Raw genomic sequence first — 115,343 nt, 5'->3', positions numbered from 1 at the left:
TACTCTGCCATGACAGTCTCCAACCATCACGCACAGGGAACGGTCATGTCAGAAAATAACTTCGATTACATCATTGTTGGCGCAGGCTCGGCGGGTTGCGTGCTGGCAGCCCAACTCATCCTCCGTACCCAGGCCCGCATCCTGCTGCTGGAAGCCGGTGGCGACGACAATAATCTGTTTATCAAAATGCCCGCCGGGGTCGCCAAGATCATCGCCAAAAAAAGCTGGCCGTATGAAACCGAGCCAGAGCCGCACGCCAATAACCGCCGCATGCAAATCGCCCAGGGCAAGGTGCTGGGTGGCAGTAGCTCGGTCAACGGGATGATCTATCTGCGTGGCCAACCGCAGGATTACGACGGCTGGGCGCAACAGTATGGCTGTACCGGCTGGAGCTATCAGGACGTACTGCCCTATTTTAAACGCGCCGAAGCCAATGAAAGCCTGGCGGATGAATATCACGGCACCGAAGGGTTGTTGCCCGTCAGCGAGAACCGTTATCGCCATCCACTCAGCATGGCATTTATCCGCGCGGGCCAGGAGTTGGACCTGCCCTATCGCAACGACTTTAATGGCGCTAGCCAACACGGCGTAGGGTTCTACCAAACCACCACCCACAATGGAGAACGCGCCAGCACCTCCCGCACCTATCTGCAAGCCGTGCGCGATAACTCGCGGCTAGTGGTGAAACTCAACGCGCTGGTGCATCGCGTCACGTTCGAAAACAACGTGGCAACTGGAGTGGTCTACAGCCTGAACGGTGGCAATGAGATCGTCGCCCACGCCAGCCAGGAAGTGATCCTCAGCGCCGGGGCGATTGGCTCACCGAAGATCCTGATGCTGTCCGGCATTGGTCCGCGCGAACATCTGGAGCAGTTGGGTATTACGCCGCTGGCCGATCTGCCGGTGGGCAAAAACTTCCACGATCACCTGCATATGTCGATTAACGTCAGTACCCGTGAACCTGTCAGCCTGTTCGGCGCCGATCGGGGCTTGCAGGCGCTGCGCCACGGTGCCGAGTGGCTGGCATTTCGCAGCGGCGTCTTGACCTCTAACGTACTAGAGGGTGCCGCCTTTGCAGACTCCCTGGGCAATGGCAGGCCAGACGTACAGGTGCATTTCCTGCCGATACTGGACAGTTGGGACGACGTGCCCGGCGAACCGCTACCGGCGATCCACGGCATGTCGCTCAAGGTCGGCTATCTGCAACCCAAAGCGCGCGGTCAGGTGCAGCTACGTAGCCGCAACCCTGCCGATCCGGTCAAGCTCCAGGCCAACTACCTTGGTCATCCAGACGATATCGCGGGCAGCATTCGCGCGGTGAAATTTGGCCTGCGCTTCCTGGAAACCACCTCTCTCAAGCCGCTGATTAAAGATCTGCTGATGCCACAACCAGCGTGGGTGAACGATGAGGCGCAGATGGAGGAGTTTGTGCGTAACTTCTGCAAGACCGTCTATCACCCGGTGGGCAGTTGCCGTATGGGGCAAAATACGGAGAACTCGGTGACTGACTTGCAGCTAAGAGTGCATGGCTTTGAACGCCTGCGGGTGGTCGACTGTTCGGTGATGCCGCAGGTCACCAGCGGCAACACCAATGCACCCACCATTATGCTGGCCGAGAAGGCGGTGGATTTGATATTGGGTGAATAGCCCAAATAGACAGCAAGCCGATGTTGGCTTGCTGTCAGCTAACCATTGCTGCAAATCACGTTAAAAAATCCCCCCCTGTTTACCTCCCCCTAATTCGCCAACAACCAGAAAAAATGTGATTGCGCTCATTAATCCAGCAAAAAGGGTTGAACGCAGGATGAAACACGGCCAATATAATCACAAATGCGAACACGATTCGAATATGCGGACAATAAAGGATAACTAATGAACAGTTTTATCTTCAACAACCCTGTAAAACTTCACGTTGGCCCTGGCAAATTTGCTCTGCTTGGTAGCATCGCTCAACAGTACGGGAAGAAAGCACTGTTGGTCGTTTCTGATAACACCAAGTCCACGGGCCTACTCGCTCGGGCACAGGAAACCCTGGCTGCCGCCGGGGTGGCATTTGCCGTCTATGACAAATTTATGCAAAACCCGCTTTCCACACTGGTGGAAGCCGGTGCTGAAATGGCACGCCAGGAGCAATGCGATCTGGTGATTGGTATTGGTGGTGGCAGCGCAATGGATATGGCCAAAGGCATCGCGTTTTGTGCCTGCAATCCAGGCAGCATCTGGGATTATGTGTTTGGCAAAGCCCAGGCACAGAACGCACTGCCAAATATCCTGGTGCCGACCACGGCAGGCACAGGCAGCGAGGCTAACCGTACCGCCGTGTTCACCAACCCGGAAACCCATGATAAAAAAGGCTTGGTTAACCCGTTAATCTACCCGGTCGCCTCGATTGTTGACCCCGAACTGATGCTCACTCTGCCAAAACGCGTGATCGCCGGGCCGGGTGCCGACGTCTTGTTCCATGCCCTGGAGTCATTTATCTCCCGGAATGCGCACCCAGTCAGTGAAATGCTCTCGCTGCGTGCGATTACCCTGCTGACACAGAACCTGCCACGCGTGTATGCCGATGTGACCGATTTGGCGGCATGGGAGCAGGTTTGCGTGGCGAGTACGCTTGCCGGAATGGCGATCGACTGTGCCGGTACGGCGCTGCCACATGCTCTGCAACACCCAATGGGCGGGCTGCTTGACGTCGTTCATGCAGAAGGGATCGCCGCGGTTTATCCTGCTTTTATGGAATACACCTGGTCGGCCGCCCCCGAAAAATTTGCCGCCATTGCCTATGCCATGGGTGTGGATACTCGCGATATGTCCCTTGAACAAGCCGCTTACAGCAGCGTACAGGCCGTCACGTCATTGCTGTCATCAGTCAATATGCTCCCTTCCTTGACTGAACTGGGGGTGAAAGAAGAACACTTCGACTGGATTATCAATAACGTGCAAACCACCATGAAAGTGGTGCTGGAGAATAATCCACGAGTGCCGGATGCCGACACCCTGCGTGATATTTTACAACGTAGCCTTTAATGAAAAACATCAGCCTCAGCAGCGCTATTTAAAGGAGTGAGCATGTTTATTGTCATTGATTCAGGTTCGTCCACGACACGTATTTATCTGCTGGCATTCGCCGATAGTAAGATTATTGACAAGATCACGATCGACGAAGGGGTAAACTCCACCGTCACTCATGGAAATAATAATCTATTACGTCAGGAGATGGTGCGTGGCGTAACGGAATTGTTGGCAAGAAACGGCAAGGCTCAGCAGGATATCACCTTTATTATTGCCTCAGGCATGATCACGTCAAACCTGGGTTTGCATGAGGTTCCCCATCTGGTTGCACCGGTCGGGATTGACGAATTGGCACAGCATACTGTGCCATTTGCTGCCAATGAGCTCCTGGCGTTGGATATTCCCGTCATGCTGATCCCTGGCGTTCGCAACCAGACGACTCCCTCATGGGAAAATCTCAGCGGCATTGATCTGATGCGAGGTGAAGAGACTCAGGCTGTCGGGTTGCTGTTGGGTTATCAGCCCAAGCTCCCCTGTATCCTGATCGAGCTGGGTTCCACCACAAAATTGATTTCGATTAATCAACAGGGGAAAATTGCCGGCAGTATTACCTCCTTAAGCGGCCAGGTGTATGCAGCAATCCTGAAGCAGACCTTTGTCGCAGCCAGTGTTGCCACCACGCCAGAAGAAGAAGCGCAGGCAAAAATAGAGCCACAGATTATTGATGCTGCCTGCCAGTCCGTGCAGGAGAGCGGTTTATTACGCACAATATTGATGAGCCGATTCTTACAATTCGCGTTTCCGACCACAGCGCCGCAGCGCAAACTCTTCCTTGAAAGCGCCATGGCAGGTGACGATATCAACGTTTTTATTAATGCCCAACACCAGGGGTTTAATTTCCATGGCGAGATATTTTTAATCGGCCATGCGAGACGTTGTGAGATTTACCAGCACATTATTCGACAGCAGTTAAAAATAGATAGCCCACAGCGAATAATTTCCGATGAGCAGCAAATAGATCTGTTAGCGATAACCGGCGCCAGCGCTATTGCTAATACACTCCGCACCCTACGCTGATAATAATAACGAGAATGACATGTATATAATCACTATCGATACCGGCACAACCAACACCAGGGTATGTGCCTGGCAGGACCAACGGCTGTTAGCTGAAGCGGCACGCCCCATCGGCGTACGCGATACCGCCATCTCTGGCAGTACGGCAACGCTGATGAATGGCGTACGCGAAGCCGTTCAGGAAGCCAAAAATCTGGCCACGATACCGGCTGCTGAACGCGTGGTTTACCTATCATCGGGTATGATCACCTCCAACGTGGGATTATGTGAAATTCCGCATTTGTTGGCGCCTGCCGGGCTTGGCGAACTGGCTCAAGGCATGGTCTGCGCCAATCTGCCAGAAATCGCCGAGGAACCCATCTGGTTTGTACCAGGAGTTCGCAATCATGATTCTGCCGTCACGCTGGGTAATGCCGAGCAGATGGACATGATGCGTGGCGAAGAGACGGAAGCTATCGGTGTACTCGCCAGCCTGGACATCCACGGCCCGGCGCTGATTGTGCTGCCGGGTTCACACTCTAAATTCGTCAAGATAGATGCGCAGGACCGCATCGAAGGTTGTGTCACGACACTCGGTGGTGAACTGCTGGACGTGATTACCCGGCATACGATCCTGGCCAACTCCCTGGATCGGCAATTCGCTCAGGAGATTGAAGCCCCAGCCTTGCTGCAAGGTGCGAACCAATGCCGGCAAACGGGCTTGTCCCGCACCTGTTTTTCTGTGCGCGTTCTGGATATGTTCAGCCAACTTACGCTCAACCAGAAAGCCAATGTCTTGTTAGGAGCCGTGCTACAAGATGACCTGCAGGCGGTCAAAAATAGCGAGGCCTTTACGGTTACCCCGGATACTCACGTCGTGGTATGCGGCAAAGACACGCTTAAATTCGCTTTCGCTACTCTCATTGAAAATGACCCGTGGTTTAACGGGAAAGTTACCCTGGCATCGGTAGATCGTTCACTTTCCAGTTCTGGATTATTTGCCCTGGCTCACCACCGACAGATTATTTAATTCCTTTGTATCCTACACAAAATTAAAAGGTCTGATTATGAACACCATCGTTAATGAAAAAGTCATAACAAAAAAACGAGGAAATAAGCGCTGGTTTGTTGTATTCCTCTTATTGATTGGCGGTATTGTCAACTACCTCGATCGTGCCAGCCTCTCTATTGCTGCGCCCGATATGATGAAAGAACTTGAATTATCGAATACGGATATCGGATTGCTGGGCTCAGTCTTTGCGCTGATCTACGCGCTTTGCCAACTTCCTGCTGGTTGGCTGGTTGACCGCTTCGGCCCGAAAAAAGTGTACGGCTGGGCTGTCGGCTTATGGAGCGGTGCTACCATGCTAACCGGTGCTTGTAGCAGTATGGTGACACTGATTTTTGCCCGTGGACTGTTGGGGATAACCGAAGCCCCATGCTGGCCGGGAGCGGCGAAAATTACCGCTTCATGGTTCCCAAAAAGTGAACGTGCGTTGGCAACCGGATTCTGGGATGCAGCGTCCAAATGGGGGCCAGCCATCGCTCCGCCGATCCTGGTCGCTATCATTGTGCCATTCGGTTGGCGTGCGCTATTTTATATTGCTGGGGCAATAGGTTTTATTTTCGTCGTGTTTTTCATCTTCGCCTATCATCAGCCAGAGCAGCACCCTAACATTACCAAAGAAGAGCTGGACTATATTAAAGAAGGCGGTGGCGGCACAGCACAAAAACTGACGGGTGACGCTGAAAAAATCAGCTGGGGCGGTCTTTTTAAATATCGCTGTATCTGGGGAATGATTTTAGGTTGGTTCTGTTATGTGTGGATGATGAATATTTTCACTACATTCTTACCGCTCTATTTAATGAAAACCCAAAACATCCAATTTAAAGAGTTGGGTATCTACGCCAGTATTCCTTATTTCGGTGGGATTGTCGGCGCCATTGCCGGTGGTTACATCTCCAAATGGCTGGTTGATAAACAGATTTTCACCGAATCCTTAAAAGCCAAGCGTGTCACCATCAGTGTCTCGGCACTGCTGGCTGGCGTCGCTGTTATTGCGGTGCCAATGGTAGATAGCCTGGCCGCCACCCTGACCTTGCTGGTGATTGCCATGGCGCTGCTCTCCTCGCTTTCGGCTACTGGCTGGGCATTACCTGGCGACGTCGCCCCGGCGTCCATGGTGGCCTCGGTTGGCAGCATCCAGAACTTCGGGGGCTATTTTGCCGGATCGTTATCACCGCTAGTGACCGGGTTAATTGCCGATGTCACTGGCTCATACACCTTGGCATTTGTCAGCGGTGGAATTATCGCAGCCTGCGCTGCACTGTGTTATTGGTTCATCGTCAAAGAACCGGTGACCGTAACGGATTGATGTCATCAGGGAGCCCGCTCCCTGATATTTCCCAAGAGGTTATCCATGATTAAACAACGCGTGATTCGCGCCATAGAAGAAACCGGCATGATTGCCATCGTTCGCGGCGTCGCGCCCGAGGGCATAATCCCCCTTGCCAATGCACTGTACGACGGCGGCATCCGAGTCATTGAGGTCACTTGTAACTCGACCCGGCACCTGGAAAGCATCAGCGCGCTTAAGCAGGAGATGGGAGACAGAATGTGTGTAGGCGCGGGGACGGTATTAAATCCGGTAATGGCACAGCTGGTGCTGGACGCCGGTGCCGATTTTGTCCTTTCCCCCGACTTCAACCCCGATGTGGTGATGATGGTGCACGAAAAGCAACGCCTGATGATCCCTGCGGTGATGACACCCTCGGAGATATTGCAGGCCTGCCGCCTGGGGGTAGATTTGTTAAAACTGTTCCCAGCCAATAGCCTCGGCGTTGATTATATGAAAGAGGTGTTAGGGCCGTTGGATAACCTATCCATGATCCCGGTTGGCGGGATTACGCTTGAAAACACCCGCGCATTTGCCAAGGCCGGTGCGTTTGCGATGGGTGTGGGGAGCGCACTGACTAATAAACAATGGATTGAGGCAGGCAACTGGGCAGCAATCACCCAACAGGCACAAGCCTTTATCCAGGCGTTTCATGAGGGAAAACGGTCCTGACATCAGGACAGACAAGCTACGGTGAACAGCCGTAGCTTGGTTATTATTTAGCAGATCTGTATTCACCCTCGCTACCTCGTTATACTGCCAGCTATAACAATAACGGTGAGGTAAGCCCGTGTCTGAAAAGATAAATCGTTCGGTTGCCCGGGCGTTGGATATGCTGGAGTTGGTCGCAGCAAGCAAAAACGAACTGACCATTACCGAAATCAGCAAGCAACTGGGCATCCCCAAGAGCACTACCTTTGATATTCTCTACACCCTGCTCGATAAAGGTTATCTGGAGCAAGCCAACGAAAAGCAGAAGTCGTTTAAGCTGGGCGTAAAACTGTTCCAGACAGGGGCTTGTTACCTGGAGCAAACGCCTTTCCACAACGTCGCGCATGCGATGCTGGAAAAGCTCGCCGAAATCGCGGGGGAAACCGTGTTTCTGGCGTTGCTCAATAACGATGAGTTGGTTTATTTCGATAAAGTGGAAAGCCCCAACTCCGTCAGAACCTCCGCCAGAATTGGTTCGAACAACCCGCTGTACTGTACCGGCCTGGGTAAAGCGATCCTGGCAACCTTACCTGACGATGAGGTAAAAACCATTCTGGCCCGCACCGGCGGGTTGCAGGCCATCACGCCGTATACCGTGACCGATGAAGCGAAATTTTTCGCGATTTTAAATCAGGCACGCCAGCAGGGTTATGCCATTGACGATCGGGAACATAATGCCGAGGTGTTCTGCCTTGCCGCTCCAGTCTATAACTTTCGGGGTAAGGTTTACGCCGCTATCAGCGTCGCCAGCCTGTTTAACAAAATTAACCAGCAACCCGAAAAAATCGCCGCATTGGGGCAAATGATCTCTGATACCGCCCTGGAGCTCTCACAACGCATTGGCTACCGTGGCCAGCAGTTGTACTCCGATTTCCGACAGTAACCTGACCGGCCTTGCCTCTAGATGAGAAAGGCCGGATCGTGAAATTTTACGCCACCGGTACGCCGCTGTGGAAGCGGAACTCGGTGTCCGGTGAGCGGATCAGTTCCGCCTCCAACTGGCCAAAAAACGCCACGCGTTCGCTGATATCGCCCCCGGCAATCTGCTCTGCCAGCGTCAGGTAATCCTGGTAATGGCGGGCTTCGGAACGCAGCAGCGAGACGTAAAACCGGTTCAGCTCATCGTCCAGGAACGGGGCCAGCTTGGCGAAGCGTTCGCAGGAGCGGGCCTCGATATACGCGCCGCAGATCAGCTTATCGATCAGAGTGGCCGGATCGTGAGTGCGCACCTCGCGGATCATGCTTTTGGCATAGCGGCTGGCGGTGATCTTTCTATAAGGGATCTGTCGAGCCTGCATGATCTCCAGCACCTGCGAGAAGTGATGCAGCTCTTCTTTGATCAACAACACCATTTTGTCGACCAGATCCTGGCCATAGGCCGAGCCATTCTTCGGCAGGATCTTCCTGGTAAACGCGCTCTGACGGAACAGCTCTTCTGGTACTTCCTGCGCCTCGTGCACAAACGCCTCATAGGGCCTCAGCAGCGCCAACAGGGCATCGCCACTCTCTTTATCGGCCACATAGCGGCGGATCAGCCACATGCCGGTCTGCGCCGCTTTTAGCTCGCATACCAGGTGGTCGGTCAGCAACAGTGGCAGGTTTTCCGGGCGACGGGCCGCTTCGATCCATCCATCCGGGGTTTCACAGTGCAGGAAGTTTAAAATCGGGGATAACAGAGATTGGTATTTCATCGGGTTCTATCAGGGGCCAGCTTGCGCCAGCCCGCAGGATTTAATTAATGACGTTTGCCGTCGTCGTCTTCATCGATAAAGTCGCCGTCTTCTTCTTCGTCGTCGCCTTCTTCACCGTTCGGATCTTCATAGTAGGTGCCCCAACCGTCGTAATTGACACCGCATTTTTCTGCCAGTGCCACCAGTTGTTCTACCTGGCTGTCGATCAGCTCGGCATTCAGCGCAACTTCGCTGATCACGTCACAGCACATCACCATGGAGCCATCTTCCACTTCCAGCTCTTCGGCATCGGTCACTTCGTAGCCCAGCTTGAAGGCTTCCACGGCGGCCTGCTCCAAAACTTCAAACTTTTCGGCAGAGAAATGGTGCTCGATAGTGTAGAGCGCATCCGGATCGCTGCCGTCTTCCAGCAGTTCTTCGATGATCAGGCGGGTTTCTTCACGTTGTTCTTCCAGCAATTCGCGGTTTGCCATGCCTCTATCCTCAATAAAATGGGCTTCGTTACTTCTATTTTCACACACCGCTGTCACCGCTGCCACGATAAACGTGAAAGATTTCTGCTTCGGGGTTGAAATTGAATATTCATACATATAAAGTGAATTTAAATTCAATCAAAACGATAGAGATTTACGGAGATGAGCCAGATGAACCCGTTCTACAGTCGTCACTTTTTGAGATTAATGGATTTTACCCCCAGTGAGATCCAGTCTTTGCTGCAGTTGGCCGCCGATTTGAAGCAGGCCAAAAAGCAAGGCCAGGAAACCCGCCATCTGCAAGGCAAGAACATTGCGCTCATCTTCGAAAAAGACTCCACCCGTACCCGATGCTCTTTCGAAGTTGCCGCATTCGATCAGGGCGCTCAGGTGACCTACCTTGGCCCAAGCGGCAGCCAGATCGGCCACAAAGAGTCGATGAAAGACACCGCCCGCGTGCTGGGCCGGATGTACGACGGTATTCAATATCGCGGTTTTGGCCAGTGCCTGGTGGAAACCTTGGCAGAACACGCTGGCGTGCCAGTCTGGAATGGCCTGACCAATGAGTTCCACCCAACTCAGTTGCTGGCGGATCTGCTCACCGTGCGTGAACACCTGCCGGGGAAAGCGTTGAGCGAGGTGAAATTCGCCTACATTGGCGATGCACGTAACAATATGGGCAACACCCTGTTGGAAGCCGCCGCGCTGGTGGGCATGGACCTGCGGTTGGTCGCGCCGAAGGCCTGTTGGCCGCAAGCCGAGCTGGTTGCAGAATGCCAGGCGCTGGCACAGCAGACCGGCGGTAAAATCACCCTGACGGAAGATATTGCCGAAGGCGTGCAAGGTGCCGATTTCCTGTATACCGACGTTTGGGTCTCGATGGGAGAAGCCAAAGAAGTCTGGCAGGAGCGGATTGCCCTGCTCAGGCCGTATCAGGTGAATATGGCGATGGTGAAACTGACCGGCAACCCACAGGTGAAGTTCCTGCACTGCCTGCCAGCATTCCATGACGATCAAACCACGTTGGGTAAACAGATGGCCGAGCAGTACGGCATGCACGGCGGTATGGAAGTGACCAACGAGGTGTTCGAGTCGGAGCACAGCATCGTGTTTGATCAGGCAGAGAACCGCCTGCACACCATTAAGGCGGTGATGGTCGCCACGCTGAGCAAAACCCTGTAAATCGCCCTTGCCAAAAACCCTTCTTATAGAAGGGTTTTTCTGGTTAATCCCTCCTTCTGGCTCTATAGTCTTTTTCGCGAAGCAGGGCGGTAGTGCGTTGTGCATCGGGTGTTCCACGCCAGGCATCTCCCAGACTGACGACCCATTGCTTCAACGGTTGCAGGTCAGACAATTGGGGGGATAACAGCGGGAAGTAAGTTTTTTTCTGCCCGTAACGCGCTAACTTCCTTACGAAGCGTTTCCAGTTCGATGTGTTGCCGTGCAAGTTGCTGTTTACTGGCTAACAGCGATTGATGTTGCGTACTGGGTTTAACCTGCGGGATTGCTGTGATCTGTTTCTCCGGCCTGCAGGCGGGCTGTGTCGGATTTTCGTCGATATGGCGACGCCTGACGTGGACGATTTTTATTTAGTCGCCGGTTTTTCAAGCACCTGTTGTTGATATTGTTCGGCAAACTGTAATAAGGCAGGCATACCGTCATCCGCCGAGACGCTGCCGGTTATCATGAGGGCTGCTAATGTCGTGTAACCTCGGGTGAACAGCCATTTTCGTTGACTCATTTCACCGTTTCCTCTTTAACCTGCTCCGCTCGCTCAGCCAGGCCGGTCAACACGGCTTGGCTGACGCCGGCGCACAGGTAGTTGATCTTGTAACGATACAGAGCATCCACCGTCTCCTGGGTATTATTGTTCACTTGGACGCGCAGACTCGCAGACTCGCATACTGTGAGGCACCGTTCATCAGGTTGTCGAAGGCCTGTTTATACTGCTGATGCTGTTTTGGGTTAATTTTAATCAATGCGCCTAATTGCTCCTGGCACAGCGTTAATCGCTCGATCTCACGGTGCTTAAGCTGGGCATCTTCGGTGACGTTTGTTCTGTGTTGGCATGGTCCTTGGTGGTTGGCTTGCCTGATTTTTACGTTTGGCAGGCTACAGAGCCGAGGACAATGAGGGATACGATGCCCATACGAATTGTGTGATTGACCGATTTTTTCATTCTTGGTGCGCATCCTGTTGAGTAGGTTTTTTCTTTATTTATCATGATTAGAACACTCGTTACCGAGGCGTGGCTTGATTGGCGTTACTCTTCCGAGGAGGAGGCAGCTATTGGGCATCGATGAGACTCTGTGGCAGCCCGTTCTGGTTGCACAACCAGAGATACAACTCGTGATTACGAGAGAACCCCAGCTTGCGCATGGCGGCACATTTATGGGTGCTGACCGTTTTGGGGTGCATTCCAAGCTGCCTGGCTATCATCTTGGGCTGCAGTCCTTGCGCTATGGCGGTCAAAATCTGGCCTTCCCGGAACGTTAGCGACGGACTTCTGTACAGGGCATCATCGGTGGTACTGTCATTGTGTTTTTTGAATGTTGAGTCCAGTAACTGCAAAACGGTGTTTATGCTGTCGTGGCGTCTGATGATGCCGGCACTGTACCGAGTTTGTGAAACCGTCCGGTATCGGAAGTTATCCTGGATCAGAAGTACATTTCGCCGGGCATTCATCATTGTTGCCGAATAGACCTTGACGAAAGCGGAGGGATCATCCGTTACTATTATCAGGTCGGCCAGATAGCGATTCTGATGAGTTAAAAAGGTGACTGTGGTGTTCTTACACAATTCCTCAATTTGCAACAGGGCACTGAGGCCTTGTGCAAAATATTGATTGGGGTCATGTATAAAGATATTGACGTGGTTTTTTTTCATCACCTTTCCTGGTTATTGTGAGTTGCAGTGATATCGACCGAAGGGGGGGAGAAACGAACATCGGTCGGGAAAAACAATGCCGCCTCACGACGATAACGCTCTGCGGTTGCTGGGTGTTTCTGGTGCAGTAATACGGAGATCAGGTTGGCGTAAACGTTCTTATCGATGCGTTGTTGCAGGTAGGTTTGTGCCCACTGGCTGTAGTCTTCAAGTAGACGTTCATCACGCGTCCGGTTGTAGGTCATCAGGGCACCGATCTGCTCATCAAAGGTAATACGTTCCTGAAGCAGCTGGCGAGTCAGAGAAGGTAACGTCTTTAAGGGGGTGACATCTTCCATGCCAAATCTTTCCACTTGCGTGAGAGTTACCCCCCCCTTAAGGGTAAAGCTGGCCAGCACTGTAATGCCCAGTGCCAGAACAGTCAGGGTCCGGTTCAGTATTCTGCTTGAGATGTTCGGCAAGGTACTTAGGGTTGGCTCTGTTGCGCTGAGGTGGTCCGCCATGGCGAGCAAAAGCAGGAATATGACGAAATGCAGAGTCGAGAGGTAGAAAGGAAACTCCAGCAGACTGTGGATAGCCATGGGCAGTGCGGCAATACTCAGCGCTGTCGTCACTCCGGCCATGCGATGACCGGCCATTAGGGCAGAACGGTCCCGTTTTATAGCCTGCCTGACAATAGTTCCTATGCCGATAAGAACCAGCGTCATGCCAGTTAGCCCTATCAGGCCACCCTCAACGACCCACAGCAATATTTCGTTATGCGGATGGCGAGCAATTTCGGTCACCTGAGTTGGTGAAGCTTGGGAAACGCGAAAGTGCTGAAAATCATACTCGAACCCGCCATACCCCCACCCCTGCCAGGGGCTGTCAGCAATCATGGCTAGCGTATCGCGCAACATGGTCCAGCGAGACAGGTTGCTGTGAGAGTGGTCGACCAGAGGAATGAGAGATTGCTCCAAGAGCAGCAATGTACTACCCAGGAATACACCAACGGTCAGTGCTGCAACGGTCAGTGCTGCAACGGCACGGACCGTTCGTGGCGAGTTGAGACGACCAAAACGGAAAAGGAGCAATACTGCGGCGATGCCACCTAACCAACCAGCCCGGGACTGAATGCAAATCAGAACGGCAGAAAGCATCGCAAGTAGGATCAGCAAGCCGCACTGGCGTGCGTGCTCACTCCTGGCGCGTTTTAAGGCCAGTCCGGGGAGTAGCAGCAATGCAAGGGTCAAGGTAACGCCGGTAGCAATAAAGCTGGCGAGGACGTTCGGCTGAAAGAATGAGCCGTAGACCTGGTTGCCGTAGAGAGGGACCCAGGCATTATCAGGCACAAGCCACTGCTGTCCAGCAATAACGGCCTGCACAGCAACCAAAAAGAGTAAGCCATAGAGTGCCGCAAGCACCGTACATCGGCGCCAGTTTATTTGCAGGCACGAAACAAACCAAAATAGTCCGAGTACGATCCCGGCAACCCGCCAGGCGGCACTCGTAACTCGCATGTCTGTGGTATATGCCAGTGGGAGGGCTAATACCACAACCCCCGCAGTAAAATAGGCCAAGGCGGGCGAGACTAAAATCGCGCGATGATTTGCGGCACGCCGAAACCAAAAACCAAACAAACCCAGGCACAGCCCCAGACATATCAGAACATTGACATTGAAGACCAATATTAACACCTCGCTCTTTATTATTTATTAATGACTTTATCCGGTAAAGAATTATCGGCTGGAGAGGGGATGGTTTTCTCTATCGGAAACCAGCGTAGCGAATTGTTTACTGCACTATTACTGACGACGACATGATTTTTTCTAACCATATCGAGTAGTAAATAACGTGCTCGATAAATCCCGATATCAAGAGCCATCGCCAGTTGCCGCGTAGAAGGCCAACTCGTCTGCGGTGGTAACCTATTGTTTGTTACTGACGGTGCTAACTGTTGCAAAGCGATAAGTAACGCGTGTTGTAGCCGGAGGCTTTCTCTGCGTGTGACCTTTAGCTCCGCCATTGTATTCGCTCCAAGATCCCATCCACATCCACATCCAATGCCGTTATGTGCTACTAAGTGTGGGGATATTCCCATTTATTGGTTCATTGTAGTGAAATTGTTTGCTTTGGCAATCTATAAAGTTGTATATAATTTCAATTACAGTTGATTATATCGCAATGGCGGTTTTCACGATCGTATATTTTGATTTTTACTGAAAAAGAAAATGCTGTTGGTTTTATATTGTTTTTTTATTTGGTGTTGAGAAAAAAGCTCCCAGTTTAGGTTTTTTTTTGCAATAATTAATTTCAGAACGGAGGCGCTCTTTGTTCTTATTCTGGATCTGCATACTGTACTGTTTTAATGTGAGTCTATTTTATCTCTTATTGCTTTTTGCGTAATGGATTGTGCAGTCCGTGGTCCGGAAATAAAAATTTAATCATTAATTATCTTAGGAAATTTACAAATGAACCTGAATAAGACACTTCTGGCTGCCGTAATTGCATTTGGTTCAGCATCTATGGCTCATGCCGCTGACCAGGGTCACGGTAAAGTTACTTTCACCGGTTCTATTATAGACGCACCGTGCTCTATCGCACCGGAGTCTATCGATCAGACCGTTGACCTGGGGCAGATTTCCAATGCGGCGCTGGCAAACAGTGGCCAGTCCACACCAAGGAACTTTGATATCAAGCTGGAAGACTGCTCATTCGGCACAAAGGCTGCCAAGAACAAGGTCCAGGTGACCTTCAGCGGTATGGAATCTGTGGCGGGTAACGGTCTGCTGGGGATCACCGGTAATGCCAAGGGCGCCAGCGTAGCCATCACTGACGGCACGGGTACAGTGATTGAGCTAGGTAAACCAACTAAAGAACAGACTTTGCAGGACGGTAACGGCACGCTGACCTTCGCGGCTTACATGCAGGGTGATGGCGCATCAGCAACCATTACCGAAGGTGATTTCCAGGCGGTGACTGACTTTACCCTGGCGTACAACTAAGCCCCTTTTATTCCCCTTATTTTAAATAGTGATGTGTCTAAGCATGCGGGGTTTCCGCATGCTCTTTTTATGCGAGTCGCCCAAAGGAATAATGGAAGATGCACATTAATAGAAAAACGTTAATCGTATTTTCCTGTCTGTTTCCCCCTGTATTCTTTTCTGCGTATGCCGCCGGTGACCTGGCGGGATGGGGGCAGGTCAATATGCAGGGCAGTATTATCGATACCGCCTGCGCCATTGCGGTGGACAGTCGTGAGCAAAGTATCGATATGGGGGTTATTCCCGTGGCGGATATTGTTCGTGATGGCCAGGGGCGCAGTAAACGCTTTTCAATAGATCTGGTTGATTGTGTGCTTGAGCGCCCGGGAAAAGCGGACTGGAAACACTTCCAGGTGACCTTTGACGGTGACACGGAAGGGAATTTATTTGGTGTTCGCGGCGGCGCGTCCGGGGTGGGACTGCAAATTTCTGATGGCTCGGGGAATATTGCGTTACCCGGAAAAGTCTTGCCGTTTGTCGATATTATTCCCGGCAGCATGCAATTGAATTACTCCCTGAAACTGGTGGCGAATAATCACGCATTGAAGCCCGGCGATTATTTTTCGTCAATTCGTTTCAAACTGGATTATTTCTGAATACCTCGCGCAGTGCATCGGCAACGATTATTTAAAATAAAAAGGTAAGGGTATGGGTTTGTCACCAACAGGAAAACGGGTTCGACTCCAGGCGGTGGGGCTGTGCGTCTCGCTGGCACTGGACTCACCGATGACCCTGGTCTACGCGGCAGATGACATTCAGTTCAACACGGATGTGCTGGACGTCAACGACCGCAAAAATATCGACCTGAGCCAGTTTTCCCGTGGGGGCTACATCATGCCGGGTACCTACGGCATGGTGGTGCATATCAACAAGAATGACCTGCCGGAGCAGCAAATCCCGTTTTATGCGCCGAAGGCGGATCCGAACGGCAGCCGGGCCTGTATCAGCCAGGCGCTGGTGAACGAGCTGGGGTTCAAGGAGGGCGTGCTCAAGGATCTGACCTGGTGGCATGACGGTGAGTGTCTGGATGAGGGCAGCGTGCCGGGGATGGAGGTGCGGGGTGACCTGGCCACCAATGCCCTGTACCTGAGCATCCCGCAGGCCTTCCTAGAGTACAGCGATGAGAATTGGGATCCGCCGTCACGTTGGGACGAAGGCATTCCCGGGTTGCTGTTGGACTACAACCTTAACGGCCGTAGTCAGCATCAGCAGCGAGACGGCAGTAATACACAAACCCTGAGCGGTAACGGCACGGCCGGGGCTAACCTGGGGTCCTGGCGCCTGCGAGCAGACTGGCAGGCCAACCTCGAGCGCCAGACCGGTAGCGGTCAGTCGTCTCGTCAGCAGTTGGACTGGAGTCGGTATTACGCCTACCGGGCGGTGCCGTCGCTACGCTCGAAGCTGACGGTCGGGGAGGACTATCTGGATTCGGGCATGTTCGACAGTTTCCGCTTTACCGGGGTGAGTCTGATATCAGACGACAACATGCTGCCGCCCAACCTGCGCGGGTATGCGCCGGAAGTGGTTGGGGTGGCGAAGACCAACGCCAAGGTGGTCATCAGCCAGCAGGGGCGGGTACTGTATGAAACCACCGTGGCTTCAGGGCCGTTCCGCATTCAGGACATCAACGATTCGGTCAGCGGTGAGCTGAACGTGCGGGTAGAGGAACAGGACGGCAGCGTGCAGCAGTTTGTGGTGAACACGGCGAGCATTCCGTACCTGACGCGGCCGGGGTCGGTGCGCTTCAAGTTGGCGGCTGGCAAACCCTCGGACTGGGAACATCACTCGCGCGGCCCGATATTCGGCACCGGTGAATTTTCCTGGGGGGTCAGCAACGGCTGGTCGCTGTACGGGGGCGCGCTAGCGGGCGGGGATTATAACGCGTTGTCACTGGGTATCGGGCGTGACCTGATGCTGTTGGGGGCGTTGTCGTTCGACGCCACGCAGTCCCGGGCGCGGTTGCCGCAGGGAGGCGGTACGCTCAGTGGCGGCTCTTATCGTCTGAGTTACTCGAAGAACTTTGACGAGTACGACAGTCAAGTCACGTTTGCTGGCTACCGCTTCTCGGAACAGGACTTCATGAGCATGAGCGAGTATCTGGACGCGCGTTATTACGGCACCCGGACAGGCAACGGCAAGGAGATGTACACCGTCACCTTCAACAAGCACTTCCGGGACTGGGGACTGAGCAGCTACATCAACTACAGCCATCAGACCTACTGGGACCGGCCGGCCAACGATCGTTACAACCTGACTGTATCGCGTTATTTCGACGTGGGGCGGTTTAAAAACCTGAGTCTGTCGCTGTCGGCGTACCGCAATGAATATAACGGCACCAAAGACGACGGGGCTTACCTGTCGCTGTCGATGCCGTGGGGGAGCAACGCCACGGTGAGCTACAACACCACGGTGAACCGTAACGACACCACGCATCAGGTGGGGTACTCCGACCGGATTGATGAGCACAATACCTACCAACTGCGCGCCGGCAGCTCACGCAGTGGGGCGAACGTGAACGGGTATTACAACCATGAAGGCGACACGACGCGCATGAGTGCCAATGCCAGCTACCAGGAAGGGCGCTACAGCGCCGTCGGCATGTCGTTGCAGGGCGGAATGACGCTGACGGCGAACGGCGGTGCACTGCACCGTGCCGGCACGGCGGGCGGCACCCGGATGCTGATTGATACCCAGGGCGTACCGGACGTGCCGGTGCGCGGGTACGGCAGTACCAGCCGGACCAATGCCTGGGGCAAGGCGATCATCGGCGATGTGAACAGCTACTACCGCAACAAGGCGAGCATCGATGTGAACCAACTGGGTGATAACGCCGAAGCGACGAAGTCTGTGGTGCAGGCGACGCTGACCGAAGGCGCGATTGGTTACCGTCAATTCGACGTAATTGCCGGTGCCAAGGCGATGGCGGTGATCAAACTGGCCGACGGCAGCGAGCCACCGTTTGGCGCGACGGTGATGAATGCCCGCAAACAGGAGACCGGCCTGGTCAACGACGGCGGCAGCGTCTACCTGAGCGGCATTAACGCCGGTGACACGATGACGGTGCACTGGGGTGGGGTGGCGCAGTGCGAGGTGCGGATGCCGACCCCGCTACCGGCGGACATGCTGATGAATACGCTGTTGTTGCCGTGCCATCCGGTGAGCGCCAGTGCCCCAGAGCCTGACGGAGATAAACCCACGGCGTGACAACACAAGCCTGTGCCACTGAGTGACGAGAGCGGCATGCGGTGTTAACTAACCTATTTCACAGGCCCTGAGGCCGGGAAAGAGACAATGCGAAACGACTTATTGAAAACGACTATGCCTTCACGCCGCAGCACCGGCACGACCGCGCTGCTGACCGTCGCCCTGCTGGGAAGTATGGTGGCCCAGCAGGCGCAGGCAGCGATAGCCCTGGACCGGACCCGGATCATCTTCGACGGCAGCCAGAAATCGGTGAGCCTGAACGTCAGCAACCAGAACAAGCAGTTGCCGTATCTGGCACAGGGCTGGATCGAAGACGACCAGGGCAACAAAATCCAGAGCCCCCTCACGGTACTGCCGCCGGTGCAGCGCATCGAGCCCGGCAAGCCGAGCCAGGTGAAAGTCCAGGCGCTGCCGGTGGTGACGACGCTGCCGCAGGACCGCGAGACGGTGTATTACTTCAACCTGCGGGAAATCCCGCCGAAGAGCAGCAAGCCGAACACGCTGCAAATCGCGTTGCAGACGCGTATCAAGCTGTTCTACCGCCCGACGGCCATCGCGATGGACAAGAACGCGCCGCCGCCGCAGGAGCAAATGACCCTGAGCAAACAGGGCGACAAGTACGTGGTCAATAATCCGACGCCGTATTACGTCACCCTGGTTGACGCGAGCAACAAGAAAGACGGCCCGGGCATCAAAAACTTCGAGCCGATGATGGTGCCGCCCAAGGGTAACCTGCCGCTGACGGTGAGTGCGGCGGCGGTGGGCAACAGCCCGGTGCTGACCTACGTCAACGACTACGGCGGCCGACCGCAACTGAGTTTCAGCTGCAACGGTAGCACCTGCACCGTGATACCGGCGAAGACGGCGTAGCAGAACCGTATCGGGTGGTGCCGGGCACCGGCGAAGCGAAGGGAGACAGGATATGAGCATGACACACGAGACAGGCAGATACCGGCAGGGCCCGCACGGGGCGACCGAGCTGAAGTACTACGCCACGCTGGCCGGATTGGCGCTGATGGTACCGCTGACGCTGGGCATGATGATGTGGCTGTTGCCCGGCGCGCAGGCGAAGGCCGATAACTGGGACATTGAAGGGGCTAATGGCTCTCTGTATGTGTACGGCGCGCTGACAGAAAGCGCCTGTCGGCTGGACATGACCAGCGCCCATCAGGATGTCGCATTGGGCGAGGTGGGAACGGGGCGTTTGCAGACGATTGGCGCTCGCGGCGAACCGGTCCGGGTTGAACTGCGCCTGGCGGATTGCCTGCGCAGCCCGGCGGGCAGTATCGACGTACGGACTGGCGGTCTGACCTGGGCGGACAATCAGCCGGCGGTGACGGTGAGCTTTAACGCCCCCCGTGACGCCGATAACCCGCAGTTGCTGAAGGCGCGGGGTGTCTCCGGCCTCGGGTTGCGCATGGAGAATGCGCAGGGCGAAGACGTGCGCCTGGGCAGCCGGGGCAAGCCGCTGCTGCTGACGCCGGGACAGAACACGCTGAGCTACACCGTGACCCCGGAACGCACCCCCGCCCCCCTGATGGCCGGCAGCTATCGGGCCGTGGTGGATTTTCATCTGAGTTATGACTGAGGTGGGCAGGACGATGAAGGACCCCCTGACGCGGCATCAACATGCCTGGCAGACACTGGCCGCCTTACTGTCCGCACTGCCGCTGCTGGCATGGGCTGCGGCCACGGCCACGGTCACGGTCAAGGTCACCGTGGTGGCACCGCTGCCCTGCATGATAAACGATGACCGCCCAATTGAAGTGGAATTCGGTGACGTGATGACTACCCGGGTGGACGGCGACAACTACAAAATGCCGGTCAATTACACGCTGTCATGCACAGGCCCGGCCTCCAATGCGATGAAGCTTCAGGTGAAGGGTACGGGCGCCGCGTTTGACGCCACGGTGCTGCAGACCAAAATAACCGGGCTCGGCATCGAACTGCGCCATGGCGACAGCAAGATGGCCGTCAACAGCTGGCTGAACTTCACCTATCCAAACAAGCCCGAACTGTGGGCCGTGCCGGTAAAACAGGCCGGCGCGACCCTCGCGGGGGGCGAATTCAGTGCGGGTGCCACGATGGCCGTGGATTACCAGTAACGGGAGCGGAGCATGACCAAAACGATAAGCGTCCTGTTGCTGGCCTGCGGCCTGATGGGGAGCATCGCCCCGGCACAGGCCAAGGACGGTGAGGCGGACATGACGTTTCACGGCACCCTGATAGAGCCGCCGCCTTGCACCATCAACGACGGTAATCAGGTGGATGTCGACTTCGGCGAGCGGGTGGGTATCAACAAAGTGGACGGGGTGAACTACCGTCAGCCGTTGAATTACCAAATCACCTGTGACAAAGCCGTCGGCGGCAGTTGGGCGCTGACGCTCAGCCTGAGTGGCAGTGTGGCCGGGTTCGACAGTGAGGCCTTGCTGACAGACAAAACCAGCCTCGGCATACGGGTGTACCAGAACGACACGCCCTTCACCCCGAACAGCACGCTGAAGATAAACCTGGACAGCCCGCCCCGTCTTGAGGCTGTGCCGATAAAACAAGCGGGTGCCACGCTGACCGAAGGGGCCTTTGAGGCCTGGGCCACGCTGCGTGCCGACTATGAATAAGGTGCACGAGATGAAATGGAAATTGGGCAAACGTCAGCGTACAGGACATCCCCGCTCCGGGGCTGCCGCCCTGCTGTTGGCGCTGGCGCTGATTGTCGTGCCGCCGGTAACCCAGGCCGCGGATGACAACAACGTGCACCTGCACGGTGCCCTGGTGGCAGAGCCCTGTGTGATACCTCCGGGCGATGAAGAAATCACGCTGGATTTTGGCACCATCATTGACAAGTACTTGTATCTGAACACGAGAACCCTGGGTCAGGCCTTCGAGATACACCTGGAGGAATGTGACCTGACGCTGGGCAAGACGGTCAGCGTGCGCTTTAGCGGCACGGAAAGCAGCGCCCTGCCGGGCCTGCTGGCCCTGGACGGCAGCAGTGGGGCCACGGGGATTGCCATAGGGCTTGAGACGCCGTCGGCCCAACCGCTGCCGCTCAATCAGGCGAGCGATAAATTGCTGTTGCAGGCAGGGAGCACCAATATTGCGCTGAAGGCCTATGTGCAGGGCGAGCCGGATGCGCTCAGGAACCAGCGTATCGAACGCGGACCCTTCAGTGCGGTGGCGACTTTCAATCTCGAATATGAGTAAGAGAAACCTCACAGACCGTGACAGACACGCAGACAGAAGAAAGCACAGCGCGGAACTGGGAAGCGGCATACCGCTGGTTATGTCAGCGACGGCAACACGCGCCACCGAATGCTGATGTGTGGGATTTACGCTTTACGTGGCCACAGCAGCAGTTTCAATGGCTAAAGCGGGTGCTGGCAGGGGAGTACCGGCTGTCGCCGATGCAAGTCTATCGGCGGCGAAATAAAAGCTGGGTGCAATGGTCGGCGCATGATGCGCTGGTCCTCAAGTGGGTAGCGATACAGATCGCCGGGAAACTACCCAGGAACGTGCATTGCCATCACCTGAAAGGGCACGGTGGCGTCAGCGGGTCGACACAATGTGTCTCCTCCGCCTGGCAAAGTGGGGAATGGCGTTATGTGTACCGCACAGATATCCGGGGCTATTACCGGCATATTTTAAAACACCAGGTGGCCGGACAGTTGCACTGGCATATCGCCGATGTGGTCTGCCGAGACCTGTGCCTGCAATGGCTCCATTACAGCATTGAGGACGGCGGCGAGATAGTGACGCCGGAAAAAGGCATTTGCCGTGGCAGTGCGTTGAGCCCACTCATTGGTGGCAGTTTATTACGACATGTTGACAGTTATTTTGCGACGCGTGAGGAGATATTTTATGCCCGATATATGGATGACTTTATTTTTTTCACGAAAACGCGTTGGCATTTACGCAAGGCAATCAAGCGACTGCATGAATTTTTTGATTTGGGTGGATTTGAAACACACCCAGATAAAACGCAATTGGGGAAAATTGAACATGGCTTTGACTGGCTGGGGCTCTGGTATGCCCCCGAAGGGCCCCGGATAGCGCCGAGGGCAGAACAAAACCATCGGGAACGTATTGCGCGGCTTTATGAGCAGGCACGCAGGCGGAAACTGTCGAAGGCAGAGACCGCCCTGCATGTGCGGGAATATGAAACTCGGTGGATGACATGGGCAAAATACCTCTTACAGAATGCTGAGTGAGTGATTGCCTGACTTAATCAACAATGGAATAGGGCTCAGTCATGCTGCACCGTCCAACCATCCACGCTCTGATCTGTGTGGCTCTTCTCAGCTGCCACCATGCCCGCGGTGGGGAGCCCCCCGTCTCGATTGGGTATGGCTATGCCGACATGGGTAGCGTCACAGGTCTGCCCGACGGGGAGGGGTTCAAACTGCAAGGCACCATATACTTTTCTAGTTACTGGGCACCGGACAACGTGATGGTACCACCGGGCATGCACTATATGTCGTACATCCAGTACGAAAGGGGCGAGGGGAACGGTATGAACTGTACATCGGCCACCGGGGGCGTTGGCCTGTGTAATTTTACGGTGGTTCCCGGCAGGCCTCTCGTAGAAGCTCTCCGGAATATACCATCCAACCATGTGTACGGGCCGGCCTCCTGGATACGTACTTCGTCCCTAGGGGCGCTCTGCGGTGGGTGGGTTCTGTCTGCCACCCGTGATGCCGCCCTCGGGTCCTATGCTATCGGATCCTTTACCTGTGGGGTGCGACCTGAAGGCACGGCATGTCTGATCGGCCCGGCGTCTCTCGATATAACCATGACGGTCGAACTGGGTGGCACGGGCCGTGGATTGGCCCATGGGTCGGTTGCCTGCAACCGTGTAGTAGACGTACGGCTCCGTACACCCGCGATACCCGGTAGCCGCCTGAACCTGGGGGCCTCCGAGGGAGCTCCGATCGCTGAATTGTCAATAAATGGACGACCCGCGTGGCGTGGTGCTGATATACGTGTCGATGGAAGCGCTGGGTTTATTGTGAGTGCGAACGTCGAACGTACCGATACCGCAGGTGAATTCTCCGGGAGTACTGCCTTGATTATCGAATACCTATAATACATTACCATGGTTGTAGTGGCATAGTGACTAAGGCCACGCGGCTAGAGGTGGTAATATCATCTCGAAGCCAATGCTTAGGGGACGGTATGACCGGCCGTAACCGACGCCGTTGCATCCCTGAGTTCACAGCGGCTCAGCGCAGATAGTAGCCAATCAACCATACACCGTGGCCGCTGCTCCTGCCGGAATGACTGTCGGCATCTCCACGATGGGTAAGTGGGTTCGGCAGGGGTAAGAAGAACTAACAGGAAAATCACCCATAGCGTCACCAATGACACCTGATCAAGTCGGGGGGCCTTGCGCCAGCTGCCGCCTGTGGTTTCCTGGCGGCTACGGATTCGTTCCGTATGCAGGGACGGGAAATAGGGCGACGCGTCCGCACATAGGGTGTTCTTTGGGTCGGCAAGACCCACGTATCGCTTCAGTGGTGTGGTGGGTTTTCGCGCTTAGGTTTTTGTAACTCATTGAAAATGTTAGAATTTATACCAAAAGTTGAAATGTCACCCTGGTTTCCAATTTTAAAATGTCACGTTGGTGAATGTTAAAAAGAGAAAAGGGCTTTAGCGTTTGAGACTGGCTCTGAACTCTTCGGGGTTGGCCAAGACCGGATTGATGACCCTGAGTTGTTCCTGGATTCTGGCCTGAGCCCGGCGTTTTGGCATCTTTGCTGCGCTCCCTTTGGCCCTCCCGGTCCCGTTCACCTTGCTGGACCTGCGCCAGCTTCAGTACGGCGCCGAGGCGCTTGTTGTCCACGATAGCGCCCTGGTCAACGATGGCCAACTTGTCAAAGACCTGATAGGCCAGCGTTCTGTGGCCAGATTTGAACGCCAACGTGCCGTCGGGGTAGTCATAAACCATGATTTTCTCGCCAGCAATCCGTGTGTTTTCCTCTGTGGGTTCAACCAGATATAACATCTTATCGTATTGGAATGTCTGGGGTTTCGAGATTGTTCTGAGCTCCTGCCAGGCAAAGATATCATCCAGCGCTGCCGGCTGTTCGTTGACCGGCCGATGGAGATTTTTTGGGTTTTTTGGGGCCTTAGCAAAGCGGCGGTTGAAGTCTAGGATGAAGCTGTCCAGCCAAACATTGGCTTCTTCGCTACTGCTGATGTTCTCGAGTCGCATCTCTTTGATTAATCGGTCCTGGAGCGTCAGGTTGGCACGCTCGACGCGGCCTTTGGCCTGCGAACTATTGGCACAGATAAGCTCGATGTTCAGGTCAGGCAGAACGCGTCCAAACTGCGTGGTGCCGGTGCGACGAGTTTCAGCCTGGCTGACGCGAAATACGGCATGCTTATCACTGTAGAACGCCACAGGTTTACCATGTTTATCAATATATTCCCGCGTCGCCAGCATGTAATCGAAAGCCGATTCTGTTTCACAGAACCGCAGGTGCATCAGCCGACCGGTAGCGTCATCAATGTAAACCAACAGGCAGCATTTTGATGCACGACCTTCAAACCAGTCATGGTGAGAGCCGTCGATTTGAATGAGCTCGCCAAGACAGTCGCGGCGATACCGGGGCTGATAAACGCGTGCTTTACGCCGGACATGTGGAACCCAAAGGCCATCAGCAATCATCCAGTGGCGTACGGTTTCTACAGAGATCGATATTTGGTGGCGCTCGCTGAGCTTTTCTGTGGCTAATGTGGGTCCGAAGTCGCTGTATTTTTCACGTAGCAGAGCCAGAATTTTCATTCTTAGTTGCTCCGGAAGATTGTGGTTTCCCGGCTTGCCACGCTTTAAGCTGGCGAGCCCTGGAGTTCCTGACAAGCGGAACTTATCCATCAGGCGCTGAACCTGACGTTCGCTGAGATCCAGCTGGCTTGCAGCATCACGGCGACGTAACCGTTTTTCACAAACAGACTGGATAATCTGGGCGCGAACTAACTCCTTATCAGACATAGTCCCAACATTTTTGGGATCCCTGAAGTCACAAAAGATTAGAGCCTTTATGCCTGAAAAAGGGACATTTCTAAATGGTTAAAAGGGGATGCGGACGATTTCCTGGACTCCCAGGAGAGAAACAATGTTTACCGAAGCAGAACGGATCCGCGCAATTGAGCTTTACTTTAAATACGGCAGAAAACTGGCTCCCGTGGTTCGTGATCTGGGGTACCCCTCTAAAAGAAATCTGCGACGCTGGATCCGTTTATGGGAAGCGAGTGGCGGTGTTACAGAAACCATACGCCGTAAGCCACGTTACTCTGATGTGCAAAAGCAGGCTGCTGTTGAACATTATCTTAACCATGGTTGCTGCCTGGCATTTACCACCAGGACTCTCGGTTATCCCTGCTGTGATGTACTGGCTCGCTGGGTTAATGAACTTCACCCCGACAGACGGCTTACCTTCACCAGTACAATCAATCAGAATGCGCCCTTTGAACCAAAGCTGAAACGTCAGGCAGTTATGGCGCTCTGTACACGACGTGTATCTGCCGGTGAAATCGCCAGAAATATTGGTGTCAGTCGCACGGTATTGTATAAATGGAAAGATGAAATCATAGGCAACGGGGCTTACCAGGCCATGCGCAAACACAAGGCACCTTCCCCTGAGGAGGAGCGCGATGCGCTGCGGGAAGAAATTGCCCGACTTAATCAGGAAATACAGCGTCAGCAGATGGAGCTGGATATCCTGAAAAAAGCGAAGGAAATCATAAAAAAAGACCCGGGCATCAGCGTCAGCACTCTGACAAACAGGGAAAAAACAAAGATCGTTGATGCCCTGAGAGAAACGCATCCTCTGGCAGAACTGCTGAGTGTCTTGGCGCTTGCACGTAGCAGTTATTTTTATCACCGGGTGGCTCTGCGTGCGGGAGATAAATACGTGACCGTTCGCGGCACAATGGCAGAGATCTTTAACGGCAATTACCGTTGTTATGGCTATCGTCGCCTGCATGCGATGCTCAGGCAGGAAGGTCTGCGGCTCTCTGAAAAGGTGGTGCGCAGGCTGATGGCGGAAGAGCAGCTTGTTGTCAGTCGTTCCCGTCGCCAGTGGTGGACTGCTTCGATGGCAAAGTGGTGAGCTGGTCGCTCAGTACACGCCCAGATGCAGAGCTGGCCAATACGATGCTGGAAGGCGCGATCGGCACGTTAAACGCAGGCGATCGTCCGGTCATCTACAGTGACAGAGGCGGGCATTACCGCTGGCCGGGATGGCTGGCGCGGGTGAATACGGCAGGTCTTATCCGCTCGATGTCCCGCAAGGGGTGTTCACCGGATAATGCGGCGTGCGAAGGGTTCTTCGGTCGGCTGAAAACTGAAATGTATTACGGTCGTGAGTGGTCAAACGTGACGCTGGAAAACTTCATGCAGCGTGTGGATGCTTACATCCGGTGGTATAACGAACGACGTATTAAACTGTCGCTGGGCGCAGTCAGCCCGGAAGTGTATCGGCGACAACTTGGGATCACACAGTAAATCAGTCCAGGAAAACATCCGCATCCCCATTTCTGGTTTACCGGCACATTTAAGGGAAAACGTCTATGAAAGCCAAAGTCTTGCCGCTGTTTATTCTTGCCGCCCTCTCCACCACTGCACTGGCCGCCACGCCGCCGAATACGCTGGTGGTGGTGCAGTCACTGGATGATATTGTCAGCCTGGATCCGGCGGAGGCCAATGAGCTTTCCAGCATCCAGACCGTACCCAGCCTCTATCAACGCCTGGTGCAGGCCGATCGTGATAATCCAGCCAAGGTGATCCCGGTGCTGGCGGAAAGCTGGCAAGATGATGCCGCCGCCAAGACCCTGACGATCAAACTGCGCCCACAGGCAACGTTTTCCTCCGGTAACCCTCTGACCGCCGACGACGTGATTTTCTCTTACACCCGCGCGGTGAAGATGAACAAGTCACCGGCGTTTATCCTCAACGTTCTCGGCTGGCAGCCGGACAATATCGAACAGCAGCTGAAAAAGATCGACGACCATACCGTGCAACTAAGCTGGACGGCAGACGTCAGCCCAGCGGTTGCCCTGAATATCCTCTCGACGCCGATCGCCTCAATCGTCGACAGCAAAGCCGTGCAGCCTAACGTGAAGGGTGACGATTTCGGCAACGCCTGGTTGAAGATGCACTCTGCGGGCAGCGGCCCGTTCAAGATGCGGGTTTACCAGCCGCACCAGGCGATCGTGCTGGATGCCAACCCAACCTCACCGGGCGATAAACCACTGCTGAGCAACATCATTATCAAAAACGTGCCAGACCCAAGCGCGCGCCGCCTGCTGATCCAGCAAGGGGATGCCGACGTGGCGCGTGAACTCGGCCCGGATCAAACCGCCGCGCTAAAAAGCCAGGCAGGTGTGAAGGTGCTGGAAATCCCTTCCGCCGAGCAAAACTATCTGGTGTTCAACACCGGTAATACCGCCAACCCGCTGCTGAAGAACCCGGCCTTCTGGGAAGCGGCCCGCTATCTGGTGGATTATCAGGGCATCACCAAAGATCTGCTGAAAGGGCAATACTTCGTCCATCAAAGCTTCCTGCCGGTCGGCCTACCGGGGGCGCTGGAAGATAACCCGTTCAGCTTCGATCCGGCCAAAGCCAAGGCGATCCTGGAAAAAGCCGGGATCACCAACGCCAGCCTGACGCTGGACGTGGAAAACAAACCGCCGTTTATCACCATCGCCCAGTCGCTCCAGGCCAGCTTTGCCCAAGGTGGCGTGAAGCTCGATCTGTTGCCTGCCGCCGGTAGCCAGGTCTATGCCCGCGTACGCGCCAAGCAGCATCAGGCAGCGATCCGCTTGTGGATCCCGGATTACTTCGATGCGCACTCCAATGCCAGCGCCTTCGCCTATAACGATGGCAAAAGCAGCACGGTAGCCGGACTGAACAGTTGGCAGATCCCTGAGTTGAGCAAACAAACGCTGGCAGCAGTCGCTGAGGCCGATCCAGCCAAACGCACCGCGCTCTATACCGCCATGCAGCAGGAATTACAGCGTAGCTCGCCGTATGTGTTTATCGATCAGGCCAAAACGCAGGTGGTGCTGCGCGATAACGTCAAAGGCTATCAACAGGGCCTGAATGCGGATATGGTCTATTACGATCGCGTTAGCAAATAATCAGGATTGTCATGTCGGTAGCAATAAAATCCACGCCGGGAAGTAGTTCCCGGCGTCGTCTTTGGGGATTGGCGCAGGGGCTGCTCACGCTGGCGCTGACCCTGTTCGGCCTGTTGTTGATCACCTTCTTACTGTCTGCGCTGTCGCCAGTAGATCGCGTGTTGCAGATCGTCGGCGATCACGCCAGCGCTGCCACCTATGAGCAGGTAAAACAGCAGCTTGGCCTGGATCGCTCTTTGTCGGTGCAGTTCTGGCACTATCTGGAGCGACTGGCCCATGGCGATCTCGGCACCGCCAGCGCCACCGGCCAGCCAGTGTTGCTGGATTTGCTGCATGCCTTCCCGGCCACGTTGGAATTGGCCACGCTGTCGTTGGTGATTGGTGCCCCGCTCGGCGTGCTGGCAGGCGTCTTGTGTGCGCGTTTTGCCGGCAGCAAGCTGGATATCGGCGTACGTTTTATTACCCTGCTCGGTAACTCGGTACCCATCTTCTGGCTGGGGCTGCTGATGCTGTTGCTGTTCTACGCCAAGCTACAGTGGAGCGCCGGGCCGGGGCGGTTAGACGATATCTACCAATACACCGTGGAGGCCAAAACCGGCTTCGCGCTGATTGATACCTGGCTTTCCGGCGATGCAGGAGCCGTGCGCAATGCGTTGGCACATCTGGTGCTGCCGGTCTGCCTGCTGGCCTATTATTCGTTGGCCAGCATTACCCGCCTGACCCGCTCCGCCTGCCTGAGCGAACTAAATAAAGAGTACATCACCCTGGCACGCGCCAAAGGGGCCAGCGAGATGCGCATCATGTTCCGCCACGTGCTGCCCAATATCAGCGGCACCCTGCTGACGGTGATCGCTCTTGCCTATACCAGCATGCTGGAGGGGGCGGTATTGACCGAAACCGTGTTCTCCTGGCCGGGTATTGGCCGCTATCTGACCACCGCGCTGTTTGCCGGGGACACCACCGCCATCATGGGCGGCACGCTGTTGATCGGCCTGTGCTTTGTGATTATCAACAATCTCACTGACTTGCTGGTGCGCTTGCTCGATCCGAGGGCGCGCCAATGACCATGACGCTACTTAAACGTTCGCCTTCCGCCACCTGCGGAGCCACCATCCTGCTGTTACTGGTGCTGATAGCGCTGTTTGCGCCTTGGTTGGCACCGGTCGATCCCAACTGGCAGAATGCTGCCAACCGCCTATTACCGCCGGGAGCTGGCCATTGGCTCGGCACCGACAGCTATGGCCGCGACGTCCTTTCCCGCCTGATTTACGGCACCCGGCCAACCCTTGGGCTGGTGCTGCTGGTCACGGCCATCACCCTGCCGCTCGGCCTGCTGATTGGCGTGCTATCCGGCTATTACGGCGGCTGGCTGGAGCGCGTGCTGATGCGCTTTACCGACGTGGTCATGTCGATGCCACGGCTGATCCTGGCCTTCGCCTTTGTGGCGATGCTCGGCCCTGGGCTGGTTAATGGCGCGCTGGCGTTGGCGCTCACCACCTGGCCCGCCTATGCCCGCCAGGCCAGAGCCGAGATCCAACTACTGCGTAAAAGCGACTACCTGGCCGCCGCCGAGATGATGGGCATTCAGGGGCCGCGCCTGCTATGGGGCCATATTCTGCCCATGTGCCTGCCCTCTGCCGTCGTCCGGCTAGCATTGGATCTGGCGGGGATTATTCTGGCCGCCGCCGGTCTGGGATTCCTGGGGCTGGGTGCCCGACCGCCGATGGCGGAATGGGGATCGATGGTGGCCGACGGTATGCAGGTGATCTTCGATCAGTGGTGGATCGCCGCGATCCCTGGCTGTGCGATCCTGATCAGCAGCCTGGCGTTTAACCTGCTGGGCGACGGCCTGCGCGACTTACTGGATCCGCATCATGACTGAACCACTGCTGGCAGCACAGAACCTGAGTATCGAATTTAACGGCCACAAAGTGGTGGATAGCCTTTCTTTCAGCATTGGCCGGGAGAAAGTGGCGCTGGTGGGGGAATCCGGCTCTGGCAAATCCATGACCGCCCGCGCCCTGATGGGGCTGGTGCGTAAGCCGGGCATCGTCACCGCCGATAAGCTGCACTATCGTGATACCGATTTACTGAAGCTTCAGCCACGCCAATGGAACGAGGTACGCGGCGCCAAAATCGCCATGGTGCTACAAGATCCGCGCTATGCATTGAATCCAGTGCGCAGCATTGGTAAGCAGATCGAAGAATCCCTGGTGCTGCATAACGCACTAACCCGGGCCGATCGCCATGAGCGGGTGCTGAACTCACTGGCCGCCGTCGGCTTACCGGAGAGCCTGTATCACAGCTACCCCGGCCAGCTTTCCGGCGGCATGGGGCAACGTGCCATGTTGGCGATTGCGCTGGTCAACGATCCGCAACTGCTGATTGCCGATGAGCCAACCTCGGCGCTGGATGCCAGATTGCGTAATCAGATCCTCGATCTGATCGTCGAACAAACCACGCGCCGTAACATGGGGCTGTTGCTGATCAGCCACGATCTGCCGCTGGTGGCCGAGCGTTGCGATCGGGTGTTGGTGATGTATCAGGGAAAACTGGTGGATCAGGGGATCGCGGCCAACCTGCCGCTAGCGACCCATCCTTACACTCGCACGCTGTGGGCCTGCCGCCCTAATGCCAGCACCTACGGCCAGGATCTGCCGGTGCTGGATCGCAGCATCGATTTTACCCGGAGCGAACATGGCGCTGATTGAAATTGAAAACTTGCAGGTCAGCTTCCCGCAGGGCAACGGCCATAAGATCGCCGTGGAGTCGGTGAGCTTTGGCGTCAAGGCCGGGGAAACCTTCAGCATGATTGGCGCTTCCGGCTGTGGCAAGTCTACCGTGCTGCGCGTGCTGGCCGGTTTGCAACGTGAATGGCGTGGCGAAATACGGTTGCTCGGTCAGACCTTGCAACCCCAGCAACGCTTCACCGGCCAATTACGCCGCGACGTGCAGATGGTGTTTCAAGATCCCTACGCTTCGCTGCACCCGCAGCATCAGATTGCCCGTACGCTGGGTGAACCGTTGAAGATCCACGGTGAAAAACACATTACGGCGCGGATTGACGAAGCCTTGCGGCAGGTAGGGCTGAGCGCGGCCACGGCACAGCGCTATCCCCACCAGCTTTCCGGCGGCCAGCGCCAGCGCGTCGCTATCGCCCGTGCCTTGCTGCTGCGGCCTAAGCTGCTGCTCTTGGATGAACCCACCTCGGCACTGGATATGTCGGTGCAGGCGGAGATCCTCAACCTGCTCAACCACCTGAAACGCGAGCATGGCATGACCTATCTGCTGGTCAGCCACGACGGTGACGTGATTGCCCATATGTCCGAACGCGCCGCCCTGATGGAGAACGGTCACATCGTGCAGCATTACGACCGGGCTGCCTTACAGGCCGGTGAGCATATGCGAGATTAAGCGCTAGCGGCAACATGGTCAAACAACCAGACACCGAGTTCTACTCGCAGCGGTAATCGCCAAGCCAATCGATTGCGAAATCGCAAAAAGTGGTGTTTTTACCCTTGCAGAGAAAAAAAGCGCGAGTATAATGCGCGACAATTTGCCAGGAGAAAGCATGAAAAACGACCTTTGTTTTGTTCGCCACACTCGACAAAACCGCCAGCCAATCGGCGGGCAACTGCCGTTATTTCCCCTGTTGCATGAATCATCATTTAAAGCCCCTCGTTGAGGGGCTTTTTTTTGTCCAAAGCATTGCTATTACATTGAAAAGCCCCGCGCCAAGGGCACGAGTCGAGGAGAGTGAACATGGCCAATCCGCTGTATCGCAAGAACATCATCTCTATTAACGATCTCAGCCGTGAAGATCTGGAGCTGGTGCTCAGCACCGCCGCCAGCCTGAAAGCTAACCCGCAGCCGGAGCTGCTCAAACACCTGGTGATCGCCAGCTGCTTCTTTGAAGCGTCTACGCGTACCCGCCTGTCGTTTGAGACCGCCATCCAGCGCCTGGGGGCTTCGGTGGTCGGCTTCTCCGACAGCAGCAACACCTCCCTCGGCAAAAAGGGCGAAACGCTGGCCGATACCATCTCGGTGATCAGCACCTATGTTGATGCCATCGTAATGCGTCATCCGCAGGAAGGGGCTTCCCGTCTGGCCGCTGAATTCTCTGGCGGTATCCCGGTGTTGAACGCCGGTGACGGCTCAAACCAGCACCCGACCCAAACGCTGCTGGATCTGTTCACCATCCAGGAAACCCAGGGCCGCCTGAGCAATATCAATATCGCCATGGTCGGCGACCTGAAATATGGCCGCACCGTGCACTCACTCACCCAGGCACTGGCAAAATACGAAGGGAACCACTTCTTCTTCATCGCACCAGATGCCCTGGCGATGCCGAGCTATATCCTGAAGATGCTGGACGAAAAAGGCATCTCTTACAGCCGCCACAACAGCATTGAAGAAGTGGTGCCGGAACTGGATATTCTGTATATGACCCGCGTGCAGAAAGAGCGCCTGGACCCGTCCGAATACGCCAACGTGAAGGCGCAGTTCATCCTGCGGGCTTCCGATCTGGCCGGTGCCCGAGACAACATGAAAGTGCTGCATCCACTGCCGCGCATCGATGAGATTGCCATTGAGGTGGACAAGACACCGTATGCCCACTATTTCCAACAGGCAGGCAACGGTATTTACGCCCGTCAGGCGCTGTTGGCACTGGTTTTAAACGCAGATTTGGCTCTTTAAGGGGGAACCGTCATGACTCACGATAACAAACTCCAGGTTGAAGCGATCAAGTGCGGCACGGTGATCGACCATATTCCGGCGCAAATCGGCTTTAAGCTGCTCTCGCTGTTCAAACTGACCGCCACCGATCAGCGCATCACCATCGGCCTGAACCTGCCCTCCAAAGAGCTGGGCCGCAAGGATTTGATCAAGATCGAGAACACCTTCCTGACCGAGCAGCAGGCCAACCAGCTGGCGATGTACGCGCCCAAGGCTACGGTCAACCGTATCGATAACTATGAAGTGGTGCGCAAGCTGACGCTCAGCCTGCCGGATCATATCGACGGCGTGCTGACCTGCCCGAACAGCAACTGCATCAGCCGTAGCGAACCGGTGGCATCCAGTTTCAGCGTCAAATCCCATGCAGGGGAAGTGCACCTCAAGTGCCGTTACTGCGAGAAAGAGTTCGATCATCAAGTGGTGTTACAGACCGACTAAAATCCTCCGTTTTACCAGGGTATGCCGCTGTTAATCTGGCGGGTACCCTTTATAATGGTGCGTCGTAGGGCGCTGCATGCTGCGTCCATGTGAGTTTACGGCGGGTCGACTCGCCGTTTGAACAACAACAGGATATCAGGAGAAAAAATGTCACGTAATATCAGCACTGAACTCGCGCCAGCCGCCATTGGTCCTTACGTGCAGGGCGTTGACCTGGGCAGCATGATCATCACTTCCGGCCAGATCCCGGTCGATCCAAAAACCGGTGCCGTACCCGATGATGTTGCCGATCAAGCGCGTCAGTCATTGGCCAACGTGAAGGCGATCGTGGAAGCCGCAGGCCTGAAAGTGGGCGACATCGTTAAAACCACCGTTTTCGTCAAAGATCTCAACGATTTCGCTACCGTTAACGCGGCCTATGAAGCGTTCTTCACCGAGCACAACGCCTCGTTCCCAGCGCGTTCTTGCGTTGAAGTGGCGCGTTTGCCAAAAGACGTGAAAATCGAGATCGAAGCCATCGCCGTTCGCCGTTAATCGGCAACCCGGTGCGATCGAATACGGCCAGCCTTTGCTGGCCGTTTGTTTTTTCGTCATCATCAATCTGAAACATTCATCCGCAAAATCACTCTCGTTCAAAGCCACGAGTTAGATGGGTTCTACAAGCTCGCCAAATGTTCTGGTTTTACCAAGATGCGTTCTCCCTCACCCCAACTCTCTCCCCAAGGAGAGGGAGCCAGTTCAGTGCTGTTGTCAGGTGTAGGAGTCAATCTGTGACATGTTCCGTCCCCTTCACAAGGAGAGGGAGCCAGATCGGTGTTGTAGTCGAGTGCGGGAGTCAAATTGTGGCTCGTTCAGAGCTGTCGCTATAGTCGGACACAAAGCCCAATCAGTGGCACGGTAGGTCCCCTCTCCCTGTGGGAGAGGGTTAGGGTGAGGGGTCACTTCAGACGCGCAAAGCCCGCCTCCAGATCGGCGATCAGATCGTCAATATTCTCAAAACCAATATGAACACGCACTAACGTGCCGGTAAAGTCCACCTTGGCCGCCGGGCGGATCTCGTTCAATTCTTCCGGCTGGTTGGCCAAGATCAGCGATTCAAACCCGCCCCATGAATAGGCCATGCTGAAGTGCTCAAAATGGTCCAGATAGTGGGCAACCTGCTCATTGGTCAGCCGTGCTTTCAGCACAAAAGAGAATAACCCGCAGCTACCGCTGAAATCCCGCTGGAAGAATTCATGCCCTTTACAAGAAGGCAGCGCCGGATGGTTAACCCTCTCCACCTCTGGCCGCGCCGCCAACCATTGGGCAATGGCAATGCTGCTGATCTCATGTTGCTTGAGGCGGACACCCAACGTTCTCAGGCCACGGCTGCCGTTATAGGCGGTATCCGCGTCGGCCATTTGCCCCATCAGGTAGGAATTCTCACGCAGTTGGTCCCAGCAACGGGCGTTCGACACGGCGGTACCCAGCATGGCGTCGGAATGGCCGATGATATATTTGGTTCCAGCCTGAATAGAGATATCCACATCAAAATCCAGCGCCTTGAACAGAATGCCCGCCGCCCAGGTGTTATCAATCATAATGACAATCTCTGGATTCACCGCTCGAGCAGCCTTCACCATCGCCGGTACGTCTTGGACTTCCATGGTGATAGAGCTCGGGGATTCCAGGAACAGCACTTTGGTATTGGGCTGGATCAGCTCGGCGATCCCGGCACCGATCAGTGGATCGTAATAGGTGGTTGCCACGCCCAGCTTGCTCAGGATCTTGTTGCAGAAATCCTGCGTCGGCTCATAGGCGGCCCCTGTCATCAGGATATGGTCGCCACTGGCAACAAACGCCAGGATAGCATTGGTGACGGCGGCGGCCCCGCAAGGGTAAAGCGAACAGCCTACCCCGCCTTCCAGTTCTGCCATCGCATCCTGGAATGAGAAATGCGTCAGGGTGCCGCGACGCCCGTAGAATAACTCCCCTTTGGCACGGTTGGCAGTGGCAAACTTTTTGGCCTTCACCGTATCGAAGGTTAAGGAAGAGGCGCGTTGGATCACCGGGTTAACCGATCCTTGAGTGAATCGAGGCTTACGGCCAGCGGTGACCAGGGCGGTTTCTATCTTTTTAGATGTCATAACAAGTTGCCTACTTTTATCGTTAATCAAAAATAATAGGGCTATGCAGCGGCCCTTACGCGATTTTTTCTGCTACATCCGTAAGACTTGCGTTTTCAGAGACCGGCTGCGGCTTTTTGCCCGCAAAGCGCTCAACAATTTGTGCGGCGTTCAGATCGTGGATCACGTTGATCAGCGTGGCCGGAGCGTCGGTTATAGTGCCCAGCACCACCAGCATCGGGATAGTTTCCAACGGCAGCCCCAACGTGGTAACAATGAAGATCTCGCCCAGGAAAGCCCCGCCGGGAACGCCACCGACGATAATTGCCGACAGCACGGAAATCAGCATCGTCAGGAAGAAGGTCTCCATCGTGAAGTCCAACCCCAGCACCGCGAAGATAAACACGATCTTCAGGGCCGCAATCATCGCCACGCCGCCCTTATTCAGGTTTACCAGCAGCGGCAGGGAGATGTCCACGATTTCCGGATTAATCCCCATCGCTTTGGCCGCGCGGATGTTGGCTGGCAAGGTGCCCAGAGAGGAGCAGGTGCCCAATGCGGTGGCCGAAGGCTCAATGGCGTTACGCCAGAAGGCACGTATCGCAGGTACACCGCCGCCAATCCAGGAGTAGAAGATGGAACCAAAAACGTAGTACAGCAGCGTCGCGGCAAAGAACAGACCGATGGCTCTGGCAAAGGTGACCAGCAACTGTGAGTCTTGGCTGGCCATGGTGGAGGCAAAATAGCAGCCCAGCCCGACTGGCGCACCCTTCATGATGATAGAGACAATCTTCATGATGATGGTGTTGAGATCGTTGAGCGAGTTTGACACCCGCTTGCCCTGCTCACCCGACTGGCCGATGGCGATGCCGGCAATCACGGACATGATAATCAGCGCCAGAATGTTGGATTTGGACAGCAGCCCGACGAAGTCGTTGGTGGTCACCATGCTGACAAAATCCATGCCCCCACCACCGGCATTAAACTTCTCAGCCAGTTCAATGGTGACGCCCTGCGCAGGGTTGAATAGGGTGGCCAGGCCGACGATACCGGCCGCAGGTATCAGCGCCATCACAATGGAAACGGCAAAAATCACCCCCATGATGCGCCCGAGCTTTTTCAGGTCGGTCATGCCGGCGATCGAGGACATCACGCTGACATTGACCAACGGTACGATGATCATAAACAGCAGGTTGAGGAATATCTTACCGATTGCCTGTAATTTCAACGCAATATCGGGGGCGTATATACCGACGATCCCCCCGAGCGTTAAGGCAAATAACAGAATAAAAGATGACTTGTAGGGTTCTAGACGTTTCCACATATTCAGTTCCTTATTATTATCTTTTTTGTTCATGTGACTTATGTCACTTTTTTATTTTTCTCAACAATAGTATGTGACTTGTGTGAGACAGGTCACCCCTTGGTGTTTGGTTGTGATCTGGTACGGTACAGCGTATTCTGCGATTAATAATGGCATCTTGTTTCCAGCGATGTAATAGCGCATTCGTACCGTTTAAAGAAATCACTCGTGAATTAAAGGAAAAAATGAGCAGCCCAGCGTCGTTAAAGCAACTGGAAGTTCTGGTCAAGATTGTGGAATGTGGTGGGCTGTCGGAGGCTGCCGCACACCTGAACGTCTCACCCTCGGCGGTCAGCAAGAGCCTGGCGCAGCTGGAAAGTCAGTTGGGCACCACCTTAATCAAGAGAACCACACGCAGCTTTACGCTCACCGAACCTGGACAATACTTATACAATCGTGCAACGCAACTGTTGCTGGATTTTAATGAATCACTCAACACCACCGCCGGTTACTATAATCACCCCAACGGTGAATTACGGATCACCTGCTCGATGGCTTTTGGTTATTCCCATTTGGCAACGTTGGCGAATCATTTTCGTGAGCGTTGTCCCGATGTTGATTTATATATTAACCTTAATGACAACTTTGTTAATCTTAATGAAACCAACTTTGATATCGCATTGCGCATTTCCTCCGAACCGCCTGTTAATTACGCAATGCGTAAATTAGCCACGGTGAATTGGGCCTATTGCGCCAGCCCAAAATATCTCGAAAAGTACGGTACGCCGCATTCCATTCAGGATTTAAGCCATCATCAGTGCCTGATTTACCCTGGCTTGACCCCGGTATGGAAGACTATTGATGAGCAGGGCGTCGCCCACCACTTGAAGACACGAACCCCGATCCAGGCCAACAGCAGCCTGGTGTTGCTGAAATCGGTGCTGGAAAATCAAGGCATTGCCTATCTGCCAACTTACCTGTTGGGCGATTTAATTGAGCAAGGCGCCTTGGTTCCGCTAGCGCTGGACGGCTCACTGACCCACCCGACCCACGGCCTGTATGCCCTGTATTTCCCCAGCCGCTACAGCAACCCCAAGGTACGTGCCTTTATCGATTTTCTGCTGGAGCAGCTACAGCCGGTGCCCATCTGGGATAGCTGGTTGGCGCAGTCTTAACCGCGCCATCCCCTGCCCGGTTACCGCACCGCGACTGCTCGCAACAACGTTTCCAGCGGGTACACCGCTGCAATCACCACTTCATCCCGGATCTGTGCTGCCGCGTCCAGCTGTTGCTGAGCCTGTTCCGCCTCGGCTTTACTCAAAGGCTTCCCTTGCTGATAGCGTTCCAACAGCATCAAGCCCAGATCGGCCAACGCGCTGACATCCTGTACCACCGGTGCCAAATCCTTCATCACCACGTTACCGGCTATCACCTGCTTCACCGGTGCACCGTTACGTTGCCAGCGTTGTAGACGTTCACGGATCGCCTCTGCCGCTGCGCGATGGTTCTTGTCTTTAAGCAGCAACGCCACCTGCTGATCGAGATCGCGTACCGCCGCACTTTCCGGTGGGATGGCATCGGCAAAGCGATTCAGCGGCTCAAATTGATGGTAATTACCTGCCTTGAACTTCAGGTGCTGACGGGTGTAATACTGCCCCGGCTCCACTGCTTCGGCCAAGACCTGCAATGGGGTGATATCTACGCTGTTAGCCAAACGGGTAAACTCACGCGCCGTTTCGGCGTGCTGTTGCAGGCCGACAGACACCACCGACCAGGCATCTATCGCCGCCAGGCGTTGGTACATATTGTCCTCATTGGTCACATCCTTGGCCGACCACATACGCTCCGCCACGGCAAAGGTTCTTGGCCACAGCTTGAGATCGAGCACCGGTGCGCGGATGTTTTCCGCCCAGAAGGCGGCTTCGCCCCCCAGAATATTGGCCTGATGCTGCTCATCCGGTACCACTGGCATCACGCCCGCCGGGATCGCCGTCAATTTACTGCCGGTGGTTGGGTAGCGCACGTTGCCCACCAGCGTGTAACCGCTCAGTTGATCTTGTTGCAAGGTGAATACCGGACGCGTGTCGCCCATCCAGGTATCAATGCGGAAGGTCACCTGTTGTGGCGTGCGCCATTCGATGTCCCGTACCGCACGGCGTGATTTGTCTTTGAAATCGATAAAACCACGCCATCCCTGCTTGCCTTCAATCAGCGTGAAGGTGCCTTCTACCGGGCTCCCCTTGAAACGCGGCATGCTGAATTGCCAGCTCTGCGCCTGCTCTCCCGCCTGCACTTCAGTATCTACCCCCAGCGGCTGCGGTAAAATTTCATTGCGATAGTGATAGGCGGTGCTGTGCGGCTGATCGAGATAGAAGCCGGTAGAGAGGATGCCTTGATAGCCATCCTGGGCGCTGGCTCCCAAAGAATCTGGCCCACGCCAGGATTGGATCACGATGGTGCGCGGCAAGGTCGGATGGTAAATCTCATCCCAACCCACCATGCGGCGCTGATGTTGTTCGAGGATCTTTTCCAGCTTCTGGTTGAAGAAAGCCTGCAGCGCATGGGCATCCGCCAGCTGGTTCTGCTGCATAAACGCCTGGATGGTTTTGGACTCTTTCCACTGGGTGGCATCCACCTCATCCCCGCCGATATGCAAGTAAGGATCGGGGAAGATCGCCACCAGTTCGCCGATGATGCTATCGACAAACTGATAAACCTTGTCATTCGAAGGATCGAGCGTCGGCTTGTGGACGCCCCAATGGCGTTCCATTTGATACGGCCCTGGCGCACTAAGCAGCTCTGGATACGCCACGGCAATGGTAGAAGCATGGCCCGGCAGGTCGATTTCGGGCACCACCCGAATGCCACGCGCCGTGGCGTAGGCGACCACCTGCTGCATCTGTTCACGGGTGTAGAAATGACCGTCACTGGCCAGTTGCTGTAGCTTTGGATAGTGCTCGGAAGCAAAGCGCCATCCCTGATCGTCGGTCAGATGCCAGTGGAATACGTTGAGTTTGGCCGCCGCCATGCCATCAAGCTGGCGCAGAATATCCTCCACCGGCAGGAAATGGCGCGCCGAATCCAGCAGTACCCCACGCCAAGGGAAGCGTGGGACGTCGGTAATGTTCACCAACGGCATAAAGGTGTTTTCGCCGTCGGTCTGCACCAGTTGCAGCAGCGTTTCCATGCCGCGTAGCGCACCGAAGCGAGTGTTGGCCGTCAGCGTCGCGCCCTGCGGCGTCACCTTGAGCTGGTAGCTCTCATCGCTGTCCGGCAGCGGCTGGGCTGCAACCTGGTGTTTGATCATGATGTTGATCGTTGCCGCCTGGTTTTTCTCGCCCTGTGGGGCCAGCGTCCAGCCGGTTTGGCGTTCCAGGCGATCGCGCCAGCGAGCCTGCGCTTCGCTCAAGTCATCGCCCTGAACGTTGAACGATAAGCGATAATCCAGCACCAGCTTGCCTTGCGGCTGAGCTAACTCAACCTGCTTTGGCCAGGGCATCAGCGGCAGATCGCCAGCCGGTTGGGCTAGTGCATTCAGGGAAAATAACAGCGAAGAAGCCAGTAGCGTATAACTGAAGGGTTTGTGCATCGGAAATTCCTCAGAGGAAAAAATCAATCTAGCCAAGGAAGTAGATAAAGACTGAGCCGGAGAGAGATGTCCAACCGCAGGGGCAAAACGGTGCGATGGATCACAGATTGGCTCTGGAGATGCCCCTCACCCCAACCCTCTCCCATAGGGAGAGGGAGCTGGCTCGGCGTTGTCATGAAATACCGTGATCTAACTACTTCACAGCAAAAGGGAGCTAGTTAGTACCGTGATCAGGTAAGTTTCTGCAACAGATGACGTACTCGGTCGGTCCCCTCTCCCTGTGGGTGAGGGTTAGGGTGAGGGGACCATCAGCAAATTTACTGCCAGCCATACCGGCGGACAAACCAGCCTTTCACGCACTGGGTCAGCACCATGTAACCAGCGAGGATCAGCACCAGCCACGGGAAGTAGCCCAGCGGCAACGCCTGCAGTTGCAGGAAGCCCGCCAGCGGCGAGAAGGTCAGGCCGATACCGATGGCGATCACCGCCAGCGTCATCACACACAGCGGCCAGGATGGGCGGCTCTGGATAAACGGAATTTTGCGCGTACGGATCATATGGACGATCAGCGTCTGCGACAGCAGCCCTTCCACAAACCAGCCAGACTGGAACAGCGTCTGCATTTCCGGCGTATTGGCCTGGAATACGTACCACATCAGGGCAAAGGTCAGCACGTCGAAGATCGAGCTTATCGGCCCGAAGAACACCATAAAGCGCCCCAGATCGCCAGAGTTCCAACGCTGTGGCTTGGTGATCTGATCGTCATCGACGTTATCGAACGGAATGGCAATCTGTGAAATATCGTACAGCAGGTTCTGGATCAACAGATGCAGCGGTAACATCGGTAGGAAAGGTAAAAAGGCACTGGCGATCAGCACACTGAAGACGTTACCGAAGTTGGAGCTGGCGGTCATCTTGATGTATTTCAGCATGTTGGCAAACGTGCGGCGGCCCTCTATCACCCCCTGCTCCAGCACCATCAGGCTTTTTTCCAACAGGATGATATCCGCCGCTTCCTTGGCGATATCCACCGCAGAATCTACCGAAATACCAATATCCGCCGCGCGCAGCGCCGGGGCATCGTTGATACCGTCACCCATAAAGCCCACCACGTGGCCCTGCTTACGCAGCAGTTGGACGATGCGCTCCTTGTGCAGCGGCGTCAGCTTGGCAAACACCGTAGTACGCGCCGCCGCCGCGACCAGCGTGGCGTCATCCATCAGTTCGATCTCGCTGCCACGCAGGATATGCTCCGCATCCAGACCCACGTCCTTACACACCTTACCGGCGACCAGTTCGTTGTCGCCGGTGAGGATCTTGACGGTTACGCCATTCTTTTTCAGCGCAGCCAACGCCGGTGCGGTGCTCTCCTTCGGCGGATCGAGGAAGGCGATATAGCCTTCGAGGATCAGATCCGATTCATCCGCCACGCCATACTCATGTTCCGCCGCTGGCAGGATCTTATTGGCCACCGCCACCACGCGCAGCCCTTGCTGGTTGAGCTCGTCGGTAACACGGCGGATGCGCGCCAGCAGCGCTTCGCTGAGCGGGATCACCTCATCTTCCTGACGCACATGGCTACAGATCGACAGCATCTCTTCCAGCGCGCCCTTGCAGATCAGCTCATGGTATTGCGCCTCTTTCGCAACCACCACTGACATGCGGCGGCGTTCGAAATCGAACGGGATCTCGTCCACTTTGCGGTAATGCTGCAACGCGTCCGGCTGTTGGCTTTCGTCGGCACAGGTCAGCACCGCCACATCCAGCAGGTTTTTCAGTCCGGTCTGGTAGAAGCTGTTCAGCCAGGCGTAACGCAGCACCCGCTCGCTGTTGGCTCCAAACACATCGGTATGGCGCTCCAGCACAATTTTGTCCTGAGTCAGCGTGCCGGTTTTATCGGTGCACAGAATATCCATCGCGCCAAAGTTCTGGATCGCGTCCAGACGTTTGACGATCACCTTCTGGCGCGACAGCTTGACCGCCCCTTTCGCCAAGGTAGAGGTGACGATCATCGGCAGCATTTCCGGCGTCAGCCCCACCGCCACCGAGAGCGCAAACAGTGCCGCTTCCCACCAGTCGCCTTTAGTGAAGCCGTTAATGAGCAACACGATTGGCGTCATCACCAACATGAAGCGGATCAATAGCCAGCTTACTTTGCTGATACCGGCCTGGAAGGCGTTGGGCTGCTCATCCTGGCTGGTTACCCGCTGCGCCAACTGGCCGAAGTAGGTTTCGCTGCCAGTACCAATCACTATGGCCAGCGCGGTGCCGCTGACGACGTTAGTGCCCATGAAGCACAGGTTTTGGCACTCCAACGGATCGCTCACCTGGCCACGGGGATCCGCCACTTTTTCTACCGGCAGCGATTCACCGGTCAGCGCTGCCTGGCTGATAAACAGATCTTTGGCAGACAGCAACCGAAGATCCGCCGGGATCATATCCCCAGCCGACAGCTTGATGATGTCGCCCGGCACCAACTGTGAAATCGGCAGTTCGCTATGTTCGCTTTTACCGGTATGCGCATCGCTGCGGTACACCGTCGCGGTGTTGCTGACCATCGCCTTCAGCGCATCCGCCGCCTTGTTGGAGCGGGCTTCCTGAATAAAGTGCAGCAGCGTGGAAATCAGCACCATCAGGCCAATCACCAGCGCAGCGATTAGATCCTCGGTGGCGTAGGAAATCAGCCCCAGCACGGTCAGCAGCAGGTTGAACGGGTTGCTGTAACAGTGCCACAGATGCTTCCACCAGCTTTCGGCCAGCTGGTTTTCGATGGTGTTGCTGCCAAACAGTCCGCGGGCAGTTTCTGCTTCATGCGCGGTGATGCCTTCCGGGTGACTGTTGAAACGCTCATACAGTTGCATCGCGCTGGCGGCGGCACATTCCAGGCGTTGTTTAGCCAAACCGGCAGGCAGCTCTTGCGCCGAGCCACTGACGCTTTCCAATAGCGCATCACGCCGCACCAGGCGGCGTGGCAAATTGCGGCTGAGCAAACCCAGCAGCCGACGGGGGATATATTTAAATTTCATCGTTCGCACCTCATCGCCCAGCGCCTCACGGCAGTGGGTGAACGGCGGATCGGCCCGCTGGCTTGATTTTCTGACGCGCCAAAAATCCTCCGCCGGAACAGATCCTATTATTTTCAATCACAACAGAGGCGAACTATCGAGCAAGTGCCGCTGCTTACCTAAACCGGTAAAACAGCAACGCAGAGCGGAGAGGTTTTACCGGGGAACCGAATGAGTAGTGTCGGGGCTCGGATCAGGATCCATTCAGGGATTTACCTCCGGTAAAGAAAAAGTGGGAACGGCAAAGGCGGCCATTCCGTTTTGCAACACTATGGGCTGCGCACCAAGATCCGCGCGTTAAAATGCGCTATGGTAGCGAGCATAAGTGGGATGTTGTATACCCTATGAATTTCAAGTTGCAGCTAGGCGACAAACTTACTCATCCCCAGGAGCTTACTTTAGTAAGTGACTGGGGTGTATAAGTACAGGTAACAACGCTGCAACTTGAAAGGCGACGGGTATAAGTTTAAGCCTCATAACCTAAATGAAAAGTAAACCATGCAAAACCGGCTGACAATCAAGGATATCGCCCGCCTGAGCGGGGTAGGCAAGTCTACCGTCTCACGCGTGATGAATAACGAAGGCAGCGTAAGCCCGCAAACCCGTGAACGGGTGGAGGCGGTGATCCGTAGCCAGGGTTTTACCCCGTCAAAATCGGCCCGCGCCATGCGTGGCCAGAGCGACAAAGTGGTCGCCATTATCGTTTCCCGTCTGGATTCCCCTTCGGAAAATCAGGCCGTGCGCACCATGCTGCCGCTGCTGTATCAGCAGGGCTTCGATCCGATCGTGATGGAAAGCCAGTTTGAAACCCGGTTGGTCGAGGAGCACCTCAACGTACTGCGCCAGCGCAACGTCGACGGCGTGATCCTGTTCGGCTTTACCGGCCTGACCGCAGATATGCTCAAACCGTGGCAGGAAAAGATGGTGGTGGTCGCCCGCGAATATCCGGGTATCTCCTCCGTTTGTTATGACGATGAAGGTGCCGTGAAACTGCTGATGCAGCGCTTACGCAAGCAGGGTCACAGCCATATCAGCTACCTTGGCGTGCAGGAGTCCGATGCCACCACCGGGATGCGTCGCCATCAGGCCTATCTGGATACCTGTCGCGCGCAAAAAATCTCGCCGCTGGTGGCGTTGGGTGAACTGAACTATCAGAGCGGTTTCCAACTGGCCGCCAACGTGATTGAACCGCAAACCACCGCGCTGGTGTGCGCCTCCGATACTATCGCGCTAGGTGCGATGAAGTACCTGCAACAGCAACAGATTACGCCAATCCAGGTGTGCGCCATCGGTAATACGCCAATGCTCAACTTCTTGTTCCCAGAGACGTTTTCCGTTGAGTTGGGCTATGGCACCGCAGGGCAGCAGGCGGCCCTTCAGCTGCTTGGCCAGTTGAGTGGTGAACTGAGCATCCGCCAAATCATTATCCCCTGCAAACTTGCCTAATAGCGGGCGCAGCATGCTGTGCCCCTACATATCGTAGCCAGAGTTCATTTTGACGCTATTTGCGGCTTTATTGTTCATTTTGTGATCCTCACCGCAAGTTGGGAACGTTCCCATTTAATAAAAACGGCCTAGTGGCTAAGCTTAAAAACATCAATACCTCTGAGCCTCACTGATAACAAAGGTGCCATAATGAGCAAAGTTCAGCAGCAGGACATCGATCGCCTGATCGTGCTGGTGGGTGGCCGTGAGAATATCGCCACCGTCAGCCACTGCATTACCCGCCTGCGTTTCGTCCTTAACGATCCCGCCAAGGCCAAGCCGAAAGAGATTGAGCAGTTGCGCATGGTCAAAGGCTGTTTCACCAACGCCGGGCAGTTCCAGGTGGTGATTGGCCCTGAAGTTGGTGATTACTATCAGGCGTTAATCGCAGCCACCGGCATCAACGAAGCCGATAAAGAACAGGCCAAACTGGCCGCTCGCCAGAACATGACCTGGTTCGAACGCGGTATCTCCCACTTCGCCGAGATCTTCTTCCCACTGCTGCCAGCCCTGATCAGCGGCGGTTTGATCCTGGGTTTCCGCAACGTGATCGGCGATATCCCGATGTCCGGCGGACAAACGCTGGCACAGATGCACCCAGCCTGGAAAACCATTTATGACTTCCTGTGGTTATTGGGCGAGGCCATCTTTATGTTCCTGCCGGTGGCTATCTGTTGGTCAACGGTGAAGAAGATGGGCGGTACCCCGGTACTCGGCATCGTGATGGGGATCACCCTGGTCTCCCCGCAGTTGATGAACTCCTACCTACTCGGCCAGCAAGTGCCAGAAGTGTGGAACTTTGGCTGGTTCACCATTGAGAAAGTGGGCTATCAGGCGCAGGTGATCCCGTCGATCCTCGCCGGTATGGCGTTGGGCTGGATCGAAACTCGTCTGAAAAAGATCGTGCCGGATTATCTGTATCTGGTGGTGGTGCCGGTGGTTTCCCTGCTGTTGGCCGTGTTCCTGGCTCACACGCTGATCGGTCCGTTTGGTCGCATGATTGGCGATGGCGTCGCTTGGGCAGTGAAGTGGGTAATGACCGGTAGTTTCGCCCCGATCGGCGCGGCACTGTTTGGCTTCCTGTATGCACCGTTGGTGATCACCGGGGTGCATCAGACCACGCTGGCAATCGATATGCAGATGATCCAAAGCATGGGCGGTACGCCAGTCTGGCCGTTGATTGCCCTGTCTAATATCGCGCAGGCCTCGGCAGTGCTGGGCATCATCATCGTCAGCCGCAAGGCCAACGAACGTGAGATTTCCGTACCGGCCGCCATCTCCGCCTATCTCGGCGTGACCGAACCAGCCATGTACGGCATCAACCTGAAATATCGCTTCCCTATGCTGTGCGCGATGATCGGCTCCGCCTTCGCAGGCTTGATTTGTGGCCTGACCGGCGTGATGGCCAACGGCATCGGCGTAGGTGGCCTGCCGGGCATCCTGTCTATCCAACCGCAGTTCTGGCTGATCTACTCCGTAGCTATCCTGGTGGCCGTAGTGATCCCACTGCTGCTGACCATGATGGTTTACAAACGCAAAGCCAGCCGCGGCGAGTTACCGGTTTAAACTGAAAGGTATTTTTTTATGAGCAATGTAATTCCCTGGTGGCAGAACGGCGTTATTTATCAAATCTATCCGAAGAGCTTCCAGGACAGCACCGGTAACGGCTATGGCGATCTGGCAGGGGTAACTCAACGGCTGGACTATTTGCAGGAGCTGGGCGTCGATGCCATCTGGCTGACGCCGGTCTATGTCTCGCCCCAGGTCGATAATGGCTACGACGTCGCCGATTACTGCGCCATCGATCCGGCCTACGGCACCATGGCCGACTTCGAACACCTGGTGGCACAGGCCCACCAGCGCAGCATCCGTATCGTGATGGATATGGTGTTTAACCACACCTCCACCGAGCATCCGTGGTTTAAGGCTTCGCAGGATCCTGCCAGCCCGCTGCGTCAGTTCTACATCTGGCGCGATGGCGAAGGTGACGCCCTGCCCAATAACTGGCGCTCCAAATTTGGCGGTAATGCCTGGCAATGGCACGCCGACAGCGGCCAATATTACCTGCACCTGTTTGCTACCGAGCAGGCCGACCTGAACTGGGAACACCCGCCGGTGCGCGAAGAGCTGAAGAAAGTGTGCCAGTTCTGGGCAGATAAAGGCGTGGATGGGCTGCGCCTTGATGTAATCAACCTGGTGTCCAAGCAGCAGGACTTCCCGAGTGATAACCAGGGCGATGGCCGCCGTTTCTACACCGACGGCCCGCGCATTCACGAGTTTTTGCAGGAGATGAGCCGCGACGTGTTTCAGCCACGCGGCCTGATGACCGTGGGCGAGATGTCTTCAACCTCGCTGGAGCATTGCCAGCAGTATGCGGCGCAAAGCGGTGCCGAGCTGTCGATGACCTTCAACTTCCACCACCTGAAAGTAGACTATGCCAACGGGCAGAAGTGGACGCTGGCCGCACCAGATTACGTCGAGTTGAAGCAGATTTTCCACCACTGGCAGCAAGGCATGCATAACCGCGCCTGGAACGCGCTGTTCTGGTGTAATCACGACCAGCCACGCATCGTTTCGCGCTTTGGCGACGAGGGCGAGCTGCGAGTCACCGCCGCCAAGATGCTGGCGATGGTGCTGCACGGTATGCAGGGCACGCCGTATATCTATCAGGGTGAAGAGATCGGCATGACCAATCCGGGCTTCCAGCAGATCGGAAGCTATCGCGATGTGGAAAGTCTGAATATGTACGCCGAACTGCAGGCTCAGGGAAGAAACGAAGGCGAACTGTTGGCTATTCTGGCCAGCAAATCACGGGACAATAGCCGCACGCCGATGCAGTGGGACGCGACACCCCACGCAGGCTTCACCACCGGTACGCCTTGGATAGCCTGTGCAGAGAACTACCCCCAGATTAATGCCACGGCAGCATTGGCCGATCGTGATTCGGTATTTTACGCTTATCGCCATCTGATCGCCCTGCGCAAGCAATATCCGCTGCTGACTCACGGCGACTATCAGGATCTGGCCCCGGCTCACCCGGCATTGTGGTGCTATCAACGTAGCTGGAATGGGCAACGGTTGCTGGTAGTTGCGAACCTGAGCCGCGAACCGTTGGCATGGGATGCCGCTGGCGTTGAATTTTCTGAACTGTGGCGTCCACTGATAAGCAACTACATGGATGCTGCAGAGCAGCCACGGGCCGGAGTTTTGCGGCCTTTCGAAGCAAGTTGGTGGTTGCTGGAGTCCTGATTGGGCACCGGGAGTTGTTTGCTACAATCCATACATAATTGTCTGAAAAACATTGATTTTGTATGGATCGAACAATGAAATTGGCGCTGGGAACACTTCCTCAGTTACTCAGCGCCTGCCAGCAAGCGCCAGGCAGGGGCCAAAAGGCAGCGGATCTTACAGCGACGCCCTGCCGTTGAATCATATATTTAACACCAAGTAATTGACCTTTATTATTCCCCGTATAAATAAATCACCCAGCACAATTATTCTTGCTTTCACTTAACTTGCCTAAATTTCTTCCTAAATCATTATTACGCTATTTCAGGCGTAAAAAGATCTGCATCCAAGATCAAAATGTGAAGGATATCCCAAATTGTAAATAGATTTATTTCACGCTGTAAAAAAAACATGCAATAATAGGTAAAATTCAGATTAAAAACATAATTACATAATAAATATAACTATTTTAATTAAACCACCAGACTGATTTTTCCCATCGGCCTTTTTACCTCTCGCGAAATGGAGCACTCTTTATGACCATCAAAAGGAAGTCGATATTTATAGTCAGTGGTTTATTAGCCGCCGGATTGACCGGCTGTGACAATAATGATACCCAGATTACTCCGAGTAATCAGGCGGAGCTGGAGAGCAGAAATATCCCCACGCTTACCGTCGACGGGCTGAAATTTAAAGATCTGAATAAAAACGGCCAGCTAGATCCTTATGAAGACTGGCGTCTTGATAGCACCACCCGAGCCCGCGATCTGACCGCGCGCATGAACGTGGAAGAAAAAGCCGGTGCCATGATGCACGGTACCATTGGCCTCGATGGTGCTGGCCGCGTCGATATTAGCGCCGCCGAAGAAGATGTTAACCAACGCTTCGTCAACACCTTCATTACCCGCATGGCGGGCGATCCACAGCATATTTCGGCCGATAACAATGCGCTGCAGGAAATGGCCGAGAAGTCTCGCCTCGGTATACCGGTAACCATCAGTACCGACCCGCGCAACCACTTCGTTAACGATCCGAATGCCACCAGCGTCGCGGCAGGCAGTTTCTCACAATGGCCAGAGCCGCTCGGGCTGGCGGCAATCGATGATACGGCACTGTCCAAAACCTTTGGTGATATCGCCCGTCAGGAGTACCGGGCCGTTGGGATCCATATGGCGTTATCACCGCAGGCCGACCTTGCCACCGAACCGCGCTGGGGCCGCATCAACGGTACCTTCGGCGAGGATAACCAACTCGCCAAACGTCAGGTACAAGCTTATATCGAAGGCTTCCAGCATGGTGACAAAGGCTTGACCCAAGACAGCGTCATCACCGTGGTCAAACACTTTGCCGGTGGCGGACCACAGCTTGGCGGGTTGGATCCACACAACATCTTTGGCAAAGAGCAGGTCTATCCGGGCGATAATCTGGAATACCACCTGGTACCGTTCGAAGGGGCATTTGCCGCCAATGTGGCCTCGGTGATGCCCTATTACGGCCAACCGATCAACCTGTGGTACAAGGATCAGCTGATTGAAGAAGTAGGCTTTGGCTTTAACAAGCAGGTGTTGACCGAGATGCTGCGTGGCCGCTTTGGTTTCACCGGCGTAGTGCTGAGTGACTGGGGCATCCTGGAAAGCTGCGAAGGTAAATGCGCCACCGGCATCAGCGATGCCGACATCGCCGCCGGAGTCTCGCCTTGGACTGCCGGGATCGGCATGTCGTGGGGCGTTGAGAACCTCACCCGCCAGGAACGCGTAGTGAAAGCGGTGGAAGCCGGGATCGATCAGTTCGGCGGTACCAGCGATCCTAGCGATCTGATAGAAGCCATCAACCAGCAACAGCTGCCGATCGCCACCATCGACGCTTCCGTCACACGCATTTTACAGCAGAAGTTTGAGCTGGGGCTGTTTGAGAAACCTTACGTGGATGAAGCCAAAGCGGTGAAAATTGTCGGCAATGCGGAGTTCCAGCAGAAAGGGGATGATGCACAGCGCCGTGCGCAGATCCTGTTGCAGAATAACCAGGCCCTGTTGCCATTGGCACTGAGCGGCAAGAAGGTGTTCCTGCATAACGTCAACGCTACCGTGGCGGCACGCTATGGGTTGGAAGTCGTCGCTACGCCGGAGGAGGCGGAGATCGCCATCCTGCGAGTAGATACACCGCATCAGAACGATCCGCACTACCCGTTTGGCGTTTCGGTCAACTTTGGCCAACTGGGCTTTGACGATGCCGATACCGTGGTGCTGGATCAGAAAGCTGGCACTTACAGCGGCAGTGAAGACTATCAGTTGATCAAACAGGTGAAGGCGCTCAACATTCCAACGGTAATTTCCGTTTACCTCGATCGCCCGGCGATCCTGACCAACATCGTGGATAAAACCGACGTACTGCTGGCCAACTTCGGCGCGTCCGACGAGGCGGTGCTGGATGTGATCACCGGCAAGAGCAAGGCACAGGGTAAGTTACCGTTTGAGCTGCCATCCAGTTGGCAGGCGGTGCTGGATCAGAAAGAGGATGTGGCACACGATTCTGTCGATCCGTTGTTCCCGATTGGCGCAGGTATCTTGTAATACGGCCCTCTCCTCATCCCTCTTCCCTTGCGGAAGAGGGATGTAGAACGTCACCCTGCCCCCGAACTTAAAAACTCTGCACCAGCTTCACTACTTCCGCCGCTTCCTCTGCCAGCTTCTCATCGCTCATATCAAATACGCCCTGCACCAGATGCGGCGGCAAATAATCCATGCCGGTCAGGTTGGCGACGGCGTTAAACGGCCGCAGCAGGTCGGCTACCGGATAGCGGTTATAGCCAGCCGGTGAATAGGCCTGCGCGTTGCCCCCGGTGCTAACCACCAGTTGCAAAGGCTTACCCTGCAGCTGAGTACCTTCGCTACCATAGGCGAAACCGTGGGTTAATACCGCATCCTGCCATTCGCTGAGGATCGCCGGTGAGCTGTACCAATAGAACGGAAACAGCATCACCACCACATCATGCGCTTGCAGCAGTTCCTGCTCGCGGGCCACGTCAATCTGGTAGTCCGGGTAAACGCGCATCAGTTCATGCACGGTGACGTTAGGTAAAGGACGCAGCGCCTCGATCAGCGCCTTATTGATGCGGGAGTCATCAGGGAAACGGTGGGCGGCCAACACTAAAATACGCGACATGGGGAAATCCTTGTTTATCGAAAGTAAGCCATTTTTTCATTTCCTCCGTTTCCGGTGTAGTCTGTAAACGGTCACATTAACTTCAACCTAAAGTATCAACCATTATGTCGCTGCCCATTGACGTACACCGCCTGTTACCGGCGTTTCTCAGCGCCGCTCAGACACAAAACTTCTCCGCCGCTGCACGCCAGCTGGGCGTGACCCCGGCAGCGATCAGCAAAAATATCCGCGTGCTGGAAGAGAAGCTGGCGCTGCGGTTGTTCCAACGCAACACCCACAGCGTGGTGCTGACTGACGAAGGCAAAGCCCTGCTGGAACAGGTAGCACCGTTATGGCAAGCGCTGACCGCCACGCTGGAGCTGGCCGGGGGCGCACAACTCCCTCCAGCCGGTAGCGTGCGCGTCAGCATGATCCCAGGCTTTGGCCGTCAGGTACTGATGCCGCTGATCCCTGAGTTTTTACAACGCTACCCGATGATCGATCTGGATCTGTCGCTAGATGCCCGGGTGGTGAATCTGGTCGGTGAAGGTTTTGATGTGGGCATCGGCAGCCAGGTCGATCCCGATAGCCGGCTGGTAGCACGCCCGCTCTACCCGATGCAGATGCTATTGGTCGCCGCCCCCGGTTACCTTGCCCAGCATGGCACACCGCAGGTGCCGGAAGATCTGCTGCAACACAGTTGCCTGCTGCACCGCAATCCGGCCACCGGGCGTAATGTAAAATGGCCACTGGCACACAAAACGCTGGATCTACATGGCCGCCTGACGGCCAGCAGCCCGGAGATGTTGCTAGATTCCGCGCTGGCCGGGCTGGGCATCGCTTGCCTGTCGCGTTGGTATGTGGAACAGCATTTTGCCCAGGGAACCTTGTTGCCAGTGCTGCAAGATCACTGGCCTAAACCCACGCAAATCTGGCTTTACTATGCCTCGGCAGATCTGCCGCCACGGGTGCGCGTCTGGGTCGATTTTTTACTGGCGCATTTTCGCCGCTAATCGGCATGATGCGATCGCAATCACGCTTTAACGATCTTTCGGATAATCGGCATTTTCCATTCAAGCCGCTGATAGCAAGGGTTACAAATATTCCTGTAACGGGTAACTGTACAGCGTTCAAACTGCTCCCCCCATTCTTTGACCCACGTCAAAAAAAGCGGCACCACACCCATATATAGTGCCCGTAGAGATTCAATCACCTATATGTAGTAGTTATCCACAATATCATCCACACCCTCCGCAGCCCTTGCGCCCTGCGGTTTTGCCCTGTGGATAAGCCGACGCTCCCCCATGGGGACAGGAGTTACAACGTGAAACCAGTAGTGATTAAACGGGACGGTTGCCAGGTATCTTTTGACGAGATGCTGATCAAGCAGGCCATCGAGCGGGCCGCTTTGGCCGCTGAAGTTGTCGATGCTGACTACTGTGCTACAGTCGCCCGCGTGGTCGCTCAACAGATGGAAAATCGACCGCGTGTCGACATCCACGAAATCCAGCAGGCGGTAGAAAACCAGCTGATGTCTGGCCCGTATAAGCAACTGGCACGTACCTACATCGAATATCGCCACGATCGTGACGTCTCGCGTGAGCTGCGCGGGCGGCTGAACCAGGAAATTCGTGGTCTGGTGGAACAAAGCAACGTCGCGCTGCTCAATGAGAACGCCAATAAAGACAGCAAGGTGATCCCTACCCAGCGCGATCTGCTGGCCGGTATCGTCGCCAAGCACTACGCCAAACAGCATATCCTGCCGCGCGATGTGGTGCTGGCGCATGAGCGCGGCGAAATCCACTATCACGATCTCGACTACTCACCGTTCTTCCCGATGTTCAACTGTATGCTGATCGATCTGAAAGGCATGTTGACCAACGGCTTCAAGATGGGTAACGCCGAGATCGAGCCGCCGAAGTCGATCTCCACCGCCACCGCCGTGACCGCGCAGATCATCGCTCAGGTCGCCAGCCATATTTATGGCGGTACCACCATCAACCGCATTGATGAGATCCTGGCCCCCTTCGTCACCGAGAGCTTCCACAAACACCAGCAGGTAGCGCAGCAGTGGCAGATCCCAGACGTGGCAGGCTATGCGATGACCCGCACCGAGAAAGAGTGTTACGACGCCTTCCAGTCGCTGGAATATGAAGTCAACACTCTGCATACCGCCAACGGCCAGACGCCGTTTGTCACCTTCGGTTTCGGTTTGGGCACCAGTTGGGAATCGCGCATGATCCAGCAGTCGATCCTGAAAAATCGTATCGCCGGGCTGGGTAAAAATCGTAAAACCGCCGTGTTCCCGAAACTGGTCTTCGCCATCCGCGACGGCCTGAACCACAAGTTTGGTGACGCTAACTACGACATCAAACAGCTGGCGCTGGAATGTGCCAGCAAACGCATGTATCCAGACATTCTCAATTACGATCAGGTGGTCAAGGTCACCGGTTCCTTTAAAACGCCGATGGGTTGCCGCAGCTTCCTCGGCACCTATGAAGAAAACGGCGAGCAGATCCACGATGGCCGCAACAATATCGGCGTGATCAGCCTGAACCTGCCGCGTATCGCTCTGGAGGCCCAGGGTAACGAAGACCGCTTCTGGCAGTTGCTGGATGAGCGCTTGCTGCTGGCCAAGAAAGCCCTGATGACCCGCATTGCCCGCCTGGAAGGCATCAAGGCCCGCGTGGCACCGATCCTGTATATGGAAGGCGCCTGCGGAGTACGGTTGAAGGCCGACGACAATATCGCGGAGATCTTCAAGAACGGTCGCGCCTCGATTTCGTTGGGCTACATCGGCGTGCATGAAACCATCAACGCACTGTTTGGCTCACAAAAACACGTGTACGACGACGAGCAACTGCGTGCCAAAGCCATCGCCATCGTTGAGCGCCTGAAAAACGCCACCGAAAGCTGGAAGGAAGAAACCGGCTACGGCTTCAGCCTGTACAGCACGCCAAGTGAGAACCTGTGCGATCGCTTCTGCCGCCTGGATACCAGCGAGTTTGGCGTGGTCGCCGGGGTGACTGACAAGGGTTATTACACCAACAGTTTCCACCTCGACGTGGAGAAAAAGGTTAATCCGTACGACAAGCTGGACTTCGAAGCGCCATATCCACCTTTGGCCAACGGCGGTTTTATCTGTTACGGCGAATACCCGAACCTGCAGCACAACCTGAAGGCGCTGGAAGACGTGTGGGATTACAGCTACACCCGCGTGCCTTATTACGGCACCAACACGCCGATCGATGAGTGCTACGAGTGTGGCTACACCGGTGAGTTCTCCTGTACCAGCAAGGGCTTCACCTGTCCGAAATGTGGCAACCATGATTCGGCAAAAGTGTCGGTGACCCGCCGCGTGTGTGGCTATCTGGGCAGCCCGGATGCCCGGCCGTTCAACGCCGGTAAGCAGGAAGAAGTGAAACGCCGGGTGAAACATCTGGGCAACGGGCAGATCGGTTAACTTTAGCTAGTGACCCCTCACCCTAACCCTCTCCCACAGGGAGAGGGGACCGAATGTGCCACAACTTAATTACTGCACTCGTCCTTGGTAACAAGTGAGAGGATGGGGCCAAATACGTCACAGGTGACTTCCATACCTGACTGCCGCACCGTACCTGCTCCTTCTCCCACAGAGAGGGGGACCGAATGTGCCACAACTTAATTACTGCACTCGTCCTTGGTAACAAGTGAGAGGATGGGGCCAAATACGTCACAGGTGACTTCCATACCTGACTGCCGCACCGTACCTGCTCCTTCTCCCACAGAGAGGGGGACAGAAAGTGCCACAACTTAATTACTGCACTCGCCCTTGGTAACAATGTTGCAGAGTAACTTCTGCACCTGACCACCGCACCGTACCAGCTCCCTCTCCCCGTGGGAGAGGGTTGGGGTGAGGGGCCATATAAAAGAACGCAATACTATGAATTTTCACCAGTATTATCCTATCGACGTGGTCAACGGCCCCGGCACCCGCTGCACGCTGTTTGTCGCAGGCTGCGTGCACCAATGCCCCGGTTGCTATAACAAAAGCACCTGGCGGCTGAACTCTGGCCTGCCGTTTACCCAGCAGATGGAAGATCAGGTCATAGCCGATCTCAACGACACGCGTATTCCACGCCAAGGGTTGTCGTTGTCCGGTGGCGATCCGCTGCACCCGGCCAACGTCGCCGCCGTGCTGCAGTTGGTCAAACGAGTGCATGCCGAATGTCCCGGCAAAGATATCTGGCTGTGGACCGGCTATAAGCTGGATGAACTGGATAGCGAGCAGATGCAGATCGTCGATCGGATTAACGTGTTGATAGATGGTAAGTTTGTGCAGGATTTAAAAGACCCGGCGCTGATTTGGCGCGGTAGCGCTAACCAGATGGTGCATAAACTGCGTTAATTGGGGAATTTTTCACGCTGATGGGCGACGGCTAAAACCTTTATTACCTCATCCAAAATGACATAAATCAGCAATAGGGAGGCTTTACTGATCACCAGTTTGCGAGCTTCCCCATACCAAGGCCTGCCCATTTCTGGGTTTTCTAGCAGCGACTCAACGGCAAGTTCAATCTCATCATCAACTTGTTCCGCAGCCAATGGATTGAGTGGATAAAGAAATTCAAAAATGCGTTCCCGATCTTGCAACGCAACGTCGTCCCATTCGATGCGCATAATAATCCTTATTTGGTTGCGTATTTCGCCCTGACTTTGGTTTTAAAGTCGCTCATTCTCTCCTCAGCTTGCCGCTGGGTAAGATAAACAGCCTCTCCTTCATGTAAACGGGCAAAGGCTGCATCAACCTTATCTTTCAACCAGTTTTCGTGTTCTTCAGCAGCACGCTGATCGTCCGCCATTTGTTGCGCTAAACGCCGACAGGCTTCACTTAAGGTCGTCCCTTTCGCTTCAGCAGCTTTCTGTGCCAACAGTTTAGTTTCATTTTCAATGCGAAACTGGATACGGCTTTCCATCTTCAAAACTCCTACATACTCCGTATTCAACATCCATAAACGTTAGCACGTTTGTGACAACAAAATAAGCCTCATTGGTGTTTTTTCACTCAAGCCAGCACCCACTCTTTACATCAATCTAAGACATCATCTCCCTGTCCCAAATTGTTCATCAGTTCGCCACCTGCACGTCACCTGATTGTCATCTGCCCCCGGCAACATTAGCCCAACTTTGTTACCGAGTGCCGATCATGAATTCTATCGCCGCTTTTTCGCTTTCTCCCCCAACCGAAGTGCCGAGGTATTGGCTATGACGCACTTATCTAGACATCCGACCAGTTACCCCACTCGATATCAGCAGATCGCCGCCCAGCTGGAGCAGGAGCTGTCCAGTCAATACCGCTGTGGAGATTATCTGCCTTCAGAACAACAGCTTGCCGAGCGTTTTGAGGTCAATCGCCATACGCTGCGTCGCGCCGTAGACGAGCTGGTTGAGCGCGGTTGGCTGCAGCGCCGCCACGGCATCGGCATTCTGGTGCTGCTACGCCCGTATAACTATCCGCTGCACGCCAACACCCGCTTCAGCCAGAACCTGTTCGAGCAGGGCAGTCACCCCACCAGTGAGCACTTACTTGCTGTTTTACGCCCGTGCAATGGGCATATCGCTAGCGCGCTCAGCCGCGAAGAGGGAGAAACCATCATCCACCTGCGCACCCTGCGCCGGGTGAACGGCGTTCCTCTCAGCGTGATCGACCACTATCTGCCCGATCTCGACTGGTGGCCCGCCTTACAACAGTTCCGCAGCGGCTCCCTGCATGAGTTTATCCAACAGCAGATCCACCAGCCGCTGACCCGCCGCCAGACCCGCATCAGCGCACGGCGTGCCCAAGCCAAAGAGAGCCGCCTGCTGGAGATCGCCACCCATGCCCCCTTGCTATGCGTGCGCACCCTAAATACCTGTATCGGCAGCGATTTGGTGGCGGAATACTCCGTCAGCCTGGCGCGCGCCGACATGATCGAACTGACGATGGAGCACTGAATGCAATCCTTACAGCAGAGACAACGCTGGATGTCGGTCCTGGCGCATAGCCAACCCGCCCAGCTGCGCAGCCACTGGCAGGCGCTAAACCTCAACCCAAGCTACCAGCGCCTGCGCGCCCCTGAGATTGGCCTGACACAGCTACTAGGACGGATGGGAGCGACCGGCCGCCGCTTTGTGTTGGGCGATATGACCGTAACCCGTGCCGTAGTGCAGTTGGAGAACGGTTGCCAGGGCTACAGCTACATAACCGGGCGTGACAAGGAACATGCTGAACTCTGTGCGCTGATCGACGCCCTGCTACAACAACCCGCCAACCATGAATTGCTACAGCTTCAACTGATCGAACCCCTGGCCGCACTACAACAGGAGCAGCGCCAACTGCGCGCCCGTGCCGTAGCAGCCAGCCGGGTGGACTTCTTTACGCTGGTGCGAGGGGATTAAGCCATGACGTTACTAGCCGGTTTTGACCAGCCGATTGAGCAATCCCAGTCTGCTTTCCGTTTGATTTTAAAGGCGTTGAGTGAACCTGGCGTGATTGTTGAACTGCCAAATTTCCCGGCATGGGGTGCACTGAACGCCGCCAGCACCGCCGTGATACTGACGCTGGCGGATCAGGAAACCCCGCTCCAGCTCTGTGCCGACCTTAAAAGTGAGCAAGTGCTAACTAACATCCGTTTTCATACCGGTGCTCCGCTGGCGACCCGGCAGGAAGATATCCATCTGGCGGTATGGGATGACCAGTTACAGCCTGCCGAGCTGAGCGCATTGCCCCACGGCAATGAAGTCTCACCGGAGTTCGGTGCCACGCTGGTAGTGCAGGTTGCAGCATTAGCAGGCAACCACACACTGTGCCTTTCCGGCCCCGGCATTGAAAAACAACGGGAAATCGCCCCGCCGTTGCCAGCTGCGCTACGGGCTTATCTACTCGAACGGCCTCAGCGCTTCCCGCTAGGTCTGGACATTATCTTGACCTGCGGTGAGCGCCTGATGGCGCTGCCAAGAACCACCCGCGTGGAGGAGTGCTGATGTACGTTGCGGTGAAAGGGGGCGAAAAGGCCATCGAGGCTGCCCATCAACTACAGGAAAATCTGCGCCGGGGTGACGAAGCTGTCCCAGCGCTCAGCGCAGAGCAAATCGGTGAACAACTTGGCTTGGCGGTTGACCGGGTAATGACGGAGGGCGGTATTTACGATCGCCAACTGGCGGCACTGGCCATCAAGCAGGCCAGCGGCGATCTGGTAGAGGCTATTTTCCTGCTGCGCGCCTATCGCACCACCCTGCCGCGCCTGGCCGTCAGCGAACCGCTGGCTAGCGAGAACATGCGGCTGGAGCGGCGTATCTCGGCGGTTTACAAAGACTTGCCCGGCGGGCAGGTGCTTGGTCCGACCTACGACTATACCCACCGCCTGCTGGATTTTGCGCTGTTGGCCAACGGTGAAACACCTCCGGCACCACAGGCGGATGAGCCGCTGCCAGAGAGCTGCACCCACGTGTTCGACCTGCTTAACCAGCAACGGCTGGCGCTGGCAGAAGAAGATGACGGCAGCACTCCGGACGATATTACCCGCAACCCACCGGTTTACCCCTGCTCCCGCTCGGCGCGCTTGCAGCAATTGGTGCGTGGCGATGAGGGCTTTCTGTTGGCATTGAGCTACTCCACCCAGCGCGGCTATGGCCGTAATCATCCGTTCGCCGGAGAGATCCGCAGCGGTTACGTTACCGTGGAGATCGTGCCGGAAGAGTTGGGTTTCGCCGTAGATATCGGCGAGATCCTACTGACTGAGTGCGAGATGGTGAACGGTTTTGTCGACCCGCTGAACCGGCCGCCGCACTTTACCCGTGGCTATGGGCTGGTGTTTGGCCGCTCGGAACGTAAAGCCATGGCGATGGCGCTAGTGGACCGCGCCCTGCAAACCGCCGAATACGGCGAGGACGTAGCAGGCCCGGCGCAGGACGAAGAGTTTGTGCTGGCGCACGCCGATAACGTGGAGGCCGCCGGTTTTGTCTCCCATCTCAAGCTGCCGCACTACGTCGATTTCCAGGCCGAACTGGAGTTGCTCAAACGCCTGCAGCAGGAATTTGCCGCTCTTCAGGAGAACCGCCATGAGTGAAGTATTGACCGGCTATAACCTCGGTTATCTGGATGAACAAACCAAGCGCATGATCCGCCGCGCCATCCTCAAGGCAGTGGCGATCCCCGGCTATCAGGTGCCGTTTGGTGGCCGTGAGATGCCGATGCCTTATGGCTGGGGCACCGGCGGCATCCAGATCACCGCCAGCATCATTGGCCGCACCGACGTGCTGAAGGTAATCGACCAGGGCGCCGACGACACCACCAACGCGGTCTCCATCCGCCGCTTCTTCCAGCGCGTAGCCGGTGTTGCTACCACCGAGCGCACGCCAGAGGCCACACTGATCCAGACCCGCCACCGTATTCCGGAAACGCCATTGCAGGCGGATCAAATCCTGATTTATCAGGTGCCCATCCCCGAGCCACTGCGCTTTATCGAACCGCGTGAGACCGAGACGCGCAAGATGCACGCGCTGGAAGAGTACGGCGTGATGCAAGTGAAGCTGTATGAAGATATCGCCCGCTACGGCCATATCGCCACCACCTATGCCTATCCGGTGAAGGTTAACGATCGCTATGTGATGGACCCCTCGCCGATCCCTAAATTCGATAACCCGAAGATGCACATGATGCCCGCATTGCAGTTGTTCGGGGCCGGGCGTGAAAAACGCATTTACGCCCTGCCGCCGTTTACCAAGGTGGAAAGCCTGGACTTTGACGACCATCCGTTCAGCGTGCAGCAATGGGAGGAGCCATGCGCCCTATGCGGTTCGCGCCACAGCTATCTGGATGAAGTGGTGCTCGACGACCAAGGCAGCCGGATGTTCGTCTGCTCAGACACCGATTTCTGCCAGCAACAACTCAACCAAGAGGTACCGCACTGATGACTTCCGCTCCATTGAGTGCCACGCCGTTGCTGACGGTCGACAACCTCACCCACCTTTACGCGCCGGGCAAGGGTTTCAGCAACGTGTCATTCGATATCTATCCCGGTGAAGTGCTGGGCATCGTCGGCGAATCCGGCTCAGGTAAAACCACGCTGCTCAAGTCAATCTCCGCCCGGCTGGCCCCACAACAGGGGCAGATCCTCTACCGCCCACAACCGGGGCAACAGCAGGATCTGTACGCCATGGCAGAAAGCGATCGCCGCCGCCTGCTGCGCACCGACTGGGGCGTGGTCCATCAGCATCCGCTCGACGGTCTGCGGCCACAGGTGTCTGCCGGTGGCAACATCGGTGAGCGCCTGATGGCCATCGGCCAGCGTCATTACGGTGATATTCGCCAGCAGGCCAAACAATGGCTGGAAGACGTGGAGATCCCGGTTTCTCGTCTGGATGATCTGCCCACCACCTTCTCCGGCGGTATGCAGCAGCGCTTGCAGATCGCCCGCAATCTGGTGACCCACCCCAAGCTGGTGTTTATGGATGAGCCGACCGGCGGGCTGGACGTTTCCGTGCAGGCGCGCCTGCTGGATCTGCTGCGCAATCTGGTGGTGGAAATGCAGTTGGCGGCGGTGATCGTCACTCACGATCTGGGGGTCGCACGCCTGCTGGCCCATCGTTTGCTGGTGATGAAGGAAGGTGAAGTGGTGGAAAGCGGTCTGACCGATCGGGTGCTGGACGACCCGCACCATCCGTACACCCAACTGCTGGTCTCTTCAGTTCTGTCGTAACACAGGTGAAATCATGACAATTAAAATCCGGGTTGAACACCTGAGTAAGACCTTTGTCCTGCACCAACAGCACGGCACCCGCCTGCCGGTTTTGCAGGATGCCAACCTGACCGTCAGCAGCGGCGAATGCGTGGTACTGCATGGGCACTCCGGCAGCGGGAAATCCACCCTGCTGCGCTCACTGTATGCCAACTATCTGCCAGACAGCGGCAAAATCTGGATCCATCATCAAAACGACTGGCTGGAGCTGGTTCAGGCCGAGGCTCGCCAGATCCTGGCTGTGCGCCGCCACACCATCGGCTGGGTCAGCCAGTTTCTCCGGGTGATACCTCGTATCAGCGCGCTGGAAGTGGTGATGCAACCGTTGCTGGAATCCGGCGTTGAGCGTAGCGAATGCCGTGAACGTGCCGAAGCCCTACTCAACCAGCTCAACGTGCCGCAGCGCCTGTGGCAGTTGGCCCCTTCGACCTTCTCCGGTGGTGAGCAACAGCGGGTGAATATCGCCCGTGGCTTTATCAAGGATTACCCCATCCTGCTGCTGGACGAGCCGACCGCCTCCCTCGACAGCCGCAACAGCGCGGCGGTGGTGAACCTGATCGAACAGGCCAAACAGCGTGGCGCAGCCATCGTCGGTATTTTCCACGACGCAGGCACCCGTCAGCAGGTGGCAGACCGTTTACATACCATGCAGGCCCCACAGGTTCTGGAGACGCCATGATTATCAATAACGTCAAGCTGGTGCTGGAACACCAGATCGTTGCAGGTTCACTGGAAATGACCGACGGCGTGATCCGCAGCTTTGCCGATACCCCAAGCCAGTTACCGCAGGCGCTGGATGGCGAAGGCGGCTGGTTGCTGCCCGGGTTGATTGAACTGCATACCGACAATCTGGACAAGTTTTTCACCCCGCGCCCCAACGTGGACTGGCCAGCGCATTCTGCCATGAGCAGCCACGACGCGCTGATGGTCGCCAACGGCATCACCACGGTGCTGGATGCGGTGGCGATCGGTGACGTGCGCGACGGCGGGCACCGGCTGGAAAACCTGCAAAAAATGATCGACGCGGTGATCTACAGCCAGCGAGCCGGAGTGAACCGGGCCGAACACCGGCTGCACCTGCGCTGTGAGCTGCCCCATAGCAGCACCCTGCCGCTGTTCGAACAGCTGATGGATAAACCGGGCGTGTCTTTAGTATCGCTGATGGACCATTCACCGGGTCAGCGGCAGTTCGCCTCGCGTGAGAAATATCGTGAATACTACCAGGGCAAATATCACCTCAATGACCAGCAGATGAGCGAATTTGAGGTGGAGCAGATAGGTCTGTCAGAACGCTGGGCTACGCCAAACCGTGAGGCGATCGCCTCCCACTGCCGGGTTCGTAATATCGCCCTGGCAAGCCACGACGATGCCACCGCCGATCACGTCAGCGAATCCAGTGCACTGGGCAGTGTAATTGCCGAATTCCCGACCACCGAAGCGGCAGCCCGGGCCTCACATCAGCAAGGTTTGCAGGTGCTGATGGGGGCGCCGAATATCGTGCGCGGGGGATCACACTCCGGCAACGTGGCGGCACATCATCTGGCGGCTCTTGGCGTGCTGGATATCCTCTCTTCCGATTATTACCCTGCCAGCCTGTTGGATGCGGCGTTTCGTCTGGCAAACGACGATCGCAACGCTTTTAGCCTGCCGCAGGCGGTACAGCTGATCACCCGCAACCCAGCACGAGCGTTGGGTTTGCAGGATCGTGGCCTGATCGCTGAGGGGCTGCGCGCAGATCTGGTATTGGCCAAGCCGCACGGCGAGCATATCTACGTGCAAAACGTCTGGCGCCAGGGCAAGCAGGTGTTCTGATGGCCTATCTCATCTACCTGATGGGCCCATCCGGAGCAGGCAAGGACAGCCTGCTCGAACGGCTGCGGGCAGCCACCGGTGCCGGGCCGTTGGTGGCGCATCGTTACATCACCCGCCCGGCCAATGCTGGCTGCGAGAACCATATCGCCCTAAGCGAACAGGAGTTTCTCCGCCGCCGTGCCAAAGGGTTATTCGCCCTAGACTGGCAGGCGCACGAACAGCATTACGCCTTTGGTATCGAGGTCGATCTGTGGTTATTGCAAGGGATCGACGTGGTGGTCAACGGATCCCGCGCTCATCTGCCACAGGCGCTGCAACGCTACGGTGCGCAACTGCTGCCGGTCTGTTTACAGGTTTCCCCGGCGGTGCTGCGCCAAAGGCTGGAAAAGCGCGGGCGGGAGAACGCAATACAGATCGAGCAACGGCTGGCGCGGGCGGCCAGCTATCAGCAAACCCTGCCGGTTGGCTGCCACCTGCTGGATAACAATGGCGATCTCGGACATACCCTTGACGCACTACTGGCCTTAACCACCGGGCAGCCTGCAATGCAGTAATAAAAAGAGGAAACCAACATGCAACTGACCTTTCTTGGTACCGGCGGGGCACAACAGGTGCCCGCCTTTGGCTGCGACTGCTTGGTGTGCCAACAGGCGCGGCGTGAACCGGCGTTCCGGCGGCGACCGTGCAGTGCAATGATCAAATTTCAGGGGGAGACGACGTTACTGGATGCGGGATTGAGCTCGTTGGAAAGGCGTTTTGCGGCGGGGGAAATTCAACGTTTTTTACTGACACATTATCACATGGATCACGTTCAGGGGTTATTTCCTTTACGCTGGGGGTGCGGAAATGCGATCCCGATCTATGGCCCGGCCGATGAACAGGGTTGCGACGACCTGTTCAAACATCCTGGGATTCTGGCGTTCCACCCCCCGCTACACCCCTTTGAAACGGTGGAATTAGGCGGGCTGCACGTCACGCCGTTGCCGTTGATCCATTCCAAACTCACCAACGGCTATCTGATCCAGGCCCCAGGCAAAGCCCTGGCCTATCTGACCGACACCGTCGGCCTGCCGCCAGAAACCACACGCTATCTACAACAGGTCACCCTCGATTTACTGGTGTTGGATTGCAGCCTGCCGCCGCAGCCACAGACACCGCGTAATCATAACGATCTGCCCCGCGCGCAGGAGATCCAGCAACGCTTGCAGCCACGGCGTACGCTGCTGACGCACATCAGCCATCACCTCGATTTATGGTTGATGACCAACGAACTACCGCCCGGCATGGAGCTGGCATTCGATAATCTCTGCGTTGAGCTATAAACGGTGCGAGCAGTGCAACTGGTCGGATTCTAAAATCTTGACCCCGCTGCCTGGGCTGAAGGCCTGTGTCAGCAGCGTTTGCGCCACATCTTTGGCAGCAACGCCCTTCCATTTGCCAGGCAGCAGGCCAAACAACGGCTGGCTGAGTCGCTCCAACAAACGTGGCTCCGCACGGGAACCGAACAACATTGAAGGGCGTACCAACGTCAGGCGCGGCCAGTTCTGTGCACGTAGCGCCTGCTCCATCTGCCCTTTGGTACGGTTATACAGAAATAAGGATTTCGAATTGGCCCCAATTGCGCTCACCACCAGGCAATGCTGCGCGCCAAGGCGCTGCCCGGTAAGGGCCGTTTCAACCACCAACTGATAGTCGACATGGCGGAATGCCTCTGCGCTCCCAGCCTGACTGCGCGTGGTGCCCAGGCAGCAGAATACCGCATCGACCGGCTGTGCCAACTGCGTCAACAACTCGTGCAGATCACCCCCGACCGGGTTATGCAATTTGGCGTGTGGCGGGAGCGCCTTACGCGTAGGGGCAATTACCGAAGTGACCTGCCTATCTGCCAACAGCAGACGCAGCAGTTCACTCCCTACCAGCCCGCTGGCGCCTGTGATCAGTACCCGTGCCATATGTTTTTCCCCTCACCCTCTGTTTGCCCAAGGCACAGAACCGCCCGTGGAGATTCTCTAGTTCCTTTACTGCGCCGCCTTCACCTCGGCGACGTACGTCGGTAAATCCCAGGTTCCGCCCGCATGGATTAAACGGCACAGGCCGGTGGTGGCCTCGTTGCTTTGACGGAACGCCGTGCCATCCCATACCCAACTGGCGGTGGCCCAGCAATCGCCCAATCCTCGCCCCTTTTGCCCCATTGAGATTATCCCTTCATCATAGCCAGAGCCGGAATTGGTCACCAATACCGGGGCCTGCTTCAGGGCGCTGTCGATCACCCAATAACCGTAACCTTCGTTATAGGCCGCCCGCCAACACACGGCGGTGATCAGGGCATGGCCATTGCCAAGCGGGGTCAGCGTGATGCCATCCTCGCTTGCACCGTCATTATCCTGTGGGGACTGCATGCGGTCGCAATCATCCGGTTGCAGCGTTGCCAGCAGTTTGGGGGTCAGCGCAGCGATTTCAGGTGCCGTAAGCGGGCGTTCTACCGCCTTGGGCACCTTCACTGCCTGGATCACCGGGGCAGGAATGGCTGCTGGCACGCTGCTTTCCGGCTTGTCGCCTTTTTTAGTCAAAGCACCGGACGTGCCGATACGCCCCTGCACATCATCCATCTTCAATAAGGTGGCCGAAGCCCCCTCTCCTGACAGTACGAAAGGTGCGGGGCCGCCTTTAAATTCAACCGTGCCACTGCCTTTGATTGCGCCGATCAGTGCCAGAGTCTGGCTTGCTGACAGGTTCCAGTTTCCATACTTGGTCGGTTTGAGCGCACCAGCCGCCTTGCCGTTGATCCACAACGTCAGCTTTGCCACCGCGGCTGAATCACCCTCTTCGTAATCCGCCAAGGTCACTTCCCCCGTTGGGACGGTGCCAGGGCCTGCAATGCGCGTGAGCAGCACCGAACCGTTCGAAGCGCTTGGCTCATCTTCATTAGCGTAGCCCGCCGCGCGACAGGTATTGGTGTTGTCACAGGCCAGCTCCCAGTTCTTATGGCCGAAGGAAACGCCGCTGTCTTGCGCCATCGCAGGGGAAACCAATGCCGCCAGTAGCGATAATGCGGCTATCTCGTTGTTTTTCAATCCATCTACCCTTAATATTCAGCTCGATAATCAACGTGCCCAGTGCAGCTTTTTGCCAAAGCCCAGGGTGTTATCTGTCATCTTCACTTCCTGCAACGCGATCTGCCAAATAGGCGCTTTCATCACCTTGGCCACCGGGAAGCGTTTGCAGTAACGCGTACGGGCCAGTTCCGCCTCGTCCCCGGCCAACAGCGTGATTTCACCCGCGTATTGTACCCCTTTGATCAGCGCAACGGTCTTGGGCTGCGGCGCAATAGTGCCCACTATCCGATTGTTGCGTTGCATCAGTTCGCCGTGGCGAGTGTGCGGCTCGGTCATCAGCCATAGCGCCATGCGCTCGGCATCGAATACGTAAAAGCAGTTGGCGCACCACATCGTCGTGCTATCACCGGCACACAGCGTGAGCACATGCTGCTTACTGAGAAAACGGATAATGTGCAGCCGATCTTCGCTCTGATTCAACGTAAGTTCTCCTTTTCACCTCCGCTATCTTACCCGCAGATTTGAAGGCAGTCACAATTAGCGACAAATTATGCTCAACATAAAAATAGCATATTAATTAGCAATCCATGCATCTTTATGCAAGATAAGCCTTAGCGTAGTAATAACAAATAAAAAACATCCTAGCTCTATTTCTGCTATTACCTGTTTATATTGAAAGCGATTTTCAGGGGTTGGGTTAGCCTAAGCCAAATTTATCCAGTCCGCTGATTCAATTTGTAGCAATTACTTCACATATACCCTCGCTGCAGAGTTCATAGCTATTCACTCTGGTGCATAGAAAATGAATAGTTAAGTATAAATCGCTCAATTAACGTGATCTGCATCACTTTATTTCCGTGTTTAGGGGATAAAATAGCGCCAAGTCCGAAACCCATAGGTAAATGGAAAATGGAAAACAACAACAGAAAGATGGCTCACATCCGACGAACTACACATATTATGATGATGGCTCACCGCAGCTGCTTTAGCTTTGCCTTTTTTAACTTCAGATAAACTCCCTCCTCTGCGTTCTTATTGCGTCTTGCAGCTAGACCTATGCCAACGATCCTCCCTGCGCCTGATGGCGACGGTATCGCTTTGTTTTGCTTAAAAACAGAGTGGACCTGGCATAATTGCAACCTCGCTTAAGAACCAAAAACATTTCGTCAAAATAAACTCGTAACCTAATTATGTTCGATGAACATGATTACGCTCACGCATACCTTTATTTTAACGAAAATATTTTCTGGCAAAGACATTATTTGCCGGCGGGATATTTTCGCCTGAAGAATGACAAAAATGAACAAATTAAAAATTGCAGCGAACCAAAAAACTCTCTCTTGCTTTGAAACCACACGTGAAATTAGCGACGTGCACCACAGCGACTTTAATGACGTAGCCGCCATCGTGCTTTCCGTGGAAGATGTGCAGCAAGGTCTGGTGGCACAGTTGGAAGAAACAGGTTTAAACATTCCGATCTTTGTCGCTGTCTGCTGTGAAGAAGAACTGGATAACGCCGTATTACCGGCGCTGAACGGCGTATTTGAACTCTGCGGCAAGAACACTCAGTTTTACGGCAAACAGCTGGAAGCCGCAGCGGTAAAATATGAAAGCGAGCTGCTACCGCCGTTCTTTAATACCCTGACCCAATATGTAGAGATGGGTAACGCCACCTTCGCCTGCCCAGGCCATCAGGGCGGTGAATTCTTCCGCAAGCACCCCGCAGGCCGCCAGTTCTTTGATTTCTATGGCGAAACGCTGTTCCGCTCCGATATGTGCAACGCCGACGTTAAGCTGGGCGATCTGCTAATCCACGAAGGCGCGCCTTGTGACGCCCAAAAACACGCCGCCAAGGTGTTCAACGCCGATAAAACCTATTTCGTGCTGAACGGGACTTCGGCTTCCAATAAAGTGGTAACCAACGCCCTGCTGAGCCGTGGCGATCTGGTGCTATTCGACCGTAACAACCATAAGTCCAACCACCATGGCGCGCTGATCCAGGCCGGAGCAACGCCGGTATATCTGGAAACGGCGCGTAACCCGTTCGGCTTTATCGGTGGCATCGACGCTCACTGCTTTGAAGAAGGCTACCTGCGCCAGCAAATCCGCGAGACCGCACCGGAACGCGCCAACGATGCTCGGCCATTCCGCCTGGCGATTATCCAACTAGGGACTTACGACGGCACGATCTATAACGCCCGCCAGGTCGTCGACAAGATTGGCCACCTGTGTGATTACATCCTGTTTGACTCCGCCTGGGTCGGTTATGAGCAGTTCATCCCAATGATGAAAGACTGCTCGCCGCTGCTGCTGGAGCTGAACGAAAACGATCCGGGGATCATCGTTACCCAATCGGTACACAAACAGCAGGCCGGTTTCTCACAGACCTCGCAGATCCATAAAAAAGACAAACACATCAAAGGACAAGATCGTTACTGCAACCATAAGCGTTTCAATAACGCCTTTATGCTGCACGCGTCCACCAGCCCGTTCTACCCACTGTTTGCCGCACTGGATGTGAACGCCAAAATGCACGAAGGCAAGAGCGGCCAACGCCTGTGGAAAGAGTGTGTGCGCATCGGCATTGAGTCGCGCAAAATGCTGTTGGACACCTGCACCATGATCAAACCTTTCGTACCGGAGCAAATCGACGGTAAACCTTGGCAATCCTACAGCACCGAAGCCATGGCCAACGATCTGCGCTTCTTCAACTTTGTCCCTGGCGAAAAATGGCATGCCTTCGAAGGCTATGAAGAGTCACAATACTTTGTAGATCCTTGCAAACTGCTGTTGACCACGCCGGGCATCGATACCGCCAGCGGCGAGTACAGCAGCTTTGGTATCCCGGCCACCATTCTGGCTAACTACCTACGCGAAAACGGTATTGTGCCGGAGAAGTGTGACCTGAACTCCATCCTGTTCCTGCTCACCCCGGCGGAAGATATCGCCAAAATGCAGCATCTGGTGGCGCTGATTGCCCGCTTCGAAAAACACGTTGAACAAGACTCTTTGCTGAGTGAAGTTCTGCCAACCGTGTACAAGAACAACGAAAAACGTTACCAGAACTACACTCTGCGCCAGCTGTGCCAAGAGATGCACGATCTTTACGTCAGCTACAACGTGAAAGAATTACAGAAGGAAATGTTCCGTAAAAGCCATTTCCCACGCGTCGCCATGGATCCACAAACCGCCAATACCGAATTTGTCCGTGGCAAGGTGGAACTGGTTTCTCTCGCTAAAGCCGAAGGCCGCATTGCCGCTGAAGGCGCGTTGCCTTACCCACCGGGTGTGCTGTGCGTAGTCCCAGGGGAAATCTGGGGGGGGTCTGCTCAACGCTATTTCCTGGCGTTGGAAGAAGGGATTAATTTATTACCGGGATTCGCCCCTGAATTACAAGGCGTTTATATCCAGCAGGATGAAGATGGCTGGAACCGGGCTTACGGTTATGTCATGAAAGCATAATTAACTTCAGGGAGGCGGCATATTCTTGCCGCCAGACATATTTAGATATTCCTCGAATTTCAATCCGAGATCATACGGCTGCACGAAATTCTAGGGATATAAAAGTGAGAATAATCATGAGCAAATCCAATAATAAGATGGGGGTTGTGCAATTAACGATCCTGACAGCAGTCAATATGATGGGATCCGGCATAATTATGCTGCCAACCAAGCTGGCCGAAGTGGGGACAATTTCCATCGTTTCCTGGCTGGTGACCGCCGTAGGCTCGATGGCCTTGGCCTATGCGTTTGCCAAATGCGGCATGTTCAGCCGTAAATCCGGTGGGATGGGCGGCTATGCCGAGTATGCCTTCGGGAAATCCGGCAACTTTATGGCCAACTACACCTACGGCGTTTCGCTGCTGATCGCCAATATCGCCATCGCCATTTCTGCCGTGGGTTATGGCACCGAACTGTTCGGCGTTGCCCTGCCTCCATTGGGCATCTGTATAGCCACTATCGCCGTGCTGTGGCTGGCTACCGTTGCCAACTTCGGTGGAGCACGCATCACCGGGCAGATCAGCGGGATCACCGTCTGGGGGGTGATTATCCCAGTGGTCGGCATCTCGATTATCGGTTGGTATTGGTTCAGCGGTACCGCTTATCTAGCAGCCTGGAACCCGCATGCGGTGCCTACCTTTGAAGCCATCGGGTCTTCTATCTCGATGACCCTGTGGGCCTTCCTGGGTCTTGAATCTGCCTGTGCCAATACCGATGTGGTAGAAAACCCGGAACGTAACGTACCCATCGCCGTACTCGGGGGCACACTGGGTGCCGCAGTGATCTACATTGTTTCTACCAACGTGATCGCCGGTATCGTGCCGAATATGGAACTGGCTAACTCCACCGCGCCGTTTGGCCTGGCGTTCTCACATATGTTCAACCCAACGGTCGGTAAAATCATCATGGCATTGATGATCATGTCCTGCGTGGGTTCGCTGCTGGGCTGGCAGTTCACTATCGCCCAGGTATTCAAATCCTCTGCCGACAGCGGTTTCTTCCCGAAAATCTTCTCCAAAGTCAGTAAATCAGGTGCGCCAGTGAAGGGCATGCTGACCATCGTGATTATTCAGAGCGTGATGTCGCTGATGACCATCAGCCCGTCGCTGAATAAGCAGTTTAACGTGCTGGTTAACCTGGCCGTAGTGACCAATATTATTCCGTATATCCTGTCGATGGCCGCGCTGATTATTATCCAGAAAGTGGCCAAAGTACCGGAGAACAAGGCGCGTATTGCCAACGTGATTGCCGTGATTGGGGCACTGTATAGCTTCTATGCGCTATACAGCTCCGGTGAGGAGGCGATGATGTGGGGCGCTATTGCTACGTTCTTCGGTTGGACGTTGTATGGGCTGGTTTCGCCTCGCTTTGAGATGAATGAAAAACATAGCTGAGTGAAGAGTGCTTCGGCGCAATGCTGGTCAATTATGGCCAGCAATTTCCCCTCACCCCAACCCTCTCCCACCGTACAGATCGAGTGCCTCATGAACACTTGTCTGGGGAGAGGGAGCTGCTCCAGAGCCGCTGTCAGGCGCAGGAGATAATTTGTAGCACGTTAAAATCCCCTCTTAATTTGAGAGAGGGGACATTTGACTAACTCAAATCCGCCCCATTGCTGGCAATCACCTTCTTATACCAGTAAAAGGATTTCTTTCTGGTTCTGGCCAAGGTGCCATTGCCTTGGTCATCGCGGTCCACATAGACAAAACCATAGCGCTTACTCATTTCCCCGGTAGAGGCAGAAACCAAATCGATGCAGCCCCAGGAGGTGTAACCCATCACCGGGATGCCATCTTCGATAGCGTCTGCCATGGCTTTGATATGCTCACGTAAATAGCTGATGCGGTATTCGTCGTCGATCTCGCCCTGCGGGTTGATTTCGTCCTTCGCTCCCAGCCCGTTCTCCACCAGGAACAGCGGCTTCTGGTAACGGTCATACATCATGTTCATGGTGATGCGCAGGCCTAATGGATCGATACCCCAGCCCCACTCACTGGCTTGGATATGTGGGTTTTTCAGCGATTTGACGATGTTGGCTGCGCTGCTGTTGTGCTCGTTCATCTCAGCCGAGGCACAGCGGGAGGCGTAATAGCTGAAGGAGACAAAATCGACGCTGTTTTTGAGGATCTCACCGTCGCCTGGCTCCATTGCTATAGTGATACCCTTTTCCTTAAACAGGCGCTTGGTGTATGACGGGTAAGCGCCGCGAGCCTGAACGTCGATGAAGAACAGGTTCTCGCGATCTTTCTCCAGCGCAGCCCAGACGTCTTCAGGTTTACAGGACCACGGGTAGAAATTGCCCCCAGCCAGCATGCAGCCGACCTGATTGTGCGGGTTAACCTCATGGGCGATTTTGGTCGCTAACGCACTGGCCAATAGTTCATGATGCGCAGCCTGATATTTCACCTGCTCCTGATTATCGCCTGGCTCGAACACCAGCCCCGCGCCGGAGAACGGGCTGTGCAGCAGGATATTGATTTCATTAAACGTCAGCCAGTATTTCACCAGCCCATCAAAGGCCTCAAAACAGGTGCGGGCGTAGTGGGTGAAGAACTCCACCATTTTCCGGTTGCGCCACGAACCGTATTCCCGCACCAGATGCATCGGCACATCAAAGTGGCACAGCGTGACCAGCGGTTCGATGCCGTGCTTTTTGCACTCGGTGAAAACGTCGCGGTAGAAAGCAATCCCTTCCGCATTCGGCACCGTTTCGTCCCCGTTAGGGAAAAGACGGCTCCAGGCGATCGAAGTACGGAATACGCTGAACCCCATCTCTGCCATCAGGGCAATGTCATCTTTATAGCGATGATAAAAATCAATGCCGACATGGCTGGGATAGAACTCATCCTCCCGCAGCTCAAAGCGCTTTTCCTGGCCCAGTTTTACCGCCAGCCGATCTTTGCCATGAGGGATCATATCAACCGTGGTCAGCCCTTTGCCGCCCTCAAGATAAGCGCCTTCGGCCTGGTTAGCCGCTAGTGCACCACCCCATAAAAAGTCTGCGGGGAAAACAGATGCTGGCATAAGATACCTCTTCTCAAATATGCATTTTTACAACAGGTTATACGGATAACGCGGGCGCCGATTTGGTTTTTTCACTTTCCGCATCTTCAGTCACCGGGATATCTTCAAAGCCCAGCAACAGCGTAAGGATGAAGGAAAGCACCACCGCCAAAATCATCACGCCAAACACCCAGACAATGGTCATTGGGTTGGCCGGATCAAAGAACTGCACGCTGGTAAATAGGCCTGGTGAGGCCATCGAGTGGCTCGCCAATCCGGCAATTCCGGCCACGCCGCCGCAGACAAAACCACTGATCAGCGCTGCGATAAGCGGGCGCTTCAAGCGTATTGCCACACCATAAAGCGCGGGTTCTGAAATCCCGGCAACAATTGCCGATGCCGCAGCGGCCAGCGCCGTCTGACGCAGCTCCGGATTTTTGGTCCGCCAGGCTACCGCCAACGATGAACCGCCCAGCGAGAGGTTGGCACCAATTTCAGAGGGCATCACCATGCCTTCTTTACCGGTTTCCGCGATGGTCTGAATGATGGTTGGCGTAAATACGCGGTGCATCCCGGTCATGACCAGCAGCGGCCAAAGCCCACCCATAATCGCTACGGATAACCAGCCCAGGTAGCTGTGAATGGTGTACACCAGCGCGGAAATGCCGCTACCAATCCAGATGCCCAGCGGGCCAATCAACAGGATGGCGATCGGCGCAGAGATCAGCACGATCAGCATCGGTTTGAGGAAGTTTTTCGTTACGGCTGGCGTGATGCGATCGACCCATCTTTCAATGTAGGAGAGCAACCAGGTCATGAATAACGCCGGGATCACCGTGTAGGTGTATTTCACCGCCGTGACCGGGATACCCATAAATTCAACCTGTTGGCCCTGCGCGGCTTTCGCCATCAGATCGATAAATGCGGGATGAACCAGTACCCCGGCAATTGCGATCGCCAGCGACATATTGGTTTTGAATTTTACCGCTGCGGAAGCGGCAACCATCACCGGCAGGAAGAAGAACGCCCCGTCGCCAATGACGTTGAGGATAATCAGCGTCGAGGAGCCTTTGCCGAACACGCCGGTCATATCCAGGATCATGGCGAGCAGTTTCACCATCGAGCCGCCGATAATGGCCGGGATCAGCGGTGACATGGTGCCAATCAGTGCGTCCAGGATCCCCGCACCGATGCGTTTGAGAGTGATCTTGTTCTTTTCCGGCGCCGGTTGCTGGGCTACCGCCCCTTCGGGCAACAGTTTCAACACTTCGGCATAGGCCTGTGAAACGGTGTTGCCAATGATCACCTGACACTGATTTTCGCTTCTTACCACACCCAGTACGCCACCAATTGCCTTCAGCCTGGCAGCATCGACGAGGGTGTCGTCGTTGAGCACAAAGCGTAAACGCGTCATGCAATGAGTCACCGCCGCGACGTTACTCGCTCCCCCAACTGCATCCACTATCGATCTTGATACCGCCGCATAATTCTTAGACATGAGGACAACTCTCATAGATAGGTAACCGGTTCCACATAGGATTGTTGATATTCACATAGAATATCAATCTATAATTTTTTTTATTGTCTATTTTGTGATTGTGATCGACATGAATGGGTTCGAGAAGCTGCAAAGGGTCTGCTCTAATACGGTGGAATGTGTAGAATGGGGATAATTGTTAAAAGCCGGGAAAACCCTATGTCTACCATGCAGGAAGTGGCAAAAAAAGCAGGCGTCTCAAAAGCCACTGTTTCGCGCGTTCTTTCCGGCAAAGGGTACGTCAGCGAAGCCACCAAAGATCAGGTATTTAAAGCCATCGAAGAGGCGGGTTATCGTCCCAATCTGCTGGCGAGAAATCTGGCGACTAATAAATCCCAGTGCATTGGCCTGGTGGTCACCAACACCCTCTATAACGGCAGTTATTTCAGCGAGATACTTTCCCAGGCGGCGCAAAAGCTGGAAGACAACGGTCGCCAGTTGATCCTGGTGGACGGTAAACACAGCGCCGCAGAAGAGCAAGAGGCGATCCAATTCCTGCTCGATTTACGCTGCGACGCCATCATCATCTACCCGCGTTTCTTAACCATCGAAGCGATGGACGACATCATCGAGCAGCACAAGCAACCCATCATGGTGGTGAATCGCAGGCTGAGAAAACACCAAAGCCATTGCATCTGCTGCGACCACAAAGGGGCCAGTTTTAACGCGACTAAGCATCTGATTGAACAGGGCCACAGGAATATCGCCTTTATTACCGGCTCACTGGATTCGCCAACGGCGATTGAGCGACTATCTGGCTATAAAGAAGCCTTAAATCAATACAATATTGAGTTGGATGATAAGCTAATAATTAAAGGAAAGTGGACACCAGCCAGCGGTGCGGCGGCGATGGAGTCCTTGCTCAAGGATAAAATCACCTTTAGCGCGGTACTCTCCAGCAACGATGATATGGCCGTTGGTGCCATCAAGAAATTGAACGAGGCGAGCATTGCCGTCCCCAATGACGTCTCGGTTATCGGCTTCGATAATATCCCTACGGCTCCGTATCTATCCCCGTCGTTATCCAGCGTTAAAGACCCGGTGAGCGATATGATGAGCGAAGTGATCGACCGGCTGATCGCTATGCTCGACGGTGGCTACCTGTCGAAGGACAACGTTTTTACTTCGGAGCTGCTGGTTAGGGATTCGGTGGGTCAGGGTCCTTTTTGGGCTCGGTAACTATTTGAACTATTACGCAGGCCATTATGAGTGAAATAACCTGGCATCTCTATATGCTGCGAATGCCAAGCGGGATGCTGTACACCGGTATCACGACAGACGTCGCCCGACGAGCGGCGCAGCATCAGGCCGGTAAAGGGGCCAAAGCCCTACGTGGCAAAGGGGAGCTGGATCTGGTTTTTCACTGCCAGGTTGGGGATCGCTCAATGGCTTTGCGGCTGGAATATCGGGTGAAACAGTTGAGCAAAAAGCAAAAAGAGGAGCTGATAGTGAATCCGCCCCTCTCATTGGAATACCTGCTACCGGTAGTTAAAAGCGACTAAAGGGCGCCGAATACTCCACCAGCCCATTCACACCGCTCAGTGCATCTTCCGCCAACGGATAAACCTGGAATGCGGCTTCCGTTCCTGGCCAGCGGCAATGCAGATCGAACTGGGCAGCCGTTTTAAAGCCGAAACGCCCGTAGTAAGCCGGTTCGCCCAGCACCACCACGGCAGCATAGCCAAACTCATTCAGCGCATCCAGCCCTTCGTAAACCAGCTTTTCGGCCAGCCCTTGGCGACGCAGGCTTTCCTCTACTGCCAACGGCGCGAGACCAACCCATTGGCGATCCTCGCCCGCAACGTCAACCGGGCTGAATGCAGCATAACCGACCACGCCACCCTCTTCGTCGGTAGCAACGATGCCCAGCGTCAACAACCCGTCTTCACGCAGTTGTTGCACCAGTTCGGCTTCGTCATCACGGCCAAAGGCGTTACGCAGCAGCGCATCAATACCTGCGGCATCCACCGGAATTTCAACGCGGATCAGCATGGCTGCGGCACACGGGAAGTTTGCGCCGTGCCCTCCTGCAAACCTGCTTCCACAAAGTCCGCCAATCTCAGCAGGCCAACGCGTAACGGCGTAGGCATCGCATCCAGATCGATAGCGTCCATCAGATTTTTTACATACAGGCCCAATTCGGTATCTCCTTCAATCTGCAACCGACGCTGGAAAAACAGCGTATCGGGATCTTGCTTACGTGCCGCAATCAAGATCAGATCGTTGGCTTCGCCGCTGAAGCTGACGTCCGCCTCAGCCTGTTGGCTCACCACCAGCCTATCGTTTTCTACCGTCATAAACCATTGCAGTGCCAGATCGCGCACTTCAATCTTCAGCCAGCGCGATTCGAGAAACTCCAGATCCCCCTCAGCCAGCGCCTGACGGAACTGCCAGCTCAGCACCTGTTGCAAAACCTGACGCTGCAGAGCAAACGGCGTGAATTTTAACGGTACGCGCAACAGCGACGGCCCTTGACGCACAATGCGTGCTCGTAGTTTTTCCAACACTGTTATTCACTCCTTTCTACTCAGTCTGAGGTTATTTTGCCACATTGCGGCTACGCGTAACCGGTCTATATCAACAAATGGTGCAATTAACGCTCAACTTGCCCTACAAATTTCAAGTTACCGCTTGAATATCAATACGCCAGAAGCTGCCTCAAATCAAAGCTTGTTAACCTCGGGTTCACTAAAATTGTCTCCCCATTTACATCATTGCCAGGCGAATCGATGGCCCGGCAACGTTTATCACAGCGTATACCTGGCCAGGTGTACGGCTGGAATCAGGATAGATCTATGGAGCTGCTTTGCCCCGCTGGCAACCTGCCGGCCTTGAAAGCCGCGGTAGATAATGGCGCAGACGCCGTTTACATCGGCCTGAAAGACGATACCAATGCGCGCCACTTTGCCGGGCTGAACTTTACCGAGAAGAAGCTGCAGGAAGCGGCTGACTATGTGCACCGGCATGGCCGCAAGCTGCATATCGCCATCAACACCTTTGCTCACCCCGATGGCTACGCCCGCTGGCAGCGCGCCGTGGATATGGCCGCCCAGTTGGGTGCCGACGCGTTGATCCTGGCAGATTTAGCAATGCTGGAGTACGCAGCGGAACGTTATCCGCAGGTTGAGCGCCATGTTTCGGTGCAAGCCTCTGCGACCAACGAAGAAGCCATCCGTTTTTATCAGCGCCACTTCGACGTTGCGCGAGTAGTGCTGCCGCGCGTGCTGTCGATGCACCAGGTGAAGCAATTATCACGCACCAGCCCGGTGCCGTTGGAAGTGTTCGCCTTTGGCAGCCTGTGCATCATGGCCGAAGGGCGGTGTTACCTATCCTCCTATCTGACCGGGGAATCGCCTAATACCGTGGGCGCCTGCTCACCTGCCCGCTTTGTACGCTGGCAACAAACGCCACAAGGGATGGAATCGCGCCTGAATGACGTGCTGATCGACCGCTATCAGGACGGTGAAAACGCCGGTTACCCGACGCTGTGCAAAGGCCGCTATCTGGTGGATAACGTGCTCTATCACCCGCTGGAAGAGCCCACCAGCCTGAATACGCTGGAGCTGCTGCCAGAGCTACTGGCCGCCAATATTGCCTCGGTGAAAATTGAAGGCCGCCAACGCAGCCCTGCCTATGTCAGCCAGGTTGCGCGCGTCTGGCGCCAGGCCATAGATCGCTGTATGGCCAACCCGGCTGGCTATCAAGCCGACGCAGCCTGGATGGAAACGCTCGGCGCAATGTCCGAAGGTACCCAGACCACGCTTGGCGCGTACCACCGCAAATGGCAGTAGGAGAAACCATGAAATATGCATTAGGCCCGGTGCTCTACTACTGGCCAAACAGCGAGATAGAAGTCTTTTATCAGCAAGCAATCAGCAGCAGCGCCGATATCATCTATCTCGGCGAGAGCGTCTGCACCAAACGGCGAGAGATGAAAGTAGGTGACTGGCTGGCGCTGGCACAGGAGATCGCCAAATCGGGTAAGCAGGTGGTGATCTCTACCCTGGCTTTGCTACAGGCACCTTCAGAGCTGAATGAGCTGAAGCGTTATGTGGAGAACGGCGAATTCCTGATCGAAGCCAACGACCTTGGCACGGTGAATATGGCCGCCGATCGCGGTTTGCCGTTTGTCGCCGGGCATGCCCTCAATTGCTACAACGCCTACACTCTGCGCCTGCTGCACAAGCAGGGCATGATGCGCTGGTGCATGCCAGTGGAGCTTTCACGCGACTGGCTGGCCAATTTACTGCAGCAATGTGATGAATTGGGGTTCCGCCAGGGGTTTGAAGTGGAAGTGTTGAGTTACGGCCATTTACCGCTGGCCTATTCGGCGCGCTGTTTCACTGCTCGCTCAGAAAACCGGGGCAAGGATGAATGCGAAACCTGCTGCATCAAATATCCGCAGGGGCGCATCGTCAATTCTCAAGAGAACCAACAGGTGTTTGTGCTCAACGGTATCCAGACCATGAGCGGTTACTGCTACAACCTGGGCAACGAACTGACCAGCATGCAGGGATTGGTGGATATTGTACGTCTATCGCCACAGGGGGTTGAAACACTGGCGATGCTCGACGGCTTCCGGGCTAATGAGCAAGGAAAGCAGCCACTGACGTTAACCGACCATGCCGAATGCAACGGCTACTGGCGGCGCGTAGCCGGATTAGAGTTGGTGCAATAAATCCCCTATCGCAGAACACTACATTTCATTCGGATTGTTGACAAAGCAAAGACGGGCGCAGCATGCAGCGCCCCTACGTAAAATCGGGTTAGGAGTAGCCATAACGTCTTCCTTACACCTGACGTTTACGGAATAGATTACGCAGCCCTACTCGGTTGCGTAGTGCTCCAACGCCAATACCAATCAGCGTATAAATCGCCCCCAATAGCAGCAGCATGGCAACGTCCCCGCCGACATCACGCAGCGATAGCCCCATCTGATTCACACCGGCAATGGCTTTGGTTGCCCAGGTTGAGGGGATCATCGAAGAAATCGCCCTGACCCACTGCGGCATCGCTTGCAGCGGCCAGATGGTGCCAGAAAGGTAAAACACCGGGGTGGTGATAAACGACAGCGTCAGGTAAATCATCTCCACGCTGCGCAAGCATTCGGTCACCAGCTTGCCTAGCCCAAGCACCGCAAGCAGGAACGGGAAGGTCAGCAGCAAGATCTCCGGGATCGTCGCAGTCTGGCGATAGCCCAAGACCCAGGGCCACAGCACAAATAACACAATCGACAAGAACAACCAGATCGGCAGCAGGGCCGACAGCCCCCCCAGATAAACAGGAAGCGACGGCTTGCCGCCCGGCGTTCCTTTCAACACAATGCTGACGCGCACGCAGGCAATCAACAGCGAGTGCTGCAATAACATCACCAACAAACCCGGAAAGATAATCGCCGCAAAGCTGATGCCGGGGTTGAATACGTCCAGCGTTTGGCTCTGGATCGGCATCATGATCACCTGAGCCTGCCGTTCACTGAAACCACTGCGCATTAGCAACGAGGTGTTGTACTGGCCCAGCAACTGCTGATAGGCCGCCACCACGTCCTGTTGGATCTGGCCGTTCGCCAGCCGGTTGGTGGCATCACCGAACACCGGGATCTCGATGTTTTTGCCGTTGAGGATCTTCTTCTCCAGATCCACCGGCATGATGATCACCGCAAACAGTTTGCGCCAACCCAGATCGCGTTTTGCCTCATCCAGGTTGTCGTAGGTTTGAATAGCGATCTTAGGGGTGGCATCCAACTGGCGGATAAGCAGGCGGCTGGCGGTGCTGTGATCCTGATCGATCACTCCCACCGGCAGATCCCACACCGTGCGGTTGGCATAAACCATACTCATGATGCACAGCGACAGGATCAGCATCAGCCACATCGGCCGTTCCAACATGCTCGTCAATACTTTGCGGAAAGTGAGCCAATAGCTTTTCATCCTACCGTCTCCTCTTTTGCCAGCCGCTTCAGCAGCCGGTTACGCACCAACAGTGCAGTCACCAACGGGTAGACCACCAACAGCGCACACACGCTGAGGATAGCGCTGGCGGGCACCTGCCGCAGGAAGACGTCGAACATGGCGTACAGCGCGTGGGTAAGAGGCTCGATATTAGAGATGATGCGCGCCGGTAGCGGCATGGAAAGCTCGGGCACTGCCATGCCAGAGAAAGTCAGTGCAATACTCACCAACATGCCAATCAGGGTGTAGGCAGTAATAGCGCTGCCGGTAAAGGTATACAGCAACAGGCCGATGCTTTGTGCTGCCATCACATAGAAGAAACCAATCATCAGCATAAACAGCGGGTTGCCGCTGACGCGAGCGTCAAAAATGCCCACCAGCGCGGCAATCTCCACCATCAGCAAGGTAGTGAAACACAGGGTGTAGGGAGCCAGTTTCCCCAGCAGCGCCAGGCTAAAGGGCTTGGCTTTCAGCAAGGACTTACTGCGCGCCATCACGTAAATCATGCAGGTCACCACAAACAGCTGCAGCATATGAATGGTGGCGGCAAACTGCTGATAATAGATATAGCTGCCGCTGGCATTGAACAGGCTGCCGTAGTTGAGGGTGACATCCGCCAGCGGTGGCAGCGACTTGCCCATGGCCCCGGCAATGATCGAGCGGTAATTGGCGTTGGCCTCGGTCATCAGGCCACTGAAATCCTGGGTGGAATACAGCCCGGCACCGTAAAACAGCGCGTTGTAATACAGCACCACGCTCGGCTGATTGCCCGCCAGCGCGTCCGCCTCAAAATCGGCCGGGATAGACAGCAAAGCGTAGTCCTGCGCACTACGCAAACGGCGCAACGACTCATCAAGACCGCCGTCATAGGCTTGCACATGGGCATGAGAACCCGCATCCAGCTTACGGATCAGGTTTTTGGATAGCGGGCTGTGATCGTTATCCACCACCGAGACCGGCAGATCGAGCAAGGTCCCTTCCGAGAAGTTACTGCTGATCAGGCCAAACAGGATCAATGGGAAGATCCACCCCAGCCAGTGTACCACCGGCCGGCGAAAAGCGATGCGGCACTCGTTGCTGAACGCGTGGCTGAAGCAGCGCCAACCTGCCCTTACTCTTTCCATTGCCATAAGGTGCTCATCCCTGGGCGCAGGCCATCTATCGGCTGCGACGGATACAAACGAACTTCAAAGGTTTTCAGATCAAAGTCACCGGTGGCTCGCGTGGCCCGCTTGGTGGCGTAATCACCCAGAGGGGCGATATAGCGCACTTCGGCCTCAATCGTTTGGTCTTTCAACGCTGGGACGCGCAGTTGGACCTTATCCCCCTTGCGGACATGCGCCAGAATATCTTCCCGCAGGTTAAACACGAAATAGGCGTCAGGTACGCGGATCAGCGTCATCAATGGGCTGGAGGCGTTGAGCAGCTCACCCACTTCTGCCGGGATTGGCCCCACTTCGCCATCAACCGGAGCTTTAACCAGTAAGTCGTCGGTCTGGGCCTGAATTTCTAGCAAGTCTTGCTCGGAGGCCCTCAAGGCAGCTTCATATTTCTGCCGCAGTTCGATGCGATCGCCATTAATGCCTTCGTCCAAATTGGCTTTGGCGGCCTGCACCTGTTGATAGGCGGTATCACGCGCACGGCGCGAGCTGTCCAATTCAGATTTGGATACGTAGCCTTTGCTGGCGACGCTCAGGTTACGGTCGTAATCGTGTTGGGCATTCTGGTATTGCGCCTCGGCCTGTGCCAGGTTGGCGCGCAAGTTACGGATGCTCTCTTCACGGGTGCCATGCAGCGATTGGTCCAACTGCGCTTGAGCCTCATCCCGCGAAGCCTGCGCTGAACGTAGCTGGGCCATCAGCTCCGGGCTTTCCAGCCGTAGCAGCAGTTGCCCGGTTTTCACATCGTCCCCACGCTCTACCAGGCGCTCTATCACCCGGCCCTTGGCTTTGGAGGCGACGATCACTTCGGGGGCATCCACTTCGCCCTGCAACAACAAATCCTGATTATGCGCGCGGAATAGCACCGCCATGGCGATAGCTATCCCCATCAGCAGCAGGGTAAACAGCGTCTTCTTTTTCATTACTTCAGCCCCTTGAACATCAGCGTGCAAACAAAAACCATCATAGCTGTAAAAAAACCATTATTCTCATAAGGATATTGCGAGCACATATATCCCCTTTTATAACCGTATTTTCGATTATGCTTTTAACACAAAAAGCATAATCGCTTTTTTAGTTGCAGATCCCTGCAATCGCCCTTTAAGCGATCAACCTGATAAGCACAATGGACGATGAAATGACTGAACACACACGGGTGCCGCTTTCGGTACTGGATTTATCCCCGATCCCTCAGGGAGCCAAGGCGCGCGATGCGTTTCACTGCTCGCTGGATTTGGCACAACATGCCGAAAAGTGGGGCTATCAGCGCTACTGGCTAGCGGAACACCACAATATGACCGGCATCGGCAGTGCCGCGACGTCGGTATTACTGGGTTATTTAGCCTCCGGCACCCAGAGCATTCGCCTCGGTTCAGGTGGCGTGATGCTGCCAAACCATGCGCCGCTGGTGATCGCCGAACAGTTCGGCACCTTGGAGTCACTGTATCCGGGGCGTATAGATCTGGGGCTTGGCCGTGCGCCGGGTACCGACCAACGCACTATGATGGCGCTGCGTCGCCACCTCTCTGGCGAAGTGGATAACTTCCCGCGTGACGTGCAGGAACTGCAACATTACTTTGGCGAAGTACAACCGGGGCAAGCAGTGCAGGCCGTACCGGGCCAAGGGTTACAAGTGCCAATCTGGCTGTTGGGTTCCAGCCTCTACAGTGCGCAATTGGCAGCACAGCTCGGCCTGCCGTTTGCCTTCGCCTCGCACTTTGCGCCAGATATGCTGTTCCAGGCACTGAATGTGTACCGTGAGAACTTTAAGCCGTCTGAGCAGTGCCAGCAGCCGCACGCGATGGTGTGTGTCAACGTGGTCGCCGCAGACAGCGACCAAAACGCCCGCTTCCTGTTCACCTCTATGCAGCAGCAGTTTATCAACCTGCGCCGTGGCTCACCAGGCCCACTGCCGCCGCCGGTCGATAATATCCATGCGCTGTGGACCGCAGGTGAGCAGTATGGCGTCGATCAGGCGCTAGGTATGTCGATCGTCGGTAGCGAAAGCACCATCCGCCATGGCCTGCAAAGCCTGCTGCGCGAGACGGATGCGGATGAGATCATGGTTAACGGCCAGATTTTCGATCATCAGGCGCGTTTACGGTCGTTTGAGATTGTTGCCGGGGTGAAAGGCGATTTAGTGAAGGAATAAATGATAAGGGCACCGTAATGGTGCCCTTGTTCTATCAACGTTGGATCAGGTAGCGAATGGTTGGCCCATCCTGCTGAATATCCAGTACCTTGTAGCCATGGTTACGGGCATCGAGCGGGATATTATTGATCGACTGCGGGCAATCGCTGATCACTTCCAGTATTTCGCCCGGCTTCAACTGCGGCATAGCCTCTAACGTGGCCACCGCCGGATAAGGACAAGGCTCTCCCACCATATCCAACCGGTAATCCGGCACGATCTCTGTCTGTTTCATACTTCACTCCTTAAGTTCACCACCTGCGCATCTGGCTTGGCGCGGAAAAAGCGTTTCTCCCACCACAGCATCGCGGCAAAGGCGATGGCCAGCAGCAGATAGGTCACCAGCAGACCGCCGATCGGCCCGAAGGTGTCCAGCAGGTTAATCTTGTCGTAATTGGTCGCCAAGGCTGGTGCCAGATCGTCCCAGTAGTAGGCTAGCAGCGTGGCGCCGATAATGTTGCCCAATCCCACCCACCAGTAATGGACCTGGCCTTCCACCGCACGATACATCCAGCCGGTTTCGCAGCCGCCCGCCAGCACAATACCAAAGCCAAACAGCAGGCCGCCTAGTACCGCGTTGGGCCCGGCCCACATGATCTTCGGCGAGACGCCCAGTTGCACATAGCTGAAGATGCCGATGGCGCTGACCGCCATGCCGATAATAATGGCCTTGGCCATATGCGTACGGCCAGTGATCCACAGATCGCGGAACGCCGAGGTAAAGCAGATCTGTGCCCGTTCAATCAGCAGACCAAAACCGATACCAAACAGCATGGCGATGCCAAGTTTCGGCGCATCAAACAGCGTCCATAATGACCAGGCCACCGTGAGGCAGAAAACCACCATACCCAAACGGAAACGACGGCGTGCCTGCTCAGGTTTTTGCGTCAACGGTGAGGCCGCTTTCACTCTTTGCAGCTTGACCGGAATACGGAACATCGGCAGCAAGGTAAATTTGGCACCGAAGTAAGAACCAGCCGCCGTTGCCAGGGCAAAAAACCAGGCATGTAAAGAGAACTGTGGAATACCGGTAAAGAAGGCCGCCAGGTTACACCCCATCGCCAAACGCGCGCCAAAACCGGCAATAATGCCGCCCAGCAACGCCTGTGCAATGCGGATGCGGTGCTGCGGCATACGTAATTTGATGTTGTTGGCCCACAGCGCGGCGGCGATGCACCCCGCAAACATGCCGATAATCATGCGCCCATCGATACGGTCGAGTGGTGTGCCCTGTAGGCCGATCACCTTAAAATAGCCCCACTGCTCGGGGTGGAAACCCAACCACTGCAAGATATGGCCGCCCCAGCGGGTAAATTCGCCGGTAACCGCCCAGAAGGTGCCGGTCATGCCGAAATAGTAGGTCGAGAGGATCCCGGCGGCAATCACCGCCGGTAGGGGCGCCCAAAAGCGCACCAGGTATTGAGATTTGAATTGTTGCCAGTTCACGGCAGCTCCTGTGCATCCGTAAGATAAACCTTGCGAATGATACGCCCTTTAGCGGTATTAACTGAGATGCCAGGCAAAAAAAAACCAGTCCGAAGACTGGTTTGATCATACTGACAACGTATCAATGTCAGGGCGCTGCATGCGGCGCCCCTACGCTGTTAACCCGTAAGGGGTTGTCAGCAATTATGCATCACCGAAACGGCGACGTGGTGCGGCAGGAGCTGCTGCATCGTCACGGCGTGGTGCTGGCTTGTCACGGTTGAAGTTACCGCCACGGCGTTCGCCACCGGCAGCATTACCGCCTTCACGACGCTCACCGAAAGAACGGCGTGGTGCTGGTGCACCTTCGCGACGCTCGCCGTTGAATGGACGGGCACCGCCACGACGCTCACCACCGTTACCACCGGCAGGACGCTCACGACGTTCATGCGGCTGCGCATCGCCCAGCAATTGCATGTTCATCGGCTTGTTCAGAATGCGAGTGCGAGTAAAGTGATTCAGGATCTCGCCCGGCATGCCTTTTGGCAGCTCGATGGTGGAGTGGGAAGCAAACAGCTTGATGTTACCGATGTAACGGCTGCTGATGTCACCTTCGTTAGCGATCGCGCCAACGATATGACGAACTTCCACGCCGTCATCACGGCCAACTTCAATGCGGTACAGCTGCATTTCACCAACGTCACGACGTTCGCGACGTGGACGCTCAGCGCCGCCATCACGGCTGTCTGGACGTGCATCACGACGACGGTCGTTGCTACGCTCGCCACCGCGATCATCACGGTCGTTGAACTCACGACGTTGACGCGGTTTGAACACTGGATCTGGTGGCAGGATCAGAGGACGTTCGCCCTGCGCCATCTTCAGCAGTGCAGCGGCCAGCGTTTCCATATCCAGATCTTCACCCGGCTGCAGCTTAGCCAGCAGCGCACGGTACATATCCAGATCGCTGCTTTCCAGCTGCTGCTGAACTTTAGCGGCAAACTTGGCCAAGCGGCGCTCACCCAGCAGATCTGCGTTTGGCAGCTCAACTTCAGGGATGGTCAGCTTCATGGTGCGTTCGATGTTGCGCAGCAGGCGGCGTTCGCGGTTTTCTACGAACAGCAGCGCGCGGCCAGCACGACCAGCACGACCGGTACGGCCGATACGGTGAACGTAAGACTCTGAATCCATAGGGATGTCATAGTTTACTACCAGGCTGATACGCTCAACGTCCAGACCACGAGCGGCAACGTCGGTGGCGATCAGAATATCCAGACGGCCACTTTTCAGACGTTCCAGGGTTTGCTCACGCAGCGCCTGGTTCATATCACCGTTCAGTGCGGCGCTGTTGTAACCGCTGCGCTCCAGCGCTTCGGCCACTTCCAGGGTCGCATTTTTGGTACGTACGAAGATGATCGCCGCATCAAAATCTTCAGCTTCCAGGAAACGCACCAGCGCTTCGTTTTTACGCATGCCCTGCACGGTCCAGTAGCTCTGGCTAATGTCCGGGCGAGTGGTGATGCTGGACTGAATGCGCACTTCCTGTGGATCTTTCATGAAGCGACGGGTAATACGACGGATCGCTTCCGGCATGGTCGCAGAGAACAGCGCGGTCTGATGTTCAGCCGGGATCTCCGCCATGATGGTTTCTACGTCTTCGATAAAGCCCATGCGCAGCATTTCGTCGGCTTCGTCCAGAACCAGGCCTTTCAGGCCAGACAGGTTCAGGGTGCCACGTTTCAGGTGGTCCAGCAGACGGCCCGGGGTCCCTACTACGATTTGCGGGCCCTGACGCAGAGCGCGCAGCTGCACGTCATAACGTTGGCCACCGTACAGGGCCACCACGTTAACGCCATGCATGTGCTTGGAGAAATCGGTCATGGCTTCAGCAACCTGAACCGCCAGTTCGCGGGTTGGAGCCAGTACCAGGATTTGTGGTGCTTTCAGGGCTGCATCGAGGTTGTGCAGCAGGGGCAGCGAGAACGCCGCAGTTTTACCACTACCGGTCTGCGCCATGCCCAGCACGTCGCGACCGTTCAACAGGTGAGGAATACACTCAGCCTGGATCGGTGATGGTTTTTCGTAGCCCAGATCGGTCAGGGCAGCAATGATCGGAGCAGACAGCCCCAGGTCAGCAAAAGAGGTTTCAAGCTCAGTAGTCATGTACACGTGCCTCATTAATAATGGCAGCCAGTCTACATAACTCGTCGAGAAAATTTTCAGTCATTTTCATTGAAAAGTGTGAACCGGCTCAAATTAGATTATAAAACAGACAAAAAAGCCCTCGCCCGTTAAGGCGATTACTTTGGTCAAAAAACCAATGTAAATCAGGCTGATAAGTGTCCGTCAGCTATTGCTGGTCCGATTCCGATAGGTCGTCTTGTTCTTGGCCCAACAGCGCCAATTCCAACAATGCATAGCGGTGCTCAACAAAGTTATGAACGTTGTTAGCCACCGTCAGTTTGAACAGCGCCGAAGCGGTGTCCTTGTCCCCCAGACTTAGGTAGTGCTTACCTAAATAGAAGTCAGTTTCACTGAGATGCTCAGCGAGCGAAGTGTTATCCGTTGCATCTGCCTTGAGGCGTTCCATCAGCGTTTTTTCGCTGATTTTGCCCAGGTAGAATTCGACAATATTCCATCCCCATTGCCCTCTGTCCGATTTGTCATAACGCTGCTGGAGCGATACGGTAGCCATCTTGGGATCGATTTCTCTCTCCACCAGATAAAGCCACAGCGAACGGAAGGGATCGTTTGGGTCGTCTTGATAAAACGCCTGCAGATCATCCTGCGCCAACGGGAAGCGGCCGCCATAATACAGTGCGATGCCCCGGTTTAAACGCGCGTAATTGTAAGTTGGATCAAGCTCTAGTACAGAATCAAACGCTTCATAGGCAGCATCAAAATTGCCTGCCTGCGTTAAGTAAATGCCCAGGTAGTTGAAAACTTCTGGCATATCAGGACGTATCGCTAGCGCTTGTGAAAAGTCATTGCGCGCTAGAGCACGTAAACCCAGACTATCATACAGCACACCGCGCTCATATAAAAGCTGTGCTCGCTCATCGTCCGTTAATGCCCGGCTGGCAAGTATTTGTTCCATGCGCGCCAGGATCACTTCCTGCTGCAGCGTGGGCTGCAACGGAATAGCCAGAACTTCGTCTTTACGCCAATCATGGTTGCTGCATCCTGCCAGCAATAGTGCTGTCGCAACGTAACACCAGCGCAAGAAAGGCTTCATTTCCCACTCCCGAAGACAAACATTGGATGAACGTCCTGTCCTCCGCTTGCTAATACGCGAGTATCCTACCCACGTGATAAGAACAGCCCCTGCCCTACGGCAGGGAGCTGTAAAACTGTTGATACAGTTATTCTGCTTCTGGTGCTGGAGCCGCAGCGGATTCTGGCGCTGTAGCTTCTTTGATGCTCAGACGCACACGGCCCTGGCGATCAACTTCCAGTACCTTAACCGGTACTTCCTGACCCATCTGCAGATAGTCGGTCACTTTCTCAACGCGCTTGTCGGCGATTTGAGAGATGTGCACCAGGCCTTCTTTACCGCCGCCGATGGCCACGAAGGCACCAAAATCAACGATACGGGTCACTTTACCCTGATACACACGGCCAACTTCGATCTCAGCGGTGATCTCTTCGATGCGGCGGATAGCGAACTTCGCTTTGTCGCCGTCGGTCGCAGCAATCTTCACTGTACCGTCATCTTCAATTTCGATGGTGGTGCCAGTTTCTTCGGTCAACGCACGGATGACTGAACCACCTTTACCGATCACATCTTTGATCTTGTCTGGATTGATCTTGATGGTGTGAATACGCGGTGCGAACTCGGAGATATCGCCACGTGGCGTGCTGATAGCCTGTTCCATCACGCCCAGAATGTGCAGACGCGCACCCTTGGCCTGGTTCAGAGCCACCTGCATGATTTCGCGGGTGATACCTTCAATTTTAATGTCCATCTGCAGCGCGGTGATACCATCGCGGCTACCGGCCACTTTGAAGTCCATGTCGCCCAGGTGATCTTCGTCACCCAGAATGTCAGACAGTACGACAAAGTTTTCGTCTTCTTTCACCAGGCCCATTGCGATACCTGCAACGGCTGCCTTGATTGGCACACCCGCATCCATCAGTGCCAGAGATGCACCACAGACGGAAGCCATTGAAGAAGAACCGTTGGATTCGGTGATTTCAGACACCACACGCACGGTGTACGGGAAATCTTCTGGTTTAGGCATCATAGCTAAAACGCCACGTTTTGCCAGACGACCATGGCCGATTTCACGACGCTTCGGTGAACCAACCATGCCGGTTTCACCAACAGAGTACGGAGGGAAGTTGTAGTGGAACAGGAAGCTGTCGGTTTTCTCGCCCATCAGCTCATCAATGTTCTGTGCGTCACGCGCGGTACCCAGAGTGGCGGTAACCAGCGCCTGAGTTTCACCACGGGTGAACAGTGCGGAACCGTGGGTACGCGGCAGAACGCCAGTGCGCACGTCCAGACCACGGATCATGTCTTTCTCGCGGCCATCGATACGCGGCTCGCCACGCAGCACACGGCTACGTACGACGTTTTTCTCAACGGTGCCCAGGATGTCCTGAATTTCAGACGCGTCCAGAGTCTCGTCTTGCGCCAGCAGAGTTTCCACTACGCTGTCTTTGATCGCATCAACCTGAGCGTAACGCTCTTGTTTTTCGGTGATGTGGTAAGCATCGCCCAGACGGCTTTCGGCCAGCTCGGTTACGCGCGCATGCAGCGCTTCGTTAACCGCTGGTGCCTGCCAATCCCACTTCGGCTTGCCTGCTTCAGCAACCAGAGCGTTAATGTTTTCGATAACGATTTGCTGTTGGTCATGGCCAAACACGACTGCGCCCAGCATCTGATCTTCGCTCAGCACGTCAGCTTCGGATTCCACCATCAGTACTGCACCAGCGGTACCGGCAACCACCAGATCCAGGCTGCTTTCTTTCAGCTCGTCAGTGGTTGGGTTCAGTACGTACTGATTGTTGATGTAACCCACGCGAGCAGAACCGATTGGGCCATTGAACGGAATACCGGACAGGCTCAGGGCAGCAGAGGCACCGATCATCGCGACGATGTCTGGGTTTACCTGTGGGTTCACGGAAACCACGGTGGCGATCACTTGCACTTCGTTCAGGAAACTATCTGGGAACAGTGGGCGGATCGGGCGGTCAATCAGACGGGAAGTCAGGGTTTCGCCTTCGCTCGGACGGCCTTCACGACGGAAGAAGCTACCCGGGATACGGCCAGCAGCGTAGGTACGCTCCTGATAGTTCACGGTCAGAGGGAAGAAGCTCTGGCCTGGTTTGGCTTTCTTCTGGCCTACTACGGTGACGAATACTGCGGTGTCATCCATGCTCACCATCACGGCAGCAGTGGCTTGACGTGCCATCATACCGGTCTCAAGCGTCACGGTGTGTTGGCCATACTGGAATTTGCGAATAATCGGAGTCAGCAAAATTTAATCCTTAATTGGTGGCGCGCAATCGTTCTTCGACTCGACACGCCTGTGGTTCACTGACCTTCTCACTACATCCTCGCGACTAATGACAATCCTTATCTCTCATGAGATAAAGCCTCTCATTAGCCGCGCGAACCTCTGTAACGGAAGATCCTCAGTAATACATTAACCTGATTTGCTTATGCTTCCTAGAAGAAAGGGGCCACATTTGGCCCCTTTCTACTGAAACTTGCTCGATTAGCGACGCAGACCCAGACGCTCGATCAGGCTGGTGTAACGTGCTACATCTTTACGCTTCAGGTAGTCCAGCAGCTTACGACGCTGAGAAACCATACGCAGCAGACCACGACGGCTGTGGTGATCTTTTTTGTGCTCTGAGAAGTGGCCTTGCAGATGGTTGATCTGCGCAGTCAACAGGGCAACCTGAACTTCGGTAGAACCGCTGTCGTTAGTACCACGACCGAAGTCAGCTACGATTTTAGCTTTAGCTTCAACACTTAGAGACATTGTCATACTCCAAAATTATAGATAATAAATACAGGCGCCGATCTCTAATTCAGCAACCCAATGCATAAGCTGCGCCATTCTACTCTTAGCGCAGGGCGATCGCAAGGCGGGCAGGTCAGTCGAAATATTCGACAACCAGGCGGCGCGGCGCGACTCGGCCATCATCGGCAATCTCGCCAATGCCGATAAATTTACGTTCTTCGCCTTCGGTAATGCGCACCAGACCCGAGGCCGGAGCCCCTGCGGCCTGCACCGGCTGCCCTTGCTTGACGTAACCCGCTACCGCTGGCAGCAGGTTCACTTCAGGGAAGTCTTCGGCCGGGCTGTCCATCGGCATCAGCAACGGATCGAGCAGTTCGCTCGGCGCAATGCTCTGCTCCTGTGCCTGCTCCACTAGCGCATTCAGCTGTTCCAACGTGATCATGCGGGCGATCGGGTACTTCGCCACCTGCAGACGGCGCAGATAAATCACGTGCGCTCCACAGCCCAGTAGTTCACCGAGGTCATCCGTGATGGTACGGATGTAGGTGCCTTTTGAGCAGTGAATTTCCAGCTCAAGTTCATCCCCTTCCCAGCGGATAAACTGCAACTCATACACGGTGATACTACGTGCTTCACGCGGGACTTCGATACCCTGGCGAGCATATTCGTACAGCTTTTTGCCCTGGTATTTCAGTGCGGAATACATCGAAGGCACCTGCTGGATGTTACCCCTGAAGGTGTCCAGCGCGGTATCAAGCTGCGCTTGGGTGAAGTTTACCGGCCGCTCCTGCACGATCTGGCCATCGGCATCCGAGGTGTCCGTTCGCTGGCCCAAACGGGCAATCACGCGGTAACGCTTATCGGAATCGAGCAGGTACTGGGAGAACTTGGTGGCCTCACCCAGACAGATTGGCAGCATACCGGTTGCCAGTGGATCGAGCGCGCCGGTGTGGCCCGCGCGGTTGGCATTGTAGATACGCTTTACTTTTTGCAGGGCATCGTTAGACGACAAGCCCTGCGGTTTGTCCAGCAGCAGTACGCCGTGAATGTCACGGCCGCGACGGCGAGGGCGACTCATTAAGCCTCCTCTTCATCGCCTGATGCATTGCGACGTTCGGCATCGCTCTTCACTACGTTGGTCACCAGGTTGGACATACGCATGCCTTCAACCAGTGAGTTATCGTAGGAGAAGGTCAGTTCCGGCACTACGCGCAGGCGCATCGCTTTGCCCAGCAGCGTACGGATATAGCCAGAGGCATCCTGCAACGCTTTAATGCCGTTGGTCACCAGATCCGGATCGTGGTTTTCGGTCAGCACGTTCAGGAAGGTGACGTAAACTTTGGCGTAAGCCAGATCGCGAGACACTTCAACACCTGAAACGGTAGCCATGCCGACACGCGGATCTTTGACTTCACGCTGCAAGATCATCGCAATCTCTTTTTGCATTTCTTGTGCCACGCGTTGACCGCGGCTGAATTCTTTTGCCATTTGGAAACCCTCCAGACAAATCGGGGGGCACAAGGCCCCCCTAAAAACAGATTTAAGCGTTTTTCGAGGCTTAAGCGATAGTACGCTGGATCTCGATGATTTCGAACACTTCGATCATGTCGCCAACGCGCACGTCGTTGTAGTTCTTAACGCCGATACCACATTCCATACCGTTACGGACTTCGTTAACGTCATCTTTGAAGCGGCGCAGGGATTCCAGCTCGCCTTCATAGATAACCACGTTGTCACGCAGCACGCGGATTGGGTTGTGACGCTTGATGTTGCCTTCGGTCACCATACAGCCGGCAACAGCGCCGAACTTAGGTGATTTGAACACATCACGTACTTCAGCCAGACCGATGATCTGCTGTTTGTACTCAGGCGCCAACATACCGCTCATCGCCTGCTTCACTTCGTCGATCAGGTTATAGATCACGGAGTAGTAACGCAGATCCAGGCTTTCTGACTCGATCACGCGGCGGGCAGAAGCATCCGCACGCACGTTGAAGCCCAGGATGATGGCGTTGGATGCCGCAGCCAGGGTCGCGTCGGTTTCGGTGATACCACCTACGCCAGAACCCACAATCTTCACCTTCACTTCGTCGGTGGAGAGTTTCTGCAGTGAATCGGAAATCGCTTCACAGGTACCCTGTACGTCGGTTTTCAGCACGATGTTCAGTTCAGAAACTTCACCTTCGGTCATGTTCGCGAACATGTTCTCCAGTTTAGATTTCTGCTGGCGAGCCAGTTTAACTTCGCGGAACTTGCCTTGACGGTACAGCGCAACTTCACGCGCTTTCTTCTCGTCACGCACTACGGTCGCTTCGTCACCCGCAGCAGGAACGCTGGACAGGCCCAGGATCTCAACTGGGATAGAAGGACCGGCAGAGGTCACTTCACGGCCCAATTCGTCACGCATCGCACGAACACGGCCATACTCGAAGCCACACAGGACGATATCGCCCTTGTTCAGCGTCCCTTCCTGTACCAGTACGGTAGCCACTGGGCCACGGCCTTTATCCAGGAAGGATTCGATTACCACACCGCTCGCCATGCCGCTACGAACCGCTTTCAGTTCGAGAACTTCGGCCTGCAGCAGGATAGCGTTCAACAGTTCGTCGATACCGGTACCGGCTTTCGCAGATACGTGAACGAACTGAGCTTCACCGCCCCACTCTTCTGGCATAACGCCATACTGAGACAGCTCTTGCTTGACGCGGTCTGGATCGGCTTCTGGCTTGTCAATTTTGTTAACCGCAACCACCAATGGCACTTTAGCCGCCTGAGCATGCTGAATGGCTTCGATGGTTTGTGGCATCACGCCGTCGTCTGCTGCTACCACCAGAACCACGATATCGGTCGCCTGAGCACCACGAGCACGCATTGAGGTAAACGCTGCGTGGCCTGGGGTATCCAGGAAGGTGATCATGCCGTTTTCGGTTTCTACGTGGTAAGCACCGATGTGCTGGGTAATACCACCGGCTTCGCCAACTGCCACCTTGGTGGAGCGGATGTAGTCGAGCAGAGAGGTTTTACCATGGTCAACGTGGCCCATGATGGTCACGACTGGCGCACGAGACTCGGCGCCAGCGCCGGTGTCACGGTCGCTCATCAGCGCTTCTTCCAGCTCGTTCTCACGACGCAGGATAACTTTGTGGCCCATCTCTTCGGCAACCAGCTGTGCGGTTTCCTGGTCGATGACCTGGTTGATGGTGGCCATGGCGCCCAGCTTCATCATCGCTTTGATGACCTGAGAACCTTTTACCGCCATCTTGTTAGCCAGTTCGGCAACGGTGATGGTCTCGCCGATCACCACGTCACGGTTCACTACCTGAGCTGGCTTGTTAAAGCCCTGCTGCAGGGTGCTTGGCTTACGCTTGCCTTTACCGCCACGGGTCATGGTGCGAGCTTCTTCGCGGTCTGCTTTAGACTCAGAGAGCTTGTTGCCTTTCTTCTGTTTGGTCGCTTTGCCACCACGAGTACGGCTACGGCGCTCACCTTCAACTTTGGCGTCGTTTTCGTCTTCGGCAGCACGAGCGTGCTCGGAGGTGGTTACGTGGTAGTCGGCTGTTTCAACCGCAGCGCTTGCTGCTTCGGCTTCGGCCCACTTCTCACCGTTTTCTTCGGCCATACGGCGCGCTTCTTCCGCTACGCGTTTGGCGTCTTCTTCCACCTTGCGGCGTACTTCTTCTTCCGCTTTACGTTTCAGTTCGGCGGCTTCGGCTTCACGGCGTGCTTTTTCTGCCTGAGCTGGCTTGGTCATTTCGTCGGTATGTTGATTGGTCACTTTTTCTTTTTCCGCTGAATTACGCTTAGCAATCTCCGCGGCCTCACGTTTGGCTTGCTCTTCGGCTGCGCGCTTAGCTTCTGCTTCGCGTTTCGCTAGCTCTTCCGCTTCGCGCCTTGCCTGCTCTTCCGCTTCACGCTGTGCCTGCTCAGCCGCTTCAGCCTGTTGGGCTTCCTGCGGATCGCGATTTACATAAGTGCGTTTCTTGCGGACCTCAATTTGCACCGATTTACTCTTACCGCCGGTGCTCGGAATATTCAAGGTGCTGCGCGTTTTGCGCTGCAACGTGAGTTTGCTTGGCGCACTACCGTGTTCACGGTTCAGGTGCGCCAATAAGGTTTCTTTCTCGTGCTGTGTCACAGAGTCGGTCTCAGACTTGTTGATCCCTGCATCAGCAAACTGCTGTACCAGGCGATCAACCGGTGTCTGTATCTCTGCTGCCAGCGATTTTACGGTTACATCTGTCGTCATGCTGTTCCTTCCTGCTACAGTTATTACGCGTTGTCGCCAAACCAACAGATATTACGTGCGGCCATAATCAGCTCGCCGGCTTGCTCATCGCTAAGCCCTTCAATATCAGCCAGATCGTCAACACCCTGCTCGGCAAGATCTTCCAGCGTACAAACCCCACGCGCGGCCAGTTTAAAGGCCATGCTGCGCTCAAGACCCGGAAGGTTGAGCAAATCATCAGCAGGTTTTTGGTCGCCCAGGCTTTCTTCCTGTGCCAGGGCCAGCGTGGTCAATGCAGCTTTGGCGCGATCGCGCAACGCTTCAACCATATCTTCATCCAGACCGTCGATTTCCAGCAGCTCTTTGATTGGCACGTAAGCCAGTTCTTCCAGAGTAGAGAAGCCTTCTTCGACCAGAACGGTGGCGAAATCTTCGTCGATATCAAGATACTTGGTGAAGGTATCAATGGCGGCATGAGCCTCGGCCTGATGCTTGGCCTGCAGATCGTCCGCCGTCATCACGTTCAGTTCCCAGCGATCATCATCACGATGCTGTTTCAACAGTTGGGAAGCTAAACGCACGTTTTGGCCATTACGGCCGATCGCCTGTGCCAGGTTGCTGGCTTCAACGGCGATGTCCATCGTGCACCGATCTTCATCCACCACGATCGAGGCAACATCTGCCGGGGCCATGGCGTTAATGACGAACTGTGCAGGGTTATCATCCCATAGGATGATATCAATACGTTCCCCGCCAAGCTCGCTCGAAACGGCCTGGACGCGGGCACCGCGCATACCGACACAGGCACCGACCGGGTCGATACGCTTGTCGTTGGTTTTCACGGCAATTTTTGCACGGGAGCCAGGATCGCGGGCTGCCGCTTTAATTTCAATCACTTCTTCGCCAATTTCCGGCACTTCGATGCGGAACAGCTCTTTGAGCATATCCGGGCTGGAACGGCTGACGAACAGTTGCGCACCGCGCGCTTCCGGACGAACTGCGTACAGTACACCGCGGATACGGTCACCCGGGCGGAAGTTTTCGCGTGGCAGCATGTCTTCACGGCCAATGACCGCTTCGGCGTTGCTACCCAGATCCAGCGCTATGCTGTCACGGTTAACTTTTTTCACCACACCGGTGACGATCTCACCTTCGTGTTGGCGGAAGGCGTCAACCACCATCGCGCGCTCGGCTTCACGCACTTTCTGTACGATGACCTGCTTCGCGGTCTGAGTGGTGATACGGTCGAAGGTCACAGATTCAATCTGATCTTCGATATAACCGCCCAATTCCATAGACGGATCTTCATACTGTGCAGCTTCCAGCGTGATCTCACGCGTTGGCTGGGTCACTTCATCAACGGCAACCCAACGGCGGAAGGTGTCGAAATCGCCAGTCTTGCGGTCAATGCTGACACGGACCTCGATTTCCTGCTCATATTTTTTCTTGGTGGCGGTGGCTAAAGCGGTTTCCAGGGCTTCGAAAATCTTCTCACGTGGTAGGGATTTTTCATTGGAAACTGCTTCAACAACAGCCAGAATCTCTTTGTTCATCCTAGTTGCCTCATCCAAACTTTAAAAGTGGGGTACCAGGTTCGCTTTCTGAATATTGCTCAGCGCGAACACTTCATCTTTCCCATCCACAGTAACCGTGATCATCTCGCCTTCTACAGACTTGATGATGCCCTGCCATTTGCGGCGGTTTTGTATCGCCATACGCAGAACAACGCTGACTTCGTCACCGAGAAAACGTTGATAGTGTTCCGCGGTAAACATAGGGCGCTCAAGGCCAGGAGAGGAGACTTCCAGGTTGTAAGCGACCGTGATCGGATCTTCGACGTCCAGTACAGCGCTGACCTGGTGGCTGACATCAGCGCAATCATCAACATTGATTCCGTTGTCACTATCAATATAGATGCGTAGTGTCGATTGGCGCGCCCGAATAAATTCGATGCCTACGAGCTCAAAGCCCAACGCCTCTACCGGTGCGGAAAGCATCTCTGTTAATTTTTGCTCTAATGTGGACAAGCCCACCCCCAAGACATAAAAAAAGGGCCTAATAGCCCAGTGATTCTGTTGCCAAATAACAAAAAACCCCGAAAATTCGGGGCTTTATGCAACTGGACCCTGTTTGCCGCAAAGCGGCTTCGGTGCAACTTTCTAGCAAGTGTCATTTTCAAATGTTGATCGAGAAAAGCGGAATTCAATCGAAAAGTGTATTTGAAAATAAACACTTAAAGGAAAGTGGTTGCGGGGGCCGGATTTGAACCGACGACCTTCGGGTTATGAGCCCGACGAGCTACCAGGCTGCTCCACCCCGCGTCCGAAAACGTGGCAAATATTACGCCGATAATTGCAAAAACGCAAGTTATCTCTGGGATTTGGTACCGAGGATGGGACTCGAACCCACAAGCCCGTTAGGGCACTACCACCTCAAGGTAGCGTGTCTACCAATTCCACCACCTCGGTACTGATTTTTACTGCTAACGGCTGTTTCTATTGAGGTCGAAAACAACCGTTTTAAAACTTTTCAGCGGCTTACTGCGGGATATCACTGACCGGCTTAGCTGGTGCTGCCGGAGTGCTAGTCTGCTCAGTTTGCGCTGGCTGACCCAGGTTTTCCCACTCGCTGCCTTTCTTGCCCTGATTGGTGCTCAGGTTGCCCAGGATCAGACTGATGACGAAGAACAGCGTCGCCAGAACAGCCGTCATGCGGGTCATAAAGTTGCCTGAACCGGTCGATCCGAAGAATGTGCCAGAAGCACCTGCTCCGAATGAGGCTCCCATATCAGCGCCTTTACCTTGCTGTAGCATGATCAGAGCGACTAGCCCGATCGATATCAGCAAGAAAATTACCAGAAGAGCTTCGTACATAGTGGTACCTGTATCCTTGCGGGTTCACCGCGTGCCAAATGCTTCTCACCCCAGATGCTTCCAAACTAAAGAAGGCGTGGCGTGTCACTAAAACAGCCCACTGAAGCGGGTGTGAATACTAACCAAAGCCATCAAAGCGCGCAAGGGCAATTTGCAACCGCCGATGCGTTTGCGGAAAAAAACAGCAAAAGCAGGGCTAATCGGGAAATTACGCAGGCACTGACGGCGTACCTGCGTAAAAACAGCGTGTTAACCTGCCAGCTTGACCGCATCGGCGATACGGTGCGCCAACGCGATAACCTGCTGTTCATCTTCGCCTTCCACCATCACGCGGATCAGCGGTTCAGTGCCCGATTTACGCAGCAGTACACGGCCACGACCCGCCAATTCGGCTTCGACCTGCTCAGCGACCTTCAACACCGCCTCTGACTCCAGTGGGTTATGCTCACCGACAAAGCGCACGTTGACCAGGATCTGTGGCAGTAATTTCATACCGCTGCACAGGTCGTGCAGGCTCATGTTATTCCGCACGATTGCCGTCAACACTTGCAGGCCAGCGACGATACCGTCCCCGGTGGTGGTTTTGTCCAGCAGGATCACGTGGCCGGAGTTTTCCGCCCCAATGCGCCAGCCCAGCTCTTGCAGTTTTTCCAGTACGTAACGGTCTCCCACCTTGGCACGGGCAAACGGGATACCGAGCTGCTTCAGTGCCAGCTCCAGGCCCATGTTGCTCATCAGGGTCCCCACAGCACCACCGCGCAGTTGCCCCTGGCGCAGGCCTTCACGAGCGATAATGTAAAGGATCTGATCGCCGTCGACCTTGTTACCCAGGTGATCCACCATCATCACGCGGTCGCCATCGCCATCAAAGGCCAGGCCAACATGTGCCTGTTCTTCCAACACGCGCGCCTGCAGTTGACGCACATCGGTAGCGCCACACTCTTCGTTGATGTTCATGCCATCCGGCTCACAGCCGATAGCGATCACCGTGGCACCCAGCTCACGCAAAACGCTTGGGGCAATGTGATAGGTAGCACCGTTGGCGCAGTCCACCACGATCTTCAGCCCGTTCAGGCTCAGTTCGCTCGGGAAGGTGCCTTTACAGAATTCGATATAGCGCCCTGCGGCATCGACAATGCGGCTGGCTTTACCCAACTCGGCAGATTCGACGCAGGTCAGCGGTTTTTCCATTTCCGCTTCAATCGCTTCCTCCACATCGTCAGGCAGTTTGGCGCCGTCGATGGAGAAGAACTTGATGCCGTTATCGTAAAATGGGTTATGTGAGGCAGAAATCACGATCCCGGCTTCCGCACGGAACGTTCGGGTCAGATAAGCTACCGCTGGGGTTGGCATCGGGCCGGTAAACGAAGCGGACAGCCCCGCCGCCGCCAGCCCGGCTTCCAACGCCGACTCCAGCATATAGCCAGAGATTCGGGTATCTTTACCGATGATGATTTTGCGGGAACCATGGCGCGCCAATACCTTACCGGCCGCCCAACCCAGCTTGAGGACGAACTCAGGGGTTATCGGGCTGTCACCCACCTTGCCACGAATGCCGTCGGTACCAAAGTATTTGCGTTCGCTCATGTCTCTACTATCCCTTAGCTGAAAGTGTTGCCTCGACGACACGCATCGCCTCGACGGTTTCTTTGACATCATGCACTCTGACTATCTGCGCCCCCTGCATCGCGGCAATCACCGCACAGGCCACGCTGCCGATAACCCGCTGTTCGGGTGGGACATTCAATAGCTGCCCAATCATCGATTTACGCGACATCCCCACCAACAGTGGCAAGCCAAAGTGATGAAATTCCGCCAATCGGGCCAGAAGCTGATAATTATGCGCTAAATTCTTACCGAAACCGAAGCCTGGGTCGAGTAACAATTTCTGTTTTGCTATGCCGCCTGCAATACAGCGGTCGATATGCTGCTGGAAAAACGCATTAACGTCCGCCATCAGGTCATCGTAATGTGGTGCCTGTTGCATGGTACGCGGCTCGCCTTGCATGTGCATCAGGCACACTGGCAGACCGCTTTCGGCGGCTGCCTGCAGCGCACCAGGCTCCTGCAATGAGCGAACGTCGTTGATCAGATGCGCGCCAGCTTTGGCGGATTCGCGGATCACGCCGGCTTTTGAGGTATCCACCGAGATAAAAATCTCAAACCGCTGCGCCAAGGCTTCAACTACCGGCACGACGCGCTCAATCTCTTCTTCTTCACTGACTTCGGCAGCACCCGGGCGCGTGGACTCGCCCCCTACATCTATCATCGTTGCACCCGCCGAAATCAGCGCATGCGCATGCAGCAGAGCATCATTCAGCGAATTATGTCGCCCGCCGTCAGAGAAGGAGTCTGGGGTAACGTTGAGGATCCCCATCACTCGAGGATGGTTAAGATCGAGGATTTGGTCGCGCACGGTTAACTGCATGATTAATCTACCTTGGAGTCAATACTACTCTGTTGCCTGGAGTGGATCCCGCCCCTCTCACCCAGGAGAGGTCGCAATTTTCAGCCAGCAATAAAAAACCCCGGCTGGCCGGGGTTTTATTTTACGCTACAGCCGATGTTACTTGTCGAGCTGTTCAGACATGGTGTTGCCTGGGTTTGGCGTACGCGGCTCATCTACCGGCGTTGGCGCTTTTGGTGTGCCACCGTTGTCGGAGTTGTTGCTTTTCGCCACGTCGTCCCAACCTGCTGGCGGACGCACATCTTTACGGTTCATCAGGTCGTCGATTTGTGGTGCATCGATGGTTTCATATTTCATCAGTGCATCTTTCATCGAATGCAGGATGTCCATGTTTTCCATCAGCAACGCACGTGCGCGAATGTAGTTGCGCTCAATCAGGGATTTGACTTCCTGGTCGATGATACGTGCGGTTTCGTCCGACATGTGTTTCGCCTTGGCCACGGAGCGGCCCAGGAACACCTCGCCCTCTTCTTCCGCATACAGCAATGGCCCCAGCTTCTCTGAGAAGCCCCATTGGGTCACCATGTTGCGGGCGATCGAGGTAGCGACTTTAATGTCGTTCGATGCACCGGTAGAGACTTTTTCCGGCCCGTAAATAATTTCTTCTGCCAGACGGCCACCGTACAGGGTGGAAATTTGGCTTTCCAGCTTCTGACGGCTGGCGCTGATCGCATCCCCTTCCGGCAGGAAGAAGGTCACGCCGAGCGCACGGCCACGAGGAATAATCGTGACTTTATGCACCGGGTCATGCTCAGGAACCAGGCGGCCAATGATGGCGTGGCCCGCTTCGTGATAGGCGGTCGATTCTTTCTGTGCTTCCGTCATCACCATGGAGCGACGTTCCGCACCCATCATGATCTTGTCTTTGGCTTTTTCGAATTCCACCATCGACACCACGCGCTTGTTGCCACGTGCTGCGAACAGGGCCGCTTCGTTGACCAGGTTGGCCAAGTCCGCACCGGAGAAGCCCGGAGTACCACGTGCAAGCACAGAAGCATCAACATCTGGCGCCAACGGCACACGACGTGAGTGCACCTTCAGGATTTGCTCACGGCCACGTACGTCTGGCAGCCCAACCACCACTTGGCGGTCGAAACGGCCTGGACGCAGTAACGCAGGGTCCAGTACGTCAGGACGGTTGGTTGCCGCGATGACGATAATGCCTTCGTTGCCTTCAAAGCCGTCCATCTCAACCAGCATCTGGTTCAGCGTTTGCTCACGTTCATCGTGACCGCCGCCCAGACCTGCACCACGTTGGCGACCTACGGCGTCGATTTCATCGATAAAGATGATGCACGGTGCCGCTTTCTTGGCCTGTTCGAACATGTCACGGACGCGGGATGCACCCACACCGACGAACATTTCGACGAAGTCAGAACCGGAAATGGTGAAGAACGGGACTTTCGCCTCTCCGGCAATCGCTTTCGCCAGCAGGGTTTTACCGGTACCCGGAGGGCCAACCATCAGCACGCCTTTCGGGATCTTACCGCCCAGCTTCTGGAAACGGCTCGGTTCGCGCAGGTAGTCTACCAGTTCACTCACTTCTTCTTTTGCTTCGTCACAGCCTGCAACGTCGGCAAAAGTGGTTTTAATCTGGTCTTCCGTCAGCATGCGGGCCTTGCTCTTGCCGAAGGACATCGCGCCCTTGCCGCCGCCGCCCTGCATTTGCCGCATGAAGAAGATCCAGACCCCAATCAACAACAGCATTGGGAACCAGGAAATAAAGATGGAAGCCAGCAAACTTGGCTCTTCCGGTGGCTCACCAACAACTTTCACGTTTTTGGTTAACAACGTATCCAGCAACTTCGGATCGTTGACCGGAATGTAAGTGGTGTACTTGTTGCTGTCTTTACGGACAACGTTGATTTCACGCCCATTAATGCGCGCTTCACGGATCTGATCTTGGGTCAGTTCGGTCATGAAGGTAGAGTAATCTACCCTACGGCCATTAGACTCGCTGGGCCCAAAGCTCTGGAATACCGACATCAAAACGACCGCGATGACTAGCCAGAGAATTAGGTTTTTCGCCATGTCACTCAAGGGATTAACCTCATATTACAACTGTGTTAACAAACAGCGTTAGGGTACTACAGTTTCCGCCCTGTCGCTACAATGTACACTTCACGCGAACGTGCGCGAGAAGCGTCTGGCTTACGAATCTTAACCTTCGTAAACAGGGAGCGAATTTCCCGTAGGTACTCGTCAAAACCATCTCCCTGGAACACCTTCACCAGGAAACTACCGCCTGGTGCGAGAACATCACGACACATTTCCAGTGCTAATTCCACCAGATACATCGATTTTGGGATATCGACCGCCGGGGTGCCGCTCATATTCGGGGCCATGTCAGACATGACTACCTGAACCTTACTATCACCTACACGTTCCAACAGTGCTTTGAGGACCAGTTCATCACGAAAATCGCCCTGAAGGAAATCGACGCCAACGATAGGATCCATTGGCAAAATATCACAGGCAATGATACGCCCGTTACCACCAATCTGGGTTACCACATATTGCGACCAACCGCCCGGTGCAGCCCCCAAATCAACGACCGTCATACCCGGCTTGAACAGTTTGTCACTTTGCTGTATTTCATCAAGTTTAAACCAGGCGCGCGAGCGCAGCCCTTTTTTCTGTGCCTGAAGCACATATTTATCGCTAAAGTGTTCTTGGAGCCAGCGACTGGAACTGGCCGAACGCTTTTTATTTGCCATCGAGTATTCCAACTATCCTAAAAAGAGTCTCATGCCAGGTTCGCTTCTCACGTAAACTCAATTCGGTGCAGACCGATTTGGTGATACACATGAGATGGCGGTAGAATGTACCGTTTTCAATCCCAACTTAAGCAAAAAAGACAATGAATCTGAATAATAAACAAAAACAACACCTGAAAGGCCTGGCACATCCGTTAAAACCGGTGGTCATGCTGGGTAATAACGGTCTCACCGAAGGGGTGTTGGCTGAAATTGAGCTGGCTCTGGAGCATCACGAGCTGATCAAAGTAAAAATTGCTGCCGAAGATCGCGAAACCAAAACCCTGATCGCCGACGCTATTGTGCGTGAAACGGGTGCCTGCAATGTGCAAGTGATCGGCAGTACGCTTATTCTTTACCGCCCGTCGAAAGAGCGCAAGATCACTTTGCCGCGCTAATCCGCAATCTGTTTGCTGAGACGGTGCCATGCGCCGGGCTCAGATAAAAGGCCGCTTGCGGCCTTTTTCCTTTCTTTACAAAACCCTGCTGAACTTTTAACCAACTCGGGCGAAATTAAAGATATTCCACTTTCAGGATTTCGTATTCTACATCACCACCCGGGGTTTTGATGACAACAACATCATCCTGCTCTTTGCCAATCAGGCCACGAGCCATCGGTGAGTTGACAGAGATAAGATTTTTCTTAAAGTCTGCTTCATCATCACCCACGATGCGGTAAGTCACCTGATCTTCGCTATCCAGGTTCATCACCGAGACGGTAGCGCCAAAAATCACGCGGCCAGTCTGAGGCATTTTGGTGATGTCGATCACCTGCGCATTGGACAGTTTGGCCTCGATTTCCTGGATACGCCCTTCACAGAAACCCTGCTGTTCACGAGCGGCATGGTACTCGGCGTTTTCTTTCAGGTCACCGTGTTCGCGTGCGGTGGCGATGTCGGCAATGATTTTCGGGCGACGCACACCTTTCAAATATTCTAGTTCTTCACGCAGCTGTTCTGCGCCAAACAAGGTCATCGGGATCTGTTTCATCGTTAAATACCTCTAAATCTATCCTGTTCAAATATACCCGTGGTGTAGCAAGCATCCCCAGGGCATTAGCGTCATCCTGACGTGTTCGTATGAAATTACGGCAGGCGTTGCGCCTTCCGTCTCCAGGCGATAAACAAAAGAAACCGAGCTCGGAGGTTTGCTCCAAGTCAGCGTCGATTTTGCATTTTGATACGCATTTTAGCCTAGAGTTCCTTAAGGGTCATCGTTTACTTTATCCCTTGATGCACCGTAGTATGACAGCACGTTATCCAGCTGTTACCCCGAGATTATGCGTTTTTCACGAATTGTCAGTGTATTGGCCTGCGCATTTGCTGTTAATGCCCATGCGGCCCCGGTTGAAGATTACACCCAATATTTGCCTGATGGGGCGAACCTGGCCCTGATCGTTCAGAAGATTGGCGCGACCACGCCAACCATCGACTATCACTCACAGCAAATGGCACTCCCGGCCAGCACCCAGAAGGTGCTTACCGCGCTGGCGGCTTTGTTGCAGCTCGGGCCGGATTATCGCTTCACCACGACACTGGAAAGTCAGGGCAACATCACGGATGGCGTGTTGCGTGGCAACCTTATCGCCCGTTTCAGCGGAGATCCCACCTTCAAGCGGCAGAATCTGCGCAATATGGTGGCGGAACTGAAAAAACAGGGAGTGCGCGAAATCAGCGGCGATGTGCTGGTCGATACCTCGGTATTTGCCAGCCATGACAAAGCGCCCGGCTGGCCCTGGAACGATATGACCCAGTGCTTCAGCGCCCCGCCAGCGGCAGCGATTGTCGATCGCAACTGTTTCTCGGTTTCCCTTTACAGCGCCCCTAACCCCGGTGAGATGGCGTTTATTCGCGTGGCTTCATTCTACCCGGTCAATATGTTCAGCCAGGTAAGAACGCTGGCGAAAGGCTCTCCGGATGCCCAATATTGTGAACTGGATGTGGTTCCGGGCGAATTGAACCGCTTTACACTGACGGGATGCCTGACCCAGCGCAGTGAGCCACTGCCGTTGGCATTCGCCATTCAAGACGGGGCCAGCTATGCCGGCGCCATCCTGAAAGATGAGTTGGTCAAGTCAGGGATCCAGATTGGCGGCCATTTGAAGCGCCAAACCCAGCCAGGCATGACGGGCACGGTGATCGCCCAGACGCAGTCTGCACCGTTGCATGACCTGCTGAAAATCATGCTGAAGAAGTCGGACAACATGATTGCCGATACCGTGTTTCGCACCATCGGCCATGAACGCTTTGGCGTACCGGGCACCTGGCGCGCGGGGGCAGATGCAGTACGCCAGGTTCTGCGCCAGAAGGCCGGGGTAGATCTGGGTAACAGCATCGTGGTGGACGGCTCTGGCCTGTCGCGCCACAACCTGCTGGCACCTGCTACCATGATGCAGGCGTTGCAATATATTGCTCAGCACGACAGCGAGCTCAACTTTATCTCGATGCTGCCGCTGTCCGGTTATGATGGCACGCTGCGCTATCGCGGTGGCCTGCACGAAGCCGGGGTCGACGGTAAGGTTTCTGCCAAAACCGGGGCGCTGCAAGGGGTCTATAACCTGGCCGGCTTTATCACTACGGCCAGCGGTCAGCGCCTTGCCTTTGTCCAATATCTCTCTGGATACGCAGTGCCACCAGAAGATCAGAAACAGCGCCGAGCGCCGCTGGTGCGTTTCGAAAGCCGGTTGTATCGGGATATCTATCAGAACAATTGAGGCCCAAGGGCATGAAGTTACTGATTGTTGAGGACGATGAGTTATTGCAGCAAGGCGTGGCGTTGGCAATGTCCAACGAAGGCTACGCCTGTGATTGTGCGGCCACAGGTGCGCAGGCCAATAGCCTGATCGTCACCAGCCAGTACAGTATGGTGATCCTTGACCTCGGCCTGCCAGATATTGACGGTGCCACCCTGCTGCGGCAGTGGCGTCGTCAACACATCAGCATCCCGGTGTTGATCCTCACCGCTCGTGACGCGTTGCAAGACCGTGTCGATGGCCTGGATGCCGGTGCCGATGACTATCTGGTCAAACCCTTTGCGCTGATTGAGCTGCAAGCCCGGGTGCGCGCTTTGATCCGCCGCTATCAGGGCCACAGCGATAACCTGCTGCAACAGGACGATCTGACGCTCAACCTGTCCAGCCAGCAGGTGTATCTGCAACAGCAGGCGATAGACGTCACGCCGAAAGAGTTTGCCATTCTGTCGCGTCTGATGATGCGGGCCGGGCAAACCGTCAACCGTGAGCTGTTGCAACAGGATCTCTATACCTGGAACGACGATCTGGGCTCGAACACCCTCGAAGTGCATATGCACAACTTGCGCCGTAAACTGGGCAAAGATCGTATCCGTACCATACGTGGCATCGGTTACCGTCTGGAGCCCGCATCTTGATCAGCATGCGCCGTCGTTTGCTGCTGATGTTGGCCCTGATCCTGCTGGTCACCCAGCTCATCAGCGCATTTTGGTTATGGCACGAAAGCCAGGAGCAGATCAGTTTCCTGGTAGATGAAACCCTCTCAGCCAAAGTCCGCAACGAGCGGGTCGATACCGAGATTGCCGAAGCGATAGCTTCTCTGCTAGCTCCCTCATTGATCATGATGGTGGTGACCTTGCTGGCCTCCTTCTGGGCCATCAGTTGGATTATCCGGCCGCTGAATCAACTGCAGGACAAGCTCGAGAAACGTTCGGCAGATAATCTGACCCCTTTGCCAGTATCTAACGACAGCCTAGAGGTGGTGGCGGTCACCAAGGCATTGAATCAGTTATTGTCACGGCTTGACCATACCATCCAGCAGGAACGCCTGTTTACGGCCGATGCGGCCCATGAATTACGCACGCCGCTGGCGGGGATCCGTTTGCATCTGGAACTCATGGAGCAACAGGGGATCACGGGTAGTAAGCAACTGATCGCCCGCATTGACCAACTAATGCACGTGGTTGAGCAATTGCTGATGCTATCGCGCGCCGGGCAGGATTTCGCCAGCGGCCATTACCAACAGTTTGACTGGGTGGCCAACGTTATCAAGCCACTGCAAGGTGAGCTGGAGGAGCTTGCCGCTCTACGCGGACAAAAGATTGCCTGGCAACTGCCAGCCAGTGCCCCGACCCATGGCGATCCGGTGCTGCTGCGCCTGATGCTGCGTAATCTGGTTGAAAATGCGCACCGTTATGGCCCTGAGAAGAGTGTCATTCGTGTTCAGCTCACCCCCGAGAATAATGGACAACGCTTACAGGTTCTCGACGAGGGGCCGGGTATCAAACAAGAGATGGCGGGAGAGTTGACTCAGGCCTTCCGCCGGATGGACCAGCGTTATGGTGGCAGCGGGCTGGGATTGAATATCGTGATCCGTATCGTTCAGTTGCACCGTGGCTGTCTACGTCTGGAAAACCGCACCGATACCAACGGCCTGGATGCACAGTGCTGGTTACCCGATAATATTTTGAATCAGTAAACACCAGGGCGCAGCATGCAGCCCCCTACGTAACAGATTTTCAGCCGTCCAAAAAACAACAAGGGCCCGGTTCATCGAACCGAGCCCTTACTTTATTACGCAGAATTACTTCTGGTAGACGATTTCGACGCCTTCGTCGTCATCTTCATCCCAGTCATCATCCCAATCGTCATCCGCTTCAGCTTCCACTTCGGCGATCTGCTCACGGTGGTAATCATCCCACATGAACTCGACTTTTTCTGGCGCGCTTTCTTCGATCGCCATGGCTTTAGGTTGCGTATTGATGAAGTTCATCACGTCCCAGCACAGCGCGTTAACGCCTTCGCGGTTCGCAGCGGAGATCATGTAGTACTTACCTTCCCAACCCATGCCTTCTACGATCGCCTTGGCACGCTCGGCGGCCTCTTCCTCGTCCAGTAGGTCAACTTTGTTGAACACCAGCCAACGTGGCTTGTGCGACAGATTCTCGCTGTACTGGTTGAGCTCGTTGATGATCACCTTGGCATTCTCTACCGGATCGGACTCGTCGATCGGAGCAATGTCCACCAGGTGCAGCAACACGCGGCAGCGCTCCAGGTGTTTCAGGAAACGGATCCCCAGGCCAGCACCTTCATGTGCGCCTTCGATCAGGCCAGGAATGTCCGCCACCACGAAGCTTTGTTCATGGTCCATACGTACCACGCCCAGGCTCGGTACCAGCGTGGTGAACGGGTAGTCCGCCACTTTTGGCTTGGCAGCAGAAACCGCGCGAATGAAGGTCGACTTACCGGCGTTCGGCAGGCCCAACATGCCCACATCCGCCAGCAGCAGCAGCTCCAGCAGGATATCGCGCATCTCGCCCTTGGTACCCAGCGTTTTTTGGCGCGGAGCACGGTTTACCGAGGATTTGAAACGGGTGTTGCCCAGGCCGTGCCAACCGCCTTTCGCCACCATCAGACGCTGCTGATGACGGGTCATATCACCGAGGATCTCACCGGTGCCCTGATCCTGCACACGAGTACCGACCGGTACCTTGATTTCGACATCTTTACCGCGTTTACCGGTACAGTCACGGCTCTGACCATTCTGGCCACGTTCGGCACGGAAAGATTTTTCAAAGCGGTAATCGATCAGGGTATTCAGGTTTTCGTCTGCCACCAGGTAGACGTCACCGCCGTCACCGCCGTCACCGCCATCTGGCCCACCGTTCGGGATGTATTTTTCGCGGCGGAAGCTGACGCAACCATTACCGCCATCACCTGCCACGACCAGGATCGTTGCTTCATCTACAAACTTCATTTACCGTCTCCGTAACTCATTCACCGGGCCGCTTCAAAGAAGCAACCAGGCTGGTTTCTGCCCGTCGCGGCCACCAACGGTGACCAATTGCGGAAAACATGGCACCTGCAACCACCACAAAAGCACCTACATAGCCAACGACATTCAATGCCGGGGCCGTAAATACCTGTGGCCAGGCCAGCGCCAATAAATCTGAAAACAGCAGGGTAAACAGGGGAGTCAGCGTGATTAACGCACTCACCTGGGCCGCCTGCCAGCGCGCCATCGCTTCCGCCAGCGCACCATAACCAATCAGCGTGTTAGCACCACAGAACAGCAGACAGGCCAATTGCCAGCCGCTGAGCTGGAAAATCACCGCTGGCTTCGCAAGCGGGAATAACGCGATCGCACATAAAGTGTACAACAAGACCAGGATCTGCGGTGAGGCCAATCGACGCAGTAATACTTTCTGCGCCACGCCATAGGTCACCCAAACCATGGCTGCACACACGCCCAACAACACACCGAGCGTGTAGTCTGTGAACTGAGTGAAGATCTCGATCAGGCTGACGTTGAAAAACAGCATCAGCCCGCAGATCAGCATCAGAGCGCCAATCACCTGAGTGATACGCATCCTTTCTTTCAGGATCAATACGCTGGCGAACATCATGCCCACCGGCGAGAGTTGGCCGATAACCTGCGAGGCCGTCGGACTCAAATATTGCAGCGAAGAGCTGAAGAAGACAAAGTTGCCCAACAACCCGGCAGTGGCGATCGCCAGCAACAGCAACCAGCGGGGTTGACGGAACATTTTCACCGGGGGTAAACGCCCGCGCACTGCCAGGATCATCCCCAGGCCGATGGCGGCAATCGTAAAGCGATACCAGACGATGGTAAACGGCTCCATCACTTCCAGCACTTCTTTCATTGCGATAGGCAGTGCGCCCCAGCAAACCGCTGTGGTGACCGCCAGAAAAATACCAACGCCAGCCTGCTGTTTTTTTTCCATCTTCTCACTGTCTGTGCGTTGTGCCGCCAAGCACAAGCAATCTATAAATGTAAAAAGCCCCGCAACGAATTGCGGGGCTTAACATCTATTTCGTAAGGCTCGAAAAATTATTCAGCTTCGATGCTGATAAATTTACGATTGCTCGGGCCTTTAACTTCGAATTTGACTTTACCGTCTTTCAAAGCAAACAGAGTGTGGTCTTTGCCGCAACCCACGTTGGTACCAGCGTGGAATTTGGTGCCGCGCTGACGAACGATGATGCTGCCTGCCAGTACTGCTTCGCCGCCAAAGCGTTTTACGCCCAGACGTTTAGCTTCTGAATCGCGACCGTTACGAGTCGAGCCGCCAGCCTTTTTGTGTGCCATTAATCCGCTCTCCTAACTTAAGCGCTGATGCCGGTGATTTTAACATCAGTGAACCACTGACGGTGACCTTGCTGCTTACGATAGTGCTTACGACGACGAAACTTAACAATCTTGATCTTTTCGCCACGACCGTGAGCAACCACTTCAGCTTTGATCTTACCGCCATCGACGAAAGGAACGCCGATTTTGATATCTTCGCCATTAGCGATCATCAGAATCTGGTCAAACTCAACCGCTTCACCAGTTGCGATGTCCAGCTTTTCCAAGCGAACGGTTTGACCTTCGCTTACTCGGTGTTGTTTACCACCACTTTGGAAAACCGCGTACATATAAAACTCCGCTTTCCGCGTGCCCAACTGTTCAGTACAGAGCGCGCTATAAATATTCACAATAGGGCGCGAATTCTACGCAATAATCCTGCATATGACAAGAGCAGATTAGGGCCAGAAGGTGAAAAAAGAAGAAAAAAAACACAGTTTCTCTCACAACGTTTATCTGGGCCGATTTTCAAGTACAATCAACAGGACAGTTACCGCCATGTACCGATGTGAGCAGCGTTCTCATCGCGGTCAACAGAAACACAGCTGAAAAAAATACAATGAACCTAGAACAAATTACTGAGTTAACCGCGCAAGATATGGCGGCCGTGAACGCAACAATTCTCGAACAGTTGAATTCCGATGTCACGCTCATCAATCAACTTGGCTATTACATTATCAGCGGTGGCGGTAAGCGCATTCGCCCGATGATCGCCGTTCTGGCAGCACGGGCCTTGCACTATCAAGGCGATAAACACATTGCCGTTGCTGCCCTGATAGAGTTCATCCATACCGCGACCCTGTTGCATGATGACGTGGTGGATGAGTCCGACATGCGCCGTGGCAAGGCGACCGCCAACGCGGCGTTTGGCAATGCCGCCAGCGTGTTGGTGGGCGATTTCATTTATACGCGTGCTTTCCAGATGATGACCAGCCTGGAATCGCTGCGCGTGCTGGCAGTGATGTCCGAAGCGGTCAACGTGATCGCCGAAGGTGAAGTGCTGCAGTTGATGAACGTCAACGATCCGAATATCAGTGAAGAAAACTATATGCGGGTCATCTACAGCAAAACCGCTCGTCTGTTTGAGGCGGCAGCTCAGTCATCAGCCATCCTCTCAGAGGCTAACCCGGCGGAAGAGCAGGCGCTGCAAGACTATGGCCGCTATCTTGGTACGGCATTCCAACTGATCGACGATCTGCTGGACTACAGTGCAGACGGCGTGACCCTGGGTAAAAATACCGGCGATGACTTGAACGAGGGCAAGCCGACGCTGCCGTTGTTGCATGCGATGCATAATGGCAATGCCGAGCAGTCTGCGATGATCCGTGGCGCGATTGAACAGGGGAATGGCCGCCATCTGCTGGAGCCGGTTCTGGCTACCATGCAGGAGTGTGGTTCACTCACCTATACACGTCAGCGCGCAGAAGAAGAAGCGGACAAGGCGATCGCCGCATTGCAGATTTTGCCCGACTCTCCTTATCGAACCGCACTGGAAGGATTAGCGCATCTGGCGGTTCAACGAGACTTTTAAGAAATTTAAGTTTCTTAATATTCAAATAGGCCTGCAATGCAGGCCTATTTATTTGCCTTGCTAATGAGATCCAGCAACCCCGCAACCCCATTCTCCGCCAGAAAACTCAATAAAACCGCGTATTCGTCAGGTTTCATACCTGCCAGATAGCTCTGCAAACGTGCCCCAGGATCGTCATCACGGAAGACGATATAAGTCGCCGGTTCCTCTGCAGCAAGGGGATATCGCTGGGGATACAACTCATTTTGGGTCGAGAGGGGCAGGCTGCTGATATGATACTCCTTAGTCACCCCCTGCTTGCCAAAACGTCGCTGCCATCGCCAGTTTTGCTCACGTGCTCGCTTATTGATCCCTTGCGGTGAGCTGCCCAATTCGCCTTTCTCTTTCAGTTCGTTGGCGGTAAACCACTCCTGACCCATTCCCCCCTCCTTGATCTCGGCGTTGCCCCTAACTGACTTATCAGACCTTCCAGTTGCATGAACAACTAATGCCAATAAGTTAGTTATAACATTAACCAAGCCGTTGCCAATAACCAAAAATCTGACGAAATACTCAAGAAACACTTACTAAATAAGGAGGGGAAAACAGAGAGGCGACGCAGAAAGGAGCTTGGTGGGAGCACCATATGGCTACTCGGGCGCAGCATGCGGCGCCCCTACAAAGTGCACGTCAGCTGAGGAGATTTACTGTTTGTTCTTTTCGGCAATCCAGGTCAGCAGGCTATCCATACCTTCACGCATCAAAAATGCCATCACTTGACCACGCTCACTGTCTGAAAGGTGGTAATAGTATTCGATCCACACCGCCAGTGGGTCCTGACGTCCGGCCTCATAGATCGCAGGCTCTTCGCGCAATACCAGCAGGTTTTTGACGCCGGTAGGCAAACTGTCGATATGGTATTCCAGCGCCTTGCCTTGCACGCCTTTGCGGCGACGGCTGAGCCAATTTTCGCGCCGGGCCATCAGATTGATTCCCTGTGTAGAGGACGGTAATCCTGCGATGCCTATCAGCTCCTTGGCAGCAAACCACTCGTTTTTCATAGCCATGATCTCGGGACAATTGTGTGGCAAGACAAATTTTTCAGAAACCATAAGGTATTTTTGGGAAACTTGGTGGTATCCTAGTTTCTGAATAAACGCTTCACGTTGTTCAAACGATTAATACTTACCTGTTAGTTATACCACTAACAGAACTTTCTCTAATCAAAAAAGGAATGAAAATATGAATTCACGGGACCCAGATTGGCATCCAGCAGACGTCATCGCGGCTTTGAAGAAGAGAGGTACCACTCTGGCTGCGGTTTCACGGGGGGCAGGGCTAAGTTCATCGACGTTGGCCAACGCGCTGTCACGTCCTTGGCCCAAGGGAGAGTGGTTGATTGCTGATGCACTGAACGTACATCCGGCAGAGATCTGGCCGAGCAGATATTTTGATCCGCTCACCCATCATCTGCGAGATCGGAAAAGTCGAATCAAATCATGATAAACATAAGAAAGCCGCCGGATTCGGCCCGGCGGCTTATCAAAACATCACATACTGAGGGATCAGTTGTTGATAAACTTCTCACCCAGTTCGATATCTTTGTGCAGCACGTCCAACATTTCGCTCAACGCTTTTTGCTCGAAGGCACTCAGGGTACCGATGTCTTTACGATCTTCGATACCGTTTTTACCCAGTAGCAGCGGCTGTGCAAAGAAGCGGGCATATTTGCCATCCCCTTCAACATAGGCACATTCCACTACGCCTTTCTCACCGCTCAGCGCACGTACCAGAGACAGGCCAAAACGTGCAGCAGCCTGGCCCATAGACAGGGTTGCAGAACCGCCACCGGCTTTGGCTTCAACCACTTCGGTACCCGCATTCTGGATACGTTTGGTCAAATCAGCCACTTCCTGATCGCTAAAGCTTACGCCTGGGATCTGCGACAGCAGAGGCAAGATGGTCACGCCTGAGTGGCCGCCAATCACCGGTACGTTCAGCTCTTCCGGTTGTTTGCCTTTCAGTTCCGCGACGAAGGTGTTGGAACGGATGATGTCCAGCGATGTGATACCAAACAGTTTGTTTTTGTCGTACACACCCGCTTTCTTCAACACTTCTGCCGCAATGGCCACCGTGGTATTCACCGGGTTGGTGATGATACCGATGCAGGCTTTCGGGCAGGTTTTAGCCACTTGCTCAATCAGGTTGCGTACGATGCCAGCGTTAACGTTGAACAGATCGGAACGATCCATCCCTGGTTTACGCGCAACGCCAGCAGAAATCAACACCACGTCCGCACCGTGCAGCGCAGGAGTTGCATCTTCGCCACTGAAGCCTTTGATTTTAACTGCGGTTGGGATGTGGCTTAAGTCAACGGCAACGCCTGGGGTAACAGGGGCAATGTCGTAGAGGGAGAGTTCAGAACCTGAAGGAAGCTGGGTCTTGAGTAGAAGGGCGAGGGCCTGGCCAATACCGCCAGCAGCACCGAGAACTGCAACTTTCATCCTATACTCCTTTATTGTCTTAAATATAAAAGCGCCGTGAATTCTTTGGTCACGGACCTTAATTTATCACGCCTTTAAAAACAACCTCTTAACAGTCGGTTTTAGATCTGGCGCAATAAAATGGCCGATGTTGCGAGCATTTTAAAGTAAATAGCTTATGCATTAAGGGCATAGCGCACACTAATCGAAAATAGTGCCAAGCTTTTCACGATCGCGTTAACCGGCGGTTACATTACACCCTTACGTAACATCAGAACAACATCATTTTAATAACATTTTCGTTACCGGAGAGCTGACTCGATTCCCGCACCGAAAGGGCATATTCATGAGCAACGGATTTTGTTAAAATCGCGCTCTTGCCTTTCTGTCTGGGCATTTTTAATTTTCCAGACGGCCCCCATATTGCATAAAAATGCATTTATATGCATAATAATCAGCTCTATTACCAACATTCCACGGTGCAAAATGCGTAATCCCGCAAAGCAGGAAGATCTGATCAAGGCGTTTAAGGCGTTATTGAAAGAAGAAAAATTCAGTTCTCAAGGCGAGATCGTTTTGGCGCTGCAAGAAGAAGGCTTCGAGAACATTAACCAGTCCAAGGTATCACGCATGCTGACCAAGTTCGGGGCGGTACGCACGCGTAATGCAAAAATGGAGATGGTGTACTGCCTCCCGGCCGAACTCGGTGTCCCAACCACCACCAGCCCGCTCAAGAATCTGGTGCTGGACGTGGACCATAACGACGCGGTGGTGGTGATCCATACCAGCCCAGGTGCGGCGCAGCTGATTGCCCGTCTGTTGGACTCACTGGGCAAATCCGAAGGGATCCTGGGTACCA

The 115,343-nt window shown here is 55.0% G+C and carries 107 protein-coding genes, 2 tRNA genes and 2 pseudogenes (1 of these 111 cut by a window edge); 59 read left to right on the top strand and 52 right to left on the bottom strand.

The window, feature by feature from the left end:
• The first annotated feature begins 45 nt into the window (after positions 1 to 45).
• The 7 genes from WN53_RS11025 to WN53_RS10995 all read left to right on the top strand — a co-directional run bounded on the left by WN53_RS11025 (position 46) and on the right by WN53_RS10995 (position 8,058).
• Positions 46 to 1,647: a GMC family oxidoreductase gene (locus WN53_RS11025; protein WP_037412878.1), complete on the top strand. Its 1,602-nt coding sequence runs from the start codon at positions 46 to 48 to the stop codon at positions 1,645 to 1,647.
• Between the two features lie 225 nt (positions 1,648 to 1,872).
• Positions 1,873 to 3,027 carry an iron-containing alcohol dehydrogenase gene (locus WN53_RS11020; protein ID WP_024485830.1) on the top strand — a complete coding sequence of 385 codons (1,155 nt, stop codon included), beginning with the start codon at positions 1,873 to 1,875 and terminating at the stop codon, positions 3,025 to 3,027.
• A 42-nt stretch (positions 3,028 to 3,069) separates the two neighbouring features.
• Complete coding sequence (locus tag WN53_RS11015) at positions 3,070 to 4,089, top strand: 2-dehydro-3-deoxygalactonokinase (RefSeq protein WP_024485831.1); 1,020 nt, start codon at positions 3,070 to 3,072, stop codon at positions 4,087 to 4,089.
• Positions 4,090 to 4,108: 19 nt separating this feature from the next.
• Entirely contained in the window at positions 4,109 to 5,098 is a 990-nt protein-coding gene (locus WN53_RS11010; protein ID WP_024485832.1) for a 2-dehydro-3-deoxygalactonokinase, read from the top strand.
• Positions 5,067 to 6,443 carry an MFS transporter gene (locus WN53_RS11005; protein WP_235167006.1) on the top strand — a complete coding sequence of 459 codons (1,377 nt, stop codon included), beginning with the start codon at positions 5,067 to 5,069 and terminating at the stop codon, positions 6,441 to 6,443. The genes WN53_RS11010 and WN53_RS11005 overlap by 32 nt, the downstream gene beginning before the upstream one ends.
• A gap of 45 nt (positions 6,444 to 6,488) precedes the next feature.
• Positions 6,489 to 7,136 carry a bifunctional 4-hydroxy-2-oxoglutarate aldolase/2-dehydro-3-deoxy-phosphogluconate aldolase gene (locus WN53_RS11000; RefSeq protein WP_024485834.1) on the top strand — a complete coding sequence of 216 codons (648 nt, stop codon included), beginning with the start codon at positions 6,489 to 6,491 and terminating at the stop codon, positions 7,134 to 7,136.
• Between the two features lie 118 nt (positions 7,137 to 7,254).
• Entirely contained in the window at positions 7,255 to 8,058 is an 804-nt protein-coding gene (locus WN53_RS10995) for an IclR family transcriptional regulator (RefSeq protein WP_024485835.1), read from the top strand.
• Positions 8,059 to 8,104: 46 nt separating this feature from the next.
• Here the strand turns inward: WN53_RS10995 and miaE are convergent, their stop codons facing one another.
• Both miaE and rraB read right to left on the bottom strand, forming a co-directional pair.
• Positions 8,105 to 8,866: a tRNA isopentenyl-2-thiomethyl-A-37 hydroxylase MiaE gene (gene miaE, locus WN53_RS10990; RefSeq protein ID WP_021807809.1), complete on the bottom strand. Its 762-nt coding sequence runs from the start codon at positions 8,864 to 8,866 to the stop codon at positions 8,105 to 8,107.
• A gap of 44 nt (positions 8,867 to 8,910) precedes the next feature.
• The gene (rraB, locus tag WN53_RS10985) at positions 8,911 to 9,339 is read right to left on the bottom strand and encodes a ribonuclease E inhibitor RraB (protein ID WP_024485836.1); all 429 of its coding nucleotides are present in this window, start codon (positions 9,337 to 9,339) and stop codon (positions 8,911 to 8,913) included.
• Positions 9,340 to 9,501: 162 nt separating this feature from the next.
• Here rraB and argF point away from each other — a divergent pair, with 162 nt between their 5' ends.
• A complete protein-coding gene (gene argF / locus WN53_RS10980; protein WP_024485837.1) occupies positions 9,502 to 10,521 on the top strand; it encodes an ornithine carbamoyltransferase in 1,020 nt (339 codons plus the stop codon).
• A gap of 403 nt (positions 10,522 to 10,924) precedes the next feature.
• Here argF and WN53_RS28640 read toward each other — a convergent pair whose 3' ends face one another.
• The 5 genes from WN53_RS28640 to WN53_RS27220 all read right to left on the bottom strand — a co-directional run bounded on the left by WN53_RS28640 (position 10,925) and on the right by WN53_RS27220 (position 14,230).
• Entirely contained in the window at positions 10,925 to 11,080 is a 156-nt protein-coding gene (locus tag WN53_RS28640; protein WP_158645278.1) for a hypothetical protein, read from the bottom strand.
• Positions 11,077 to 11,214, bottom strand: a complete 138-nt coding sequence (locus tag WN53_RS28930; protein ID WP_235167008.1) for a hypothetical protein — start codon at positions 11,212 to 11,214, stop codon at positions 11,077 to 11,079. Before WN53_RS28930 ends, WN53_RS28640 begins: the two co-directional genes overlap by 4 nt.
• A gap of 411 nt (positions 11,215 to 11,625) precedes the next feature.
• A complete protein-coding gene (locus WN53_RS10970; RefSeq protein WP_024485838.1) occupies positions 11,626 to 12,225 on the bottom strand; it encodes a LuxR C-terminal-related transcriptional regulator in 600 nt (199 codons plus the stop codon).
• Positions 12,225 to 13,892 (bottom strand): PglL family O-oligosaccharyltransferase, encoded by a 1,668-nt coding sequence (locus WN53_RS10965; RefSeq protein WP_051346361.1) that lies wholly within the window; start codon positions 13,890 to 13,892, stop codon positions 12,225 to 12,227. Before WN53_RS10965 ends, WN53_RS10970 begins: the two co-directional genes overlap by 1 nt.
• Before the next feature lie 20 nt (positions 13,893 to 13,912).
• The gene (locus tag WN53_RS27220) at positions 13,913 to 14,230 is read right to left on the bottom strand and encodes a hypothetical protein (protein WP_071784990.1); all 318 of its coding nucleotides are present in this window, start codon (positions 14,228 to 14,230) and stop codon (positions 13,913 to 13,915) included.
• A 445-nt stretch (positions 14,231 to 14,675) separates the two neighbouring features.
• Between WN53_RS27220 and WN53_RS10960 the strand changes: the two genes are divergently transcribed.
• The 9 genes from WN53_RS10960 to WN53_RS10920 all read left to right on the top strand — a co-directional run bounded on the left by WN53_RS10960 (position 14,676) and on the right by WN53_RS10920 (position 22,660).
• Positions 14,676 to 15,209 (top strand): fimbrial protein, encoded by a 534-nt coding sequence (locus WN53_RS10960; protein WP_024485840.1) that lies wholly within the window; start codon positions 14,676 to 14,678, stop codon positions 15,207 to 15,209.
• A 98-nt stretch (positions 15,210 to 15,307) separates the two neighbouring features.
• Positions 15,308 to 15,844, top strand: coding sequence for a fimbrial protein (locus WN53_RS10955; RefSeq protein WP_024485841.1), 537 nt, complete (start codon positions 15,308 to 15,310; stop codon positions 15,842 to 15,844).
• Between the two features lie 52 nt (positions 15,845 to 15,896).
• Complete coding sequence (locus WN53_RS10950; RefSeq protein ID WP_046808056.1) at positions 15,897 to 18,452, top strand: outer membrane usher protein; 2,556 nt, start codon at positions 15,897 to 15,899, stop codon at positions 18,450 to 18,452.
• 114 nt (positions 18,453 to 18,566) lie between these two features.
• Positions 18,567 to 19,322: a fimbria/pilus periplasmic chaperone gene (locus WN53_RS10945; RefSeq protein ID WP_037411457.1), complete on the top strand. Its 756-nt coding sequence runs from the start codon at positions 18,567 to 18,569 to the stop codon at positions 19,320 to 19,322.
• A 58-nt stretch (positions 19,323 to 19,380) separates the two neighbouring features.
• Positions 19,381 to 20,040 (top strand): fimbrial protein, encoded by a 660-nt coding sequence (locus tag WN53_RS10940; RefSeq protein ID WP_024483425.1) that lies wholly within the window; start codon positions 19,381 to 19,383, stop codon positions 20,038 to 20,040.
• Positions 20,041 to 20,053: 13 nt separating this feature from the next.
• The gene (locus tag WN53_RS10935) at positions 20,054 to 20,557 is read left to right on the top strand and encodes a fimbrial protein (RefSeq protein WP_046808055.1); all 504 of its coding nucleotides are present in this window, start codon (positions 20,054 to 20,056) and stop codon (positions 20,555 to 20,557) included.
• 12 nt (positions 20,558 to 20,569) lie between these two features.
• The gene (locus WN53_RS10930; RefSeq protein WP_024483423.1) at positions 20,570 to 21,070 is read left to right on the top strand and encodes a fimbrial protein; all 501 of its coding nucleotides are present in this window, start codon (positions 20,570 to 20,572) and stop codon (positions 21,068 to 21,070) included.
• 10 nt (positions 21,071 to 21,080) lie between these two features.
• Positions 21,081 to 21,656: a fimbrial protein gene (locus WN53_RS10925; RefSeq protein WP_024483422.1), complete on the top strand. Its 576-nt coding sequence runs from the start codon at positions 21,081 to 21,083 to the stop codon at positions 21,654 to 21,656.
• Positions 21,657 to 21,673: 17 nt separating this feature from the next.
• Positions 21,674 to 22,660: an RNA-directed DNA polymerase gene (locus tag WN53_RS10920; protein ID WP_037411456.1), complete on the top strand. Its 987-nt coding sequence runs from the start codon at positions 21,674 to 21,676 to the stop codon at positions 22,658 to 22,660.
• Positions 22,661 to 24,098: 1,438 nt separating this feature from the next.
• Here the strand turns inward: WN53_RS10920 and WN53_RS10910 are convergent.
• A pseudogene (locus tag WN53_RS10910) lies at positions 24,099 to 25,443 on the bottom strand (ISNCY family transposase).
• A gap of 124 nt (positions 25,444 to 25,567) precedes the next feature.
• Here WN53_RS10910 and WN53_RS10905 point away from each other — a divergent pair.
• From WN53_RS10905 to ridA, 9 genes and pseudogenes are all read left to right on the top strand, one after another.
• Positions 25,568 to 26,958, top strand: a pseudogene (locus tag WN53_RS10905) (IS3 family transposase).
• Between the two features lie 65 nt (positions 26,959 to 27,023).
• Positions 27,024 to 28,592, top strand: a complete 1,569-nt coding sequence (locus WN53_RS10895) for an ABC transporter substrate-binding protein (RefSeq protein ID WP_024483419.1) — start codon at positions 27,024 to 27,026, stop codon at positions 28,590 to 28,592.
• Positions 28,593 to 28,603: 11 nt separating this feature from the next.
• On the top strand, positions 28,604 to 29,656 hold the full coding sequence (locus WN53_RS10890; RefSeq protein WP_024483418.1) for an ABC transporter permease: 1,053 nt from the start codon (positions 28,604 to 28,606) through the stop codon (positions 29,654 to 29,656).
• Positions 29,653 to 30,474 carry an ABC transporter permease gene (locus WN53_RS10885; protein WP_024483417.1) on the top strand — a complete coding sequence of 274 codons (822 nt, stop codon included), beginning with the start codon at positions 29,653 to 29,655 and terminating at the stop codon, positions 30,472 to 30,474. The genes WN53_RS10890 and WN53_RS10885 overlap by 4 nt, the downstream gene beginning before the upstream one ends.
• A complete protein-coding gene (locus tag WN53_RS10880) occupies positions 30,467 to 31,303 on the top strand; it encodes an ABC transporter ATP-binding protein (RefSeq protein WP_024483416.1) in 837 nt (278 codons plus the stop codon). The genes WN53_RS10885 and WN53_RS10880 overlap by 8 nt, the downstream gene beginning before the upstream one ends.
• Complete coding sequence (locus tag WN53_RS10875) at positions 31,290 to 32,006, top strand: ABC transporter ATP-binding protein (RefSeq protein WP_024483415.1); 717 nt, start codon at positions 31,290 to 31,292, stop codon at positions 32,004 to 32,006. The genes WN53_RS10880 and WN53_RS10875 overlap by 14 nt, the downstream gene beginning before the upstream one ends.
• Positions 32,007 to 32,354: 348 nt before the next feature.
• Positions 32,355 to 33,290, top strand: coding sequence for an aspartate carbamoyltransferase (gene pyrB, locus WN53_RS10870; protein WP_024483414.1), 936 nt, complete (start codon positions 32,355 to 32,357; stop codon positions 33,288 to 33,290).
• A 12-nt stretch (positions 33,291 to 33,302) separates the two neighbouring features.
• Positions 33,303 to 33,767 (top strand): aspartate carbamoyltransferase regulatory subunit, encoded by a 465-nt coding sequence (gene pyrI / locus WN53_RS10865; protein ID WP_021807800.1) that lies wholly within the window; start codon positions 33,303 to 33,305, stop codon positions 33,765 to 33,767.
• Positions 33,768 to 33,914: 147 nt separating this feature from the next.
• Positions 33,915 to 34,301 (top strand): 2-iminobutanoate/2-iminopropanoate deaminase, encoded by a 387-nt coding sequence (ridA, locus tag WN53_RS10860; protein ID WP_024483413.1) that lies wholly within the window; start codon positions 33,915 to 33,917, stop codon positions 34,299 to 34,301.
• 404 nt (positions 34,302 to 34,705) lie between these two features.
• Here ridA and metC read toward each other — a convergent pair whose 3' ends face one another.
• Positions 34,706 to 35,893 carry a cystathionine beta-lyase gene (metC, locus tag WN53_RS10855; protein WP_024483412.1) on the bottom strand — a complete coding sequence of 396 codons (1,188 nt, stop codon included), beginning with the start codon at positions 35,891 to 35,893 and terminating at the stop codon, positions 34,706 to 34,708.
• A 55-nt stretch (positions 35,894 to 35,948) separates the two neighbouring features.
• A complete protein-coding gene (locus tag WN53_RS10850; RefSeq protein ID WP_024483411.1) occupies positions 35,949 to 37,196 on the bottom strand; it encodes a dicarboxylate/amino acid:cation symporter in 1,248 nt (415 codons plus the stop codon).
• A 224-nt stretch (positions 37,197 to 37,420) separates the two neighbouring features.
• Here WN53_RS10850 and WN53_RS10845 point away from each other — a divergent pair, with 224 nt between their 5' ends.
• Entirely contained in the window at positions 37,421 to 38,350 is a 930-nt protein-coding gene (locus WN53_RS10845) for a LysR family transcriptional regulator (protein WP_024483410.1), read from the top strand.
• Between the two features lie 20 nt (positions 38,351 to 38,370).
• On the opposite strand, the gene WN53_RS10840 is transcribed toward WN53_RS10845, so the two are convergent.
• Both WN53_RS10840 and mgtA read right to left on the bottom strand, forming a co-directional pair.
• The gene (locus tag WN53_RS10840) at positions 38,371 to 40,764 is read right to left on the bottom strand and encodes a beta-N-acetylhexosaminidase (protein ID WP_024483409.1); all 2,394 of its coding nucleotides are present in this window, start codon (positions 40,762 to 40,764) and stop codon (positions 38,371 to 38,373) included.
• Positions 40,765 to 41,081: 317 nt separating this feature from the next.
• The gene (gene mgtA / locus WN53_RS10835) at positions 41,082 to 43,790 is read right to left on the bottom strand and encodes a magnesium-translocating P-type ATPase (protein ID WP_024483408.1); all 2,709 of its coding nucleotides are present in this window, start codon (positions 43,788 to 43,790) and stop codon (positions 41,082 to 41,084) included.
• A 537-nt stretch (positions 43,791 to 44,327) separates the two neighbouring features.
• Here mgtA and treR point away from each other — a divergent pair.
• From treR to WN53_RS10815, 4 genes are all read left to right on the top strand, one after another.
• Positions 44,328 to 45,275 (top strand): trehalose operon repressor TreR, encoded by a 948-nt coding sequence (gene treR, locus WN53_RS10830; RefSeq protein ID WP_024483407.1) that lies wholly within the window; start codon positions 44,328 to 44,330, stop codon positions 45,273 to 45,275.
• A gap of 189 nt (positions 45,276 to 45,464) precedes the next feature.
• Entirely contained in the window at positions 45,465 to 46,880 is a 1,416-nt protein-coding gene (gene treB / locus WN53_RS10825; protein WP_021179093.1) for a PTS trehalose transporter subunit IIBC, read from the top strand.
• Between the two features lie 18 nt (positions 46,881 to 46,898).
• Positions 46,899 to 48,563, top strand: coding sequence for an alpha,alpha-phosphotrehalase (gene treC, locus WN53_RS10820; protein WP_024483406.1), 1,665 nt, complete (start codon positions 46,899 to 46,901; stop codon positions 48,561 to 48,563).
• 515 nt (positions 48,564 to 49,078) lie between these two features.
• Positions 49,079 to 51,112, top strand: a complete 2,034-nt coding sequence (locus WN53_RS10815; RefSeq protein WP_046808054.1) for a glycoside hydrolase family 3 protein — start codon at positions 49,079 to 49,081, stop codon at positions 51,110 to 51,112.
• 67 nt (positions 51,113 to 51,179) lie between these two features.
• Here the strand turns inward: WN53_RS10815 and WN53_RS10810 are convergent, their stop codons facing one another.
• Positions 51,180 to 51,704 (bottom strand): NAD(P)H-dependent oxidoreductase, encoded by a 525-nt coding sequence (locus tag WN53_RS10810; protein WP_024483404.1) that lies wholly within the window; start codon positions 51,702 to 51,704, stop codon positions 51,180 to 51,182.
• A gap of 104 nt (positions 51,705 to 51,808) precedes the next feature.
• Here WN53_RS10810 and WN53_RS10805 point away from each other — a divergent pair, with 104 nt between their 5' ends.
• The 3 genes from WN53_RS10805 (at position 51,809) to nrdG (ending at position 56,070) form a co-directional block, all read left to right on the top strand.
• On the top strand, positions 51,809 to 52,696 hold the full coding sequence (locus tag WN53_RS10805; RefSeq protein ID WP_024483403.1) for a LysR family transcriptional regulator: 888 nt from the start codon (positions 51,809 to 51,811) through the stop codon (positions 52,694 to 52,696).
• A 311-nt stretch (positions 52,697 to 53,007) separates the two neighbouring features.
• The gene (nrdD, locus tag WN53_RS10800; RefSeq protein WP_024483402.1) at positions 53,008 to 55,146 is read left to right on the top strand and encodes an anaerobic ribonucleoside-triphosphate reductase; all 2,139 of its coding nucleotides are present in this window, start codon (positions 53,008 to 53,010) and stop codon (positions 55,144 to 55,146) included.
• 459 nt (positions 55,147 to 55,605) lie between these two features.
• Entirely contained in the window at positions 55,606 to 56,070 is a 465-nt protein-coding gene (nrdG, locus tag WN53_RS10795; RefSeq protein WP_024483401.1) for an anaerobic ribonucleoside-triphosphate reductase-activating protein, read from the top strand.
• Here the strand turns inward: nrdG and WN53_RS10790 are convergent.
• Both WN53_RS10790 and WN53_RS10785 read right to left on the bottom strand, forming a co-directional pair.
• Entirely contained in the window at positions 56,067 to 56,342 is a 276-nt protein-coding gene (locus WN53_RS10790) for a type II toxin-antitoxin system RelE/ParE family toxin (protein ID WP_021807486.1), read from the bottom strand. The two genes, nrdG and WN53_RS10790, sit on opposite strands and share 4 nt — an antisense overlap.
• An 8-nt stretch (positions 56,343 to 56,350) precedes the next feature.
• Positions 56,351 to 56,638, bottom strand: a complete 288-nt coding sequence (locus WN53_RS10785; protein WP_024483400.1) for a type II toxin-antitoxin system RelB/DinJ family antitoxin — start codon at positions 56,636 to 56,638, stop codon at positions 56,351 to 56,353.
• Between the two features lie 289 nt (positions 56,639 to 56,927).
• On the opposite strand from WN53_RS10785, the gene phnF reads away from it, so the two are divergent.
• Genes phnF through phnP form a run of 10 tightly spaced genes read left to right on the top strand, consistent with a single transcriptional unit; the run spans position 56,928 to position 64,575 of the window.
• Positions 56,928 to 57,656, top strand: coding sequence for a phosphonate metabolism transcriptional regulator PhnF (gene phnF / locus WN53_RS10780; protein ID WP_024483399.1), 729 nt, complete (start codon positions 56,928 to 56,930; stop codon positions 57,654 to 57,656).
• The gene (gene phnG, locus WN53_RS10775; protein ID WP_024483398.1) at positions 57,657 to 58,100 is read left to right on the top strand and encodes a phosphonate C-P lyase system protein PhnG; all 444 of its coding nucleotides are present in this window, start codon (positions 57,657 to 57,659) and stop codon (positions 58,098 to 58,100) included.
• A 3-nt stretch (positions 58,101 to 58,103) separates the two neighbouring features.
• Positions 58,104 to 58,685 carry a phosphonate C-P lyase system protein PhnH gene (gene phnH, locus WN53_RS10770; RefSeq protein WP_024483397.1) on the top strand — a complete coding sequence of 194 codons (582 nt, stop codon included), beginning with the start codon at positions 58,104 to 58,106 and terminating at the stop codon, positions 58,683 to 58,685.
• Positions 58,685 to 59,770, top strand: a complete 1,086-nt coding sequence (locus WN53_RS10765) for a carbon-phosphorus lyase complex subunit (protein ID WP_024483396.1) — start codon at positions 58,685 to 58,687, stop codon at positions 59,768 to 59,770. Before phnH ends, WN53_RS10765 begins: the two co-directional genes overlap by 1 nt.
• Positions 59,763 to 60,614 carry an alpha-D-ribose 1-methylphosphonate 5-phosphate C-P-lyase PhnJ gene (locus tag WN53_RS10760; protein ID WP_024483395.1) on the top strand — a complete coding sequence of 284 codons (852 nt, stop codon included), beginning with the start codon at positions 59,763 to 59,765 and terminating at the stop codon, positions 60,612 to 60,614. Before WN53_RS10765 ends, WN53_RS10760 begins: the two co-directional genes overlap by 8 nt.
• Positions 60,614 to 61,402 carry a phosphonate C-P lyase system protein PhnK gene (phnK, locus tag WN53_RS10755; RefSeq protein ID WP_024483394.1) on the top strand — a complete coding sequence of 263 codons (789 nt, stop codon included), beginning with the start codon at positions 60,614 to 60,616 and terminating at the stop codon, positions 61,400 to 61,402. The genes WN53_RS10760 and phnK overlap by 1 nt, the downstream gene beginning before the upstream one ends.
• A gap of 13 nt (positions 61,403 to 61,415) precedes the next feature.
• Positions 61,416 to 62,120: a phosphonate C-P lyase system protein PhnL gene (phnL, locus tag WN53_RS10750; protein ID WP_021807493.1), complete on the top strand. Its 705-nt coding sequence runs from the start codon at positions 61,416 to 61,418 to the stop codon at positions 62,118 to 62,120.
• Positions 62,117 to 63,253, top strand: a complete 1,137-nt coding sequence (gene phnM / locus WN53_RS10745; protein WP_024483393.1) for an alpha-D-ribose 1-methylphosphonate 5-triphosphate diphosphatase — start codon at positions 62,117 to 62,119, stop codon at positions 63,251 to 63,253. Before phnL ends, phnM begins: the two co-directional genes overlap by 4 nt.
• Positions 63,253 to 63,807, top strand: coding sequence for a ribose 1,5-bisphosphokinase (phnN, locus tag WN53_RS10740; protein WP_024483392.1), 555 nt, complete (start codon positions 63,253 to 63,255; stop codon positions 63,805 to 63,807). Before phnM ends, phnN begins: the two co-directional genes overlap by 1 nt.
• 18 nt (positions 63,808 to 63,825) lie before the next feature.
• Positions 63,826 to 64,575, top strand: coding sequence for a phosphonate metabolism protein PhnP (phnP, locus tag WN53_RS10735; RefSeq protein ID WP_024483391.1), 750 nt, complete (start codon positions 63,826 to 63,828; stop codon positions 64,573 to 64,575).
• On the opposite strand, the gene WN53_RS10730 is transcribed toward phnP, so the two are convergent.
• From WN53_RS10730 to WN53_RS10720, 3 genes are all read right to left on the bottom strand, one after another.
• Positions 64,570 to 65,205, bottom strand: a complete 636-nt coding sequence (locus WN53_RS10730; RefSeq protein WP_024483390.1) for an NAD(P)H-binding protein — start codon at positions 65,203 to 65,205, stop codon at positions 64,570 to 64,572. The two genes, phnP and WN53_RS10730, sit on opposite strands and share 6 nt — an antisense overlap.
• A 66-nt stretch (positions 65,206 to 65,271) precedes the next feature.
• Positions 65,272 to 66,327, bottom strand: coding sequence for a DUF1176 domain-containing protein (locus tag WN53_RS10725; RefSeq protein ID WP_024483389.1), 1,056 nt, complete (start codon positions 66,325 to 66,327; stop codon positions 65,272 to 65,274).
• Between the two features lie 30 nt (positions 66,328 to 66,357).
• Positions 66,358 to 66,789 (bottom strand): YhbP family protein, encoded by a 432-nt coding sequence (locus WN53_RS10720; RefSeq protein ID WP_037411450.1) that lies wholly within the window; start codon positions 66,787 to 66,789, stop codon positions 66,358 to 66,360.
• A 429-nt stretch (positions 66,790 to 67,218) separates the two neighbouring features.
• On the opposite strand from WN53_RS10720, the gene speFL reads away from it, so the two are divergent.
• The 3 genes from speFL to potE all read left to right on the top strand — a co-directional run bounded on the left by speFL (position 67,219) and on the right by potE (position 71,204).
• Positions 67,219 to 67,323, top strand: a complete 105-nt coding sequence (gene speFL / locus WN53_RS28635; RefSeq protein ID WP_112363015.1) for a leader peptide SpeFL — start codon at positions 67,219 to 67,221, stop codon at positions 67,321 to 67,323.
• 285 nt (positions 67,324 to 67,608) lie between these two features.
• A complete protein-coding gene (gene speF, locus WN53_RS10715; protein ID WP_024483388.1) occupies positions 67,609 to 69,771 on the top strand; it encodes an ornithine decarboxylase SpeF in 2,163 nt (720 codons plus the stop codon).
• Between the two features lie 116 nt (positions 69,772 to 69,887).
• On the top strand, positions 69,888 to 71,204 hold the full coding sequence (gene potE / locus WN53_RS10710; protein WP_024483387.1) for a putrescine-ornithine antiporter: 1,317 nt from the start codon (positions 69,888 to 69,890) through the stop codon (positions 71,202 to 71,204).
• A gap of 199 nt (positions 71,205 to 71,403) precedes the next feature.
• Here potE and WN53_RS10705 read toward each other — a convergent pair whose 3' ends face one another.
• Together WN53_RS10705 and ascF are read right to left on the bottom strand one after the other, a co-directional pair.
• A complete protein-coding gene (locus tag WN53_RS10705; protein ID WP_024483386.1) occupies positions 71,404 to 72,834 on the bottom strand; it encodes a 6-phospho-beta-glucosidase in 1,431 nt (476 codons plus the stop codon).
• A gap of 37 nt (positions 72,835 to 72,871) precedes the next feature.
• Complete coding sequence (ascF, locus tag WN53_RS10700) at positions 72,872 to 74,311, bottom strand: PTS cellobiose/arbutin/salicin transporter subunit IIBC (protein WP_024483385.1); 1,440 nt, start codon at positions 74,309 to 74,311, stop codon at positions 72,872 to 72,874.
• 198 nt (positions 74,312 to 74,509) lie between these two features.
• Between ascF and WN53_RS10695 the strand changes: the two genes are divergently transcribed.
• A complete protein-coding gene (locus WN53_RS10695) occupies positions 74,510 to 75,529 on the top strand; it encodes a LacI family DNA-binding transcriptional regulator (RefSeq protein WP_024483384.1) in 1,020 nt (339 codons plus the stop codon).
• Between the two features lie 26 nt (positions 75,530 to 75,555).
• The gene (locus WN53_RS10690; protein WP_024483383.1) at positions 75,556 to 75,852 is read left to right on the top strand and encodes a GIY-YIG nuclease family protein; all 297 of its coding nucleotides are present in this window, start codon (positions 75,556 to 75,558) and stop codon (positions 75,850 to 75,852) included.
• On the opposite strand, the gene WN53_RS10685 is transcribed toward WN53_RS10690, so the two are convergent.
• Positions 75,839 to 76,342 carry a GNAT family N-acetyltransferase gene (locus tag WN53_RS10685; protein WP_024483382.1) on the bottom strand — a complete coding sequence of 168 codons (504 nt, stop codon included), beginning with the start codon at positions 76,340 to 76,342 and terminating at the stop codon, positions 75,839 to 75,841. The genes WN53_RS10690 and WN53_RS10685 overlap by 14 nt on opposite strands.
• Positions 76,336 to 76,857, bottom strand: coding sequence for a ubiquinone anaerobic biosynthesis accessory factor UbiT (ubiT, locus tag WN53_RS10680; RefSeq protein WP_024483381.1), 522 nt, complete (start codon positions 76,855 to 76,857; stop codon positions 76,336 to 76,338). The genes WN53_RS10685 and ubiT overlap by 7 nt, the downstream gene beginning before the upstream one ends.
• A 288-nt stretch (positions 76,858 to 77,145) precedes the next feature.
• Between ubiT and ubiU the strand changes: the two genes are divergently transcribed.
• Positions 77,146 to 78,141: a ubiquinone anaerobic biosynthesis protein UbiU gene (ubiU, locus tag WN53_RS10675; RefSeq protein ID WP_021179065.1), complete on the top strand. Its 996-nt coding sequence runs from the start codon at positions 77,146 to 77,148 to the stop codon at positions 78,139 to 78,141.
• A gap of 8 nt (positions 78,142 to 78,149) precedes the next feature.
• Complete coding sequence (locus WN53_RS10670) at positions 78,150 to 79,028, top strand: U32 family peptidase (RefSeq protein WP_024483380.1); 879 nt, start codon at positions 78,150 to 78,152, stop codon at positions 79,026 to 79,028.
• 112 nt (positions 79,029 to 79,140) lie between these two features.
• Here WN53_RS10670 and WN53_RS10665 read toward each other — a convergent pair whose 3' ends face one another.
• From WN53_RS10665 to WN53_RS10655, 3 genes are read right to left on the bottom strand one after another with little or no spacing between them, the layout of a single operon-like run.
• Complete coding sequence (locus tag WN53_RS10665; RefSeq protein WP_024483379.1) at positions 79,141 to 80,280, bottom strand: ABC transporter permease; 1,140 nt, start codon at positions 80,278 to 80,280, stop codon at positions 79,141 to 79,143.
• Positions 80,277 to 81,431: an ABC transporter permease gene (locus WN53_RS10660; RefSeq protein WP_024483378.1), complete on the bottom strand. Its 1,155-nt coding sequence runs from the start codon at positions 81,429 to 81,431 to the stop codon at positions 80,277 to 80,279. Before WN53_RS10660 ends, WN53_RS10665 begins: the two co-directional genes overlap by 4 nt.
• Positions 81,413 to 82,384 carry an HlyD family secretion protein gene (locus WN53_RS10655; RefSeq protein ID WP_021179061.1) on the bottom strand — a complete coding sequence of 324 codons (972 nt, stop codon included), beginning with the start codon at positions 82,382 to 82,384 and terminating at the stop codon, positions 81,413 to 81,415. Before WN53_RS10655 ends, WN53_RS10660 begins: the two co-directional genes overlap by 19 nt.
• Positions 82,385 to 82,599: 215 nt before the next feature.
• On the opposite strand from WN53_RS10655, the gene WN53_RS10650 reads away from it, so the two are divergent.
• Positions 82,600 to 83,613 carry a luciferase-like monooxygenase gene (locus WN53_RS10650; RefSeq protein ID WP_024483377.1) on the top strand — a complete coding sequence of 338 codons (1,014 nt, stop codon included), beginning with the start codon at positions 82,600 to 82,602 and terminating at the stop codon, positions 83,611 to 83,613.
• 34 nt (positions 83,614 to 83,647) lie between these two features.
• Here WN53_RS10650 and yedF read toward each other — a convergent pair whose 3' ends face one another.
• From yedF to rlmE, 19 genes are all read right to left on the bottom strand, one after another.
• Positions 83,648 to 83,887, bottom strand: coding sequence for a sulfurtransferase-like selenium metabolism protein YedF (yedF, locus tag WN53_RS10645; protein WP_021179059.1), 240 nt, complete (start codon positions 83,885 to 83,887; stop codon positions 83,648 to 83,650).
• Entirely contained in the window at positions 83,884 to 85,098 is a 1,215-nt protein-coding gene (yedE, locus tag WN53_RS10640; protein ID WP_024483376.1) for a selenium metabolism membrane protein YedE/FdhT, read from the bottom strand. The genes yedF and yedE overlap by 4 nt, the downstream gene beginning before the upstream one ends.
• A gap of 183 nt (positions 85,099 to 85,281) precedes the next feature.
• The gene (locus WN53_RS10635; protein ID WP_024483375.1) at positions 85,282 to 87,240 is read right to left on the bottom strand and encodes a DEAD/DEAH family ATP-dependent RNA helicase; all 1,959 of its coding nucleotides are present in this window, start codon (positions 87,238 to 87,240) and stop codon (positions 85,282 to 85,284) included.
• Positions 87,230 to 87,304 carry a protein YrbN gene (gene yrbN / locus WN53_RS29145; protein WP_223499600.1) on the bottom strand — a complete coding sequence of 25 codons (75 nt, stop codon included), beginning with the start codon at positions 87,302 to 87,304 and terminating at the stop codon, positions 87,230 to 87,232. Before yrbN ends, WN53_RS10635 begins: the two co-directional genes overlap by 11 nt.
• Before the next feature lie 123 nt (positions 87,305 to 87,427).
• Positions 87,428 to 88,312, bottom strand: coding sequence for a lipoprotein NlpI (gene nlpI / locus WN53_RS10630; RefSeq protein WP_021179056.1), 885 nt, complete (start codon positions 88,310 to 88,312; stop codon positions 87,428 to 87,430).
• Between the two features lie 127 nt (positions 88,313 to 88,439).
• Positions 88,440 to 90,560, bottom strand: a complete 2,121-nt coding sequence (gene pnp, locus WN53_RS10625; protein ID WP_024483374.1) for a polyribonucleotide nucleotidyltransferase — start codon at positions 90,558 to 90,560, stop codon at positions 88,440 to 88,442.
• Between the two features lie 240 nt (positions 90,561 to 90,800).
• Positions 90,801 to 91,070: a 30S ribosomal protein S15 gene (gene rpsO, locus WN53_RS10620; RefSeq protein WP_010279698.1), complete on the bottom strand. Its 270-nt coding sequence runs from the start codon at positions 91,068 to 91,070 to the stop codon at positions 90,801 to 90,803.
• Positions 91,071 to 91,185: 115 nt separating this feature from the next.
• A complete protein-coding gene (gene truB / locus WN53_RS10615; protein ID WP_024483373.1) occupies positions 91,186 to 92,130 on the bottom strand; it encodes a tRNA pseudouridine(55) synthase TruB in 945 nt (314 codons plus the stop codon).
• Entirely contained in the window at positions 92,130 to 92,540 is a 411-nt protein-coding gene (rbfA, locus tag WN53_RS10610) for a 30S ribosome-binding factor RbfA (RefSeq protein ID WP_024483372.1), read from the bottom strand. The genes truB and rbfA overlap by 1 nt, the downstream gene beginning before the upstream one ends.
• A 70-nt stretch (positions 92,541 to 92,610) precedes the next feature.
• Positions 92,611 to 95,298, bottom strand: a complete 2,688-nt coding sequence (gene infB, locus WN53_RS10605) for a translation initiation factor IF-2 (RefSeq protein WP_021807516.1) — start codon at positions 95,296 to 95,298, stop codon at positions 92,611 to 92,613.
• Positions 95,299 to 95,321: 23 nt separating this feature from the next.
• A complete protein-coding gene (gene nusA, locus WN53_RS10600) occupies positions 95,322 to 96,830 on the bottom strand; it encodes a transcription termination factor NusA (RefSeq protein ID WP_024483371.1) in 1,509 nt (502 codons plus the stop codon).
• A gap of 21 nt (positions 96,831 to 96,851) precedes the next feature.
• Complete coding sequence (gene rimP / locus WN53_RS10595; RefSeq protein ID WP_024483370.1) at positions 96,852 to 97,304, bottom strand: ribosome maturation factor RimP; 453 nt, start codon at positions 97,302 to 97,304, stop codon at positions 96,852 to 96,854.
• A gap of 217 nt (positions 97,305 to 97,521) precedes the next feature.
• Positions 97,522 to 97,598 (bottom strand) — tRNA-Met (locus WN53_RS10590).
• Between the two features lie 60 nt (positions 97,599 to 97,658).
• Positions 97,659 to 97,745, bottom strand: a tRNA-Leu gene (locus WN53_RS10585).
• Between the two features lie 69 nt (positions 97,746 to 97,814).
• Positions 97,815 to 98,150: a preprotein translocase subunit SecG gene (gene secG, locus WN53_RS10580; RefSeq protein WP_024483369.1), complete on the bottom strand. Its 336-nt coding sequence runs from the start codon at positions 98,148 to 98,150 to the stop codon at positions 97,815 to 97,817.
• 249 nt (positions 98,151 to 98,399) lie between these two features.
• Positions 98,400 to 99,737, bottom strand: coding sequence for a phosphoglucosamine mutase (gene glmM / locus WN53_RS10575; protein WP_024483368.1), 1,338 nt, complete (start codon positions 99,735 to 99,737; stop codon positions 98,400 to 98,402).
• Between the two features lie 7 nt (positions 99,738 to 99,744).
• The gene (gene folP, locus WN53_RS10570; RefSeq protein ID WP_024483367.1) at positions 99,745 to 100,578 is read right to left on the bottom strand and encodes a dihydropteroate synthase; all 834 of its coding nucleotides are present in this window, start codon (positions 100,576 to 100,578) and stop codon (positions 99,745 to 99,747) included.
• A gap of 138 nt (positions 100,579 to 100,716) precedes the next feature.
• Positions 100,717 to 102,648 (bottom strand): ATP-dependent zinc metalloprotease FtsH, encoded by a 1,932-nt coding sequence (gene ftsH / locus WN53_RS10565; protein ID WP_024529076.1) that lies wholly within the window; start codon positions 102,646 to 102,648, stop codon positions 100,717 to 100,719.
• Positions 102,649 to 102,704: 56 nt separating this feature from the next.
• Entirely contained in the window at positions 102,705 to 103,334 is a 630-nt protein-coding gene (rlmE, locus tag WN53_RS10560) for a 23S rRNA (uridine(2552)-2'-O)-methyltransferase RlmE (protein ID WP_021179046.1), read from the bottom strand.
• Positions 103,335 to 103,477: 143 nt separating this feature from the next.
• Here rlmE and yhbY point away from each other — a divergent pair, with 143 nt between their 5' ends.
• Complete coding sequence (gene yhbY / locus WN53_RS10555) at positions 103,478 to 103,771, top strand: ribosome assembly RNA-binding protein YhbY (protein WP_021807520.1); 294 nt, start codon at positions 103,478 to 103,480, stop codon at positions 103,769 to 103,771.
• A gap of 115 nt (positions 103,772 to 103,886) precedes the next feature.
• On the opposite strand, the gene greA is transcribed toward yhbY, so the two are convergent.
• Entirely contained in the window at positions 103,887 to 104,363 is a 477-nt protein-coding gene (gene greA / locus WN53_RS10550) for a transcription elongation factor GreA (RefSeq protein WP_021179044.1), read from the bottom strand.
• Positions 104,364 to 104,652: 289 nt separating this feature from the next.
• On the opposite strand from greA, the gene dacB reads away from it, so the two are divergent.
• From dacB to pmrB, 3 genes are read left to right on the top strand one after another with little or no spacing between them, the layout of a single operon-like run.
• Complete coding sequence (dacB, locus tag WN53_RS10545; protein ID WP_021807522.1) at positions 104,653 to 106,086, top strand: serine-type D-Ala-D-Ala carboxypeptidase; 1,434 nt, start codon at positions 104,653 to 104,655, stop codon at positions 106,084 to 106,086.
• Positions 106,087 to 106,097: 11 nt separating this feature from the next.
• Positions 106,098 to 106,760, top strand: a complete 663-nt coding sequence (gene pmrA, locus WN53_RS10540; protein ID WP_024483366.1) for a two-component system response regulator PmrA — start codon at positions 106,098 to 106,100, stop codon at positions 106,758 to 106,760.
• Positions 106,757 to 107,821 (top strand): two-component system sensor histidine kinase PmrB, encoded by a 1,065-nt coding sequence (pmrB, locus tag WN53_RS10535; protein ID WP_024483365.1) that lies wholly within the window; start codon positions 106,757 to 106,759, stop codon positions 107,819 to 107,821. The genes pmrA and pmrB overlap by 4 nt, the downstream gene beginning before the upstream one ends.
• 105 nt (positions 107,822 to 107,926) lie before the next feature.
• On the opposite strand, the gene cgtA is transcribed toward pmrB, so the two are convergent.
• From cgtA to rplU, 4 genes are all read right to left on the bottom strand, one after another.
• The gene (cgtA, locus tag WN53_RS10530; protein WP_024483364.1) at positions 107,927 to 109,099 is read right to left on the bottom strand and encodes an Obg family GTPase CgtA; all 1,173 of its coding nucleotides are present in this window, start codon (positions 109,097 to 109,099) and stop codon (positions 107,927 to 107,929) included.
• 16 nt (positions 109,100 to 109,115) lie between these two features.
• Positions 109,116 to 110,087, bottom strand: coding sequence for a DMT family transporter (locus tag WN53_RS10525; RefSeq protein ID WP_024483363.1), 972 nt, complete (start codon positions 110,085 to 110,087; stop codon positions 109,116 to 109,118).
• Positions 110,088 to 110,194: 107 nt separating this feature from the next.
• Positions 110,195 to 110,452 (bottom strand): 50S ribosomal protein L27, encoded by a 258-nt coding sequence (rpmA, locus tag WN53_RS10520; RefSeq protein ID WP_004933559.1) that lies wholly within the window; start codon positions 110,450 to 110,452, stop codon positions 110,195 to 110,197.
• Between the two features lie 17 nt (positions 110,453 to 110,469).
• Complete coding sequence (rplU, locus tag WN53_RS10515; RefSeq protein ID WP_004955927.1) at positions 110,470 to 110,781, bottom strand: 50S ribosomal protein L21; 312 nt, start codon at positions 110,779 to 110,781, stop codon at positions 110,470 to 110,472.
• Between the two features lie 269 nt (positions 110,782 to 111,050).
• Here rplU and ispB point away from each other — a divergent pair, with 269 nt between their 5' ends.
• Positions 111,051 to 112,022, top strand: a complete 972-nt coding sequence (ispB, locus tag WN53_RS10510; protein WP_021807527.1) for an octaprenyl diphosphate synthase — start codon at positions 111,051 to 111,053, stop codon at positions 112,020 to 112,022.
• A gap of 44 nt (positions 112,023 to 112,066) precedes the next feature.
• Here the strand turns inward: ispB and WN53_RS10505 are convergent, their stop codons facing one another.
• Positions 112,067 to 112,441 carry a DNA-binding protein gene (locus tag WN53_RS10505; protein ID WP_024483362.1) on the bottom strand — a complete coding sequence of 125 codons (375 nt, stop codon included), beginning with the start codon at positions 112,439 to 112,441 and terminating at the stop codon, positions 112,067 to 112,069.
• A gap of 264 nt (positions 112,442 to 112,705) precedes the next feature.
• A complete protein-coding gene (locus WN53_RS10500; protein WP_024483361.1) occupies positions 112,706 to 113,062 on the bottom strand; it encodes a DNA-binding protein in 357 nt (118 codons plus the stop codon).
• 181 nt (positions 113,063 to 113,243) lie between these two features.
• Between WN53_RS10500 and WN53_RS27210 the strand changes: the two genes are divergently transcribed.
• A complete protein-coding gene (locus WN53_RS27210; protein WP_071783710.1) occupies positions 113,244 to 113,504 on the top strand; it encodes a helix-turn-helix domain-containing protein in 261 nt (86 codons plus the stop codon).
• Positions 113,505 to 113,566: 62 nt separating this feature from the next.
• Here WN53_RS27210 and mdh read toward each other — a convergent pair whose 3' ends face one another.
• Positions 113,567 to 114,505 (bottom strand): malate dehydrogenase, encoded by a 939-nt coding sequence (gene mdh, locus WN53_RS10495; RefSeq protein WP_024483360.1) that lies wholly within the window; start codon positions 114,503 to 114,505, stop codon positions 113,567 to 113,569.
• A 465-nt stretch (positions 114,506 to 114,970) separates the two neighbouring features.
• Here mdh and argR point away from each other — a divergent pair, with 465 nt between their 5' ends.
• On the top strand, positions 114,971 to 115,343 hold the 5' portion of the coding sequence (argR, locus tag WN53_RS10490; protein ID WP_021179033.1) for a transcriptional regulator ArgR. The gene runs 98 nt beyond the window's last position; only the first 373 of its 471 coding nucleotides appear in the window; the start codon lies at positions 114,971 to 114,973; its stop codon lies beyond the right edge, outside the window.

The organism is Serratia fonticola, assembly GCF_001006005.1.
GTDB classification, from domain to species: Bacteria; Pseudomonadota; Gammaproteobacteria; order Enterobacterales; family Enterobacteriaceae; genus Chania; species Chania fonticola.
The sequence above is the reverse complement of the archived record's forward strand: the minus strand, read 5'-3'. Positions and strand labels throughout refer to the sequence as shown.

Excerpts from the sequence above, each read along its gene's own strand:
- WN53_RS11025 (WP_037412878.1), top strand. The coding sequence starts at position 46 with ATGTCAGAAAATAACTTCGATTACATCATTGTTGGCGCAGGCTCGGCG.
- WN53_RS11020 (WP_024485830.1), top strand. The coding sequence starts at position 1,873 with ATGAACAGTTTTATCTTCAACAACCCTGTAAAACTTCACGTTGGCCCT.
- WN53_RS11015 (WP_024485831.1), top strand. The coding sequence starts at position 3,070 with ATGTTTATTGTCATTGATTCAGGTTCGTCCACGACACGTATTTATCTG.
- WN53_RS11010 (WP_024485832.1), top strand. The coding sequence starts at position 4,109 with ATGTATATAATCACTATCGATACCGGCACAACCAACACCAGGGTATGT.
- WN53_RS11000 (WP_024485834.1), top strand. The coding sequence starts at position 6,489 with ATGATTAAACAACGCGTGATTCGCGCCATAGAAGAAACCGGCATGATT.
- miaE (WP_021807809.1), bottom strand. The coding sequence starts at position 8,866 with ATGAAATACCAATCTCTGTTATCCCCGATTTTAAACTTCCTGCACTGT.
- rraB (WP_024485836.1), bottom strand. The coding sequence starts at position 9,339 with ATGGCAAACCGCGAATTGCTGGAAGAACAACGTGAAGAAACCCGCCTG.
- argF (WP_024485837.1), top strand. The coding sequence starts at position 9,502 with ATGAGCCAGATGAACCCGTTCTACAGTCGTCACTTTTTGAGATTAATG.
- WN53_RS28640 (WP_158645278.1), bottom strand. The coding sequence starts at position 11,080 with ATGAGTCAACGAAAATGGCTGTTCACCCGAGGTTACACGACATTAGCA.
- WN53_RS10970 (WP_024485838.1), bottom strand. The coding sequence starts at position 12,225 with ATGAAAAAAAACCACGTCAATATCTTTATACATGACCCCAATCAATAT.
- WN53_RS27220 (WP_071784990.1), bottom strand. The coding sequence starts at position 14,230 with ATGGCGGAGCTAAAGGTCACACGCAGAGAAAGCCTCCGGCTACAACAC.
- WN53_RS10960 (WP_024485840.1), top strand. The coding sequence starts at position 14,676 with ATGAACCTGAATAAGACACTTCTGGCTGCCGTAATTGCATTTGGTTCA.
- WN53_RS10955 (WP_024485841.1), top strand. The coding sequence starts at position 15,308 with ATGCACATTAATAGAAAAACGTTAATCGTATTTTCCTGTCTGTTTCCC.
- WN53_RS10950 (WP_046808056.1), top strand. The coding sequence starts at position 15,897 with ATGGGTTTGTCACCAACAGGAAAACGGGTTCGACTCCAGGCGGTGGGG.
- WN53_RS10945 (WP_037411457.1), top strand. The coding sequence starts at position 18,567 with ATGCCTTCACGCCGCAGCACCGGCACGACCGCGCTGCTGACCGTCGCC.
- WN53_RS10940 (WP_024483425.1), top strand. The coding sequence starts at position 19,381 with ATGACACACGAGACAGGCAGATACCGGCAGGGCCCGCACGGGGCGACC.
- WN53_RS10935 (WP_046808055.1), top strand. The coding sequence starts at position 20,054 with ATGAAGGACCCCCTGACGCGGCATCAACATGCCTGGCAGACACTGGCC.
- WN53_RS10930 (WP_024483423.1), top strand. The coding sequence starts at position 20,570 with ATGACCAAAACGATAAGCGTCCTGTTGCTGGCCTGCGGCCTGATGGGG.
- WN53_RS10925 (WP_024483422.1), top strand. The coding sequence starts at position 21,081 with ATGAAATGGAAATTGGGCAAACGTCAGCGTACAGGACATCCCCGCTCC.
- WN53_RS10895 (WP_024483419.1), top strand. The coding sequence starts at position 27,024 with ATGAAAGCCAAAGTCTTGCCGCTGTTTATTCTTGCCGCCCTCTCCACC.
- WN53_RS10890 (WP_024483418.1), top strand. The coding sequence starts at position 28,604 with ATGTCGGTAGCAATAAAATCCACGCCGGGAAGTAGTTCCCGGCGTCGT.
- WN53_RS10885 (WP_024483417.1), top strand. The coding sequence starts at position 29,653 with ATGACCATGACGCTACTTAAACGTTCGCCTTCCGCCACCTGCGGAGCC.
- WN53_RS10880 (WP_024483416.1), top strand. The coding sequence starts at position 30,467 with ATGACTGAACCACTGCTGGCAGCACAGAACCTGAGTATCGAATTTAAC.
- WN53_RS10875 (WP_024483415.1), top strand. The coding sequence starts at position 31,290 with ATGGCGCTGATTGAAATTGAAAACTTGCAGGTCAGCTTCCCGCAGGGC.
- pyrB (WP_024483414.1), top strand. The coding sequence starts at position 32,355 with ATGGCCAATCCGCTGTATCGCAAGAACATCATCTCTATTAACGATCTC.
- pyrI (WP_021807800.1), top strand. The coding sequence starts at position 33,303 with ATGACTCACGATAACAAACTCCAGGTTGAAGCGATCAAGTGCGGCACG.
- ridA (WP_024483413.1), top strand. The coding sequence starts at position 33,915 with ATGTCACGTAATATCAGCACTGAACTCGCGCCAGCCGCCATTGGTCCT.
- metC (WP_024483412.1), bottom strand. The coding sequence starts at position 35,893 with ATGACATCTAAAAAGATAGAAACCGCCCTGGTCACCGCTGGCCGTAAG.
- WN53_RS10850 (WP_024483411.1), bottom strand. The coding sequence starts at position 37,196 with ATGTGGAAACGTCTAGAACCCTACAAGTCATCTTTTATTCTGTTATTT.
- WN53_RS10845 (WP_024483410.1), top strand. The coding sequence starts at position 37,421 with ATGAGCAGCCCAGCGTCGTTAAAGCAACTGGAAGTTCTGGTCAAGATT.
- WN53_RS10840 (WP_024483409.1), bottom strand. The coding sequence starts at position 40,764 with ATGCACAAACCCTTCAGTTATACGCTACTGGCTTCTTCGCTGTTATTT.
- mgtA (WP_024483408.1), bottom strand. The coding sequence starts at position 43,790 with ATGAAATTTAAATATATCCCCCGTCGGCTGCTGGGTTTGCTCAGCCGC.
- treR (WP_024483407.1), top strand. The coding sequence starts at position 44,328 with ATGCAAAACCGGCTGACAATCAAGGATATCGCCCGCCTGAGCGGGGTA.
- treB (WP_021179093.1), top strand. The coding sequence starts at position 45,465 with ATGAGCAAAGTTCAGCAGCAGGACATCGATCGCCTGATCGTGCTGGTG.
- treC (WP_024483406.1), top strand. The coding sequence starts at position 46,899 with ATGAGCAATGTAATTCCCTGGTGGCAGAACGGCGTTATTTATCAAATC.
- WN53_RS10815 (WP_046808054.1), top strand. The coding sequence starts at position 49,079 with ATGACCATCAAAAGGAAGTCGATATTTATAGTCAGTGGTTTATTAGCC.
- WN53_RS10810 (WP_024483404.1), bottom strand. The coding sequence starts at position 51,704 with ATGTCGCGTATTTTAGTGTTGGCCGCCCACCGTTTCCCTGATGACTCC.
- WN53_RS10805 (WP_024483403.1), top strand. The coding sequence starts at position 51,809 with ATGTCGCTGCCCATTGACGTACACCGCCTGTTACCGGCGTTTCTCAGC.
- nrdG (WP_024483401.1), top strand. The coding sequence starts at position 55,606 with ATGAATTTTCACCAGTATTATCCTATCGACGTGGTCAACGGCCCCGGC.
- WN53_RS10790 (WP_021807486.1), bottom strand. The coding sequence starts at position 56,342 with ATGCGCATCGAATGGGACGACGTTGCGTTGCAAGATCGGGAACGCATT.
- WN53_RS10785 (WP_024483400.1), bottom strand. The coding sequence starts at position 56,638 with ATGGAAAGCCGTATCCAGTTTCGCATTGAAAATGAAACTAAACTGTTG.
- phnF (WP_024483399.1), top strand. The coding sequence starts at position 56,928 with ATGACGCACTTATCTAGACATCCGACCAGTTACCCCACTCGATATCAG.
- phnG (WP_024483398.1), top strand. The coding sequence starts at position 57,657 with ATGCAATCCTTACAGCAGAGACAACGCTGGATGTCGGTCCTGGCGCAT.
- phnH (WP_024483397.1), top strand. The coding sequence starts at position 58,104 with ATGACGTTACTAGCCGGTTTTGACCAGCCGATTGAGCAATCCCAGTCT.
- WN53_RS10765 (WP_024483396.1), top strand. The coding sequence starts at position 58,685 with ATGTACGTTGCGGTGAAAGGGGGCGAAAAGGCCATCGAGGCTGCCCAT.
- WN53_RS10760 (WP_024483395.1), top strand. The coding sequence starts at position 59,763 with ATGAGTGAAGTATTGACCGGCTATAACCTCGGTTATCTGGATGAACAA.
- phnK (WP_024483394.1), top strand. The coding sequence starts at position 60,614 with ATGACTTCCGCTCCATTGAGTGCCACGCCGTTGCTGACGGTCGACAAC.
- phnL (WP_021807493.1), top strand. The coding sequence starts at position 61,416 with ATGACAATTAAAATCCGGGTTGAACACCTGAGTAAGACCTTTGTCCTG.
- phnM (WP_024483393.1), top strand. The coding sequence starts at position 62,117 with ATGATTATCAATAACGTCAAGCTGGTGCTGGAACACCAGATCGTTGCA.
- phnN (WP_024483392.1), top strand. The coding sequence starts at position 63,253 with ATGGCCTATCTCATCTACCTGATGGGCCCATCCGGAGCAGGCAAGGAC.
- phnP (WP_024483391.1), top strand. The coding sequence starts at position 63,826 with ATGCAACTGACCTTTCTTGGTACCGGCGGGGCACAACAGGTGCCCGCC.
- WN53_RS10730 (WP_024483390.1), bottom strand. The coding sequence starts at position 65,205 with ATGGCACGGGTACTGATCACAGGCGCCAGCGGGCTGGTAGGGAGTGAA.
- speFL (WP_112363015.1), top strand. The coding sequence starts at position 67,219 with ATGGAAAACAACAACAGAAAGATGGCTCACATCCGACGAACTACACAT.
- speF (WP_024483388.1), top strand. The coding sequence starts at position 67,609 with ATGAACAAATTAAAAATTGCAGCGAACCAAAAAACTCTCTCTTGCTTT.
- potE (WP_024483387.1), top strand. The coding sequence starts at position 69,888 with ATGAGCAAATCCAATAATAAGATGGGGGTTGTGCAATTAACGATCCTG.
- WN53_RS10705 (WP_024483386.1), bottom strand. The coding sequence starts at position 72,834 with ATGCCAGCATCTGTTTTCCCCGCAGACTTTTTATGGGGTGGTGCACTA.
- ascF (WP_024483385.1), bottom strand. The coding sequence starts at position 74,311 with ATGTCTAAGAATTATGCGGCGGTATCAAGATCGATAGTGGATGCAGTT.
- WN53_RS10695 (WP_024483384.1), top strand. The coding sequence starts at position 74,510 with ATGTCTACCATGCAGGAAGTGGCAAAAAAAGCAGGCGTCTCAAAAGCC.
- WN53_RS10690 (WP_024483383.1), top strand. The coding sequence starts at position 75,556 with ATGAGTGAAATAACCTGGCATCTCTATATGCTGCGAATGCCAAGCGGG.
- WN53_RS10685 (WP_024483382.1), bottom strand. The coding sequence starts at position 76,342 with ATGCTGATCCGCGTTGAAATTCCGGTGGATGCCGCAGGTATTGATGCG.
- ubiU (WP_021179065.1), top strand. The coding sequence starts at position 77,146 with ATGGAGCTGCTTTGCCCCGCTGGCAACCTGCCGGCCTTGAAAGCCGCG.
- WN53_RS10670 (WP_024483380.1), top strand. The coding sequence starts at position 78,150 with ATGAAATATGCATTAGGCCCGGTGCTCTACTACTGGCCAAACAGCGAG.
- WN53_RS10665 (WP_024483379.1), bottom strand. The coding sequence starts at position 80,280 with ATGAAAAGCTATTGGCTCACTTTCCGCAAAGTATTGACGAGCATGTTG.
- WN53_RS10660 (WP_024483378.1), bottom strand. The coding sequence starts at position 81,431 with ATGGCAATGGAAAGAGTAAGGGCAGGTTGGCGCTGCTTCAGCCACGCG.
- WN53_RS10655 (WP_021179061.1), bottom strand. The coding sequence starts at position 82,384 with ATGAAAAAGAAGACGCTGTTTACCCTGCTGCTGATGGGGATAGCTATC.
- WN53_RS10650 (WP_024483377.1), top strand. The coding sequence starts at position 82,600 with ATGACTGAACACACACGGGTGCCGCTTTCGGTACTGGATTTATCCCCG.
- yedF (WP_021179059.1), bottom strand. The coding sequence starts at position 83,887 with ATGAAACAGACAGAGATCGTGCCGGATTACCGGTTGGATATGGTGGGA.
- WN53_RS10635 (WP_024483375.1), bottom strand. The coding sequence starts at position 87,240 with ATGACTACTGAGCTTGAAACCTCTTTTGCTGACCTGGGGCTGTCTGCT.
- nlpI (WP_021179056.1), bottom strand. The coding sequence starts at position 88,312 with ATGAAGCCTTTCTTGCGCTGGTGTTACGTTGCGACAGCACTATTGCTG.
- rpsO (WP_010279698.1), bottom strand. The coding sequence starts at position 91,070 with ATGTCTCTAAGTGTTGAAGCTAAAGCTAAAATCGTAGCTGACTTCGGT.
- truB (WP_024483373.1), bottom strand. The coding sequence starts at position 92,130 with ATGAGTCGCCCTCGCCGTCGCGGCCGTGACATTCACGGCGTACTGCTG.
- rbfA (WP_024483372.1), bottom strand. The coding sequence starts at position 92,540 with ATGGCAAAAGAATTCAGCCGCGGTCAACGCGTGGCACAAGAAATGCAA.
- infB (WP_021807516.1), bottom strand. The coding sequence starts at position 95,298 with ATGACGACAGATGTAACCGTAAAATCGCTGGCAGCAGAGATACAGACA.
- nusA (WP_024483371.1), bottom strand. The coding sequence starts at position 96,830 with ATGAACAAAGAGATTCTGGCTGTTGTTGAAGCAGTTTCCAATGAAAAA.
- secG (WP_024483369.1), bottom strand. The coding sequence starts at position 98,150 with ATGTACGAAGCTCTTCTGGTAATTTTCTTGCTGATATCGATCGGGCTA.
- glmM (WP_024483368.1), bottom strand. The coding sequence starts at position 99,737 with ATGAGCGAACGCAAATACTTTGGTACCGACGGCATTCGTGGCAAGGTG.
- folP (WP_024483367.1), bottom strand. The coding sequence starts at position 100,578 with ATGCAGTTAACCGTGCGCGACCAAATCCTCGATCTTAACCATCCTCGA.
- ftsH (WP_024529076.1), bottom strand. The coding sequence starts at position 102,648 with ATGGCGAAAAACCTAATTCTCTGGCTAGTCATCGCGGTCGTTTTGATG.
- rlmE (WP_021179046.1), bottom strand. The coding sequence starts at position 103,334 with ATGGCAAATAAAAAGCGTTCGGCCAGTTCCAGTCGCTGGCTCCAAGAA.
- yhbY (WP_021807520.1), top strand. The coding sequence starts at position 103,478 with ATGAATCTGAATAATAAACAAAAACAACACCTGAAAGGCCTGGCACAT.
- greA (WP_021179044.1), bottom strand. The coding sequence starts at position 104,363 with ATGAAACAGATCCCGATGACCTTGTTTGGCGCAGAACAGCTGCGTGAA.
- dacB (WP_021807522.1), top strand. The coding sequence starts at position 104,653 with ATGCGTTTTTCACGAATTGTCAGTGTATTGGCCTGCGCATTTGCTGTT.
- pmrA (WP_024483366.1), top strand. The coding sequence starts at position 106,098 with ATGAAGTTACTGATTGTTGAGGACGATGAGTTATTGCAGCAAGGCGTG.
- cgtA (WP_024483364.1), bottom strand. The coding sequence starts at position 109,099 with ATGAAGTTTGTAGATGAAGCAACGATCCTGGTCGTGGCAGGTGATGGC.
- WN53_RS10525 (WP_024483363.1), bottom strand. The coding sequence starts at position 110,087 with ATGGAAAAAAAACAGCAGGCTGGCGTTGGTATTTTTCTGGCGGTCACC.
- rpmA (WP_004933559.1), bottom strand. The coding sequence starts at position 110,452 with ATGGCACACAAAAAGGCTGGCGGCTCGACTCGTAACGGTCGCGATTCA.
- rplU (WP_004955927.1), bottom strand. The coding sequence starts at position 110,781 with ATGTACGCGGTTTTCCAAAGTGGTGGTAAACAACACCGAGTAAGCGAA.
- ispB (WP_021807527.1), top strand. The coding sequence starts at position 111,051 with ATGAACCTAGAACAAATTACTGAGTTAACCGCGCAAGATATGGCGGCC.
- WN53_RS10505 (WP_024483362.1), bottom strand. The coding sequence starts at position 112,441 with ATGGGTCAGGAGTGGTTTACCGCCAACGAACTGAAAGAGAAAGGCGAA.
- WN53_RS10500 (WP_024483361.1), bottom strand. The coding sequence starts at position 113,062 with ATGAAAAACGAGTGGTTTGCTGCCAAGGAGCTGATAGGCATCGCAGGA.
- WN53_RS27210 (WP_071783710.1), top strand. The coding sequence starts at position 113,244 with ATGAATTCACGGGACCCAGATTGGCATCCAGCAGACGTCATCGCGGCT.
- mdh (WP_024483360.1), bottom strand. The coding sequence starts at position 114,505 with ATGAAAGTTGCAGTTCTCGGTGCTGCTGGCGGTATTGGCCAGGCCCTC.